Here is a 115,343-nt window from a genome sequence, read left to right as displayed (position 1 = left end):
TAACCGCTGTCACCGCCAAGAAAGATTTTCTTTGTAGGTGTTTCCAGTACATAGGAAGCCCAAAGGGTATCGTTCTGCTTTACTCTTCTGCCTGAAAAATGTCTTGCTGGAGTAAAGGCTAGTTTGATATTGTTTTTTAATTCAATTTCAGCTCCCCATTCTTCTTCAATAAGTTGAGATTCCGTATATCCCCATCGTTCCAGATGGGCACCTACTCCTAATGGAACAATTGCCATTCCGGTACGATTTTTAATTGATTTAACCGTAGGATAATCCAGATGATCAAAATGATCGTGGGTAATAATAAGATAATCCAGATTCGGAATATCTTCAGGCTTAAAAATATCAGATCCCTTGAAGGCTTTGTTAAAGTATTTAAAAGGCGAACCATATAAACTTAATACAGGATCTATCAAAAATGAAACGCCGTCTGTTTGCAGATAATAAGAAGAATGCCCCAACCAGATGAAAATATCTGTATTCTTATCCAGAGTTTTCAAATTCGTATGAATGGAAGGAATTTCCTTTAAAGGCTTCAGCAAAGGATGTTTTTTTCCAAAAAGGAAATCATAGGTTACCTGGGGCATTTTATAACCTTCAGCAAGGGATGGTGTATGGCTGATATTCTGAAATTGTTTGTTTCGGTATAGCTTTGACTGTTTCATACGAGCCAAGCGTTTTCCTTTTGGTACCGCACCAAATGCAGGTCCGTTTATTACAATAAAATAAACTACCACCAGTACAACCACAACCGTAATAATCCAATACATCATTTGTAAAAAATAAACCTCAAAGGTATCAACTTTTGTTCTTACATGAAAATAAGATGCGTTTGAGTGTGTTTTTTTAACTAAATTTATCATGTATTTCAAAAAAATTATCATTAATTTAAGTGATCATTAATTTTAAACTTTCTATTTTAGCGGCTTAAAAAACTCAAAGATCTATTGAAAAATTACTCGGTAATATTTATTCTGGCCATGCTTTCCTCATGTGCGTCTATTAAAAAGCACAACGAACAGCGGGCTGCATGTATCCCTCCGGAGCAGCTTAAGGAAGATGTAGATTTTGCTTACTCAAAGCTCCAGCAGATGCACCCACAACTGTATTGGTATATTCCCAAGCAGGAATTAGATCTTAAGTTTGACAGTCTTAAGCAGACCCTTAATGAACCGCTTACTCCGCTTCAGTTTTATTTTAAACTTCAACCTGTCATTGCAGGCGTGCGTGAAGGCCATCTTTCATTAAGAATCCCGAGAAAAAAATTCACCAAAAGAGAAATCAAAAAGCTGGACCAAAAAAAAGGATTGTTCAGCAGATTTGAGTATTACATTTCCGGAGATCAGATGTATATTACAGAAAACAGAGATTCTATTGAAAATATTCATCCGGGAACGGAAGTTCTGTCTATCAATAATATCCCGGTTTCAGACTATATCAAAAAATACAGAAGTCTCATCAGCAGTGATGGGTACAATACTACTTTTCAACCTTATTTTTTAAAAGATCTGTTTTTCAATTATTATACTGCAGAAAACGGACTGGCAGACAGAGCCATCATCGAAACGCTTTATAAAGGTGAAAAAAAGACTTACACCTTAACCCGGGAATCAAAGTTAGACACCGATATTGAAAAGGATGAGCAAATGAGTAAGCGTACTCCGGAAAAAAAGCTTAATGATTATGTTGCTGCCAGTAACTCTTATAACCGAAGTTTTAAATTCCTGGATAAGGACAGCTCCATCGCTTATATAAAAGTGAAAAGTTTTTCCCGAGAATATTCTGATGAGTTTTATAAGAAGACCTTCTCAAAGATTAAGAATGCAAAATCAGAGTATCTCATCATAGACGTCCGTAACAATTATGGAGGTTCTCTTTATGAGATCAATAATCTGTATTCCTATCTTACCGATAAACCTTTTACGTTGATAAAACCTTCTCAGGTAACTGCAAGAGATATACCTTTGAGAACTAATTATTTCAGAAAAAGTTCTCCATTAGACTATGCCATTAAAAGCATCTCTTATCCGAGTTACTTTTTTGCCCAGGCTTTCAGTACTTATAAAAAAGATGGAAAAATTTTCTATAAAATGAAAGCCGACAAACCTACAAAACCTAATAAGGAAGCCTTCCATGGTAAAGTTTTTGTTTTGATTAATGGTGGAAGTTTTTCTGCCTCTTCTATTATTACCGCAAAGCTTAAGAATGATAAAAGAGCCACTCTTGTAGGGGAAGAAACCGGAGGCGCCAATGACGGAACGGTGGCTGGGTTCTATTCTTACCAGAAACTCCCTAATTCTGAAATTAGATTTCCAATCGGTCTGCTTTTTGTGCAGCCGAATATTGATTTTTCAGATACTAAGAAAGGAGTTATTCCAGATATAGAGATCAAAGAAAATATGCAGGATATTATTGATAAAAAAGATCCACAGCTGGATTGGATAAGGAGTGAAATCGAAAAAGAAAAGGGGGATAAAAATTAATTGGAAAGGAGGCTGAAAGTAGGAAGATATTGAAGAGGGAAGATCCAATATTTATTTTGCAATAAGATATTAAAAAGATTCCGGCGGGCTTTCAGCCCGCCGGAATCTTTTATTTTTTGAGCTCATTCAAAAGAGATTCTATATGATCGATATATCTTCCATAATAACGATGGAAAAAGAATTTACCGCTGACAAATAATAAAAACAAACCTCCAATGACGCTTCCGATCAGAATGAGTGCGATCTTCATCTCGCTTAAAGGTTGCGGCCAAGGTATAAATTCCAGTACAATCAGAATTTCACATACTATAAACGGTGCGAAACTGATATAATAGGATAAATAATATTGTTTATTCAGATTCAGCTGAGTTACGAGATCTTTCAGGGATTCGCTGGTCTTCAGTTCTGTATTGCTGATATCATTATACAGTTTAAAAAATTTACTGTAAAAGAAAACGGTCACAAGAAGCATTGAAGCAACCAAAACCGTAATATACAATTGAAGTTTAAAAGGTTGACAGAAGGAACAAACCATAAATGCAAAAATAAAAATTGCGATCACCCACCAAAATTCCATACGCATATTTTTGCGCACTTTTTCAAGGGGAAGATTTATTTTATTTCTTTGGTCTATGCTGATTTCAGGAGTTTCATCTGTAATATCTTCATTCCAGGTATTTTTCAATTCATCTATATTCATCGGATTACTGATTTAATGTTGGTTAGTATTATGTTGGTTTAAGATATCTTTCAATTTATTTTTGGCCCGGTTCATTTTCACTCTCACATTTCCTTCGGAGATTCCCATCTGCTCGGCAATCTGTTTTCCTGAAAAATCTTCCAGGTAATAGAAAATAAAAGCTTTGTCGATGGGATTAAGCAAATGAATGGCTTTATACATTTCCGCCATCCGCTCTTCTTTACCATCATCATATTCTTCTTGAATAATGGCCCGGTTAGAGAAATCTTCATTGCCGATAAAGCTTCTTCTTTTCTGGTTTTTAAGGAAAATAATTGCTGTATTTAAAGCAATCCTGTACAACCAGGTTGAAAATTCGCTTTCTCCCCTGAAGTTGGTATAAGCCTTCCATAGCTGAAAGGTAATTTCCTGAAAAAGATCATCACGATCGTCTTTTTCAGACATATACATTTTAGAAATCTTAAAAATGATTCCCTTATGCTTTTCAATCTTATGGATAAACTGTTGCTCTAGTGAGGTCATAGCTTGTTACTCTATAGAGTTAGTTTTGATTAAAAAAAATGTTACAGAAATAATTGAAAAAAATCCGGCAGAACGACAATGCCAGATCTCTTCCCGTGTTCTAAATTAAAAAATCCTTAAAAAACAAGAAGTTTATTAAGGATTTTATTTGATATTCAATACCGCTTGGGGTTAGTGCTAAAAAATATAATCAGTACTTAAAAAATTGGAATCATGCTCTCTTACAATGGTATTCAGTAATTCTTTATTGGAATCTGTAAGTTTCGCTGCTACCAGAGATCGGATTGAGAATGAGCGCAGGGCATCAAAAACAGAAAGCGTACCTTCTGCACTATCCTTTCTTCCGGTAAATGGAAATACATCCGGACCACGCTGTGCCTGGCAGTTAATATTGACACGGCTTACCAGATTTACAAACGGGTCAATCAGTTTCGCAACTTCCTGTGGATCTTCACTGAAAATACTTACCTGCATTCCATGAGAAGCGTTTACCTGATAATCGATTGGTTCTTCAATATCTTCAAATGGAACTACAGGAATTACCGGACCGAACTGTTCTTCATGATACAGTTTCATATCATTGTTTACAGGATAAACAACTGCCGGAAACACAAAGGATTCTTCTGTATAGCCACCGTCTTTATTTAAAACATCAGCTCCTTTCTGTAGGGCATCTTCAATACATTCTTTCAGATAAGGTGGTTTATTCACTTCCGGAAGCGGAGTTACTTTTACATCTTTTTCCCATGGCAGACCAGCTTTCAGAGCGGAAACTGCTTCACTTAGCTTTGTGGTAAATTCTGCAGCAACTTCTTTCTGTACAAAAATCAGTTTTAAAGCTGTACAACGCTGCCCGTTGAACGAAAGTGCTCCCAGGATACACTCACTTACCGCTACATCAAGATTGGCATTTTTGGTAACAATAGCAGCATTTTTAGCATCTAAACTTAAAATAGCTCTTAAACGATTCACCTTCGGATGCAGTTTCTTCAATCCATTAGCCACTTTACTGGAACCAATAAAGGCCAGAACATTTACTTTACCACTTTCCATGATTGGAGTAATAATTTCAGAACCTTTTCCATACAAAGTATTCACTGTCCCTTTCGGAAAAGCTTCTTTAAAAGCATTTAATAAGGGATAATGAGCTAATACACCATGTTTAGGCAATTTAAATAAAATCGTATTTCCCATAATCAATGCCGGAATCAATGTGGTAAAAATCTCGTTCAAAGGATAGTTGAATGGCCCCATACTTAAAACTACACCCAGCGGCGCTCTTCTGATCTGTGCGATGGTTCCTTCCGCCTCCTGAAAACGGGAAGATGCTCTGTCCAGATCTTTTAAGGCGTCTATAGTTTGGTTGATATAATCTACGGTACGGTCAAACTCTTTGGTAGAATCCGCCAGCGTTTTTCCGATTTCCCACATCAGCAGTTTGATAATCAGATCCCGCTGCTGGATCATCAAATAAACAAATTTCTGCATACATTTGATTCTTCCCTCTACAGACATTGTCGGCCATTCTCCAAGACCATTATCATAAGCTTTTACGCAAGCTTCAAGCACTTCCATGGCCTCGTTCGGGCCGATACTAGGAATGCTTCCAAGGAGTTTTCTCTCTAATCCGTTTTCTGTAGGGATACAGACTGGCGAATAAATGTTCTGCGTTTCTCCTTTCCATTCTACAAGTTCACCATTCAGAAGATATACTTTCTGATGGATTTCGGGTACCTTATATTCTTCGGGAATTTCGTTTTCAGTTTTAAAAATATTTTGAAATGATGCATTGTTTGCTGAGCTCATATTTTTTAGTATTTAATAATTTGAATCTGAATTTTGTAGAATAAAGGTAGATGTAAAAATTGATTTTAAGAATAAAGGTTCAATAGATTCGCTCTATTTAAGAGCTATTTGAATGAAAATTAACTCAGCCAACTGAAAAAAACAATATTTTTGTTAAAAAATAAATTTTCAATGTTTTCAAAAATAGTTTTCAGTACTTTATTTCTTTTCTCAGCACTTAGTTTCGCTCAAAAATCTAAAGCGATCAATACAGTGATGCTAAGAGGAACACCTGTACGTACTTATTCAAAATTACCGGAGGTCAACAAACCGGCTCCAAAATTCACTCTTACGGATGTGAACATGAATGATCAAAGTTTAGATGCTTACAAAGGGAGATATGTCATCCTGAATATCTTTCCTAGTGTAGATACGGGAGTTTGCTCAGCATCTGTTCATCATTTCAATGAAGAGGCAGGAAATCTTCCTAATACGGTAGTACTTTGTATTTCCAAAGACTTACCTTTTGCTCAAAAAAGATTTTGCGGGGCCGAAGGGATCAACAATGTGGTAATGCTTTCTGATTTCCGTTCTGATTTTGGATGGAATTATGGAGTAGAAATGATAGAATCTTCTATGAAAGGACTTCTCAGCAGAGCTGTTGTGGTGATTGATCCTTCGGGAAATATTATTTATGAAGAGCAGGTACCGGATATTTCTCAGGAACCTAATTATGAAGCGGCTATTGCGGCTGTGAAAAACTAATTTTTACTTTAGAATATTAAAAAATCTCCGGCGATCAAAGATCGCCGGAGATTTTTATTTTTATTATCTGATTTTCTTTTTCTTCTTCGTAGTAACCACAATGGCACCGTTTCTAGCTTCTTTACCATACTTTGCTACAGCTTCTTGCGCAGAAAAACTATTGATTGTCTCAATAATTTCAGTATTTATCACACGTAGCTCTTCTATAGAAATCTTTTTACCATCCAGTAAAACCAGCGGTCTGTTTTCCGGGGTTAAAACGGGAGCTCCAATTCTTATAGATGGGTTTCTATTGAAAGAATCAGTAGATATGACACTCATCTTAACTCCTGGCACATTCTCTGAAGTCTTCATTTTTCCAATTTTTGTTTCCTGTGCATTCACAGGAGTTGTAAAACTGCCAAATGCTAACAGCCCCAACGCCAGCTTACTCGCTAATGAAAAATTCAGGTTTATTCCTAATTGATCTTCCCGGAATCTTCCACAAATGTCTTTATTGAATTCTAAAGTATTAATCAATTCTTCATCTGAAAAAGCAGTAAAATCGTGAACTGTTTTAGAGCAAACGGAGCAAAACTTTCCTTTTTCATCAGTTCTCATGCTGTTCCAGTTTTCATGACATGGTTTAGGGATGGTGATTTTCATAGTAATCTTTTACCTATAAAGACGATCTTGGGATGGGAAAGGTTGGAAAACGCTAAGGCGCAATTGATATTAAAATCATAATGCTTTAAGGCGCAATGATTTTATCTGCGATAAAATTGAAATTACACCCTGTTTTATTTCCACAAATTCTCTGCAAAGGAGAACTAACATTTCATTATGGTAAACCATAATTATTCATGGTAATAGTTTCTTACATTTGAAATATTATAATTGACTTAAACCATGCAGAGAACAGCATTATTAATAATCTTAGTCTCTTTTTCATTAACAAATTGCAGAAAATCCAATGTAGATGTCAATGAAAATTTAGATTCCTTAAATCAATACCTAAATAATAATGATGAAATAGACTCATTAAAAATGCATGGGTTTGATGGCTCTGATTTAGAAACCAAAACTTATGATGTAAAAGGAAAAAATATTTTTCTTAGAGATGGGCCTGGAAATAATTATAAAAAGCTGGTGAACCAAAAAGCAACTGATGCTATTGGAGAGACTCAATATATGCAGATTGATCATACCTGTACCATTTCTATTGAAGAAGAAAGAAATAATTGGGCTAAAGTAAGAGTCGTTGAACCTTCTTATTTATCAACAACACATTATGGATGGATTCCATTAAAAAATATTATAAAAGATAATATACAAACCTCTAATATAAATTTATCATCCATGAAATATGAAATCATTTCCACAACTGAAAATAATATAAGTAAAAATTACAATATCTACCTTAACATAGATAATTTATCAAAAGACGAAATCTCAAACTTTATTAAACATTTTAGACAAGAAAACTGTTCAGATTGTACAGTAAGTATTTTTGACTCAAAATCAATCGAAGATCTAATAGATATATACCCCCTGAGTAAGACTGAATATCTAAAATTTGCAGATCATCTTGTTGCCACGTCTACATTTGATGCTCCAAAATCAATCAACTTTTACCCTCTTCAAGACATACAGTATAAAGAATATGGCGGAAAAAACTTTAAAGAGCAAAAGATGAAATAAAAACCTATCATAAATTCCACCAAACTAATGCTCCAAAAATAAATTACTATACCAATACTCTATATGTATTTTGGAATCAAACTATTATTATCCTATTTTTCAGATAAAATTTTAATCTTGAAATATTAGAAATATATGGGATTTGAGTACAAATTAAAAACAAAGCTTACAGACCAACAAACTGCTGAAATAGAGGATTTGTTGGAAAACTCTGCTCTTTTTGAGAAAAAATATGAATATACCCATCAGCTGTTCTGGGATTTCAGGCATGCAGAAAACACGGGGAAGCTTCCTAATATGAGTATTATTTTTGAAGAGGATGGTATTTATATTTGTCAGTGGAGTTCATCTTATGTATGGACAGATCTTGATGAGTTGAAAAACTACATCAAGAAAGAACAGATTGCATATGAAATTATTGACTATCAGGATTAAAAATACTGCAATATAAAAAGAGGCTGTCTCAAAAGTCAAATAATTTGGCTTTTGTTATTCTGACGAAGGAAGAACCTCTCTGATAACCAGACATATAAAATTCTTCACTACATTTCATTCAGAATGACACCTTTGAGACAACTTCTTCTATTTTTTTAAACAATATCATTAGCATCTTTCACCAGATGAAAATATCGTGGATCGGGATATTGAAATTCATAATTCAACTCTGAAATTAATTTTGAAGGTGATATTGTTCTGCCTCGGGTGGTACGTTCACCTGAATATTGCAGATCTTTCTGTGCATTGATGATCTCTTCTTTATTCGGATGCACAGACGCCACCACGTTATAAACTTTGGATTGAGAGTTATTCTTTAGCATTTTTTCAACAACTGAACAAATGTCAGCATAATGAATATGATTAACCAACAGATCCAGATTGGATATATTATAATTCTTTAAAAGCCTCTGATCCCCCATTAATCCTGCCAACCTCAAAATATTGACTTCAGGAAATCTGTTTTTTATAATGCTCTCACTTGGAACATCATCTGCAAGACGATCATCTTCTGTAAACTCTTTTTCAAGATCAGGATATACTCCTGTAGAGCTCATCAGATAAAGTTGGCCTTTATAATCTCCAAGAAATGCGAGTAAATTCTTAGCTCTCTCATGCAAAGGGATTTCAGCGCCTCTTACTCCTGAAAACGGAACCGTGATAATCACAGCATCCAACTGTGGGGCTATTTCCCATTCCTGCTTTGTTCCAGATATATCGTCATCCGGAAAGCTGATCTGAGTGATCTGGTATCCTTTAGCGGATAGATCTTTTATTTTAGACTCTGAAGTGGTGGTTGCAAAAATCTCATATTGATCCGATAACTTCTCTGCTATATGAGTGCCTAACCAGCCACAACCTATAATTCCAATTTTTTTCATTTTTTAATTTATGAATCTATTTGTTAAAAAACAAATCTTTGTCTACGAATCCATCAACACTTCTCCATCTTTCAGAATAAGATAGTCCTGTCCTATCTCCCTGGAAGTTTTTTGCAGATCATTCTGATCAAATAATTGAGGAATATAAAATTTTTCATGGGTAAATAATCCATAATGTATAGGAACCAGCGTTTTAGCATGTAAAAGATGAGCCGCAGCAAAAGCTTCCTTCAAATTAAGAGAAGCCGGAACCGGGCTGTATTCCAATCCAATAATTTCAAAGTTAACGACTACTCCATTTACAGGTAAAAAGGCATAATCTATATCCTTATTTTCTTTTCCAAGCTTCCAGAACTGGTTATGCCAGATGGTATCTCCACCATGAAAGATTTTAATTGTTTCATCCTCCACAATCCAGGAAGACTGAATTTCCCCTACTCCATCCATTGCAAATACTGGTTTAAAGGTTATTCCATTTTCAGTGAAGGTTTCATCCAGATTCAGAACTATTATTTCAACATTTTCCATATACTTTCTTACCAATGGTTCCAGTTCCGAATAAACAATCAGCTTTCCATCCTTTTTCAGACATTTTTCCACAACACTTTTATCAAAATGATCCAGATGCATATGGGTAAATAAGATATAATCTGCCTTTACCTTATCTGTAAACTTAATCACTTCATCTACTGCTTCCCCTAAAACAGGTTTGTAATAAGAAAAATCTTCTGCTGCATCTATTAAAATCGTTTTACCATTAGAAATGAGCTTTATTCCTGCCCAGTTTAATTTTTGTATTTCCATAATTTCTTTTTTCACAAAGGAAGAGACTTACGGAGGGCGAGTCAATAAACAAAAGTTAATTAATTAGGCTCGAAGATGGAAGAGTGAAGCTGGAAGTTCATTATCATCCTGTAATTTCTGATAGTTTTTTTGAATCGAGGATAGCGTATATCTCTGTTTTTAATTCATTAAAAGACAAAATTAAAGGAAGTAAAGATGCCAGCCAAGCCAGTGCTGAAATTGATGGTTGAGGCACACTTCATCAAATCGATTAAAAATCGATGAGCTCTCTGCTCACTTAAAATAATGTGTATTTAAAATTGAAACTTTGCGTTTATAAAAAATAGGATAATAGCTCTTATTAAAAGTATGAGATCATTTATTATTACCTTGATAACTTCCAGCTCCCATCTTCAAGCTTCCAACATTTAACTAATCCTCTTTCTAATCCGGCTCAGAGAAATCGGAGTAATCCCGATATAGGAAGCCAGATATTTTAAAGGAATATTCTGAATATAATGGGGTTTATTTTCCAGCAGGTATTCATAAAGATCCTGTGGGGTATTTTTAAGCAGAAGCATTTCACGTTTCATAGCAGCATTCAGTTTCCTGCTTAGGTAATAGTTCTGTACAAAACGGCATTCAGGACTTACAGCGAACATTTCCTTGACTTCATCTAAAGTAATTTCCCAGGCAAGACCGCTGCTTAGGGATTCATAAATACCTTCAGAGCCTTTATTCCCTACTGTAAAAATATCACCGGGAAAGTAAAATTCTGCACAGACTTCAGTATCAATATCCGAGGTGCTGTTGATATAATATTTACGGACAAGCCCATCTTCTACAAGATAGGCTTTATGGTCCGAAAATATATTTTTCTTTGAAAATGCAACCTCAGCAAATTTTTCCCAAACAGGATCCCCATCCTCTACATTGAGGTGTGAAAAAAGTTTTTTGTTGATACTTGCCAATGTTGAATGTTTTACAATTTATAGTAAGTTTTCATCTACAAGATTCGGAAGGGTTACCTTTAAATTAGGCTCAGCTTCCATCGCTCTTTTAATAGCAAAAATAGCACCCTCATTTCTTGCCCAGCTTCTTCTAGAAATTCCGTTGTTCACGTCCCAGAAAAGCATAGACTTTAATCTTCTGTCAGCATCGTCGCTACCATCCAGAAGCATTCCGAAACCTCCGTTGATAACTTCTCCCCAGCCTACTCCGCCACCATTGTGAATGGAAACCCAGGTTGCCCCACGGAAGCTATCACCAATGACATTATGAATCGCCATATCTGCCGTAAATCTTGATCCATCATAAATATTGGAGGTCTCTCGGTAAGGAGAATCTGTTCCAGAAACATCATGATGGTCTCTTCCCAATACTACAGGTCCTATCTCACCATTTTTAATTGCTTTATTGAATGCTTCAGCAATCTTCATTCTCCCTTCAGCATCTGCATACAGAATTCTTGCTTGTGAGCCTACCACCAGTTTATTTTCCTGAGCTCCTTTAATCCACTGGATATTATCCTTCATCTGCTGCTGGATTTCTTCAGGAGAATTTTTAATCATTTCTTCCAATACAGCACATGCAATTTCGTCGGTTTTCTGTAAATCTTCCGGTTTTCCACTTGCGCATACCCAACGGAATGGTCCAAAACCATAATCAAAACACATTGGCCCCATAATATCCTGAACATAACTTGGATATTTGAATTCTCTGCCTAATGTTGGATGATCTGCCATTACATCAGCTCCGGCTCTGGATGCCTCCAATAAGAAAGCATTTCCATAATCAAAGAAATAAGTTCCTTTTTCCGTATGTTTATTGATGGCAGCAGCGTGTCTTCTTAATGTTTCCTGAACTTTTTCTTTGAATAGTTCCGGATCTTCTGCCATCATTATATTGGATTCTTCAAAGCTTTGTCCTACCGGATAATATCCACCAGCCCAAGGGTTATGAAGGGATGTTTGATCTGAACCGATATCAATTCTTAAATCTTCCTGGTCAAATTTTTCCCAAACATCCACAATATTTCCAAGGTAAGCTAAAGAAATTGTTTCTTTATTTTGCTGTGCTTCTCTTACTCTTTTTACCAATGCATCAAGATCTTCATGAATTTCGTTCACCCATTTCTGATCGTGGCGGATTTTAGTGATCTTTGGATTTACTTCTGCACATACGGTAACACAGCCCGCAATATTTCCTGCTTTTGGCTGAGCTCCACTCATTCCTCCTAATCCGGAAGTTACGAACAGACCTCCTTTCGGATCTTTATTGATTTTTCTGAAAGCATTTAAAGCAGTAATCGTTGTTCCGTGAACAATCCCCTGAGGACCGATGTACATATAACTGCCTGCAGTCATTTGTCCATACTGTGTTACCCCAAGAGCATTGAATTTCTCCCAATCATCCGGTTTAGAATAGTTTGGAATCATCATCCCGTTGGTTACCACCACTCTCGGTGCATCTTTATGAGAAGGGAATAATCCCATTGGGTGTCCTGAGTACATCACCAAAGTCTGCTCATTGGTCATTTCAGACAGATATTTCATGGTCAACAGATACTGCGCCCAGTTAGAAAACACGGCTCCGTTTCCACCATAAGTAATCAATTCATGAGGGTGCTGGGCCACTGCATAATCCAAATTGTTCTGGATCATCAGCATAATTGCTTTCGCCTGCTCAGATTTCCCCGGATAGTCTTCAATAGATCTCGCTTTCATCTCATAATCCGGACGGAAACGGTACATATAAATTCTTCCGTAATCCTCCAGTTCCTGCTTAAATTCAGGAATCAATTCAGCATGGAATTTAGGATCGAAATAACGTAAAGCATTCTTTAATGCCAGTTTTTTCTCTTCTTCACCTAAAATTTCTTTACGCTTTGGAGCATGGTTGATATTGGTCTCGTATGGTTTTGGTTGTGGCAGCTGATTAGGAATCCCCTGCTGTATCTGTTCTTGGAATGTCATATTGCTATTTAAAGGTCTATGTTTAAACAATGTTTGAAGTTTTAAAGATATTCAAATTATGAAATATAGGCAACAAAAGAGGGGAAAAGGAAAGCCTAAAACAATGATTAGGCAAAAAAGCTGATTATCAATCCTGTGAAAATATATTCAACAGTATATTTTAAATACTATATTTGAAAAGAAACACTCACATTCCCCTCCGCTGGAGGGTGGCTTTCAAAATTCAAAAATTTTGAAAGACGGGGTGGTGAAAAACACACAAATGACAGAAATACTAACCTCAATCAATGGAATTCCCACTCGAAAGAACTTTGTACAAAACCTACCCTACAACCCTTATTTAAAAGGATTATTAAAAGAAAAACGTAAAGCCAGAATACTGGGTGAAGTAATCTTCTGGAAAAAAGCCGGGCAAAAAAATTTCATAAAATTGATTTTGATAGACAAAGAATTATTGGGAATTATATTGTTGATTTTTATGTGAAAACGTTAGGGTTAATTATAGAAATCGACGGTTCAAGTCATGATGGGAAAGAAATCTATGATAGTATTAGACAAGAATAGTTGGAATCTTTAGGCTTGCTGGTTTTCAGAATTAGCGATTTTGATGTTAGAAATAATTTAACCTTGGTAATGAAAGAGTTAGAATGTTTTATTATTGCGTATTATGGAACCATCCCGTCTTTCAAAAATTTAATAATTTTTGAATCCATCCCTCCGGTGGAGAGGAATTTCTTCTTACGGGATAAGGTTATCATCCGAAAATAAAAAACCTCACTGAAATTCAGCAAGGCAAATATTTTACAAGGGGTAAACTCTACGTTAAAACATCATCATTTTCTTCTTCATGATCGTCCTCATTATCACTGAGGCTCCAATAATTGTTTTCTTCATCTTCTTCTCCTATTTCTTCCATTCTATCATCATCTTCTGCGCCGGGAATATCAAGCCCTTTATCAATTTTGTCGTCATCTATATCTTCATCCAATATAGGGTTACCGTCTCCATCAAGCGAAATATGCTTTTCTCTTTTAAATATATCTTCGTTGGGATCATAATCCATACGTTCCAATCTTCTATTCTGCTCATTAATATTGTTTTCTGGTGCCATAATGTTTAGGTTTTAAGGGTTAATATATTCAGAACAAAAATAATTCCAAGTTATGATGAATGATGAGAATACACTTCAGGATTAGCACAATACGGTATTTTTTCACCTTTTGAAAAAGCTATAATATTCTCAGCCGCCAGTCTGGCCATTCCGTTCCTGGCTTCAATGGTAGCAGATCCTATATGAGGTAATACACAAACACTTGACAAATTAAGAATAGGATTCTCGGCAGACATAGGTTCCGGATTGGTTACATCAAGCCCAGCTCCCCATATTTTTCCTTCAGCTAGGGCATTGTATAAATCCTTTTCCTGATGAAAGCCGCCTCTTGCCGTATTGATAAAAATAGCATTGGGATTCATCTTATCAAAAACAGATTGATTGAAAAGGCCTCTATGTTCAGGAGTATAATTGGCATGAACACTCAACACATCAGAATTTCTTATCAATTCATCAAAAGAAACATAGACTGCGCCCAACTTTCTTTCAGCATCTTCATTTCGATGGCGGTTATGATAAATAATCTCCATATCAAAAGCTTTTTTACACTTCTCAGCCATTTGAAAGCCAATTCTTCCCAATCCAAAAATTCCCAGCGTTTTACCATACAGTTCTTGTCCCAAAGCATATAAAGGGTCAAAACTTCCCCAGTTCGCGTCTTTTACTTTCTGAAAATTATAGCTCGCCCGTCTTGCGACTGACTGCATCAGTAAAAAAGCCACATCTGAAGTAGCTCTGCTCAATACATCAGGTGTGTTTCCAATCGGGATATTCCTTTGATTAGCTTCTTTGATATCCACATGGTCAAAGCCTACAGAATACAAGGCAATAGCTTTGATATTAGGGCAAGCATCGAAAAATGCTTTATCATATTTAAAATCACCGCCAATATTTAAAATGACATCAGTATTTTGACAATAATTCAGCCATTCTTCACGGGTCAGGTTTTCATTTTCAGGCCATACAATCTGTAATCCTTCTTCCTGCAGCATATTGATTCCAATTTCAGGAATTCTTTTATTGATAAAGACTTTCATTATTATTTTATTTTGATTTAAATAAAAAACCTCACTTGTAAAAAGTAAGGTTATTCAACTTTAATATTAAAAATTATTTTTTTTTTTATCGCGTGGTCCTTATTCTTTTCCCAAGCCTCAGAAGCCATTTCCTGCATTTCTTCCCAAACTTCTTTTGCCGGCTTTTGCGCGTGGGCCATAAATCCTTGTTTTGTTGCCTCCTGATTTTTGCTTTTCATATCCTGAATGTATTCTTTCGCCTGTTGAGAATAGCTTTCGACACCATACCCGGGATTGTTGTGCAGGTTCTTCTGAAGATTACTAAAATCATGCGATGCTTTGAATCTGTTTGTATCCATAACCATAAGATTTTAAGTGGGTTTGTTTTAAAAAGAGTCCAAATTCCATTCCGAACTGAACTAAAATTTTATTAAAAAAACACAAAAAAAATTAAATTATTATCCACAACAATGTTTTATTTTCAAAACAATGTCTTTCAGATATGCTGCTTCAAAGCGTACATTCTTCTGGCTACAAATGCACGAATTTTCATATGTATTAGTAGCCAAAATAAAGAACTGGTGTTTGAGACCAGTGCGTCTACCAGTTCCGTGACAGAACAATTATTTTAAATTCAGAATTTAATCTTAATTCTTTATTGATTTGTATTTCCCAACATCGGAACAAACTTATAGGCTCCAAATTCTTCTTTTTCAAACTCTGTTGGTCCTACTTTTGTGAATCTGTACAACACCTGTTCATCCGTTGGGCCTAACGGAATAACCATTATCCCCCCTATTTTTAACTGTTTTAGTAATTCTGTAGGTAAAGTTCCTGCCCCGCAGGTTACAATAATCTTATCGAAAGGAGCAAAAGTGGGCAGCCCGGCAAAACCATCCCCAAAACTTTGAAATTTAGGGTATAAATGAAGCTCCCTCAACTTATTTTTTGAAAAATCGAACAGATCTTTTTGCCTTTCCACAGTATATACATGAGCTTTCATCGCTATTAAAACGGCAGTCTGATATCCACACCCGGTTCCTATTTCCAGTACTTTTTCACCCGCTTTCACCTGCAGCAGTTCAGACTGTTCTGCTACGGTTGAGGGATGGGAAATAGTTTGATGCGCCAAGATGGGAAATGCCCGGTCTTCATAGGCAAAGTCTTCAAAAATACTTTCAATGAAAAGGTGTCTCGGAATTTCATTCATTGCCGAAAGTACATTTTCATCCGAAATCCCGATTCTGTATCTGAGATATTCTACTAAATTCTTTCTTTTTCCTTTATGTACAAACGAATCCTGCATGTGACAAAAGTAAGAAATTAGATTTTAGATTTCAGAAATCGGGTAAAAGAATTATCCACAAAAAAAGCTGTCTAAAATCTGACAGCTTCTGCTTTATCTATTAATTCCATTTTACAACCTGTGAAGTAACATCAGTATAGGTATTATCTGCACATCTTTTTCTTACATAGAACATATAAGAAATTGTCTTATTTAAGTTAACAAACGCGGCGTTTTTTCCAGGAAGAACCGGATCTCCATTTCCTGGAGCCGGAGGTGTGCCACTCGTCCCTAAATATACTTCATATACAGAAAGCCCATCACTTTCCCAGGAAACAGTAGCTGAAAAAGTAGGATCATAAACGGAGGAAGTAGATGTTGTATAATTAACATAGCCTGGTTTTACACAAGCTGTAGTATTTTCAGAAAGAATAGTGATTGGCCCTGCCCAATTACTTTTGCCATCAGTCGTTCCACAGTTTTTTCTTACATACAAATCATATTTTTTGCCTTTAAACAATGGAAGACTATAAGAAGTATTGTTCACTTCTGCTACAGTACCAGCTCCTAAAGAAAAGCCTTGTTCACCATACTGTACTTCAAAAAAACCTGTTCCCTGGGTACTATTACTGCTCCAGGAAAAAATATTGTACAGTGGCTTAAAACTTAAACTTGTTGGAGTTTCACACTTAGGTTGTGGAGGTTGGCTATTGTGTACTTCAGTGGCAATATTATCTCCAGAACCTGAGCACCCTGTAGCCAATAGTCCTGCTACAGATAAGATAAAATATATTTTTTTCATAGTTAATGATTTTTATAGAGCGCGAATTTAGTATAATTCTTTTAAATGATAATATTTGTACTTATTTCCATTTAATTAGGGGAATATCTAAGTGAAAAGTCATGTATTTTTATAATGAACATTCACTATCTTTACAGAAATTTAATACAGCTATGTTAAAAGCAGGTTTGGTAGGAGCCGGACACTTGGGAAAGATCCATTTAAAACTTCTCAATCAATCAGATCGATACGAGTTTGTTGGGTTCCACGATAAAGATGTTGAAAACGGAAAAAAATTAGAAGCCGAATTCGGATATAAATATTTTGAAAATTTTGAAGAACTGCTTGAGCAGATCGATATGCTGGACATTGTTACTCCGACAGTCTATCATTATGATTATGCATTAAAGGCTATAGAAAAAGGGCTTCATTTCTTTATTGAAAAACCCGTTACCCAAACGCTGGAACAGGCAGAAGAAATTCTTCGTTTATGCCAGGAAAAAGGAATCAAAGCGCAGGTAGGACATGTTGAGAGATATAATCCTGCTTTTATTGCCACCAAGGAATACATCAGCAACCCGATGTTTATCGAGATTCATCGATTAGCTGAGTTCAATCCGCGTGGTACAGATGTTTCCGTGGTCCTTGACCTTATGATTCATGATCTTGACATCTTGCTAAGTATTGCCAAATCTAAGGTGAAAAACATCCATGCAAGCGGGGTTTGCGTAGTAAGCAAAACACCGGATATTGCCAATGCCAGAATAGAATTTGAAAACGGATGTGTTGCCAACCTTACCACTTCCAGAATTTCTATGAAAGCTATGAGAAAGAGCAGATTCTTCCAGAAAGACGCCTATATTTCAGTTGATTTCCTTGAGAAAAAAAGCGGAAGTTATCAGAATGAAAGATGCTCCTGAAAACCCTACTCCATTTGATATGATTATTGAAAATGCTGAAGGAGAAAAAAATCAGATCTTGTTCGAATATCCAAATATTCAGGCTAACAATGCCATTCTTGATGAATTAAATTCATTTGCGGATGCTATTACTGGTGATAAAAATGTAGAAGTTTCTCTTGAAGACGGAACTGAAGCATTAAAAGTTGCTTTAGAAATTATGAAGCTTATCAGTTCAAAATAAAAATACGCTGCTTTCATTAGCAGTACTACTTACAATGCTATCTTACTGATCATCAGAAATGGTTATGAGATAGCATTTTTTATTTGTATGTATAAGAAACATTCATCATTAAATAAAATCTTTTCGTTAAAAAATTACAGATTTATCAATAAAAAAAACCTTTTAAAAACAAAAAAGCAATATATTTGAACAACAATTCAATAAACAATTGAAAAATTCTGTTTTACATATACAATGGATTTCTGACAATACATATGGTCTCAATATAGATTCTATGATGGTATCACGATTCATTATGATTAAACTCTAGACTCTCCTATTATTTAAAATCAAAACAACTATGAAAAGAGCTATCCTATTATCCGCTTTATTATTGTCTCAATTTGGGACATCACAATTATTAAAAACCTCCGGGCAAAACATCGTGAATAACAAAGGTGAAAATATTCAATTGAGAGGTCTGGGCTTAGGAGGCTGGATGCTGCAGGAAGGGTATATGTTAAAAACAGCTGATTTCGCAGGTCCACAATATAAAATTAAAGAAAAAATAGCGGAACTGATTGGCCAGGATGGAATGCAGGAGTTTTATAAAGCATATGTAAAGAATGGCATCACCAAACAGGATATTGATTTTCTGGCAAAAGCAGGGTTCAATTCTATCAGGCTTCCGATGCACTATAATCTCTATACACTTCCCATAGAAAAAGAAGCGGTAAAAGGTAAGGATACGTGGCTGGAAGAAGGATTTACAATGACTGATGATTTGCTTCAATGGTGCAAAGACAATAAAATGTATCTGATTCTTGATCTTCATGCCGCTCCGGGCGGGCAAGGAAATGATGCCAACATTTCAGATAATGACAAGTCTAAACCGTCACTTTGGGAGAGTGAGGAAAATCAAAGAAAAACGATTGCCCTTTGGAAAAAGTTAGCAGAACGGTACAAGAATGAGCCTTGGATCGGCGGTTATGATATTATCAATGAGCCTAACATTAATTTCACCGGTAAAAATCCAAATGGTACAGACGAAATGTCTAATGCCCCTCTTTGGAAGTTACAAAAAGACATCACTGATGCTATCAGAGAGGTAGATCAAAAGCATATTATTTTTATTGAAGGAAATGGCTGGGGAAATAACTATAATGGTTTAATACCGATTTGGGACAAAAATATGGCTTTCAGCTTTCACAAATACTGGAACTATAATGATGATAAAACCATACAATTTGCTCTCGATCTAAGGGAAAGGCACAATATGCCGATCTGGCTCGGAGAAACTGGTGAGAACTCTAATGTGTGGTTTACGGAGCTGATTCAGCTATTGGACAAACATAATATAGGATATGCGTTCTGGCCTATGAAAAAGATTGATAATATTGCAGGAATTACCAATGTAAAAACCACTCCGGAATATGAAAAGCTTTTGAACTATTGGAAAAACGGAGGTGAAAAACCTTCCAAAGAATATGCAAAGAAAGCTTTGATGCACATTGCAGACAACTACAAATTCAACAATGTAGAAGTAAAAAATGACGTTATTGATGCTATGTTCAGACAAGTTTCAGAGGCATCTACAAAACCATTTAAACATCATCAGGCTCCCGGAAAAGTATTTGCTTCAGAATATGATTTGGGGAGAATGGGTTCTGCTTACCTGGATAAAGATTTCATCAACCTTTGGGTAAGCGATCCGGCTAAAAGATCAGAATGGAATTCCGGCCAGCAGATGAGAAATGATGGTGTAGACATCTATCTGTGCCATGATAAAATAACCAATCAGTACTATGTAGGAAAAACAGAGACCGGAGAATGGCTGCAATATACAGTCAATTCCAAGGCAAATAAGAATTATACCTTCGAAATTAGATATTCAAGTATTCATTCATCAAAAATAAGATTGGAAGATGCTTCTGGAAAAGTATTAGCAAGTATCGCACTTCCGTCTACAGGCAAAGATGAAAACTGGACCACTGTTTCTACGAAAAACATTCCGCTTCAGAAAGGAGAAAATAAACTCAGAGTATTCTTTGAAAATGATGGAACCAACCTGAATTATTTTGAAATGAAATAAAGTGAGGGCCAGGAGGATGGAAGATGGAAACTGGTAGTTAATTATCTCACCAATAACTCTCAGATGTCCGTTTAAAAACACTCTTTTCTTTTGAATCCACATAACAATCATAATAATTATCTTAAATTGCAGATCCCTTTTAGTCCTTAAAAGGGATTTCTTTTAATCCTTAATCACTATGAAAAAAATAACGCTTTTTCTCCTTTTAACTTCTGCATTTGTTTCTGCACAAAAATCTACATTAGAACAAAAAATAAACACTATTATAAAAGGGAAACAAGCTACAGTAGGAGTATCTGTTCTTGGATTTGAGGATCCTATCAGATACAGCCAAAACGGGAATAAAAAACTGGCTATGATGAGTGTTTTCAAATTTCACGTTGCCTGTGCTGCGCTCGACCTTGTAGATAAAGGTAAACTGTCTTTAGATCAAAAGATTTTCATTAAAAAATCAGATCTTTATGAAAATACCTGGTCACCTTACCGGGTAAAGTATCCTGAAGGAAACAGAGAGGCTACTGTAAGTGAAATTATAGATTACACGGTAGCATTAAGTGATAATAATCTTTGTGATATCCTGATAGAACTTGTAGGCGGCACTCAGGCAGTACAGAAATTTATGGACTTTAAAGGCGTAAAAGACTTCCAGATTAAGTATAGTGAACATGGAATGGCTCTTAATGGCTGGGATTCTTTGTATAAAAATTATACGACCACCAACTCTACGGTAGATCTTTTGAAAAAGTTCTATGAAGGGAAGCTGCTTTCAAAAGGCTCTACTGATTATTTAATGCAGATCATGCTGGACACGAAAACAGGAGCCAACAAAATTGTTGAACAACTGCCTAAAGGAACACCAGCGGCCCATAAAACGGATTCCTCCGGCAGAAAAGATAACAGTCTTACCATTGCAGAAAATGATATGGGAATCATCACACTTCCCAACGGAAAACATTACGCAATCGCCATATATGTAAGCAATTCCAAAGAATCAGAGGCAGAAAACTGCAAAATAATCTCTAACATTTCAAAAGCAGTCTGGGATAATTTTAATAAATAAAATATTAAGCTTAATTTTAGCGCAGAGAATCGGATTGATTCTCGGATTGCATCATTATGAAAAAAGGATTATTAGCAGCAGCTTTATTTTGCACCACATTCTTCTTCGCACAGAAGAATCAAAACTATTTAAAGATCGGCTATACAAGTATATGCTGCGGCCCAGCTTCTGAAAAGCCGGTCATCAGCTACCTGAAAGAATTTAAAAGGAAAAACCAGATCAGAAACCTGGAAATCCTTATACAAAAGGGCTTAGGAAGAGAAGGTGAATTTGAATTATATGTGGGGACTGATTTTCTTACTAATAATCAGAGAAGCCGTCTTGTAAGAGGTCTCACAGCTGCTGTTTCTAATCAGAACAACAACAGACAACAGCAGAACATCGGAACTGTAAATTTTGACTCCACAGATATTGCTCACCAGCAAGATCTTATCAATGCTAAAAATTTAACTATCTATAAAAAAATAAAGGAAAATGATCAAAAACATTGTAGTTATCGGAGCAGGAACCATGGGAAATGGTATTGCACATACTTTCGCACAAAGCGGTTTTAAAGTAAATCTTGTGGATGTTTCTCAGGAAGCATTAGACAGAGGATTGAAAACCATTACTACGAACCTTGACAGAATCATTGCAAAGGGAAACCTTTCAGAAGAGCAAAAAGCGGAAACGTTAGGAAACATTACGACTTTCACAGCGCTTAATGACGCAGTGGGATCAGCTGACCTTATTGTAGAAGCGGCTACTGAAAATCTTGATCTTAAATTAAAGATCTTTGGTCAGATGGATGAATTAGCTCCTGCAAATTGTGTTCTTGCCACCAATACTTCTTCTATCTCTATCACGAAAATTGCTGCTGCTACCAAAAGAGCAGATAAAGTAATCGGAATGCACTTTATGAACCCGGTTCCTATCATGAAACTGGTTGAAATTATCAAGGGGTACTCTACTTCTAAAGAAACTTTCGATGCTGTTTATGAAATGAGTAAGACACTAGGAAAAGTTCCTGTAGAGGTGAATGACTATCCTGGTTTCGTAGCGAATAGAATTTTAATGCCTATGATTAATGAATCTATCGAAACTCTTTATAATGGGGTTGCAGGTGTAGAGGAAATTGATACCGTGATGAAATTAGGTATGGCTCATCCAATGGGACCACTTCAACTGGCTGACTTCATTGGTCTTGATGTATGTCTAGCGATCCTGAATGTAATGTATGACGGATTTAAGAATCCGAAATACGCTCCGAATCCGTTGCTTGTAAACATGGTAACAGCAGGAAAATTAGGAGTAAAGTCTGGAGAAGGGTTCTATGACTACTCTGAAAGCAAAAAAGCTGAAAAAGTTTCAAAAATGTTTTTAAAATAATCTTCAAATGATGAGTTGTGCGTTATAAGTTATAAATTTGGGCTTTCAACCTTTACTTAAACTCAATAACGACAGCTTTGATGAAAATTAAAGAAAAATACATTCAAATATTATTGGTCATCATTACTATAGTGATGACCATTTTTCGTTTTCTGCTCAATGAAAAAGGAAGAGTAAATCCGGATTCTATCCGCTATATGAGATTTGCCCACGGACTTCCTGTCATTGATAATACTACCACTCCTTTGGGCTATCCTGCAGCCATCAAATTCTTTACTTACTTCGGGTTTGATGAATTCTGGAGCAGTAAAGTCGTAGGTATTCTCGGCTGTTTATTTATTATTTTATTGGCCTGGAAAAAAAGATTCTATTTCAGGGAGTCTATTCTTGTGTGCAGCTTATTCAGCATCATTTCAATTTTTGCCTTCACCATGAGTGAGGCATTGATTTTACCTTTTGTGTTTCTCTTTCTGTACATCGCAGCCCTTATTGTCGACCGAAAACTAGAAGGCTGGAAAGCTGTCTTTTACCTTTCTTTATCTTTGATTATACTCTATAATATTAGATACAGCGCTCTTTTTATCATTGGAGGGACTGGTTTGTACGGACTTATTTTCTGGAAAAGAAAATATGGTAGGACATTCATCCTTTCAGCAGCTATAGGAATGATTTTCATAGTTTTATATAAGTTTTTATTCATTGATTATTTTAATAAGGATTATGTACAGGATTTTTTAGAAATGGGACTTCACACAACTCCTGAATTACTAGTAGAATTATTCCAGGGGCTGAGCACTTCTTTTAACCCGTTTATTCACATGGCTAATCCGGCAGGAGGTATTATCAATTATGGAATTTACGGAATCGGGGGTTTGAATATCCTTTTCATGATTTTTCTTTTTGTTAGGCAAAAGCTTTCAGATTCTGAGTTTTTTTGTGTTTTCATAGGTGTTTTTGGGATTGTATGTTCTTATTTTATCCAGTATTTTTATTCTATAACTCCTATTGATTATAGATTAATTGCTCCGTTTAGCTTTCCGCTTTGGCTGGTTTATTTTAAAAAACTGTTTGAGATATTCAATACCAAAGTTTATATTATTGGTATTTTAAGCCTGATGTCCGGAATGCTATTTACATGGCTTTCAAAAGGGAACTATCTTGAAAACAGAAAAACAATTACAGAATTTTTAAAGTCAGAAAACTTAGATAAGGTACCGTTGAAGTTTTTTATTATTGAGGAAAAAGACCTGGAGAAAGTACAATTAGCTGAAATTATCAGCACTGTAAACCCTCAGGTAAGCATTACACTCAAGCCTCAGGACACCCTAAAAAAAACAACATTAACGCGTTATAAAGTTTTACAAAAAGTTAAGATCGACAAGAATAAATATCAATAATTTTATTATCTTTGAGAAAGTTAAAACATTAAAAAAATGAAATTACCAAAGTTTTTATTAGCAGATAATTCGGAATTTCCAGAAGATTTATTCGTAGTCCACACAGAATATCCAAGATTTATCCTAAACGTTGAGGAAGAGGAAGTTGAGTGGTTAGACGATCTTGAAGGAGACGACGAAGAGACTATGGCAGACGAAGCTACGAAAGTGGTAGAAGCAGCATTCAAATGGTGCGATGAAGAGTTGGCTAAGTACGACGAAGAAGAGGAAGATTAATAACATCTAAATCATAAAAAAGGAACTCAAATTGAGTTCCTTTTCTTTTTTATTCTGATTTATTGAATTTCAATAATAAAAGATTGTCTTTATAAAGCTCCAATGTATTTCCGGAAATCACATATTTATTAGCTTTTCCCATCATATCCATAAAATTCTGCTCTACTCCGATATTGTTACACATCATTTTTGTAGAACCCATTTGCCCAGCAGAAAAACCTCCTGAAGAAGGATCTATAGTAGCCGTTCCGAAGTAGTTGTTGCACCCTGCATTTCCATTAATTTTTTCTCCTTCGATATTCAATGTTGGAATTTTACCTTTTACATTATCAGCCAAAGTCCATTTTGTATTGGCAAGAGCCGGCTGAGCTTTTCCTACTTTAGAAGCAGATGGGCTTGTCATAGTTCCACATGATGCCAATACTGCTGCTGTACATATACTTAAAAAAAGATTTTTCATTTTTTACTTTTTGAATTAACCCAAATTTACGGATTTTATATTATTTAAACGGGCTGCGGTCAATTTTATTATTCTTTAACAGTTGATATTTTGGCTTATTTCAAACACAAGAACTACAAATAATTTCACAGGTACCACAACTGCCATTGCGAGCGAAGCGACGCAATCTCACCTTTGAAATTCAACCTGATAGATTAGAAAGTTGGAAATCGCAAAGGCGCAAGGCAATCTATAATTCTGCTGCTTTTAAGGCGCAAAGATTTTATCTCCGAAAAAATTGTATACTGCTAAAATATACTTTTATAATTGCCACAAATGCACAAATAATATATTAATGTGGAAGATCTATGTATCTATATGGTTAAATAAAAAGATTAATTTTATCACATAGTACATAGAATATTGTAACAGAGATATCATTTGAAAGCATATTCCTTGCTGAGAATCTTTGATTCTCTTGCGCCTTAAAAGCAGCATATTATTTAATCTCTTTGCGTCTTTGCGTTGTACCAACCTAAAAAAGCTCCCGCAGATTTTGCTGATAACGCAGATTTCAATTATATTTATAAAGGATGTTGAGACTCCTACAGACAAACTAGTGGTCATCTTTATTCTTCATCTCAATCATTGAAAACCCCTTTTAAAAAACAAAAAACGGGCTTTAAAAAGCCCGTTTCTGTATATTTCTGTAATCTTTTAAATTAAGATCTTAATTCTGCGTTGAATTCTTTCTGGAAAGATTTGATTAAAGAATCCATTACTTCTGTAATTTCTTTTTCTTCCAGTGTTTTCTCTTCATTTAACAACTCAAAGCTCATGGCATAAGACTTTTTCCCTTCAGGAAGATTTTTCCCTTCATATACGTCGAATAAGTTGATACTCTTAATGAATGGAGATTTATTTTTCTTCGCTGTCTGATATAACTCCTGATAATTTACATTTTTATCAATCAGTAAAGCCAAATCTCTTCTGATTTTGTTGAATTTAGGAATATCTTTAAACTTCAATTCGTTTTTAGAACGTAATTCCTGAGCCAGCTCAATTTCAATTTCAGCATAGAAACAGTCCTGATCAATATCAAAATCCTTTAATAATACCGGAGCTACTTTCCCGATTCTTACCAATACCTTACCATCTGCCTCATAAGCTAATGCATCGGAGAATCTTTCGTCAGATAAAGCTACTTCTTTATAGTTTATCCCTAATCTTTCTAATAAAACTTTTACATAAGCCTTAAGGTTGTAGAAGCTTACTGCGGATTTAGGCTGAAGCCAGTTTTCTGCTACATCTCTTCCGGAAACAATAATGGCTAACTGCTTTCTTTCTTCGTATTTATCTTTTTTATGATAGATCTTTCCTAATTCAAAGAACTTGATATCCTGTTGTTTTCTGTTGATATTATAAACCGTATTCTGAAGTAATCCTTCTAATAGAGATTTTCTCATGAATGCGAGATCACCACTTAAGGGATTCAACAGTTTTACAGCATCCGTTTCATCTTTTACTGAAGTTAATGAGTTGTTCATTACTTCATTGAAACCAAGGCTTTGTAAAGTTCTTGCCCAGTTGTTCTCCAATTCATCCTGATCGTTTGCACTCAGTTTAACTGGTGTAAATGAAATCTTTTGGGGAGCATCGATTTTATTGTATCCGTAGATTCTTAAAATCTCTTCAATAACGTCGATTTCTCTTGTTACGTCTGCTCTGTATGCAGGAACAGAGATTTCAAAACCGTTAGGAATTTCATTTAAAACCTGAATTTCCAATGCCTTCAGGATCTCTTTTACTTTTTCTCTGTGAATTTTTGTTCCTAAAATTTGTTCAATTTTAGAGAATCTTAAGATCACATAGTTATCTTCAATTTTCTTCGGATATTCTTCTAAAAGCTCCCCTATCAATTTTCCTCCAGCAATTTCCTGGATCATTTTAATAGCGTGAGTAATAGCCGTTCTTGTAAGATTCGGGTCTACTCCTCTTTCAAACCTGAAAGAAGCGTCTGTATTCAAACTGTGGAGTTTAGCTCCTTTTCTTACAGCAATTGGATTAAAGTAAGCACTTTCAAGGAATACCGTTTTGGTAGTTCCAGATACTCCTGAATTTTCACCACCAAATACTCCGGCAATACACATGGGTGCATCCTTGCCATCTTTTATCATGATTTCAGTACCATTCAGCGTTCTCTCTACTCCATCCAGGGTAGTAAATTTTGTTCCTGGTTTTACCACTCCTACTTTCACTTTTTGTCTGCAATTTTATCTGCATCAAATGCGTGAAGCGGCTGTCCATACCCATGAAGAATATAGTTGGTAATATCTACCACATTGTTAATCGGGCTTAATCCAATAGCTTTTAATCTGTCTTTTAACCAGCTTGGAGATTCTGCAACTTTTACGTCTTCAATCACCGCTCCAATATATCTTGGACAAAGTTCTGCGTCTTCAATTTCAAGCTTGAAATCATGAGACCCTTCATTATTTAAAGCTTCAGAAGCAACTTTGTTAAATTGTGACTTCTGCTGATTCGTAGAAAGAAATGCATGAAGATCTCTCGCTACTCCATAGTGCGACATTGCATCCGTTCTATTTGGGGTTAAACCAATTTCAAGAACCTCATCGTTGGTCAATTCAAAATAGTCTGCAAAATTCTTCCCTACTTCATATTTAGTTTCATCTAAAACCATGATTCCTCCGTGATCTTCGCTAAGGCCAAGCTCATCTTCTGCACAGATCATTCCTTGAGAAACCTCTCCTCTGATTTTTGATTCTTTAATTTCAAAAAAGTTTCCGGTCTTATCATAGATTTTTGTTCCAACAACGGCTACAGGAACTGTTTGTCCTGCTTCTACATTGGGAGCACCACAAACGATATTCAATACCTTCCCGTTTCCAACGTCTACTGTTGTCTTCTTCAGTTTATCAGCATTCGGATGCTTTTCGCAGGTTAACACTTTACCTACAACAATTCCTTCCAGACTGCCTTTTACACTTTCGAATTTATCTATCCCTTCAACCTCTAGACCTATGTCTGTAAGGAATTCACCGATTCTTTCAGTTTTCAATTCCGTTTTTACAAAGTCTTTCAGCCAGTTGTTTGATATTTTCATTTGCTTATTCTATCTACTTGTTTAATTCGTCAAACGAAACGCGGGGTTTCATCTGTCCTATTTTTGAAACTTATATTTGAAATTCCGTTCAGTTATCGAGTCGGTTTTTCGCGGTACAAATGTCGTGTTTTTTTGAGAAATACAGAAATTTCAGAGCGATTTTAAGACAAATAATTTTAATAGATTCTTCGCATAAAGGATCGATGAATCATTATAATGCTTCCTTTTGTCCAAAACTTCAACACTAGTTCTAAGATGACTTTATGATTCTCTTTAGACTATCGGAACATAAAACCAATCCTCCAGCCATCATAATGATATCTTTCAAGACAAGACGGCCAGCTCCTGAAAGATAGGGAAATCCGTATTGAGGTGTTGGATCGTCACCGCCAAGATTAGGAACATATACTTCAGGAGTGGTCACCAGAAAAGATAAAGTAACCAAAGACATTAAAAACGTCAAAGCGCCTCCTACTGTTCCGATTTTAGGAAACCAAATTCCCAGCAACACCATTATTCCTATAATGACAATCATTATTCCCAATCCGTAAGCAAAGGTATAAGTACCGTTGTGGGTATGCCAATCAATATTTTTCTTTACCACCTTTCCTTCAGGGTTTTTGTACAATGTATATTCTGAAACAAGCTTTTGATCTTCATTAAATACTTTATTTCCTGCATCTTTGTAAAAAAAGCTCATAAAAGGGCTATTCGCCACAAAAGGAACTATTCCGTCAGCCTCATATTGAAAGGCTTTAAGCCCGCCAATCCAAGCCATAACTACAAATATTGATATTCTCAGAAAATTGAAGAAATAAGCATCTAGCTTTAATAAACGATTGTATAAACTACTGTTTTGCATGTGATTCACTTTTTTCAACAAAGGTATTCACATGCATAACGCTTTAACATAGATATTTCGGGACATTACATGGACATTTTTGCCACCACTGAAATTCCTACTTTATCCCGGTATTGTTTAGGAGAGCAGCCAACAGATTTTTTGAAGTACCTGCTGAAGTAGAATTCATCATCAAAGCCCAGTTCTGAAGCAATTTCTTTTATGGATCGATACGTTAAATGAAGCAGTTTTTTAGACTCCAGAATGATTCTCTCATTAATAAGCTGGGTAGGTGTTTTTGCAAACTCTTTTTTGATAAGCTTACTTAAAGTATTGTTGGTAATATTGAGTTTATCACTGTAAAATGAAAGCTCTTTTTCCTTTTTAAAGTTACCTTCCAATAATTTTTGAAATTCCACAGCGTTCCTGTTGGGTAATTTTTCGTTGAGTGCCGGGTTATTTTCAATACCACTTTTCTGTTTACTGCAAATAGCAAGAATCAGCTGAATGTATGTTTTAATGATAGATTGTGAAAACTGGTGATTCTCGGTTTCTTCTTTTTTGATATGATTAAAAAGTTCAAGAATATATTCATAGTTCTCTTCTGAAAGTTCTATTCCAGGATTTAGATAGATATTATTGAAAAGAAGTCCGTTACAGGCTACTTCATCCTTATGATATTCAATACAGTAATAGTCACCATGAAAAAGAAGGACATTAACAGGTTCTTCTGAATCGGAGGATACTTTCAGTTTCTGATATGGTGAGAGAAACAGAATATTATAGCCACTATAAGAATAATTGATTCCATCCACGGAAAATACTCCTACCCCCTTCCATATCATCACAATATAGTTTTCAGTAGTAAATTCTGAAAGAAAATCTGATGACTGATAAGATTGTATTTTCACTTCCATAATGAGAGTTGTAGAATCATACAAAGAACGTTATTATTTTTCTGAAAACTTTTCCTCTATGTTTAATACTCTTTTGAATATGTCTTTTTCTCTGCTAGATATTCGGTTTTAGATCCATTTCCCGTTTTGAAAAGAGTTCTTACAGTCTCTCTGTACTTATCCTTTTCTACTCTGGGAAGATAACATACAAAATGTAAATGTGGGCCTTTGCTCCACCCTGTATTTCCGCTAAGTCCAATAACATCTCCTTTTCTTACCTGATCTCCAATATTCACTTTAACTCCATTTTGCTTTAAATGATAATATTGAGCAAATGTTCCATCCGGATGCAAAATAGTGATATAATTTGCTTGATCTATACAATTTCTGATTGCACACCCTTTACTATTTGTATTGATAAAATCTGTTACAATTCCTTCTCTTGCGGCAACTACCTCAGTTCCTTCCGGCATGGTAAAATCCAAAGAATTTTCATTTTGATGTGAAAAATTGCCATTGTACCCCTGATAGATACTAAAAGATTTCCCTTTTTTAAAAGGCAGATCATACTTATATTCTTTATCATAATTTTTTAGGGTAACATCTCCAATGTACATCATATAGTCAGGTACCTTTTTGACACGCCATCCTTTTGTTCTATCATCAATAACGAAATAGGTAATTTTATTCTTTGATGATTGGGCAGGTATTACCTGTGTCACTTTAAAGATTTCTGGAGTTCTCATATTTTCGACCTCAGGAAATCCTGAAAACACTAAAGACATGGGATAAACTTCCTTATTATCGATATAAAGGCTTAACGTATCTCCTTTTTTTTCATGATATACTTTGATGTTTTTTTGGGAAAATAAAATAGCAGATTGCAATACTACTGCCAGTAGAAGCATTTTTTTCACGGTTCGTTTTATGATATAAAAAAGAGGTTTTGAAAGACAAAACCTCTTATATTTCATGTAAATATTTTTATTTTAATATTACAATCCGATTACCGGCATTGATAACATTAAGATATTTTCGTTTTCTTCAAGGCCATCAAGCGGTTCAATAATTCCCGGTCTGTTTGGCTGAGACATTTTCATTGTGATATCATCAGAACCTAAGATCGTTAACATCTCAGTTAAGAATTTAGAGCTGAATCCGATATTGATATCTTCTCCGTTGTAGTCACAAGGAATCTGCATATCTGCTTTGTTTGCATATTCTGTATCTTCTGCATGAAGGTGAAGAATATTTCCTGAAAGCTTAAATCTTACCTGGTTGGTAGATTTGTTAGACATAATAGAGGCTCTCTTGATGGCTCCCAATAAAAGGTTTCTGTTAATCGTCAATACATTCGGATTCTCTTTAGGGATTACCGCTGTATAGTTTGGATATTTACCGTCAATCAGTCTACAGATCCATATATGCTTACCAAAAGTAAATTTAGCCATGTTCTCATTGAAGTCGATTTTAACGTCATCATTGGAACTTGCCAGAATATTTTTGAAGATATTCAAAGGTTTTTTAGGCATGATAAACTCCATTGGCTCAGCATTCATCAGGTCTGCTCTTTTGTAAACAACAAGCCTGTGAGAATCTGTAGAAACGAAATTGGTTTCGTTTTCTCCAAACTGGAATAATACTCCTGTCATTACCGGACGAAGTGAATCGTTACTGGTGGCAAATAATGTATTGGTTAAAGCTTCAGACAAAACTCCTGCCGGCATAACCACGCTTTGAGAAGCGTCGAATTCTGGCAATTCAGGATAGTCATCAGCGTTATCTAATGCTACTGCGAAATTATCTTTTTCATCTAAAATCTCAAGCTGGCTTCCAGTTCCTTCCGCATTGTCCTTTACAACAAATGTTAAAGGTTGTTCTCCGTATGTCTTGATAAAATCCTGAAAAATTTTAGCAGGAACAGCAAATTTACCTGAGTCATCAGACTTTACTTCCAGAGAAGTTACAAGAGTTGTCTCGCCGTCAGATGCTGTAATGGTAACATTATTTCCGTCTAATTCAAAAAGATAGTTTTCTAAAATCGGTCTCGATTGAGAGCTTGATATTACGCCACTTACAGTTTGCAACGCCTTCTGCAGTTCACCACTTGAAATAATAAATTTCATAGATTTATAAAATAAGTTTCTACAAATATAATAAATACATACAACAAAGAAAAGAATAATCCTGACGAGTTTTTAACAAAGATCGTCAATGGGGTTTCAGACCCGATATTACGTTCTGGTTTCCATAGCGGTATATTTTTGTATCAAAATATTGACTGCTGAATATATTGTAATCTTAGTTTTCCAAATATAACAGATTACCGGCAACAATCAAAATACAAAAGCTATCTTTGTTGAAAAAAGTAAGGGAACATGCAAAAACCTCCTCTCCATAAAAGTTTTCTGAATGCTTTCCGGGGTGTTTTTATGATGATTAAAACGGAAAGGAATTTTCAGATCGAGCTTCTGGCCTTTTTTATTAATCTGGTCCTAATTTTTTATTTAAAACTTACGTCTACCGATGCTGCCATTATACTGATCATTTCTACAGCCGTTTTGAGTGCTGAAATTTTCAATACAGCCATCGAAAAGATATGTGATATCATTCAACCTGATTTTGACAAAAGAATCGGCTTTATTAAGGATATTGCGGCCGGAGCGGTTGTATTAATAGCTGTTGTTTCTGTGATTATCGGGATTCTTATTTATTGGAAGTATATTTTTTAAAAAATCAAAGAAAAGCTGAAATTATTCTAGATTCTTTTAAGTATTTTCATTAAGTTCGCCAAAAATTCATTTATGAAAAAGATAGTCGCTGGGATCTTAATATCTGGAAGTTTTATATCATGTACCTTAGGTGATGATACTCCAAAGGGATCTATTCCTGATCCTGTTTATGATACCAATATTGTAGGAATCTGGAAGATCCAGATCCAATACATCATTTCCGGGGATAATAAAGAGACTATTCTTAAAGAAACTCCTCCCGATGATTGTAAGAAAAAAAGTACTTATGAGTTCAGAAACAACGGTAAGTATTATATGGCTGATTATAACAGCATAAGTTCTGAATGTGTAATGAAGGAGGCCACATTGCCTTATCTCTACAATCCTGCTCACATGAAGCTTACGATTAATAATAATGAATCAGAAGTCCTGGAAATCACTGCCAATAAACTCACCATTCTTGCAGCAGACAACTCTGATTATAATGGAGATGGCACTAAAGATTATATAAAGACTATTTTCTATAAATAAAAAAAAGCCTGTTCTCATCATGATGAACAGGCTTTTTTATAGGGAAATGAATATAAGTTTTACTTGCTATTTTGTTTATTGTACAGCAATCAAAATATCAACCTCTGCATCGGAAGGATTCTGTGCTTTTTCTCCATACATTTCAAAGTCAGCCGTAAAGGTTCTTCCCAGCTCCATGTTCCAGATTTTAAACCATTCATTGATCACTAAGCCGTCCGCCAAATTTCCTTTTGCTGTAAACTTTATATAATTTCCACCCTCAAAAGATTTCCCAATCATTCCTTCCGGAACATGATCAAGATTTTCTACTTTACATCCTAACAGTGTAGTATAAGGTTTCGTATGGTCTTTTTCATAATCTGTATAGATTGAATAAACGGTATTGTCTATTTTATTAGGGATATTCTCCAATACATTTTCTTTCATCAGCTTTTCCCATAACACTGGGATATCCTTCGCTGCCTGCTCATTCTCATTGGTTGTCCTTACTGCGATTCCTATCACCATAAAAGGTTCTACTTTTACGTTATTCATTTTTTTGATTTTTTATTGTAGGCCAAAGATAGAAAGGAGTTGTGACAACTGTTTGTCAGGAGAGAATTTCGAATGAATGATAATTAATAAATAATCCCACGATATCTAAGGCGAAAAATATCATTAATGACTTGTTTTTATGTTTTGGCTAAAGCCAATGGATTTGTTTTTAAATACAAAACGGGCTAAAGCCCTTTCTATTGATGGTGATATTGTTTTTAAAGCAAAAACGTTTCTGAAAAATACTTAATTTTCAGAAACGTTCTGTTTACTAAATTATTTTTATCTTACAAAGGACAATAGGCATCCCAAGCTTCCCCACTCATACATCCATCATATTTTGGGCAATAATAGTAATAGGGAAATGTACTGCAGTTTCCATTTTCATCTTTGGGATAAATAATCCTAGGTGGGTTTACTCCTCCTCCTTTTACAGTTTTTAACTCTTGTCTTTTAATTTTCTTTAAATTTTTCATAGTAGTTTTTTTTACTACTTAAAACTACTAAATAAAATTCACTCATCGAAAATAAATGCAAAAAAGTTTATTTCCCCACGTAAATAAATCCTTTATTTCCGGATTTAAAAACGGTTTCAATTCTTTTATAATCATCTACTTCATATTCGTCTGCCTGAAGAATTTCGGCTTCTGTCACTTCAAACAGCATTCCTTCTATTTCATCATCAGCGCTTCCTGAAAAATCCAGAACCGGATGATATTTCTGGCCGCTCTTTCTTAAAACTTCCGGGTCTGTAATTTCAAGCATATTCAGTTTATATCCTAATAAGAAGTCTTTCTCACCTTGTAAAATTCGTCCGAATGTTTCGAGTTGAACCTTTTCATTTTGTAAGGTTCCGTAAGAAAATAAATAAGGCATTATAAATATTTTTCAATGATTGGAATTGCAATTTCGGCCATGATTCCATAACCTTTTTCATTAGGGTGAACTCCATCTGCTGAGAGAAGAACTTCTTTATCATCTAATATTGCATTATAAAAATCGATATATCTCAAAGAATAATCGGCCGTAATTTCTTTAAGAATTTGATTGTAAGCCACAACTTCTTCGTTGGATCTTAGCTTTCCTGAGCTTACCACTACTCCATCTATATTTTGAGAGATAGGAAGAATACTTACCAAATAAATGTCTTTAGAGAACTTTTGAGCATGCTGAACAGCTGCGATAATATTATTTTTAAATTTTTCGCGCTCTACGACCTGTTCTCCTTCTTTTATAGCGAGATCATTCGCACCGTAGCTTAAGAAAACCAAGTTTCCATCGGCAGAATTTCTGGCTTCCAATTCTACAGGCATCCGTTTCAACAACCCTTCTGTGGTTTCGCCACCGATTCCCAAATTGAATAAAATCAGTTCATCACCATTTCCTTCATGATACTTTTGCAAAGCATATCTCTTCAGAATATCCACCCAGCCTCCAAAAAATACCATCATATTCTCCATAAGTTATGCTATCCCCAAAGAACAGCCCATATACTATTTTCTTCATTCAATAAATTCTTTTGTTTTCTGATCTCAATCTATCGCAGATGCCACGATTAAGGTATTCAAAATATTTTTCAAGGTAAGACAAAATCTGCGAAATCTGTATAATCTGCGAGAATTTTTAATATGAAATTATATAGAATGAATTTTAAACCATTAAGGTTCTTCAAGCAGTGAAGAATTGTTAAGAAAACAACTGAAGCTATATTATATAAGTTACTCTCTAAATTCATCTTTGATGATGACTTAGCTTATCTTAAAGTCTTCATTTTTATTAATGGTTGAAATATATTTCTTTGACGCAAAGTTCTTATTATGATTCTGTTGATTTTAGGGAGCAAAGAGCGACTCAACAAGTTGATTTTGATGAAGCTTAATGATAGGTTTGAAAACAGTGAGTGATTCATATTTTAAAATTTCCACTCATTACTCATTACTCATTACTCATTACTCATCAATCAAGCGTCAGAGTAATATTTGTATGTGATTTGATAATTTCTACCAGGATCTCAAACAGTGTCTGCCCTTTTCCTGCATTCAGATCATCTAATTTTTGCTGAATCAGTTCTATGTTGAAAGGTTTTCCTTGTTTGATTTTATTTTCGTAGAATTCCTGGGTTGCTTTAAGTCCTAACTCGTCTTTTGATTTTTGTGATTCTTTCCAAATAATTTCAATTTTATCCTTGTTTTCAAAGGCTCCGAAACCACCGTACAGAATATCATCAAAACCATCTAATGTTCCTACTTTCCAATCTGTATCTTTCATTAAAACTTTAGAAACTTCTTCGTAGAAACCGTCTAAAGACGAAAAATGACCGCCATGGATGACGATCATTTTTCTTGTATTGTTATTTGAAGTATTCAACACCGTTTTTGAATATATTGTGATAATTCGCGGTTGGAATATTTCTCATGAGACCATCCGTAAATCTTTCCGGGTGTCCCATTCTTCCGTAGATCTTTCCACATGGGCTGGTCACTCCTTCAATTCCGAATAATGAATTGTTCGGGTTGAACGGCATTCCGTGGGCAATGTTTCCATCGAAGTCGATGTACTGTGTTGCAATCTGCCCGTTTTCATATAACTTCTTGATTTCTTCTTCTGAAGCCATGAAACGTCCTTCTCCGTGAGAGATCGGAATGGTGTAAGTCTGACCTTTCATTCCTTTTAACCATGGACTTTCATCGTTCACTACCTTTACAGTAACCATCTGAGAAATGTGTCTTCTGATCGCATTGTGAGCTAATGTTGGAGAGTTTTCATCCAAATCCTTGATTCTTCCGTAAGGTAATAATCCAGATTTAACCAAAGCCTGGAATCCGTTACAGATCCCAATGATCATTCCATCTCTGTCTAATAATTCGTGAACTGCATTTCTCATTTTCTCGTTCTTTAAAACGTTAACAATGAATTTTGCAGAACCATCCGGCTCATCACCTGCTGAGAAACCTCCTGAGAAAGCAAGGATTTGAGACGTTTTGATTTCCTCTACCCATGCATCAATACTTTCATCCAATAATTGGTGGCTGATATTGATTAAAGGCAGGCTGCTTACTACAGCACCTTCTTTCTGGAATGCATTTAAAGTATCATACTCACAGTTGGTTCCTGGGAATACCGGAGCAAATACTTTAGGCTGTGCAATTCCGTGTTTTTTGATAATGATATTTCTTGGGTGGATTGAGTTTGATTTTTCATCAATTTCAACCGTAATCTTTTCTTTTTCTGTTGTTGGGAAAAGGTTTTCGAATGTCCCAGTGTAAGCCGCTTCGAGATCCGTGATGCGGGTTTCGAGATTGTTAACCTTTAAAATTCCTGAGTCTTTTACTTCTCCGATTAATTGAAGAGATGCATTGCTTAATTCTTCTTTAGCTTCGATAATTAAGCTACCGATATTTTTAGCTAATAACGTATTTTCATCAGCGTTGATTTCAGCACCTAATCTGTTTCCGAAACTCATTTTTGCCAATGCTACAGCTACTCCACCGTCTTTTACTGTTTTTATAGAAACAATTTTTCCTGTTTTGATGTTTTCAAAGATGAATTCGTAAACGTCTTTTAAAGCATCATAGTTTGGAAGACCATTTTCCTGAGCAATGTGGTTGAAGAAATATACTTTGTTTCCAGCCGTCTTAAATTCCGGAGAAATGATATTTTGTTTTTCTCCGTTTGCACATGCAAAGGAAATCAATGTTGGCGGCACATTCAGATCCTGGTATGTTCCACTCATGGAATCTTTACCACCGATAGCAGCTAATCCAAGGTTGATCTGTGCATCATAAGCTCCTAAAAGTGAAGCTAAAGGTTTACCCCATTTTTCAGGTGCCTGACCAAGCTTTTCAAAATATTCCTGGAAGCTTAATCTTATATTTTTATAATCACCACCCATGGCAACAATCTTCGCTATACTTTCTACAACAGCGTAAGATGCTCCCAATAATGAGTTTTGTTTTGAGATTTCAGCATCGAATCCCCAGCTTGCTAAGGAAACTGTTTTGATATCTTTTGCTCCTAAGATTGGCAGTGTCTGCACACTTCCTTCCATTAGGGTTTGCTGGTATTTCCCACCTAAAGGCATCGCAACGGTTGTTCCTCCTACTGAAGAGTCGAACATTTCCAATAATCCTTTTTGGGAAGCTACGTTTTTATCTTTTAAAGTATTCAGGAAGTTTTCTTCGTTGAATGCTTTAGTTTCTGTTCTTACTTCTTCAAGGTGATTGATTTTTACCTCCTGAGATTTTGAACATCCGTTGGTATCAAGGAATGCTCTTGAAAGGTCTACAATTTTATCTCCTTTCCAGAACATCTGCATTCTTCCTGAATCTGTTACTTTTGCCACTTCTACAGCAACAATGTTTTCAGCTTCACAGAATTTGATGAACTTTTCTTTGTCTTTCGGATCAACTACAACCGCCATTCTTTCCTGAGATTCAGAAATAGCCAGTTCTGTTCCGTTTAGTCCTTCGTATTTTAATGGTAATACATCAAGATTTACTTCTAAAGAGTCTGCAATTTCACCAATCGCAACGGAAACTCCTCCTGCACCAAAGTCATTAGATTTCTTGATTAATCTTGTTAGCTCAGGGTTTCTGAATAGTCTTTGGATCTTACGTTCTTCTACAGCATTTCCTTTCTGAACTTCAGAACTCATGGTGTGGATAGAAGTTTCGTCCTGTTCTTTTGAACTTCCGCTTGCTCCTCCTACTCCATCACGACCTGTTGCTCCTCCTAAAATAATGATAGAATCTCCGTTAGCAGGCTTTTCACGTCTTACCCAATCTACAGGAACGGCTCCGGTAACGAAACCGACTTCCATTCTTTTTGCTTTGTACCCTTCATCATAGATTTCAGAAACCATTGTGGTTGCAAGACCAATCTGGTTCCCATAAGATGAATATCCGTTTGCAGCCTGTTTAGTGATTGTTTTTTGAGGTAATTTCCCTGGTAATGTTTTGTCTACTGATTCTAAAACGTCTGCAGCACCAGTTAATCTCATCGCTTGAAACACAAACGATCTTCCGGATAAAGGATCTCTGATAGCTCCACCTAAACAAGTAGAAGCACCTCCGAAAGGTTCAATTTCCGTTGGGTGATTGTGTGTTTCGTTCTTGAATAACAAATACCAAGGTTCTTTTTTACCATCATATTCGGCTTCGATCTGGATGGTACAAGCATTGATCTCATCTGAGATAACAAGGTTGTCAAGATTCCCTGTTTTATGGAAATATTTACCACAAACTGTTGCCAGATCCATTAAGGAAATAGGTTTCAGCTCACGGCCTAAGAATTTTCTTTTTTCGATATAATCATTGAAAATAGTATCCAATGTCTGTTTGAATTTTCCTTCAAACTGAATGTCTGACAATTCTGTCTCGAAAGTCGTGTGACGACAGTGATCGCTCCAATAAGTGTCTAATACTTTCAGTTCTGTTTCTGTAGGATTTCTTTCTTCAGTTTTGAAGTACTCCTGAATAAACTTCAGGTCATCTAATCCTAGCGCAAAACCATGATTATTGTAGAAATTTTCAAGCTCAGCATCATTGAAATTGATGAAATTTTCGTGAATCAACACTTTTGATGGTGTTTCATCAGCAGGAATATCCAATACAGACAGGTCTTTTTCCTGAGATTCTACTTTATTGATCAGAAGATCTTTGATTTTCTCCAGATCGGCTTCTGAAACTCCTACAAATTCGATCAGTTTTCCACTTCTTACTTTTGATTTTTCATTCTCTGTCAATAAAGCGATACACTGTTGCGCAGAATCTGCTCTCTGATCATACTGACCAGGCAGGAACTCCATTCCGAAGTGGATGCTTTTTGCAGGGTTTTCTGTATGTAAAATATCAGTAACAGGATCTACGAAAGTATTGTTTACTACTTTCTCGAATTCCCCGTCATTCAAGTTAAAAATATCGTACACATTGTAGACTTTTACACTTTGAATTGCCGGAACAACTGCTTTTACTTCATCAAAAATTTTTGGACTTTCAACATCGAAAATTCCTCTTTTTTCTACGAAAATTCTTTTGTTATTAGACATTAGATGTCAGATTTTAATATTAGATTTATTTTTTCTTTTACTTTTTCTGAGTTTCAGAGTACCCATTCTCCTATTTCATCCACATTGACTGGTCTTTTAGAACCATCATCCATTCCTAGATTATGGAGTACAAATTTACTCTTTTTACTTTCTTTTTCCTCAATCTTTTTCTTATAATACCAATGCCAGATTATTATCTTTGGTTCCATCATTATTGGATGCGTTCTTAGGAGCATCCATCCACCCTTCTTTATTCAGTACAAATTTAAAAGTGTAGGTTTTTCCTTTTTCAAATTTTGATACCGGAATCTCTAATTCATAATGGCCTTTATCTTTTTTAATCATCTGATATTCTTTGTTTTCGGAATTCCAGTCATTGAAACTTCCAGCTAATGCTACGGTATGAAGGAGATTAGCATCCAGATTCAAAGGATGTCTATAAGTGAAAACAACTTTATTATCTTTTACCGCATAGCCATATACCTGCTTTTTATCTGAAATTGTGGTAAGATCCCCTACCAGACTTGAGGTACCATTATACAGTGCGGTAAATGTTTCAGGACCATTGATATTTACAATGATACACACTCCAATGTTTTGCTCTGGAAATATAGTAAACAAGGTATTTATTCCATAAGATCCTCCATGTTTAAATCCTCTTTTCCCGTATTCTGTAACCATTTGTCTATCCCAGAAATACCCAAACCAGCCTTCTTTACTGTTGTCAATATTCCTTTGAGACTCCTGTACTATTTTATTTTTGGAATCCAGCTCTTCTTTTAAAAACTGCATCATATCTCCCAAGGTAGATTCAGTTTTTGAACCTCCGGATCCCCACAGAAGACTTGTTGAAACGGGCATCAGTCTATAATTTTCGTGATATCCATTGGCTTGAACTTCACCTTTTCCAAGTCCCAGTTTGGTATGATTCATCCCGTTTTTTGAAAAGATATTTTCTTTCAAAAGGGCTTCATAACTTTTTCCATATATATTTTCCAACATAAGACCTGCCATTTCAAGACTTAAATTACTGTATTTATATTCTGTTCCCGGTTTCATTCCTAATTTGACACCTGCCAGATCTTTTTAAAGTCTTCTTTTGTATATCCTTCATTGAGCTTCTCGTAAAGAAAAGGGGTTTCATCCGTCATGTTTTTTCTCAGCTCATCATCAGTAGGAAGATTTCTAGGCAAGGCTGTTTCATAAGAAATTAAGTCGCGAACTTTTATAGGAACTCCATTATATTCTAAGTTAGGGTAAGATCCTTTGAGGTATTTACGTACATCATCATCAAGGCTTATTTTCCCTTCCAGAACTGCCTGAGCCAATAATTGTCCTGTAAAAAGCTTTGTAACAGAAGCTATGGCGAAATACGTTGTATTGTCAGCTTTATTTCCTTTTCCTTTGTCTATTTCACCAAAGTGCTTGGTGTAGACTTTTCCGTCTTTAATAATTCCAACGGAAACGGAATATGCTTTGGATTCTTTTGCTACTTTCTCAGCCGCTGCATCAATGATAGAGTAAACTGTTTTATCGTTTTGTGCATGGTTCTTTGCAAATGCCAAAGCAAAAATAAGTATGAATATATTTTTTCTCATTAAGTTTAATTCTGGTTATTTTTGAATTTATTCGGGTTATTAGAATGTTTTTTTTGGTACTCTTCGGCCTGTTTGATTTCCTTTTTCAGCCATTTTTCGAAAGGAATCATTTTATCTTCATAATTGGTAGTAAAAACGCTTTTCCCGTCTTTTGTCACAAAAAATTTCAGATCATCAAATGCTGCTAAGTTTGTTTTTTCATTATCATAAGTATTGATCTGATAATATGGAAAGTTTTCCTGTGGTCTTTCTACTATTTCAAAAAGCAGTTTTTTTTCATCCTCGGACATTTCATTATAGACATTCACATAATGAACTGCTGAGATTATTTTATTGTATTTTTCAAAGAATTGAAGAATACTCTTTTCTTTTTCACTGTATTGAAATGGATATGGATAGTATTTTCCTTCAAGATCAAGATCTTTGTCGGAATATTTTGTAAGGGGCTGAACAGTTTCTCCTTTGCTATTCATCACTCCCCAGGTTCCGCCTACGATACTTTTATGCTCATCTTCTGTTTTTTCCCAGTCACATCCGTCACAAAAGGATGCATAGCCATAATTGAAAGAGGAAACAAAATCATGTTTGGGTTGAATAACTATTGTTCCGTTCCTATCTGCAAAGCCTACTTTTCCATTTCTCACCAGTCTTCTCACTCCTTCTGAAAAGTAATCTGCTCCATTATCGAATAAATAAGGTTTATACAAAAATTCGCCTTTTCTGTCATAAACATATCCAAAGGCATTTTTTTCATATTTGTCATTTCTTTTCACACCAGCAAAGAGAATGGTTTCATTCCCCATTCCTTCTTTTACCCGTTCTCCATCTTTAATTCCGGTATAATCTCTAAACTCTGCCGGTATGATAATCTTCCCAGCTTGGTTTTTCACACCAACTAAAGAATCTTTAGATATAAAATACCTCAATACTTCTTTCTTCTGAGAGAAAGCCAGTACAGGAATCATGGTAATCAATAAAAGGATTTTGTTCATGGTTGGATGTAAAATAAAAAATGCAGCCCAAAAGGCTGCATATTGTTTTATACTTTAAGATCAGCTTCTAATCCTATCAAGTCTTTATTCTGGTCTATAATCGGCTGCACTTCGTTCTTGACAAATTCTTCTGTCTGAATTGGTGCGAACCCGATAAAGTTCTTCGGATCTAAAACTTCTTTTAATTTTGATTTATCTAATTTTAAAGAGTCATCGTTTAAGATTCTTTCGATTAGGTCGTTTTCTTTTCCTTCTTCCTTCACTTTCTTGGAGGCTTCCATAGAGTGAACTCTGATTACTTCGTGAATTTCCTGACGGTCACCTCCAGCTTTCACTTCTTCCATGATGATATATTCTGTAGCCATGAAAGGAAGTTCTTCTTCAATATGTTTGTTGATTCTGTTCGGATATACTACGATTCCGTTCATGATGTTGTTCCAGATCAATAGGATGGCATCAACAGCCAGGAATGCCTGGGGAATTGTTAATCTCTTGTTCGCAGAGTCATCCAATGTTCTTTCAAACCATTGTGTAGAAGCTACCATTGCAGAACTCGTCGTTAAAGACATTACATATTTTGCCAATGCTCCGATTCTTTCACTTCTCATTGGATTACGCTTGTAGGCCATTGCGGATGAACCGATCTGGTTTTTCTCGAATGGTTCTTCAATTTCCTTAAGGTTTTGAAGTAAACGTAAATCGTTGGTGAATTTATGTGCAGATTGAGCAATATTCCCTAGTAAAGCAACTACTTTAGCATCAATCTTTCTGTCGTAAGTCTGACCTGAAACTCCAAAAACTTTTTCGAATCCGAATCTTTTTGAAAGTTCTTTATCTAAATGTTTTACTTTTGAATAATCTCCATTGAACAGTTCAAGGAAACTTGCAGCCGTTCCTGTAGTTCCTTTTACTCCTCTGAAACGCAGTGTTTCAAGGAAGAAATCTAATTCTTCGATGTCAAGAACCAAACTCTGTAACCAAAGGGTAGCTCTTTTTCCTACGGTTGTTAACTGAGCTGGTTGGAAGTGGGTAAATCCTAATGTTGGAAGGTCTTTGTACTGAATCGCAAAATCTGAAAGATTTTTCATTACGTTCACCAACTTTTTCTTCAGGATTAAAAGTCCATCACGGATCTGAATTAAGTCTGTATTGTCTCCTACAAAAGCTGAAGTAGCTCCCAAGTGAATAATTCCTTTTGCTGAAGGCGCCACATCTCCATAGGTGTGAACGTGAGCCATTACATCATGACGGAATTTCTTTTCATATTCTGCTGCTTTATCGAAATCGATATTTTCAGCATTCGCTTTTAATTCAGCAATCTGTTCGTCTGTAATTTCAAGGCCTAAGTCTTTTTCGATCTCTGCTAAAGCGATCCAAAGCTTTCTCCAGGTACGGAATTTGTTATTGTGTGAGAAATTAAACAACATTTCTTCACTGGAATAGCGCTCTTCCAATGGATTTTTGTAGGAATTCATTCGTTCTTTTACTTTTTAGATGCACAAAAATACGATTTTTCAGTGAGAGATGAAAATGTTGGTTTTATGATTTTTGTGGTGGCTGAATGAAAGGTTGAGGAGTTTTTATTGTCTTATTATCGATTTCTTTATATTGGTAAATAGAGCTAATTGTTAATAAAAACTGCCACACGAAAAGGATTCGTGCGGCAGCTTGTGAAACCACTTCAAGATATAAACTATTGATTTAACACAATTATATTACTTCTCAAGTTTCCCGTAAAAAATTCATATTTTTTTAATTCTTGCTTTTGTTTTTCCGTAAGATAGTTGTAAGTATCTGAATCAATACAAGTAGAAAGCATTACTTCAATCTTCTTACCCCAATCTATTGGATAATAATAATAAATATATTTTTGATTTGTTATGTTATCAAAGTTAACAGCAATTTGAAATTTAATTTTTTGCTTAGATTTAATAAATACTAGATTATTATATAAATAATAATTTTTTTTGCAAAATCTAAATCTGAAATTTTATTACTTTCATCCCATTTTTTAATAAAATCTAAATATTCATTATTAATTTCTTGTCTTTCTAGTACAATTCTATTAAAATTATTATTTTCTGACACTTCAATGTTATGAATACTGCCAAACATGTTTTCATGTTCATTTTCTACTAATAGAGTTAACCCAAAAGAAGGATATGGAAATTCATAATCAACCATAGAACATTCATTCTCAAAATGAGGCTTTAAAGATTTTAAATCTAGAGGCAAGAGAATATCTTTCGCACCCTCATTATAAATGATTACATCAGCTTTTTTAAGATTTTTAGAGTATTCCCAAGTTATTTTAACTTGAGAATTACAAATATTATGTAATAAAAGGAACATGATTATTAAATTTTTCATATTATTTCAGTTTCGAGTTATATATAAAATTCCAAGCCGATTTTAATTCATATAGATATTTATTTACCATATCAATACTTTTTTGACTATACCCTAAGCCATTTGGCCCATAGTAAAACTGAGCTGCTTCAAAACCTGAACGTTTCCCATATCTATCAGAGCCCAACTGTATTTCCCACGATAAAGCCATCACTTCTTGGAAAAAATTAAAGGAACTTGTAGTAGTTTTTGAGCCTTTAGATTGATGGGTAATTTCATTAAATTTATCACTAAAAAATAAATCTGCAAATGAATGATTCATTTCATGTCCTAAAGTAAAAGCTAGTTTTAAAATATTCTGAGCATTATTCATATTAATCCATACTCTTTGGTATTCAGCCTTATTTGCACAATTTCCACCTGTATTATCAATAAATTCTACTTTTGTTATTGCAAAAAAATCAGTTAAAGCAGGAACTTTTTTTACCAAAGTATCGATATCATTAAATTTTGCCTGAGTATTAGCAGGATCATCCCATCCAGCTTTTTTCAACTGTTCTACCATAGAAAACAAATTCCCTACACTTCCGCCACCTCCAAAATAACTGAAAGCAAATCTAATTCCTTCAGGAGTATTGAAAGATAATGCCCCTCCTGTACCATCTCCTTTTTGCTCCGATCCAAAACCACCTCCATCATTATTCGCAAAATACATCCCATGAGCTCCCCCCATTCCATTATAGCCGGATAAAGATGTATTAGGATCGTAATTTCCATTAAAAGCTGAGTGTTCTCCATACGTTTTCCTTGGAGAGTTTCCATCAGGATCTATAAAATTAACAGGATTGTTAAATGCATAATTATAAGGAGAATATCTTCTCATTGCCTCTGCAAGTGGATCCACAACACCCCATCTTCCCAGATCAGGCATGTACATTCTTGCACCATAATCATACATCTCCGTTTCCTGTACCTCTTTGCCATTGTATTTGTAGGCATTATAGCTTCCTAAACTGGATAGGAAAGAGTTCCCGATATGGTTTAGCCCAAAAGGATAATAGTTGTTGGTATCGGTAACTTCAAGAACGCCTGCGCTGTTTTTGGTAAAGCATACCCTCGTGTTTCCAAGGAGGCCTTTGTACTGGTAAATATAGATAATTGTTAATAAAAATGCCACACGAAAAGATTCGTGCGGTAGCTTGGGAAGTTTTCTGTTACAAGGATGTGAAGACTACGGTAGCCTTCCCAATTTCTGGAGTATATGGGTAGCCTTCTCTAAAAAAAGTAAGTCTTCATTTGTACTGGTAAATATATATAGCTGTTAATAAAAATTGCCACACGAAAAGGATTCGTACGGCAGCTTGGTAAGTTTTATTTTTCTTTTTAAATAAATTATATTCTCTAAAAAAAATATCAATAGAGTTTAAATTTTCCCTTTTGCTTATTATATCTATAAAATCAGCCCAAGTTGTATTGTTTTCAAGACTAAATTTATTCTGTAACCATATGTAAAAATTCGATCTAAAATCATCTTTAAAACTCTTGTCTTTAGCATATTCACTCACAAAAAAACCTCCTAAAAAAGTTTCTAAAAAAATACATCTTTTTCACGAAAGTAGATTTGAGGTCTTCTCTCAATATATTGTAATAATTCTTCTATATCCATAATAAACTAATTAAAAAGATTTTATAATTGGTGGACGCATTCCTGGAAACACTACTCCTAAATCACTGATCCATTGACTATAGGACAGACCTTTAGGGAACATATTATCATACACCATATTTCCCACTTTTACTCCAACATGGTCTCCATTTGTAGAAATAGTTTTACATAATCTTTCTGACTAAATAAATCCAGTATCTGATTTTAAAACAACCATTTCTCCTTTGATTCCTTGCGCAGTCATTCTTTCTACTAAATCTGAAGCAAAATCTTTACACATATTTAGTTGTTTTAGAGAAGAAGGCATTGCATCAATGATTGTATTAATACTACCACCCTTAATTTTTGCCATTGCTGCTTTTGAGAGAGCTTTTCGTTCTAACCCTTCAGCAGCTACCTCAGGATTAATAAAGATCATAGCAGCCATGCCAATATTTTCTCTTTCTTCAGCATAGGGTCCGACCCCCATATTTCCAATTGCTGAATAGGGATCAGCATTTCCAAATAAAACAGCATTAATAATAAGCCAAGTTGCGTCAGTTTTTTGTGAAAAATCAGATTCTGAAATTTCCTCAGCAGCACCAATATCTAAGCGTCCTTTTTTCTTTACTCCGAATATTCTATCAAAAAAACTACCAACTTTACTCCAGAAACTTGGTCCGGTATTCTCTTTTTATGATTTTCTCCTTCTCCTTTTGTATGAACTCCCCAGACATAGCCAGCACCAGCATCATTCGCAAAATACATCCTCAGAGAACCTGACATTCCATTATAACCGGATAAAGAACTATTAGGATCAAAATCTCCATTAAATGCTGAATGATCTCCGTGAATATCTCTTGGATTGTATGGAGCATTCCCATCAGGATATATATAGTTGACAGGATTATTAAATGAATAGTTATAAGGCGAATGTCTCCTCATTGCCTCCGCATAAGCATCTACAACTCCCCATCTTCCCAGATCAGGCATATACATTCTTGCTCCATAATCATACATCCCCGGTTCCTGCACCTCTTTGCCATTATACTTATAAGCATTATAGCTACCTAAACTAGATAGGAAAGAGTTCCCGATATGGTTTAATCCAAAAGGATAATAATTGTTGGTATCGGTAACTTCAAGAACGCCTGCGTTGTTTTTGGTAAAGCTTACCCTGCTATTTCAAGGTGGTCTTTGTACTCGTAAATATAGATAGTTGTTAATAAAAACTGCCACACGAAAAGGATTCGTGCGGCAGCTTGGGATAGTCTATTATGAGCTAGAATTTCGCGCCAGCAAGGAAACTATCATTTCTTAAAAATCTTATAAATTATGGGGCTTAGTCCTGCTGAAACCATTAAAAACAATCCTAAATTTGATATATTCAATTTATTTGGATACATTATCATTAACATTAGCCATGTTAGCATTATTCCAATCATTGTATAACCATAAATCTTAGATAATGTAGTATTGTACCAATTGTATTCAACAATCAAATCATTACTTCTTTTTTCATTCTGCAAAGTAATAATTTCAATTAATTCATTTTTAAAATCTAAGTAATTTCCACTATCTTTTTTAGGAACGTTTAAAAAAATTTTATAGGACTTAAAAACTAATCTACATCCGTAAAATTTTTCTGTTTCGCTAAAATTATAATTAGAAATATCTATGAGATCAATTTTTTTATTGTTAAAAGAAATGTAATTATTGTCTAAGATAATATTATATGTAATCGTACAATTATTCTTAATTAATAAAAAGCTAAAAGCCGTCAATACAAAAAGTACAATCGCAGGAAAAACCTTTGGATTATAATAAAGAGAAGTTAACACGGTTAATGATATTACTAAAACAAAAGCTAGAGCCATGTACAATACTAACCTCTTCATTGAAAAATTTTTAAATTTATATTTTTTCATTTAACTTATTTATGGATACCAAATTGTAGATTTTCTACCTATACTCTTATCTAACTGATCACTTACTCCAAACATATAATCTGCTACTCCATAAATTGCAATCCCTGCAAGGATGGCTGGAGCTACTGCAACTATAGCAGGAGCTGTAGCAAATGTAGCAATAGCTGTAACACCTAATAAACCAAGATTTACAATTGAATGAGCATCCCAAGTATCAGTTCCAAATTCATATAAAGTTACCCCAGCAGTTAAAGCTGTACCAACATAACCTAATCTTTTAGAAATTTTACCTACAGATTTCATAAATCCTTCGGTTGATCTTAAAATTTTTCCTGCTCTAATACCGCTAACTGCTGAAAGAAACGTTGAAGCGTTTATTTTGTTTAAATTGGATAATTTATTATACTCATCTATTATCATATTAGCATTTCCTAATTGTCCATTTAAATGTTTTTCTGTGTCTTTGAAAAAGTCTTCTGTTTGATATTTCATTAATTTTTTACTCATTCCTTCCACATTGTTAAACATTCCTATAAAACTATTATTTAATTTTTTTAGTATATTTAACTGGCCCACACCCTTAACTCCAGTATTAGGATCTGTATAATCTGTCCACCATTTCCAGGTCCCATTATTATTCACAAATTCTGCTGTACCACCATTGTAATACGCTGTCATGATATCTCTATATACCTGCGTTTCACCAAAAGTGGCATAACCAGCGCCAGGATCACTCGCAAAATACATCCCATGAGAATCACCCATTCCATTATAGCTGGATAATGAGGTGTTAGGATTATAATCCATTCAAAGGAACGAGCAAGACGCTCGCACCGGCTGGAGGATTCCAAAAATAGAGCATTGTAAGAACAATGCTCTATTTGTCATCAATATAGAGAATTATCTCTATCTTTTATCCTCACCATATATTTTTTTAAGGTTTCTATTTGTTTCGCTTTTTGTAAAGAATTTTCTCTTCCCTATTTTGCTATAATTATTGGAGCATAGGGGTCGACCTGATATCTTACTCTTTATAATCTACAGAAACTTCTTTATTAAAGAACCCAAAATAAATAATACAATTCCTGTTATACAAATTAATCTGAACAATCCTAAAATAAGATTAGTAACCTCGCTTTTATTTGAACTTTTATCATTTTTAACTGTAATTTTCTCAAAAAATAAAAGCTTAAAATACTGTGAAACATTAGGAGAAAAGTTGATCTTTTTCAGATGTATAGCATTATCTATCTCTTCAAAATTTTTATAATGAAGTCCCATAAGTTTAAAAGATGTTTTATTTTGCTTATCAACCAAATAAACTACCTTATAGCTTCCAGCACTTCCAGACTCTGTAAGAATAATTTTCCCTATATAGTTTGTAATATTCAAAGTTTTACCAAAAGGTTGTAAAATCGAATAATATATCAACTTATCCTCTTTGATTTTTATCCATTTTATATGCTTAAGATAATTAATAGAAAAAATGAACAATCCAACAAAAAACAATAATATTAATACATATTTAATTTGGAACGAAAAATTTTTCAATATTTTAAATATAAAAATCAATCCAAAAATTGTCCAAACAAACATAAATATCCCCCAGAAAGTGGACATCCCTGAAAATTTACTTTTAATATAATCCATCATACATTTCAAAACTTATACTTTGTCCAACACTGCTTTCATCTATCACATCTGAAAGAGTTTTAAACCCATTACCATTTAAATAATTAACTGCACCTGTTCCCATATCTGCTACAAACCATACCCCGGCAACAATAGAACCAACCCCTGTGGTAGAAGCCCCAAGCATAATTCCATTAATATAATGAGATGCTTTAACCTCACCAGACATCGCAATATCCGCAGCTAACAATACACCTCCGGCAACCGTCAATTTTGTCCCCAAATTCCTTGCTCCTTGAAAGCCCTTTACTTGCTGCCCTCTCCAATACTTAGCACCTGGGTTTTTCCATTTGTTTTGCCATGCAAAAGAAGTTCCTCTTGTTTTAGTCTGATGCCATAATTCATTATACTTAAAGAATCCACTCCTTGGTATATTTGCAGTAGCTCCTGCTCCTATTAAGGTGTTCCCCCACCATGATGTGCTAGATAAGGTCTTAGCAAAATCAATCTTATTATCACTATTTAATCCACTGGTACGTTTCAACATATTTAATGTTCCAACTCCTGTAACTCCAGAATCAGGATCTGTATAATCTGTCCACCATTTCCAGGTCCCATTATTATTCACAAATTCTGCTGTTCCACCATTGTAATACGCTGTCATGATATCTCTATATGCCTGCGTTTCATCAAAAGTTTTACGTTCCCACCCAAAACTACCTCCGCCATCATTCGCAAAATACATCCCAAGTGAATTTCCCATTCCGTTATAGCCAGATAGAGAAGAATTTGGATCGTAATCTCCATTAAAAGCAGAGTGTTCTCCATATGTTTTCCTTGGAGAGTTTCCATCCGGATCTATGAAATTAATCGGGTTATTAAATGCATAGTTATAAGGAGAATGCCTTCTCATAATTTCTGCATAAGCATCTACTACACCCCATCTTCCCAGATCAGGCATATACATTCTTGCACCATAATCATACATCCCCGTTTCCTGAAGTTCTTTACCATTGTATTTGTAGGAATAAAAACTTCCAGAATTTGAGGTTCCAAAATCATTGTTTCTGATATGGTTTAACCCGAAAGGATAATAGTTATTGGTATCAGCAACTTCAAGAACGCCTACGCTGTTTTTAATCTAACTTATTATTCATTATCGTGTTTAATATAAATACTTAATTTTCCATCATTAAGATTTGACTCCTTAAGTAATTTAAGGACATTAAATATTAAAAATATTAACCGTCCGATTTCTGAGCTTCTGTAATCAATTTTATAAACCTTTGTATTTAATTTTATTTTTTCATAACGTGATGAATATTTTTGAAGTTCTTTTTCAGTAGGTTCTTTATACCATTTATTTAATATTTTAATTAAATAAGCTTCTAAAAGATTGTATAAATTATTTATTTCATCATTTGATATAATTAACATCTTCCTTTCTTGAGTTTTATCTAAAAATTCAAGAAAAAAGAATGAAAATAAATAATAGGTCAGATTAGAGTCTATTTTTACTTCTGAATTATCATTTTTTAAAATTATTTCTTTCATTTAGGTAAAATATGTTTAATTACTTGGCCTTGTGAGTTATATATCTTTAAATGTGCTTTTGAGACATTTATATTTACAGCTTTAAAAATATCTAAATAAGTATTAGCAATATCATAGCCTGGCACATAATGACCTGATAAATTATTTATATTAACGATATTACCACCTCTTATTTTTATTTCTCCTGCTGCAAAAACATCGGCACCTTTTGATAAAAAAGTGTGTTTTCTTCCAAGTAAAGTTTCTCCTGATTGAGTTACTACAAAATCAAATGTCCCAGAGGCTTTTGTTCCACCATTCATTATAACTTTACCATTTACTATCGATCCTAATAACTTTCCTTCTGTACTTATAGGCAAGGTATTTTTCAATAACGTTCTTTCTATTCCTTCAGCAGCAGCCTCTGGATTAACAAAAAGCATGGCAGCCATACCCAAATTTTCTCGCTCTTGGGCGTAAGGACCTACACCTGCATTTCCAATTGCTGAATAGGGATCAGCATTTCCAAATAAAATAGCATTAATAATAAGCCAAGTTACGTCAGTTTTTTGCGAAAAATCAGATTCTGAAATTTCCTCAGCAGATCCAACATCTAAGCGTCCTTTTTCTTTCCTCCGAATATTCTATCAAAAAAACTACCAACTTTACTCCAGAAACTTGGTCCGGTATTCTCTTTTTTAGGATCTTCTCCATCTCCTTTTGTATGAACTCCCCAAACATAGCCAGCACCAGCATCATTCGCAAAATACATCCCCAGAGAACCTGACATTCCATTATAACTGGATAAAGAACTATTAGGATCAAAATCGTCATTAAAAGCTGAATGTTCTCCATAAACATCCCTTGGATTGTAAGGTGCATTTCCATCCGGGTCTATAAAATTAACAGGATTATTAAAAGCATAATTATAAGGAGAATATCTTCTCATTGCCTCTGCATAAGCATCTACAACACCCCATCTTCCCAGATCAGGCATATACATCCTTGCTCCATAATCATACATCCCGGTTTCCTGTACCTCTTTGCCATTATATTTATAAGCATTATAGCTTCCTAAACTAGATAGAAAAGAGTTCCCAATATGATTTAACCCAAAAGGATAATAGTTGTTGGTATCTGTAACTTCAAGAACGCCTGCGCTGTTTTTGGTAAAGCTTACCCTGGTATTTCCAAGATGGTCTTTGTATTGGTAAATATAGCGGTTTTCAGCGAAACTGTAGAACCCTTCTGCTGTAACCACAAAATCAAGTTTCCATTCAGGAGTTGTCACAATAGGACCATTAATTCCCTTATAAGCCTGTGCTTCATAGGCTACTCCCAGCCTGCAGGTGATACAGCTTCCCCCTTCCTGGTACTGGTATTGAAAACCATCCAGATAATCCGTTATACTGGTAATATCTAATCCCCCTTTTCCTTCCCGTTTAGAATGCTTTGTTTTTCTCAGTTTGGTTCCATCGGCACGATACAAGGTATTGATATTGGCATTAGCCATTACCCCAAGAGAATTTTCCGTTACAGAAAACTGATTAGGCAGATCCAGGAAGTTATACCCAATAGATTGTATTCCTTTATCCAGCATATCTTTCATATTCCCGTTCTGATCGTAAGTGACAAGGTTGTTGCCGCCTTCATATCCGGTTTCATTCAGTGCATTTTCTATTACTCTGTTTAAACGATTTCCGGAATATTCGTATACAAGGTCATCTACCTGAGTGGCTGTATTTCCTGTTGCCGGAAAAGCGTTTCGCTTTAATGTGGCAATATTTCCGTTCAGGTCATAGGTCAGGTGTTCATTGTAATAGTTGTTAAACGGAGCGGTAGCATTAGGCTCTGTATAAACAGCATCTTTCAAACGACTAAGACCATCGTAGGAATAAGTATATCTTTTCAGTACATTTTCAGAAGCATTTTTCCAGTCTACTTCTGTAATGGTTCCATTATATTTTCCGCCTGCAATATTGGAGTATACCGGATTGTTGTATCTGATCTCATACCCGAACAATTTCCCGTTAAGGTTAGCAGGATCATTGATCTTAGTAAGCCAGCCTCTGATATTATAAGTGTAATCCATCACCTGAAGCGGCTGAGCGATATCTGTCCCCCCTACTTTCTTGGTTTTTACCTGCGAGAGCTCGTTATATTCATTCTGAGCCAGGATCTCCTCAGGGTTGTTATCTATTTTATGCTTATGTACCAGCAGCCTATACTGATTATCGTAGGTAAAGGTCTGGGTAATTACTTTTTCAGTATCGGTAGTCAGCCTTTTATGATACACTTTGGTCTGTTTGGCAGTTCCTGCAAAATCCAATTCGGTTTCAGTACGGGTATAACCGCCCAAATGATTGATGGATTGTGAGCCGATAAGTCTTCCATTGGTATCATACCAGGTATAGCTTTTTGTCCAGTTATCATCTTCTATATTTTTAACAAAGGAAGCTACCGGAAGGCTTTGGGTGGTTCTCAGACTGCTTCCCTGGCCAGGCTGGTTCAACACCTTCTGATTGATGATCTGTGAAGGTACTGCTGGAGATCCTGCTGGATAGGTGTCATAATAATTGACACTTAGCACCTTAAAGTTAGCAGTAGGGTAGGCGCTGTTGTTGGTGTAAAAAACATCTATTCCTGAATTATTCCAACTTGAAGTACTTCTTATTTCATAATTTGTTCCATGTGCCTCTATTACCGCTGCTTGCTGAATCCTTCCAGGTGGGCTATTCAGAATTCCAGTGTAAATAGGTCTTGAAAACTGATCGTACTTTGTAAACAGCCATTTATCCTGCGACCTTAAATTGGCATCCTGGGTCAGAATCACCCTGCCTGACTTATCATACACCATATATTCCCAACCTTTTCCGGGAACTTTTTTCTCTACCAGCCTGTTCCAGCCATCATAATGGTACTGATAGCAAAGTTCATCCTGTTTGATGGTATTGGTGGTAATATCTCCCCTGATACTGGCCAATGGAGGTAACACAAATGCCAACTGGCCATATTCATTATACACATAATAAGTATCTGCATTTTCTGAAGCATTGACCTTTCTGACCAGAATAAGCTGCCCTTTATTATTTTTAAACTGAATGGTTGTATTGCCATCTTCATCGGTTACGGAACTCTTATGCAGCTTCGCATCGGCATATACTCCATCTACTCCCAAAACAGCTTCTCCAGCGCCCTCTTTCCAGGTGCTTATGGTAAATTTCTTCACGCCATCTGCGGTGGTATTGGCATCATAGCCTAAATTGACGGGCTTACTGCTCCAGTCATTTCCTATCTGGATCTGCTGTAACACTTTGTTAATCGGTGAGTTTTCCAGGATACTTTCCGAATAGATTTTCTCTGCACCATATACGGCAGAGGCATTGGAAAGTGGTGAGGTATAGATCGCTCCTTCCTGGGTGCCCTGTTGGGGAATAGGAAGGTAGTTTTTCACCTGTCTTCCAAAATTATCATATTCTATATGAGAGACAATGTCTTTGCCGGAGGGTGAGCCTTTGATGGCAATGCCCTGCACCACTTTTCCCCAGCTGTCAAAATACTGGATGCTTTCTGATTTTTTGGTACAGTCGTCATTCAGACAGGTGCTGTTATAAATATAGTTTTCGGTATTGGTAAGCCCTGTCTGTGCGGAAAACAGTGATACAAACAATACTCCGAATGTGTTGAGAATCTTTTTCATGGTTGTGTTTATTGTTTATAGTTATACTGATATTCACTTACTTTTTTAGGTACTTCGACTCCACCTGCATCCAGATCTATCCTTTTGGTCGTTTTAAGTCTTCCGGCGTTGTCGTACTCATATACTTCTTTCATTCCTGATGGAGAAGTCATACTGGTAAGACCGATAGGCGGATCATAGGTATAGGTCGTAACAGGATATTTGGCTACAGTAGGATTTTTCCTGAAAGCTTCCAATGCCTGAACCAGGAGAGGTTCTGAATTAGTAGTAGCATGGTCTGCATTGGAAGTCCTAATGATATCAGCAGTGTATGGAGATACTTCTTCCAGGGTAGCGCCTTCTATTTTGGCAATAACCAGGGATTTGTTGTACCCATAGATCAAGGTAACAGGAAGCCCCGTGATTCCTCTGTATTGCACAAGGTTACCCAGGTTGTTGTAAATTTCCATTTTCATATCTTCCCGGCTCTCCCCCAAACTATTAACAGAAACCACTGAGGTAGGCAGTAAAGAGGGCGCTGCAAATTTTGTAATGGCTTTGGCAACAGGTTTTCCATTCTTCTTTTCTTCTACTATAACCGGACTGTCTACCATATAGGCAGCTTCCAGGTGGCTGTATTCCGGAAGATTTACAGGATAAGTCATGAATTTTTCCATCACATCACCATCTGCTTCCGATTTGGAATACACCGGCTTGAAACTGATTCCTTCAAATTGGGTTTCGGAAGAGGTTTCCATCTTTTTACCACCAGGATAATAAACAGTACTCTTATTCGTTGTTTTTTTAACATAAGCCGGTTTAGAAAATATTTTTCCACTCCCTGCATTTAACGGATATTCATCGGTTGAATAATAATCCAGATCATAAGTGGTTTCTTCAGAGGCTAAAAGGGTATTCTGCTCATTATAGATCTCCTTTTTAAAAGGCAGTCCTTGTTTGGTGATCCTGTAATAAGGCCAGAAATAAATAGGATAAAGCTGATCCCCCCCCACTTTGATATTTAGGAAAATCATTCGCTGTTAAAAACCTGTTTTTAACATACCCTTTTCCTGTTTCAAATACTTTTACATTGTTGTAGATGATATAAGATGAGCTGGCATTAGACTTATCTCCTTCACTATAGAACTCATAACCGCTGGTACTGTTGGGAAGGTCAAAGGATTCATACTCATAGTTAATAGTACGCTCAGGACTAGTATCAGTATTGTTTTTATAAAATTTAATATTTTTTATTCTCCTTCCAGTAGCTGGAGCCGCATTTCTATAAGGTCCAGGCTTAAAGGCTCTGTCTATTATACCAAAATTTCCCGATCCCTTTGTTCCTATCACCGGAATAATTTCCAGTGTATAATTTCCGGGATAATTGGTAAATTCATACTGTTTCCCAACGAACTCTTTAGTAGATACTTTTATTGATCTTATTTCTACATTATCACGTTTTAATTTAAAGGTAAGGCCATGCTCAACTGGTGTTGGAATAGAAGGAAAATTAGGATCGCCAGGAATGCCTGGTCCTTCTTCACGTGGAGGACGAGTATATTTGGAAACATGCAGAAAAAGCTTATACTTCCTTTCTTTTGCAGCATCTCCCGGAATAGTAAAATTATAGACCAAATTCTGCTCAGAATCTAAAGGAGTAGTAAATCTTGAATATTCATATTGAAAATCTGGATTATAATCATATCGATCCAAATAGTCAAGATAAGCTGGGGCATTAAAATCAAAAAACTTTTCATTATTTTCATAGACATATTCTGTAGTCCCCCCCCGTAGGAGAAATCATTTTACTTAAATTCCCTCCAGCGTTATAAACAAAAGCGGTCTGTTCAATTTTCTTTCCGTTTTTATCATTTTTCCTTACATAATTCAGCATTCTCTTTCTGTCAGCCACTTTATCAGGCTGATTAGCAATGCTGTAATTGAATTCATAAGAATAAACGGTTTCACCAGCAAGATTTTTCACCGTTATCCCCTGTAAGCTATAAGGATCATTAACCGTTGTCTTTAGGGCTTCATCATATGCATAATTTAGTTCAACAACTCCATTAAGAGTAGAGATTGTTTTTAGCTTGCTAGATTTAATGTTGTTAAATTCATCATACTTGCTATCGTATGTCATAGAAGCTACTTCTCTACCCAAAGGACTCATAATCCTGGTCAGAAAATAGGCAGGCTTATAGGAAAACGGCAAATCACCCGCATAACTTCTGCATTTATAGTATCCTTTATCAAATTCATTAAAGAAATACTTGTAGCCATTGTCTGCAGTAATGGTAAAACCATCTGCTTTAAAGGTAGAAAGATTGGTATTATCCCTCGTATATTCTATTTTTAAATGGTCCGGAGTAAGATTAATGAGGGAAAAGGTATTGTTAGCTACATCCCTTTTTATTCTGAATTTCCCGGAACCTCCCGGAAAGTTGTAATAATAGAGGTCATCAAACTCATTATTAACATGACCTTCCAAATCAGGTCTGTCAAAACATTCATCCAGCTTATCAATAATTTTTTTATAAATCACTCCGGTTCCGAAAAAAGACCATCCTGCCGCAACATCACTTACTGTTTGGTTTTCCGGGTGATAACCTAAACTTAATGGATATTGAATTCCTTTATCCACCAAAGGGACATTCAAAAGGGGAAGACCAATTTCCGGAAGGCCACTGGCTAACGAAACCGGCATATCTGAATATTTGGCCATAGATGCCATCGCCGGAGAGGCAATAGGCCTGTTTCCAACATCATTTCCTATTCCGATTTGTGAGTAATGCATACTGGCAGCTAGTAATGCCAGTGTTACCATATACTTTTTCATGATTAATGTTTTTTTACTTTTTAATCAGCTTTGCATTCGCTGTTTTATTATTATCAGTTTTTATCGTCACTAAATAAGCACCCTGCACCAAAGCCTGAGTATCAATCTTAGTCACCCTGTTCTTGGTTTTTAAGCTCTGAAGTTGTCTTCCGCTCATATCATACAGCATAATATCAGCTTCTTTAAAATCAAAGCCGATTTCTACATAGGCATAGTCTGATACCGGATTCGGGTAGATCTTGATATCATATTTAGCAATCAGATCACTCACCTGCTTGTCACCCAGCTTTACAATCTTCCAGTTTTCTTTGCCTAATTCTTTGGCACTGGTTCCGGCTAATACAATGGAACCGTCTCTGTTTAATTTCAGGTCTGAAAGCCGCTCTTCTTTCTGTCTGGATTCTCCTGCGACGTGTTTTCTCCACTGCTCATTGCCATTTGCGTCCAGATATAGCATCCAGAAGGTCTCATCATCTTTTTCTAATCTTCCTTCAGCTTGGGTGTAGCCCCCTAATAAAATTCCTTTTGAAGACTTGTCATCTGAAGAATGAATCACACTCATTCCCATGAGGATATCACGGTTTTTGAAGTTGTAGGATTTCTGCCACTGCTCATCACCTCTTTCATTCAGTGAAATCAGCCATAGGTCTGTGCCTTCTTCAATGCCGACGGTTTTGTTTCCGGATCTTTCGGATCTCGATTCACCGCCAATGATATAGCCGTTTGAAGTTAAAGCCAGGGTTCTGATATGATCGTCTCCTTTCCCTCCAAAGTTCTTTTCCCATTCTACTTTTCCGTTTTTGTCCAGTTTGACAATCCAGTAGTCGCCTTCACCGAAGTTGTAGCTTTGTTTTGAGGCAGCAGATATCAGGTTTTGGGTTGCAGGATTTCCAGTCGAAGATTTACTTTCAGGATTTCTAACCCCAGAATCCTTAACCTCGGAACTCCTGGAATATATTCCCAATAAGGCTCCGCCATCTCTTGTTGGAATCATTTTTTCTACTTCATCCAACCCTTTTCCACCTATGATCAATTGAGAGAGTTCTTTTCCGTCTTTGTCGAGTCTTGTGATCCAGACATCTTTGGAACCATAGCCTTTGGAGGAGTTTTGAACATTTCCGGCAATAAAGAAGCCTAGATCTGTAGTTTGGATCACTGCTTTGGCTTCTTCATCTGAAGCGGTTCCCAGAGTTTTCTGCCATAATTCATCCCCGAATTCATTGATTCGGATCAGCCACATATCAGATCCGCCTTTGGAATCCTCTTTCTTATCCAGGCCTTTTCCTGAATATGAAGTTCCGGCTACAAGAAATCCGCCATCCTGGGTAGATACCGTGGCAGAGAGATAATCATGATTATTTCCTGAGAAATACTTTTCCCAGGCCTGTTCTCCCTGTTGGTTAAGTTTCACCAAATGGAAATCATAACCGTTGTTCTGCTTACTTCCAGCCTCCAGCTTCCCACTTCCTGACTGTATAGAACTTCCTGTGATAAGGTATTGCTGATCGATTGTTGTGGTCACCTGACTTAGAAAATCCTGGGTAGAGGATTGGATATCTTTTTGCCAGAGAACTTCCTGGGCAGACAGTCCCAGAATGGTGCATAGCGTACATGCACTAAAATAAAGTTTTTTCATTCCCGTGTTGTTTTGAGTTGAGTATTAGTCTTTTCAAATTTTTGCAAATTTAAAATTTTTTACATTACACAAGTCATATTTATGTGATTTAACATGAAATATTTCCATGAATAAAGACCCTTCATTGCATTTGCATCATCCTTCATTGATCATACAAATCTACTACGGCATAGCGACAGAACCTGACGTATTTTAACAACCCAATCAAAAATTCTTGAAAAAAGTAAATTAATCTCTGACTTAATTTTTGAGATGGCTTTTTCATTTTAGGTTTTAACTAAAGTGATATACATTTAAGACATCTTCGATCAATTAAGATAAGAATGATAGTTACTATTGATGTTAAAATAAAAATAAGCCATAGATACTTAACAACAATATCATTTATTACTCATTACTTATTACTCATAAAATAGCCCCGATAGAAACGGTTACCCCGCAGCATGGAGTTGGCCCTTTGGCTACGCTCAGGGCAAGGGAGATGGCGTGAGGAGTATGAGTGGATAGCGGGATCAGGCTCCTGAAAATATTTTAAGATCTGAGATCTCAATTCATAAAAAAACCACCCTATTCGAGTGGTTTAATTTTCTTAGAAAATATCATTTTATTGATAGATTACTACATCATCTTTTTTAATCTGGTAGCCTGTTTTTTTGTAAGGTGTTAATACATAGGTCTCTTTAATATAGCTTCCACTTTTCCAGATTTTACTTTTTCCTTCTCTATCAAGGAGAATGCTTTTTGCGTTTCCCTCCGGAATAAAAACTTCTGCCTGCTTCATATCTTTACTAAAAATAACAGCCGTCATAGTAGTATAGCTTTTATCTGAGCCAACTTCTTTTAATTTAATTTTCTGTGCGAAAACCTTTATACAATTATTTCTGAGTTGTGAATACGTATACCCCGCAGAGCCTATACAACCATGAACATCCCTATCACCTCCCAAAACAGGGGCTTTTTGTTGGGCTAAAGCTAAAGATCCCAGGAACATCATGCTCAATAAAATTGGTTTTTTCATATTTAAATTATTAATGTTTTCAGTTTGGTAAAAGTATTTTGGAAATAAAGATACTAATTCATTCTTAGTTACGAAAAATATTCTCGTTCTAAGTAGTCTATGAATTCTATTTTATGTGAATTAATTTTACAAAAAAAGCCACTCCTTCGAGTGACTTGATTTTCTTTGAGAATCTGATTTTATTGATAGATCACTACATTGTCCTTTTTAAGCTGATAACCGCTTTTTTTGTAAGGAGTCAGTACATACCCATCTTTTTTCCAAGCTTTTGCTTTTCCTGCTCTGGTAAGAATAATACTTCCTCCTTCAGCATCTTTAACAAAAACTTCAGCTTTCTTCATGTCTTTACTGAAAATAACCGCTGCGATATAATCTCCTTTTGTAGCAACCTCTTTTAATTTGATTTTTTCTTCAAAAGTTCTTACACAGTTTTTCTTGATCTGTGAATACGTATATCCTGCTGAACCGATACATCCGTGAGCATCTTTATCGCCACCTAATACCGGTGTTTGTTGTGCGAATGCTAAGGTACCAAGGAACATTGCGCTCAATACAATTGTTTTTTTCATGTTGTTTGTATTTATGATAACTGAGCAGGATATTAATAAAAATCATGCCAAAAAAATCATAAAACACATTACTGTGAAAAAAAATCTCTTCTTTTACTTTGTCCAATTGATCTTTGAATGCTTCACCTCATCGGAACTAGTTCCAATCATAATATCGAAATCTCCTGATTCCCAGTCATATTTTAAATCTCCATTGTAGAACTTCAGATTTTCAGGAGTGATGGTAAAGGTTACTTTTTTCGATTCTCCTTTTTTCAAAAATATTTTCTGGAAACCTTTGAGTTCTTTTACAGGTCTTGTAATACTTCCCACCATGTCTCTGATGTACAGCTGAACAACCTCAGCACCATCATAGTTTCCGGAATTGGTTACTGTAACGGACGCTTGAATTTCCTGGTTACCCTTTGGATTGGTATTGGAAATACTGATGTCAGAGTAATTGAATTTTGTATAGCTCAATCCGTATCCGAATGCATACAAAGGTGTATTACACTCATCCATATAATTGGAACGAAATCTTTGGTATTCACATTTATCCGTCAATTTCTGATCTAGCGGACGGCCTGTATTTTTAGCATTATAATAAATAGGAATCTGCCCTAAACTTCTTGGGAACGTCATTGGTAATTTTCCTGACGGGTTTACTTTTCCCAAAAGGACATCAGCCATAGCATTTCCAGCTTCTGAACCTGGGAACCACGCGTTAAGGATGGCATCAGGAGTGTCTTTCACGTTTGTTAATGCTAATGGTCTGCCAGTGAAAAGAATCATTGCAATTGGTTTTCCGGTCTTTTTCAACTCGTTTAACAGGTCAACTTGTGACTGAGGAATAGTGATTTCTGATCTTGATGAAGATTCTCCACTCATCTCTGCTGATTCTCCGATCGCCAGAACAATAACATCTGCTTTATTGGCAACGTCTACCGCTTCTTTTAACAATTCTTCTTTGGAACGGTTATCTCTGTCGGTTTTCTTTCCGTGAGCTGCATAGATTTCTTCCAGCTTTGCATCGTAATCGATGTTGGCTCCTTTAGCAGAAAGGAATTTTACTTCTTTACCATAGTTGGCCTGAAGTCCCTGCATTAAGTTAACTGAAACACTGTGTTTTGTAGCAACGCTCCAGGTTCCGGCCATGTTCATAGAGTTATTCACCAAGGGTCCGATTACCGCAACCGTTCCTGATTTTTTTAAAGGTAATACCTGATTTTCATTTTTCAATAAAACCATTGACTGGGCCGCAACGTTTCTTGCAACATTACGATTTTCCATATTGTACACTTCTTTGGAAGCAAGTTTTGCATCCCCATGCTTGTATGGATTATCGAAAAGACCTAAGTCATATTTTGCTTCAAGAATTCGTCTCGCAGCCATATCAATTTCTGCCTGGGTAACTTTTCCTTCGGATAGAGATTTTTTAAAGTGGTTAAAAAGCCCTCTCCTACCATATCCATATCAACCCCTGCCTTTAGGGCCAGCGCTGAAACCTGCTGTAGATCTCCCATTCCATGATCAACCATTTCATTGATTCCGGTATAGTCAGTTACTACGAAGCCTTTGAATTTCCATTGATTTCTCAGCACCTCAGTCTGAAGCCATCTGCTTCCTGTAGCCGGAACTCCGTCTACTTCATTAAAAGAAGCCATTACGGAAGCTACTCCAGCATCTACAGCAGCTTTGTAAGGTGGAAAATATTCGTTGAACATTCTTACATGGCTCATATCAACAGTATTGTAATCTCTTCCGGATTCTCCAGCTCCATACAATGCAAAGTGTTTTACACACGCTAATATATTTGTACCATTAGCAAGGTCTTTCCCCTGATAACCATATACCATGTTTTTTGAGATCTCACTTCCTAAATACGGATCTTCACCGGAACCTTCAGACACTCTTCCCCATCTTGGTTCACGGGAAATATCTACCATTGGCGAAAATGTCCAGTTAATCCCATCAGAAGCTGCTTCTCTAGCGGCAATTTTTGCAGACTGCTGTACCAGATTCATATCCCATGATGCGGCTAATCCTAACGGAATGGGAAATGTTGTTTCATATCCATGGATCACATCCATTCCGAAGATCATAGGAATTTTCAGTCGGCTTTTTTCAACAGCCACTTTCTGAACTGCTTTAATTTTATCTGCTCCTTTTATATTGAATAATCCTCCTACTAATCCCTGCTCTACTTTTTTTCCGATATCTGAACTCTGAGCCATCCCGGTAGTAAAATCACCAGAGGTTGGAAGGTTCAGCTGTCCGATTTTTTCATCTAATGTCATTTTAGATAAAAGATTATCTACAAAGGCTTTTTTCTTGGCCTGGTATTGAGCAGTCTGGTAAGACTGTACTGGTTTATCCACCATTTCCTGAGCAGAAAATACCGGCGAAAGGGCCAGGGTTGCAAGTACAATTAACTTTTTCATAAATCTATCTTCTTATTATTATTGTTTTGATTTTTATGGAGTCTTCTTTCGTTGTACGAAACTCATATTCCTATTATTTTTCTTTCTTTTTAGACAGCATCCATTCATACAACTGCGGATTTGAATATGTAGAATCCCAAGAGTTATGATTATCATTCGGGAAGATCACCAATTCTGCTGTTGGATTTACAGGATGAAGTTTCTGATAAAATTTGAAAGCATTTTCCGGCAATACAATATCATCCATTCCACCATGGAATATTTTCATATTCAAATCTTTAAACTGTTGAATATTGGCCGTCATCACCTGATCGGTAGGGGCACAAACTGAAGCTACTGCCGCAAACATTTCAGGATGTTCCATGGCCAGCTTTAATGTTCCCCAACCTCCCATAGAAAGTCCTGTAAGGTAAATTCTGGAGGCATCAATTTTATATTTTTTCTGGATTTCCTTGATCAGATTATATACTGTAACGGTGTCCCACCAGCTATCTGCCGGACACTGTGGAGCCAAAATAGCAACAGGTTCTTTGATCAGATTTTTATAAGTGAAAGGGCTGTGGGCCTTTACCAGCTCCAGATTATTTCCTCTTTCTCCTGAACCGTGAAGAAAAACGATTAATGGTACATTTCCTTTTGTATTCTTAGGATAATCCAATATATAGGACATTTTTTCCTGCCGTTTAAACTCTTTGTTCAGTTCTGCTTTTATTTCCTGGGCATTAAGCTGTAAGGAAAACGGCAGCAATAAAAGGGGAATGTGTTTTAAATTCATAGTGATATTAGGTTTTGGTTAAAGCCTTTGGATTTGATTTTGTTTCTCTCGCTGATTATGCAGATTATTGTGTTTGAGTCCTATTCAAAATCTGTGGTAACAGCCAAATCTGCGAGCTTATTTTTTATCATTGATTGAAGTTGTCTTTACGAACCTCTTCTAATCAATTATTTTATTCCATACTTAGTAGATTGAAAGCTCAGTTTTTTTAATCCTTGTTGAATTTCGGGAGCATTCATAAACAACTTCCATAAGAAGCCTGTTCTGTAGTTTTCTATCATAGGAGCTATTGTTCCCTGATCGATAGCCAGGTATCTTGGGGTAAACCAATTGTTATAATTGATGGATGTTGCATCGTAAGGGCCGGCAGATCCAATGAATTCGGGTTTTTGGGTATAGATGAACCTTAAAAAATTCATGGATTCTTTTGGTGTGTATGGGAAACTGCTCAAAGCGGCAGTTGGTGTTATTACTCCATTGTCATTTCCTGGCATGTGAGCGGTATAGCCGGTACTTCCATCCTTATTTCTTGTATATCCGGCTGTTAATCCCCAATAATTAGGTCCATACCCTTTCCATTGTTTTGGATTTTCAACACAGTATTTATAATCGATAAGAGTTTGATTCTTATTAATATCAAAGTAGTTTTTCACCAGTTTATCAGATAACCCTGTCGGGTCAAGCCCAACGTATGAATATTGAGCCCAGAAAAGCGGCCCGCCATATTCTTCGGCATAGTTGTGTTTTACATACAGAGGTAATCCATATTTTGTTTTGTCGGTAAGGTAAGTTCCATTTCGGGTCCAGCCTTTATAATATGTTTCAGCATCTATGGAATAGGTAGGTGAAGATGCGGCAAGGATATAGGTAATTAAACATTCATTGTAACCTTCCAGTGGAAAGTTCATTTCCCATTGGTATTCCGGAGACCAGTGCCAGTACAATACTTTTTCTCCACCTTTGGTGTACCAGTTCCATTGAATTCCTTTCCAAAGTTCATCACATTTTGCTGCTAAGGCTTTTTCTTCAGCATTTCCATTTTTAAAGTATTCACGAACCATTAATATTCCTGAGGTAAGAAAAGCGGTTTCTACAAGATCTCCGCCATTATCTTTTTCCCAAAAGGAACTGTTTTTCCCGTTTCCCCATTAATCCAATGTGACCATGCGCCTTTATGACGGTCTGCTTTTGCCAGAAAATCCATGATATGAGTCAATCTTTTCACCGCTTCTTTTCTTGAAACGAATCCTCTCTCTACTCCTACCAATAAAGTTGCCAATCCAAATCCTGAACCTCCGGTTGTGATGACATGTTTATCATTATCCGGGTAGATATTATCTTCATGATAACGTTCTCTTCCTAGCAGAGAATTAGGTTCTGCATAATCCCAGAAATACTTTAGGGCATCTTTCTGTACTTGATCCATCAACTGTTCATCTGTGATGGTACTTTTCACACTATTATTTTTTACAATTTCCGGTTGGGAAACCTGAGCATTTTTACAAGAATAAGTAAAGAATAAAGAAGTTACGGCAATTGATAATAAGGTCCTTTTCATTGGTATCGGGTTATGGGTTATAAAATTAGAGGAGAATTTTCACTCTCCTCTAGTTTATGGTTATATGTTAGTATCCTGGGTTTTGCTGAGACAGCCCTCCTGCTTCCAGGATAAATTCATAAGGAAGTGGGAATAGTTCATGTTTTCCAACGATGAATTTTTTACCGCCATCTGCAGCCATTGCCGCTTGTGCCTGACCAGTTCTTACTAAGTCAAACCATCTATCATGCTCAAAAGCTAATTCCAGTCTTCTTTCTTTCCAGATTGCTGTTCTTACATCTGCCTGAGAAGTAGCTGCAGTTGGAGTAATTTTGGCTCTTTCTCTTACCTGATTTAGTAAAGGAATAGCAACACCAGTCTGACCTAATTCATTAAGAGCTTCCGCTTTGATTAACAAAACTTCTGCATATCTAAGGTAACGGATATTGGTATCAGTCGCATCTTTATCATAAAATGCTGAAGAATAAGCCTTATAATTATAGAATTTGTTCTCTACTGTATTAGGAATATATCTTCCGTCATACAATGTCATATCTCTATGAATAATCGTAGCGTCTCTTCTCTCTGTGTCTCCTTCTGCTGTATAAGCATCATATAATCCTTGAGTAGGCGTAGCAAATCCCCAGCCCCAGCCTCCGGTACCACGAACTCCCTGAACTTTACTGTACTGCTGGATAGCTCTTCCTGCATCAGCACCTGAACCCTGAATTTCAAAAATTGATTCAGCATTATTCTCTCCAGAAACTTTATAAATATCAATAAAGTTAGGAGTTAAAGAGTATCCTGTCACTAAATCACATTGTTCGGCGGCTAGTTGCCATTTTTTCTGATAAAGATAAACTTTAGCCAAAAGAGCATGCGCTGCTCCTACCGATGCTCTTCCTACCTCTGTTGGTCCATATGTTCCTTTCCCTGGCAATGATTCAATAGCTTCTTTCAGGTCTTTTTCAATGAATGCATATATTTCTTCTTTAGAAACTCTTGTTAGCTGCATTTTTTTATCCTCAGCATTTCCTAAAATAGGAACACGATCTACCAAAGGCACCCCTCCGAAAGATTTCACAAGGGTGAAATACATAAATGCTCTAAGGAATTTTGCCTCCCCCATTAGTCTTTTACGCAATTCAGGGTTTGCTTTATCTAATTGCGGGATATATTTCAAAGCCTCATTACATCTATTAATTCCCTGATAGTTAGAAGCAAAAAGTTCTTTAAATGATGGTGTTGTAGCAGTAATATTCAATGCATCCAAAAGGTTTTTATCAGATCCGGTATCTCCATCAGTAGATCCTTTATCAGCATCATCAGAAATAATCGAAGTAACCCCTATCCAGGCAAATGTGCTCATATTCCAGTCTAAAAACTTAGCATAGATAGAATTCACAAAGTAAGTGGCTCCATTATCATTATTAAATTTTTCAAGGTCATCAATTGTCATTGACTCCGAGGGTTTCACATCAATAAATTCATCACTACAACTTTGTACAGCAGCTACTGAACCTAATAACATTAAAGAGACTAATAATATCTTATTTCTTTTCATTTTTTCTAAAAGTTTACGTTTACACCAAATACAAAAGATTTTAACGTAGGGTAAGCATTTAATTCTACCCCTGCCATTTTGTAAGGATCCCCTTCTGTTTTCGCATCTGCCGGATTATAACCTGATAACTCTGAGGAATATCCTGAATATTTTTGCCATACAAAAGGATTGATCGCGCTTACATAAAACTTCACTGATTTTACATAATCTACTACATTCCTCACAGTATATCCGATTGAGATATTATTAATTCTAAAGTAATCCCCATCTTCTAAGAAATAAGTGGAGGCAATAGGATTATCTGTATAAGGCTTTGGATGATATGAATTCTGATTGGATGGAGACCAATAATCCTGAGCTACTGAAGATTCAATATTTACACTGTTACTTCTCTGCGCTTTTTTACCATTATAAACGCTAAACCCAAAGGCTCCATATCCATTTGCAGCAAAATCCCAGTTCTTATAACTTAAAGAAACATTAATCCCTAAAGTAGATTTAGGAATATAAGAATTAAAATATTTTCTGTCTCCTGCATCAGCAGATCCTGTAATACCGTTCCCGTTAAGGTCCTTATATTTCATATTACCATTGGCATCTACCCCATCATATTCCCATAAATAGAAGCTTCCCAAAGCTTGTCCGACTGTGGAACTGTTAAATAGTTTCACCCATTGTCCATTGCCCAGATCTCCACCACTCAACTGTGCAATATTTTTGCTTGTATCTACTTTGGTCAATGTATTTTGATTGTAAGAATAATTGGCTCCTAAAGAGTAAGTCCAGTTTTCACCTACTTTATCAGCCCAGTTCAATGAAAATTCCGCTCCTCTATTTCTTACTGCCCCTACGTGAGAATAATACGTTTCAGACTGTCCTGAAGTAATATAATTGGTAATTCCTAAAATAAGATTATTGGTTTCTCTGTTATAAACATCAATACCTCCGGTTAATCTCTTATTAAACAATCCAAAGTCCAATCCTAAAGATGATTCTTCAGTAACTTCCCATCCTAATACGGGATCATACCCTTTGTTGACGGTAATACCATTACTCACTGGATTAGCGTTTCCAAAACCATAGTTGTAATCTTTACCTGAATTCAAAGGCAGGTAATTCAAAGGAACTCTTTGATTTCCTAATTTACCCCAACCTCCTCTTAATTTTAACAGATCAAAGAATCCGTCTTTCATGAACTCTTCTTCAGAAATAATCCATCCTGCTCCGAATGATGGGAAAGTTCCCCATTTTTGACCTGCTGCAAACTGTGAAGATCCATCACGTCTTATCGTTGCACTTAGCAAATAACGGTTCATTAATTTATACTGTGCTCTGGCAAAATAAGAGACAGTAGTATTCCTGTCATATTTCACAGATTTCAAACTTTGAACATTATTTACATAATCGGTTCCATTAAGGTTCCAATAATTAGAATCATTCAACAACAAATTTTTTCTTTTTAAAATAAGCTGGTCAATACCATTTCTTACTGTAGTTTCAGTACCTATTGTTGCTTCAATATCATGAACTCCGAATTTTTTATTATATGTTAAATAATTGGTTAATGACCAGTTATAATAATCTTCTCGTGTGTTTTCTAAAGTATTAACAGGGTTAGTATTTGAGAAGCCTCCAGGAACCCTTGTAGGTTCTTCTGCAAGCCATATATCAACCTCATTTCTAAAATTATAAGATTTATAGTTGGAGTACTCTCCATTAAACTGAGAAGTAAATTTTAATCCTTTAATGATATCTATATCTAACTTCAACCCTCCTTGCAGCAAAGTATTTTTGTTTTGCTCATTATTAAGCAATAACTGACTTACCGGATTGGTAACATCATTAAATTTTTTCCCTGAATAATCTACAAGTCCTGTCGTTTCATTTACAAATGGCATCCCAAATTGTCCTGAAGGATAATAAACAGGAACCATAGGAGATTGCTTATAAGCAGTTGTAAATGCATTAAAAGGTTTTGGAGTCGTTTTTGTAAATGCTACACTGAAATTTTGAGAAAGGGTAATTCCTTTAGTAATCTTGAACTCATTATTAGATCTGATGGTAGCACGATTATAATCTGTGCCTCTTAAAATAGACTGTTCGTCGTAATTACTTAAACTGAAAAAATATTTCACAGCCTCAGAAGATCCGGATACTGAGAGGTTATGCTGATTGTAAATCCCTGTTCTTGTAATTTCTTTAAACCAATCTGTATTCACTGGTTGATTGGTAGAAAATCTATTCAAATTAAGAGCAGCATTATTATAGGTTGCAAACTCTGACGCATTTGCCATTTTCACAGTCTTCAAAGGACTTCTTACGCCTACTAAGCCATCATAAGAAACACTTAGTTTCCCTTTTCCTGACTTCGTTGTAATAATAATTACTCCGTTTGCAGCCCTGTTACCATAAATAGCCAACGCAGCTGCATCTTTCAAAATATCATAAGTAAGAATATCATTAGAGTTGATATTGTTGATATTTTCAAGGAACATTCCATCTACAACATATAAAGGAGATCTTCCTCCAGTTACCGTCCCAAGCCCTCTGATCATTACCATAGGCGTAGATCCCGGCATATCAGATGCTACAATCTGTACCCCTGCAGCTTTACCCTGAATAGCCTGTGAAGCGTTCAGGACTTTGGTTTTGGTTACTTCTTCTGCACTGATGGAGCTGATGGATGTTGTATTATCCACTTTTTTACGGCTACCATATCCAATCATGACTACTTCGTCAATCTTCTGAACTTTGGCAGAGTCTTTTGTAACCTGTGCATTCACGTTCATCCCGAAGTATAAAACTGCGATGAGGCATGGATACTTTAAATTACTTTGTTTCATATAGTTTCAATTTTATTCGTACAATCAGATTTTCAACATTGTCTCATTTAGAAGCATTCAATTTCTCAAATGAAGACATTAGCCAAAAATAGAAAAAAAACCGAAACATGTTAAGATATCTTAAAAATTCAAAAACAATTACATTTTAAAACACAAAAACATTAATTAAATCATATTTTATTAATTTAAAACCAATATAACCATCAAATTAATATCATATCATCAATAACAAAATCATGTTTTTCACAAAAAAAATCACCAAATAATTCACTAATCATTAATATTTTGTTAAATAGATAATAGTATTTACCTTTGGTGCAGTTTTTGAAAAAAGCAATAAAAAAGATCAATGAAAAAATATATCATTGCAGCGGCTCTTATAATGGGGACCGGTGCTGTTATTACCACTACCGTACAATCCTGTACAACACTTGCCACAAGTGATATGGGACTTTCCATTATTAAAAGAATGCTACTCAATGGTATTGATAAAGGAATGGGAATTTATACCAATAAAGAAGCCTTCTTGCAAAACAATATGGTCGACAAGGCTCTTCCGAAAGAGCTGAGAGAAATTAACTCCATGCTGGAAAAGATTGCTCCGTCATTAGTGGCTAAGGAAAGAGATTATATCGCACAGGCAGCAGCTTACACGGTAAACACATCAAGACCTATTCTGCAAGGTGCTGTAAACAGCCTAAATGCACAGGATGTAACAAGAATTATTGAAGGAACTACCGCCACACAAATTCTGAAGGAAAAAACATCACAGCAGCTTATTGCGGCCATCGCTCCAAAGGTAGATGAGAAGCTTAATGAATATGGGATTGTAAAAACCATCAACACAGCTTTATCCGGAAGTAATTTCTTAGGAAATCTTTTAGGAGGAAATAAAAATACTGTAAATTCAGGCGGATTGAGCCAGCTTGCTTCTGAACAGCTGGTTGCCGGACTCTTCAATATCATTGAAGATTATGAACATCAGAACTCCAAATCTCTCTTAGGACCATTTGGAAAATAGAAAAAATTTCGCTATATTTATATATTATATTAGAACTGCAGATGGATATATTACAAGGAAATCAACACGCAAATCCTGAAGAATTTTATAAATCTCTAAAGGATAAACTGGAGGGTCATCATGATTTTCCGGAAGATTATTTATTTAAATTTATCATTCCTACAGACCAATCAAAACTCACTGAAATATACAAAGTTTTTGATGGGATTAAATTTACACTGGGAAACCGCGAAAGCAAAAATGGAAAATACACAGCCTGCAACATCAATGCATTTGTTTTAGATGCCGATCAGGTAGTTAGAATTTATAAAGAAGTAGCGAAAATAGAAGGCGTTATTCTATTGTAAACTAAAAAAGGCTGTCAGATGACAGCCTTTTTTAGTTTAATAATGATTCTATTCTAGATCATATAATTTCTTAAAAAAACAAATCTGCGGCTGTTTCTTCGAAACAGCCGCAGATTTTATCTATTTTTATTATTTTTCAATAAAGAACTTTACATTTTCAATAGGTCTTCCCAGCATAGCTACTGAACCTTTGACTAAAATTGGTCTTTGAATCAATGAAGGGTTCTCAGACAAGATCTTGATCCATTCTTCCTCCGAATAATTTTTATCTGCATAATTTTCAATATACAGCTTATCTGTTTTTCGGATGATATGAAAAACACTCTGATTAAGCTTTTTCAATACCGTTCTGATCTCCAAAATACTTAGTGGATCTTCAATGATATTGATGATCTCAAAAGGTACTCCATTTTCATCAAGATACTCCAGCACCGCATTTGATTTTGAACAGCTTCCGTTATGTAAAACTTTCACTAACATTTCCAATTATTTTAAAAAATTAACCTTGCTTATCACAAATTTAGCAAGAATTCAATGGACCTTATCTTAATGTTCTGATAAATGTTTGTTAAAACAATCCGTGTAATTCAGTTTCAATTTTTTCCAGAATTAATCCGAAGTCTTCAGGTTTTTCAACGAAATCAAGATCATCCACTTCAATAATCAGCAGTTTTCCTTCCGTATAGTTGGAAATCCATTTTTCGTATTTCTGATTTAATTTTGACAAATATTCGATGCTGATAGAGGCTTCATACTCGCGTCCTCTTTTGTAGATTTTCTTTACCAGATTCGGAACATCTGACTTAAGATAAATTAAAAGATCCGGTGCTGAAACGAAAGATTTCATCAGATCAAAAACAGATGAGTAATTGTTGAAATCTCTATCAGAAAGGAGATTCATATCGTTCAGGTTCTCCGCGAAGATGTGGGCATCTTCATAGATCGTACGATCCTGAATAATGTTTTTACCACTTTCTCTGATCTCTTTTACCTGACGGAATCTGCTTCCCAGAAAATACACCTGCAGGGCAAAGCTCCACTTGCTCATATCTGAATAAAAATCCTCCAGATAAGGATTGTGATCTACGTCTTCAAACTGTGCGTCCCATCCGTAATGCTTAGAAAGCATCGTAGTTAAAGTTGTTTTTCCTGCTCCAATGTTTCCTGTAACTGCAATATGCATAATTCTTTTTCCTTGTATTTACTGATTAATTGATAAGCTTTTCTACGCCTGCTGCCTGAACCTCGGAAGTTTCTTCAATCAACTGTTCCAATATATTGTCAGAGTTTTTCTTTTCTGCTCCTCCATTAGATTTTTCTTCAGCATTTTCTACGGGTTTTCCTGTAGATTGCTCTATGATCTGAAGCTGAGTTTCCTGTTGTTTTTGCTGTCTGGCTTTCTTTACTTTTTCAAGGCTGTAAAGATAGAGTTTGTTCCCCTTGATTTCAAAATAAGAAAGGATGTTTTTATCCACAATTTGTGCATCAGGGTCATCAAAAATAACACTCATATCTTTCTCGGGAACATATTTTAAAATTGAATTATTGGTGACCACCAAAATATTGTCGTTCTCTCTTCTGAAACGTTTCCCGTTATCTACAGGAGCCTCAAACAGTTTTTCGAATTTCAGATTATACACTCTGATATGCTTTTTGGTGAGAACATATACTTTGGTTTCATACACCAGAAGATCCATCAGATCCTCGAAACTAATATCAAAAGGAAATGAGTTGATGGTGGTATCATTTCTGAAATTATATTGAATTAACCTCTTTGTACTATCATCCAGCAGCCACAATTGCTGTAAATCTTCAGCATAGGCCATTCTTATAAACCCAAATTTCTGTTTGAAATCAATACGTTGGATTTCATTCATATTCTGGTCTACAAATTTCATTTCCTGAGCATTTTCCGAAAATAAAGGTACATTTAATGGATTTTGTACCGTCTGCACTTTGTAGGGAACAGTAAGCATCATTTTCCCGATCTGCTTCCCTAAAGAATCATATTTGGTAAAACTAAAGTCTTTATTTTTATAGATGTACAGGCTCCCATAGTCATCAGCCAGCATATCTTTAGCTTCCTTCAGTTTCAAGGTATCCAAAGGAATAACGCTCTGTGCGGCTGACGAACAGAAGACGAAAATGCATATCAGATAGATTAATCTCAATGTTTTATATAAAAATATTTTTTTTAAATATAATTTCAGCAATTTACACTTTTAATTATTGAATGGCAACCTCATAAATCTTTGTCCAATTTTTCCCCGTCACCAACATATTATCACCTTTAAAAGCGATACCGTTCAGAACATGCTCACTATCACCTTGATTATTTTCATCTGTCAACTTTGTGAAATCGTATTTCTCTACTACTTCTCCAGTCATAGGATGAATTTTTACAATGATAGGTTTATGCCAAATGTTTGCATAAATAAAACCTTTGTGATATTCAAGTTCATTAAGGTGTTCATATATTTCTGTATTCCCAGCCACGCCTACTGTTTTTACAACTTTAGAAGGCTCATTTACATCAAGGAAGTAAAGATATTTTGAACCATCTGTAGCCACAAGATTTTTTCCGTCATAAGTTAATCCCCAACCCTCACCAATTACATTAGGTAAGGGAAATTCTGAAAGCTTTTCTAACGTATTCTTATTGTAGATAAAACCAATTTTATTACGATAAGTAAGTTGATACACCTTATCTCCAACTATTGTACAGCCTTCTGAAAAGACATCTGCAGGTTGTTTTCTTACCATAGTGGGAACTGTTGAACCTAAAGTATATTTTATCAGTTGAGATTCTTTCTCTAACCCATCACTTTCATACACTGTATTTCCCTCCAGCAGAAAGCCTTCTATAAAGTGATCAGGATTATGAGGATAGTCTGCTACAATCTGATAGACCCCATTTTTCTCTTTGCTTTTTGTAAACACATTGATTGTTGCATCCTGACTAAAAACTTCTCCATTCTTGGCTTTAATTACAAACACAACTTTATTATCTCCCAAACTAAAAAATTTAGGGTCTATTGTTAAACTTGAACTTTCTCCCTGCATAAAACTAATGGTAATACTTTGTGCATTTTCAGTAACTTCTTTTGGAAGTTGGAGTTTATCCCCAAAATGATATCCTGTGGTCTCCATTGCATTATTATAATCTGCGAGAGAATCCATCATTTTTTTATTTTTATTACAGGATGTCAACAAAAGTATTATAGAAAGACAAGCTATAAGGTTTAATTTAATGGAGTTTGGCATTGTTTTAAATATCTATATTATAATTCCTAATAATGAAAATAGCGCTACCTAAGGAACGCTATTTTTATAAAATGGACTATTGTGAATAGTTATTTCAATTGAATTTCATAAATCTTCGGCCAATTCTTTCCGGTCACCAACATATTTTCTCCTTTGAAAGCAATTCCGTTCAGAACATCATCTGATCCTTTTGTATTTTGTTTTGCAATTTCCGTGAAATCAAATGTACCTACTACTTCTCCGGTTGCAGGATTGATTTTCAGGATAATTGGTTTTTGCCATACATTTGCATAAAGAAATCCGTTATGATATTCAAGCTCGTTTAATTGATCATATGCCTGCGAACTTCCTGCTACTGCAATATATTTGATCAATTTTGAAGGATCATTCGGATCAAGGAAGTATAAAAGCTTGCTTCCATCTGATGCAATCAGGCTTTTCCCGTCATAGGTCAATCCCCAACCTTCTCCCAGTACGTTTGGATAAGCAAATTCTGATAATAATTTCAGTGAGCTTTTATCATAGATATATCCTTTCTTACTCTGCCATGTCAATTGATATACTTTATCTCCTACAATCGTGCTACCCTCTGAAAAATCTTCAGGAGCCTGTTTCGTAGAAGCAAGTGGCGTAGTGGTTCCCAATGTATATTTTAAGATCTGTGAAGATCCGTTTTGTCCATCACTTTCATAGATTGTATTTCCTTCAGCCTGGAACCCCTGTACAAAGTTTTTAGGATCGTGAGGATATTCTGCTACAATCTGGTAAGCAATATTTTTTTCAGGATTTTTTGCAAATACATTAATGGTTGCATCCTGATTTAAGGTTTCCCCACCTTTAGTTTTGATATTAAAAGTAACAGCATTGTCTCCTAAAGTAAAAAACTTCGGGTCAATCGTTAAATCTGTTGTTTCTTTATCTCCAAAACTGATGGTTACACTTTCCGCATTTTCCGTTACTTCTTTTGGAAGTTGAAGTTTATCACCGAAATGATATCCTTTTGCTTCCATTGAATTATTATAATTGTTTAGTGTATTAAGAATTTCTTTATCCTTGTTACAAGATGCCAGTAATAAAATTGCTGCGAAACCCGCTATTATATTTTTTTTCATTGACTTTCTAAATATTTCCCCAAAAATAGCAAATTTTATTCCGTATTGCCAATATTATCCACAGGTTCACCAAATTGTAGGATATATCCATTGTTATCATATACTGCAAATTCTCTCATTCCCCATTCAAAAGTTTCAATCTCATAACAAATTTTGGTCTTTGTTTTAAGATTTTCCCATAATTCATCCACTTTATCTACATTAAAATAAAATGACCCTGTAAAGCCAATGGCTGCAGATTCTTCATGTTGATTAGGCAAAGCAAGCATGATATAGACGTCATCTTTTCGAAGAGATGCCCAATGCCAGTCATCATTTCTGGCAAGAAGTTCAAAACCGAGAATATGAATATAAAACCCTATAGTTTCATCCAAATTTTCAGTCCAAAGCATAGGACGAAGTCCGGTAAATCTATTCATGATTTCTATCGTTCAAAAGTTTCTTTGTGAATTTTCATATTGATTGAAACCCATGTTTCATCATCAACTTTCACTTCATTCTTTATATCCGGATCAACCGTAAAACCTACTTTTTTGTAACATTCTACCGCTCCGGTATTCCAGTCATATACATTGAGTTCGGCCAGTTCTCTGTTGAAGTTTTCAAATCCATATTTCAGAAGTTCCTGCATTACTTTTTTCCCGTACCCTTTTCCCCTATTGTTCTCGTCCCAGATTAAGATTCTTCCCAGCAGGAAAGTTTTCTCTTTTAAAAATATCTGTGCGTGACCGATTGTATTCTGATTCTCTACATCCACTATTTTGAACAGGGTTCTGTTTTCGTCAGACAAGTCACCTTCAAGCTGATCTTCAGTCAATGGAAAATGATACATTGGTCCTGCAAACTGCAGAAGTGATCTTTTATCTTTAATGTTTGAGATCAATGCTGAAGCATCATCAATATTGAACGGCTGTAATTCTATCATGCTCTTTTTTCTAAATATTCTTTTAAACTTTGGCCTAAAATCGAGTTCCATCCGCCGGTAAAATTCTCTCTTGAAAAACCTTCTCCGAGGTCTTCAAAATTTTCAATTCCGTCATGAGTTAGCTTTACTAAAGTTCCGTCCTCTTCAGACGCCAATTCCCAAGTTACAATCGTTTTCAGATCTGAAAAATCAGGATAAGACCAGCTATGCTTTACTTTTTGGTTGGGGATAATTTCCAAAATTTCTCCTTGATGATGGTATTTGTTCTCACCTCCGGGTTCATAGAAATTAAAAACCTTTCCTACTTCCGGTTCAAAATCCTGAATATTAAAATACCAGGACTTCATTTCGTTTTTATCTGTCAAAGCTTTCCAAACCTTATCGATGGGAGCATTTATTTTGTATTGGACGGTGATTGGTGTGCTCATATTACTAAAATTTAACTCAATTATTTTAACTACAAAAGTCACAAAAGAATCCTAACACTGAAGTTATTGTAAGATTAAATTCATACTGCTAAGAAGTACACTTAAGTTTTTAAAATCTATAGATTTTAAATTGGTGAACTTTATGCAAGTTAGTATTAATCTTAACCTCAGCCTAAATTCTTTTGTGACTTTTGGGGTTTAATCTTTACTTTATTGCAAAATCAGGTATTATCAGTGAGAAAAACCGGTAATCTTTGCTTCATCAAAATCCAGCTGCATTTCAATGGTTCTCATTACATGATCGTCAAATATTTTCTCTTTTTTCATCCTATGCAATTCGTTTCTCTGAGCCTGAATGACCTGACGAAGAACATCTTTATTCTCATTAATGGCGGTCACATAATCTCCGGTAGAAGCCATACACTGGGCTTTATCGGCCATCAGCATCATTTCGTTTTCCAATTTATGTTTTTGATGACGAACAAGACTGTTTGATACTGCCAATTCAGAAAAATCATTTTCCAGTTTATGTAGAGCTGTTTCTTTAAGCTTACGCATCAAGATAACTTCCTGCTTTTCTTCCGGCAATTCACTTCCTGCATCCTGGATATTCAATAATTTCAGGATTGGAGAAAGCAACAATCCTTGTCCTACCAGGGTAATTAATATAATAACAAAAGTGACGAATAAAATGATATTTCGGTGTGGAAATGCATCGCCATTAGGTAAAAATGCAGGAATAGATAATGCTGCAGCTAATGAAACCACCCCTCTCATTGCTGCAAAACTGATGATAAAAGGTTCACGCCAATCGGGTTTCGGGACTTTTAACCTTAATTCTTTAGAGCAAAGTCTTGGAAAATACATCAATGCATAGCTATAGACGATCCTTGTTCCGATAATCGCTCCACCAATTACTACGCTATAGAAAATTCCTTCGGAAATGGTGTAATCCGTCAATCCTTCTACAACAATTGGCAGTTCAAGGCCAATAAGAATAAAAATGATGGTATTCATCAGAAATATTAAAACACTCCAGACATTTCCGGATTGGATTCTCGAGGTATGACTCAGGTAACAATGAGAATTGTAAGACATCAGCAGTCCCCCGGCAACTACAGCCAAAACGCCTGAAAAATGAAAATGTTCTGCTCCAACATACATGATGTAAGGAACGATCAGTGTGATAACAGTATCTATATTTGAATTGGTAGGGATAATCCTCAATAAAGCTCCAAATAAGAACCCTACGGCTACTCCTACTGCAATTCCACCAATGGCCATCGTAAAGAAATCCTGCACCGCTTCCCGCCAGATAAACTGCCCTGAAATGACTGCTGCAAGGGCAAATTTAAATACAATTAAACTGGACGCATCATTAATTAAACTTTCTCCTTCCAGGATATTGGTAATTTTTTTTGGAATTTTCATATGCTTCAACACTGAAGTTGCGGCTACGGCATCCGGCGGAGAATTTACCCCACCCAATAAGAATCCCATCGCCACAGTAAGTCCTGGAATAATAGAAGACGAAAGATAAGCGACTACTATTGATGTCAAAAATACCAGTCCAAAGGCCATGGAAAAGATCTGTTTTCTCCATTTGTGGAAGTCCTGCCATGAAGTAAACCATGCGGCTTCAAATAAAATAGGCGGAAGAAAAATAAGAAAAACCAGATCAGGCTCTATTTCTACACGAGGCATTCCCGGCACGAAGCTTATCAATAATCCTGCAATGACAAGAAAAATAGGATAAGCAACCTTCAGTTTTTGCCCAATCATTACTAATATCATTACAGACAGTAAGACTACAATGGATATTATAACATAGCTGTGAATCATTTTGAGTTAGTTTTTTTAAGTACTATTTTTTATCAAATTAAATCAGAAAAAGTCTTTATAATAAATGGTTATAATCTACACCCAAGCAGATTTTGCAGATAACACAGATTTATTTAGAACAGATGATCAATTCTTGCTCTTTAATTTAAAGAACAATATTATTTTTTGGAGTAATTGCCGGTGGAAGATCGGTTTCATCCAGCATATCCCTCATATCAATTTCTATAGTGCGGCTAATCTGAGTGATAGGAACATCATTGGCGCTTCCTTCAAATGGATTTACAGATGCCTCTCCTACACTATCCAGGGTATGAAAGCACCATGTCACCAATAATGAAAAAGGAATATTGAACCAAATGGTCCATCCTTCCACCATAGACCCTTCGCCCAGTTTATCAAATTCTTTTAATAATCCAAAAGGAACAAATACAATGAATAGCAACAAAAGATAAGTTGTAATGGAAGAAAAGTTCCTTGGATAAGGAAAATTCTTAATTCTTTCTGCTTTTCCCTGGCTGTCAGTAAACTTTACAAGCTGCTGATTGATCTGCGTCCATTGAAAATCATTAATTTCTCCTTTTTCATAGGCTTCAGCCAATTCTTTACTCTGGCCGGCCATCAGTTGTGTTGCCCTGTTTTTCTTAGTCAGAATATACTGAAGCTCTGCTTCTGAAAGGTACTTCTTCAGTTCGTCGTCCAACTTAGAAAGCCGCTCCGGAATATCATACTTTTTAGCATATTCATCAAACTGTGCAGATCCTGTATTTTCCCAAATTCTAGGTTCTCTAAGCTGAAATCGTAATGCCGTAAGCCATGCATAATGACGAAGAAACATTTCTTTTACTTTGCCTGAGTCTTTTGTGATAAGAGCATCTCTCAGTATATATCCAAAACTACGGCTGTCATTGATGATAGCCCCATAGATCTGTCTTGCTTCCCAAAGTCTGCTGTAACTGGCATTGTTTTTAAAGCCTACAATAAAAGCAACTGCTGTTCCCATGATCGCAATGGGCTGCCAGGGCACGGAAAGAAATTTCCAACCTAGAAAGTAAAGAATCGTAGGAATGGCTGCCAATACGATTAAAGCATAAATACTGCGGCGTGTCCAATTGATGAATTCACGCGCTCCAAATCTTTTTCCTGAATGCATATGTGTTGTTTTTTTGTGTTAATTTTAATCAATATCTCAAATGAGAGTTTCATCAGTGCATTCAGCAAAAAACAGGTACAATCAGTTTTTGGTAAATGGTATATTATTATAAAAACCAATCTGAATTTGTCCTCTGTTTCTGTTTTCCTGAATCTGATTCATATATCCGGCTTCAATTCTCATGTTTTTGTTAATTACATAGCCTAACGCTCCATAGACTCTGTTTCTATCAAAAGTAGGGCTATTGAAATGCAGGAAAATTTCATTATACACTGATGCATACAGTGTTTTCGGTAACATTTCCTTTTGAGTGATCGGAATATTGAACCCTAACATATAACGGAATCTCATTCTAAAATCGTCTTCCAGAAAACGTTCCTCTAAACGATAACGATGCTGAAGGTGAAAACGTCCGAACTTCTGCTTGGTAATATACTGCTGGAAGATCCTGTGTTCTATATTTTCTTTTTTATCCCCGTTTACATAAGGCTGGCTTAGAATAAAACCATACCCCAACAATACATTATTATTGTTTTCGGTAAGGTCATATCCAATCCCGGTACGGATCAGAAGCTGTTCCAAATCTCCAATCGCATCAAAATTTCTGTACTGAACTTCATTGTGCCAGTTCAGCTTTTTACTGATCTTATTATTTCCAAAATACATATACCAGGCTCCCAAATCATTTTTTGTGCCCATGTAAGAACCGAACCTAAGCTTAATACTGTAAATGCCAACTTCGTTAAAACCTTTCTCATGTTTATCAATTATTATTATCTATCGTTTTTAACAAAATTAATACTTTAAATCAATAATAACAAACAGTATTTTATGAGTGGCTTAATCAAGCTTATAGATTAACAACTTTAAATCTGTGTTTTGCCCGAATTCCAACTATTTTAACTCGGAATCTGCTCTACTAAAATTTCTCTTCGTTCTTTATCAAAGTAAGTACAGGTCATTGCATTCAGATTTATTTCCCAACCTTCAATTCCATTTTCTGCACAATCTTTACAGAATGTCATATAATCTGTACCTCCTTGCTGATGAAGTTTTAATCTTGCTTTAAAATGGTCAAAATTCACCTTTTCAGCAATAGTAAGCTTATCATATTTACTTCCTGTCTGGGCAGATTCATTGTTATCATCAAAATATTCTGTATTTCCTTCTGCAACGTAAGCCGTATAATGAGAAACGCCAAGGCTTTTTATGGCTTTTATATATCGCGGGAAATCTGCTCCGCTTTTTACTTTTTGATGTTCGGTTTTAATATCTTCAATGGTAAATTTCATCCTATTATTTTTAATTAATTATTGTTGTTCTTGTTCAAATTTAGAAATTTTCGGGATGCAAATATAATATCAAATAAAAAACCGGCAGTATGACTGCCGGTAGCTTATAACTATATTTCATATACGAAATAGTAATCTTAAGGATGCTGCTGCATTTTGGCAGGATCATCATAATTAACCATCCAGTTGATCCCGAATTTATCGGTAAACATCCCAAAATAAGCCCCCCAGAATGTATCGGCTAATGGCATTGTTACCTTCCCGCCTGCAGAAAGACCGTCAAATAATTTATTGGCTTCTTCCTTAGATTCTGCATTGATGGAAATTGAAAAATTGTTTCCTTCTTTAAAATCAGAAGCCCATTCTCCGCCTGTATCACTTCCCATTAATACAGTTTCTTTAGAAATAGGAAGGGTTACGTGCATAATTTTGTCCTTATCTTCTTCCGGAAGTTCTTTTCCTTCCATTGGAGGCATTTCTCCAAAGGTTCCGATATAAGGATATTCGCCTCCGAAAACCGACTTATAGAAATCGAATGCTTCTCTGCAATTTCCATTGAATGTTAAATAAACGTTTACTGATGCCATGATTGTTTTTTTAGTTAAGTTTTAATTTGTTTTGAATTCTGTTATCTATGCTGATCGATCAGGATCATATTTCCATCCGGATCTTTAAGGTACATATGTTCAGGACCTGAAGTGGTTTCATCCGCTTCTTTATCAATTTCCACTCCCCCTTCTTTTAAACGCTTCTGAATTTCACGCACATCATCAAACACCTCAAGGTTCTGTGCATTTTCATCCCAACCAGGATTAAAAGTCAGCATATTTCCATCAAACATTGCCTGAAACAGTCCGATCAGAGTAGATCCATTTTTCATGATCAGATAATTTTGCTCCGCAGCTCCTGCCATAGTTGTAAACCCTAATTTTTCATAGAAATCTTTGGACTTCTGAAGGTCTTTTACACTTAAGCTGATTGAAAATGCTCCCAGTTTCATATTTTTAAGATTAATTATGGACTAAGCCTTTTAGAAATTATTATTGATTATTAAAGACAAATTTGCTTTTACTGATTTTTCAAGCGGGTTTTAAACTCCAGACTTCCGTCATAGCTTTTCCAGTCACCGATCAGTTCAATATATTGTCCTTCTACTTTTTCAGTTTTTCTATTCCATTTAAAATTATAAACGAATCGTCCTTTAAAAACTCCCGAATGTTTTCCTTTATTCTCTTCTGCCAGTTCATATTCTCCAAATACAGTTCCCTGTTTTTTAGAGTCTTTATATTTTAAAATAGTGATTGTTCCTTCCCATTTGGTATAATTGGTATCTACGAGGGAATATCCTGAAACAAAATACTGCTGGTCATTTTTCTTATTTTGTTCAGAAATATTAATTTTAAGCTTCAGTTCCTGTCCTTTATTTCCAATGGTTCCGATATAGGGTTTACTGTTGTTCAGCCATGTATTTGAAATATCCGGCATTTGTGCCCACACAAAATTGCCAGCCAGTATAAAGAGTAATAAAAGTTTTTTCATATCGTGATTTTTAAACTCCGAATTGAGCCAAGTGATGGTTCAGATGTTTTGCAAACATATTGTTCCATTCCTGAGCTTTTAATTTTCCGAAAGAAAAAGATTCTTTACCATCAAAAGCATCTGCTCCCAATTGCTGAGTTTTTTGGATAAAACCAATCAATCTTCTCTTTTCTTCTTCAAAGTTTTTTCTTCCGGATATCAGGAATTGGGGTGCTGTAGGAGAATCTCTTGGATAAGCTTTTTCACCTACTACTTTAGATTTTACAAATGTTTTCAGAATAAACTTTGCAATAGATCCCGGTTTTTTATGTTTTTCCGGTTCATATACCATTTCATAAGTAATACAACAGTGTGCCAGCATCTGATCTACTGTCATTTTCCCCCATAATCCATGTGTATCTTCTACCAGCCTGTTTATCCTATCAATATAGTTTTGAGCGTCTTTTGCGTCAAATACATTTTCCATATACGATCTGTTTTTACTATAGACAAATATATCAGTTTTTTTGTTTGATTTTTAGGGTGGGAGAATTTTTTGTTGCAATGTTTGGGGTGTGAGTTTTTAGAGTTCGAGGGTTTGAGAGTTTGAGAGTATTAGTGTCAGTTTTATCTTTTCGCAACTATTCTATCTCAACTACCACTTGATGTCTGATAATTCCCCTCCACCGGAGGGGTGGCAAAAATTCAAAGAATTTTTGACGGGGTGGTGAATATAAATACAAATCCCGAATGAAAACCATGGTCGTCATTCGGGATTTACCTATTTCAAACTGATATCATTTATTTAGTCTCCTCTTCAGAAGCTCCTTCCAAAGCAATTTCTTGCGGAACTGCTTTCTTAAAGATAAACCAAAGCTTGACCTTCAAAGCAATCCATCCTATAATGGCATAAACTACTAAAAGAATGCTTAAATGTTTCAAATAGGGGAAAGTAAGCTCTACAGATCCTTTCTGAATCAACAGAATTTTAAACGCCTGTAAGAACGGAGTCAAAGGAATGATATTTGCAATAAATTGTACAAATGCCGGCATGGCGCTTAATGGCCAAGTAAATCCACTAATGATAAAGGCAGGAGAAGCAATGACCATAAGGATTTGGGTGGCCTTCAAAGCATCCGGAATTAATATACTGATGAATACCCCAAGAAATGATACAGAACCAACAAAAACGGCTGTCAGAAGAATGAAATTAAGTATTCCTTCCGGCATCGGAACCCTGAAGATCATGTGCATGAAGTAATAAATACCTACAATAAGAATAGAAGATATCCAAATAGGAATTACTTTAATCAGCATCGTTGGAAATGCCCACTTCTTCATTTTTACATACTCTTCTACAAAAGATCCTCTTTGGAATTCTGCTGCAAAGCTTACCGCCATTGCCAGCAAAATAACCTGTTGTAATACTACCGCCAACATTGCCGGCCACATAAAGATCAGATAATTTCCGGTAGTGTTAAAAAGAGTAATATAATTGGCTTTGAAAGGTTCATATTGGGTTGCAGCTTTGGCTGCTGGCATTCCTGCTTTCTGCAGTGCTTTAATGGATGCTCCTGCTGAAAATGTCCCTATTGTAAGCTGAAGCGCTTTGGAAGCAAAATTGGCTGTTAAAACGTTTCCTGTATTGATATAAACATTCAATTCAGGATATTTTTTCTGGAGCATATCTCCCTCAAACCGGGACGGGATAATGACCACTGCTGCTGCTTCATGCCGTATTACTTCATCCTTTATGCTCAGCGGTTCCTGAATATATTTGATGATCTTAATACTCTTATTATCATCCAGCATTTCTGTTAATTGGTTTGATAACGGAGTATTATCTCTATCAATAACTAATACAGGTGTATTTTCAACTTTTCCGCTTTGGTAAACAAACCCCAGCAAAGTGGCATAAAAGATCGGTGCCACGAAGAACACTGTTCTTAATGTTGAATTGCTGAAAAAAGCTTGAACTCTCGTTTTAAAAGACGGAAAAATTCTTTCATCTCTATATTTTAATATTTTAAATAACCAGACGGAAGCCCTATTTATAGAAGCAAACCGCCCTATTTCTTTTCATAATTATTTCAGGATCACATTGGCATTTACCAAAAGGCTTTTGGCCTTATTCATGTCTGTTGGTTTTACTTTAATCTCGTAAATAGCATCCTGCAACTGATAGTCTGGGTATGCTGTAGTGATATCGGCATATCTTGTAAGCTGTTTGATATATACAACAGTTCCCTGAAGGTTTTCTTTATTGTAAACAATCTGCATATTCACATTCTGCCCTTTTTTGTATTTTGAAATAGCACTTTCAGGAACGGTGAATCTAAAATAAGTACTTTCAGGAATATATCCATTGAACAAAGCAAACCCTGCGGTTGCCAATTCACCTGTATTCAAGCTGATGGTTTCAATTTCCATATCATTGGTAGCAATGATATATCTTTCCGAGTAGGCTACGTTGGCTTCCTGTAGTGCTCCTTTTGCCTGGGAAGCCTGTCCCGCTGCCATTTCCACTTTTTCAAAACGGGTTCCTCTGTTCACATCATCCAACTCTGCTACTACAGCATCATATTGTGCTTTTGCTCCTTGCAGCTTTGCATATACTTCATCATGTGCCTGTGGAGACATTAAACTATCGCGGAACATATTATTAGCTCTTCTGTAGGACTTTTGAGCAAAATCATATTGTTCTTTCAATCCTTTGTATTTTGCCTGAAGCTGTCTTAGCTGATCAGGTGTAGCTCCATTTTTAGCCATCTGTTCCTGAGCTGTAGCAGCACTCACAGCACCTTGTGCCTGAGCTATTTTTGCAGATACTTCCGGAACATCAAGCTGAGCCAGAGTATCTCCTTTTTTTACCGTCTGTCCTTCGGCAACATATATTTTTAAAATCCTTCCGGTTACTTTTGGAGCAAATGAGATGACATCCTTTTTAGTTTTTCCTTCCGGTTCTTTAATTTTTTCGTTTTTCTTATCACAACTTCCCAGTAAAAACAGAGAAGCAAAGACTATAGCTATATTTTTATGCATCATTTTAATTTTTATGGGATTAAATAAAATTTGGTAATATCCAGCTCCTGAGTTGCTCTCATCAGTTCTATTCCTGCTCTTCTCTGGTTAAAAATGGCATTCTGATATTCCAGTTCTGAAGCTTCAAGATCATTTTCGGCATCAATCAGCTGGGATGATTTGCTCATTCCGTATCTGAATTCTTTTTCAGCCTGTATCAATGCATTTTTAGCCAGCTCTTTTTCTTTAGCTTTTAAAGTAATTTGTGCAGTAGCAATGTCATAGTTGGTCTGGTTATTTGCCAGATTTAATGATAATTTTTTCAATGCATCTTCTTTCTGGTTCTGCAGCACTTCTTTACCTACTTTAGCCGTTTCTTCAGCGTGTTTTCCTTCTTTCCCGTCAAAAATCTCCCATTTAAATCCAACTCCGGCGGTGATTAAAGGGAAGATGTTCACATTATTGGGACTCCAGTCTAATTTTTTGCCTTCATATCCCAGAATCGGAACAGCCGGAACTATATTTTCAGAGCTTTTGATATGGTTTCCGTACAATCCGATATAGTAAGCGGAAGCCATCAGCTGAACTTTTGGAATCATCCAGGTCCTTTCTGCTTTTATTTTATAGTCTGCAGCAGCAATCCCATGCTCAAGGGCACGAACTTCAGCTCTTTGCTCTATTCCTTTTTCTGCCGCTAAGAGCTCTACAGGAGACAATACCGGATCGATCATTCTCAGACGTTCTTTAGTAATTCCCGTTAAAATATAAAGCTGGGTAAGAAGCAGTTCTTTTTTCCCTTCATATTCTACTACCTTTGCATTTAAAGTAGCCTGAGCCAGTTCAATTTTTTTGTGATCGTAAGGCGTAATCAAACCGTAGCCTAATGCTTTATCAGCTGTTTTTTTGTTGATGTCCAGTCTTTTTTTACTTTCATCCAATACCTTTTTAGACTGATGGATCAGTGCCAATTGGTCATAGGCTCTGGAAATACTGGCAACAACCTCATCTCTGGATTTTTCTAACAGAACATCTTCAGATTTTTTCTTTTCTTCAACAGCCTTTTTCAGATACTTGACCTTTCCACCGGAATACACAAGCATCTTAGCTTCTGCTTTGGCAACTCCTGAAAATCCGGATACATTGAAGTTATTGTTGAAAGCACCCTCAGCAATATTGATAAAAGGGGCCAGATTAATTTCCGGTGACGTAAGTCTTGCTGTTCCGTTAAGGTACCCCGCTTTACCGCTTAATTCCAAAGTAGGAAGAAAGATATCTTTTAACTTGTGCTCGTCAAGATCGGTAAGTTTGTTTTGGGTCATCTGCATCTTCAGGTTCGAGTCCCGAACCATTGCACTATCCAGAAGTTCTTTAAAATCCGGCGCAGACTGTGCCCAGCCCAAAGCAGGAAAAGCAAAAAAACTAAACGTAAAAATCAATAAATTGTTTTTCATGGTTTATGTTTATAACAAATATAATGCAAAAAATGTTAAAATACTCAAAGATAATTTAACAAAACCATGAATTTAAAATAAGTTTAAAATCTGTTTAAGTATAAAAGTCTTTGAAATAAAGTCTTATCAAAACCGTTTAAAAGTTAATTAAAAACTAAAAAAACCGAAAAAAATATTTAATTCACTTTTTACCTTTTATTTTCACCCCCTTTCTCACTGTCAATAAAGGATTGTACTTACATCTTATTAAAAAACAGTTATTATTTCTGATTCTCCTCACTAACTTACAGACCTTTAAAAGGAACAAAAAAGGAGATTGACTGTAAGGTCAATCCCCTTCGTGTACAACGATGGTCTGTACATACAAAAGTTATTATACAGGATATTGTCTTCTATCTTGAAAGTATAATTTTTTGTGAAAAGGTTTCTCCATTTCTGGTCTGTACATTCACTATATAGACACCTCCCGGCAATGATGACGGTAACTCAAAAGTTTCAGACCTGAATTTTGACCGATACACTTCTTTTCCGGCTGCAGTAAGAACAGAAATATCAGAACCTACCAAAAGGATGTTTCCTCCAAGCGTAATCTTACCCTGGCTCGGATTAGGAGATACAATGAGTGTTTCTTTCTTTGCCGGAGCAACTTTTGAGGATGTAGTACTTCCTGAGGTACACCCCGGAAGTATTCCATAAGAACATGCGAGGGATTTTACCTCAGTGGCAGTTAATGCCCGGTCATATATGATAAGATCGTCTATTCTTACATTGTTAAGCCCAATATAAGTACTTGTAGTTCCTGGTTGCGTATAGGTTTGAATACACTTCGGGTTTCTTCCATTCTTGTAAAGACAGAGACTTTTTGTCTCATTGTTCCAAACCGTGGTAAAATGAAGCCATGTATTTTTTTCAATAGGTTGATCGGCAAACTCATTATGAAAATCATCCTTATCAACCAATGCAGCTAGTCCGCCCTCGAAGTATTCATATTCATTTGAAATTGTAGCACCAGAAATTGTCTTTATTGTGAGTTTTCCTAAGCTACCGAAAGCAAGTGCATCTGCTTTCATCCAAAATGCATAAGTCTCTGAACCTGCCTGTCTGGAGGAACCTACCTGATTAATTAAATATGCATTATTCGTTACGGTAGGACCGTAGGCAGCCTGTCCACATATCATATCGTTCGTCTGGAAGTCTACCACGTTAGTGGTTAGGTTATACCCCGACATCAGTTCTTCGCCATTTCCATCAAACGGATAATAATATAAAGGATCAAGAGGAGGATTACCACACTTGGCAAATTTTCCCGGAGTGTGGTAAGCATAAAACACCTGTAATCCATTATTCAGGCCGAGAAGGCCTCCATTTAAAGTTATCCTGATCTTATCAAAGTATTTAGTAGGGGTAAACTCAATGATTCCTTGCTTGGGATCCTGCCCGACCTTCAACATCGTATTATCTACAACCTTTGAATCATTATTGGATATAGTTCCCATAAAGGATTCCACTGTAACTCCCCCAAAAGACCTACAGAAAGCGCAGCACTAGGCCTGCCTATACCTATTACTACCTTTCTAAAGTGCTTAGTGGTAGCAGCGGGAAAAGATAAATTCAGCTCTCCCCTTCCTGCAACACCGATAGGAATGTTTAACAATGCAAAATCACTTTCATTATTCCCCACGGCTTTTTCTGGTGAACTTATACTACAAAACAGACACACTCCTGTAATACTATGGGTTTCACTGGTTGCATAAATTTTTTCCTGTGCGTAGAAAAATGATTGGCTGATAAGCAAAAATGCCATGATGCTAACTCCCCGCATCAGACTCCTGTGTAAAAATGAATTTTTCATAAATTTATTGTTTTAGATGATTTGGTTGTAATAATTGTAATAAATAGAATAATAAATAAGGCAGATACCGTTTGACATCATATCTTCTATGAAGCTCTCCTAATAGCTCATGAGATAAAGGTCATTTTGTCTTTATCTATTTTTGTATGATATAATAAAATTACTATCCGCTCTTCCCGCAGTGACAATACGTTTATAAAAAAGAAATACTCTTTTTTACTATTTCAAAATATTGCAGAGCAGGTATAATACGTCCAACCTTATTCCGAAGAATCAAGATTTGGGGTTCCGATAAAAAAGTATTTGTTTGGGAACGTAAATAGATTTCCTGTCACCCCCTCTATGCAAGGGTTTGGTAATAAATTAATTTTCATGTGTTGTTTAAGTTTTATGTTCATATAAATTTATAAATAAAACAAATATGTTGATATATTATTTTTCATAAATTAAAAATATTAAACTTTTATTAAAATTAAAGATAACTATCATTCACATACCTAACCCCAATCTATTGTTACATGTGAAACGATTATGATTCTGAAAAACTGCTAAAAAAACAATCATTATCTCCTATTGAGGGGTATGTAAAGCAAAAAACTCCCCACATCACTGTGAGGAGTTTTCTGTTTATAATAAGCTTGCAAATTTTACTTTTGAACTGCTTTTTTCATTGTGTTATCTGGTCTTAATACTCTGTAACGAACTTCAATATCTTTTGGTACATAGGAATACCAATGGCAGTTTACTATTGTATCTTACGATTTCCGGCTTAAGGGTGACAAACTTTTTAGTCAGTTTTTTATCCAGACAAGCCATTAATGTTCCTGCCGTTTCTCCTTTGGATTCTACTTCATAATAGTTGTATCCCCATCCCTGAAGATCCTGACTTTTCATTTCTCCCATTAAAGAGTAATTGTTGCAGTCTAACATTTTTTCCGCTCCTACAAAAACTTCTACTTTTAAATCGTTTTCATTTTTTGCAACAGGAAGCTGGATATATACTTGTTTGTATCCTTCTTTAGCTTTTGGGAACATTTCAATTTGTAGTTTTTCAAACTTTTCAGCTTTCTTTTGAGCGAAAGCACTTACTCCAGCCATCAATACCAATCCAGTAATTAAAGTTTTTGAAAATTTCATTTTATTTGGTTTTAAATTTTACGTATTTCCTAATAGCCAAAAATCATTCCAAAATCTGAATACCGGTTCCTTTTGTGTGTGCATTCATCTGAGGAGCATAGTAGTTCTGCATTGTAGTAATGCCGTTTGAGAACTTTCCAGATGCATTAGCAACTACATCATATTCAAACACATATTTACCTTTTGGCATATATTGAATATAGAAATTTGTGGACGCATCTTTAGTAGATTGATAATATCCTAAATTATTTTTCCACTGGTATCCTGATAAGGCATCAAGAGGTTCAAATCCTGCAGCTCTCATATCTTTAATATGAATGAACTCCATCGCTCTGTCTGTATTCAGAATCATTCTTACGGTTACTTTGTCTCCTACTTTTAATGGAGTTTCCGTTGAAATTTTCTGAAGCTCTTCACCATTTACCGTTTTCACTTTTTTATACAGTTCTTTGGTTACTGAAATATAATTTTCAGATGACTTGATTTTATCCAGATCTTCATAATATTGCCAGAATAAACCTCCCTGAACAATTCCTGGACCAGGTTTGGTTACCGTAACGGTTCCCAGGTTTTTATCTATTGCATCTGTTTTCACTGTTGATTTCACATATCCTGTTGCCTGAGTTTGAGGAACAATCTCTTTTCCGCCCCAGACAATGGTTGCTTTATCACTTTCAGCACCCGTCCATGATTTCCCTGAGTTTAAGATGGTAAAGATCACTTCAGCAGTTCCTCTTGAGCTTCCCCAAGAGTTTACTTCTTTCTGAGTGACCAGCCATATCTTCATTTCTTCTATAAAGTTGGTGTCGTTTGCTTTTAAAGTATTGAACGCTTCCAATGCTCCTGCATGGTTTACTACTTTTGAACTGAACCAGCCCCAATCGTTAAGATTCTGCTTCCAGTATACTCCTTGTGTTTTGGTATCTGTAGAAGTTTCTTTAAGGTAATTCATCAGTTTATCAGAGACATCTTTCACTCCATAATCACTCATCAATAAAGCAGCACGGTGAAGTCCGAAGAATGTAAAATCGGTAATTTTTGCCGTTTTTGCTTTTTGTTTAACCAACGTTTTCAGGGCGGCTCCTTTTCCTTTTAAAGGATATTGTTTTTCCCAGTAATTTCTGGTATCCAGATAATCAAGAACCCAGTTACTCCAGACATTTTCTTTCTTAGTATCGGCATATTTGCTGATCTCGTTATCTACATACTGGATCAGTTTTGATACTAAAGCATTTTGTCCTGAGCTTTGATACTCTTTTGCATTATCTTTTAACCATAGATTAAGTTTTCCTAAGTTCTTAAGAATATATAATGACGTACTATAAGAACTTGGATATCCGGCATACCAAGAGAATCCACCATCAGGATTTTGCAGCTTACTGAAATCATCCCAATTCTGATTGATTGAATTTCTCATCGTGTTGACATCAAACAGAAGTGCAAGTTTTTGCATCTGTTCAGCTTCATTTTTACTTTCCAGTACCCATGGAGTTTCATCCAATAACAATTGTTTTAATTCCTGATTCTTTTCAAGATTTGAATTCAATAATCCTTTGCCCTGATACTCATCAAATACGGTCTTCATTTTAGGATTAGCTTTGAATATCTCAGAAGCCAATACATCTGCAAACCACTTATTGAAAACTACATCCGCAGAACTGTTCTGATCGTTTTTCAGACTAGGAAGCGCAAACATAATCTCCCAGATTGGATTGGTAGTTAATTCCAATGTATTAGAAACATTTGATGCTGTTGTAGAAGTGTTATTTTTAAGGTTATCTAATACAAAAGTCTTTGTTTCTCCTTCTTTTACAAAAACAGGTACAGCATCAGTAACCAGCATTCTGTTGGGTAATACAGCCACTGCCTGTTGTTCTCCGTCAGAATAAGCGCCAGCTTTTGCTACCACTTTTAAAATGATAGAAGACACATTGTTTGGAACCTTTAATTTCCATGTTAATGCTCCGTTTCCGTTTTCATTTAAATCAAAATTCTGTGTTCCTGAAGTGATTCCGAATTTTGAAGAAATGTTTTCATTGGTGAAGGCATCTAAAATTTGCAATTCGGCAGAACCATTCATTTTTTTATTGGTAAGATTGGATAGTTTTGACTGTAAATTCAGCTCATCGCCTTCTCTTAAGAATCTCGGATAGTTTGGAGTCACTGAGAATTCTTTCTGCGTTACCACCTCTTTCTCCAATGTAGCAGCTCTTGCATCTTTTGTATGAGCAAGGAACATTAATTTCCACTTTGTTAAAGCCTCCGGAGAAGTGAATTCAAAGTTTACGTTTCCTTCTGCATCGGTTTTCAGATCCGGATAGAAGAATGCTGTTTCGTTTAAATTCTGACGTACAGGAACTTTTTCCAGTGATTCTTTGGATTCAGACTGCTCTGCTACTGCTGCATCAGCAACCTGAATTCCTGCCACTCTGCCCATAACCATTTCTTCAATAGCAACTTCTTTATTACTAGCAATTGGTGCTGCTGTAGGAGCAGGTTGAACACTTTTATATCTTCTTGTACTAGATATTTTTCCTCCATTTCCTCCCAGACTATAAAACAAGCTACCATCAAACCAGTTAAATTCAGGAACCGTCACATAATTTCCATTGAAATATTTCAATCGTTTCTGATAGCTTTTCTGCAACAGATATTCTCTGACATCATAAGAACTAATAATATTGAATGGTGTATACAGTTTATCCCAGCCATAGGTATTCACAGCAAACTGGTCTAAGGACATATCGTACATATTGGCCAACACTTCTGCATTCACCTTTTCTTTATCGTTTCCGGTAACTTTTACCGTCCATTTTTCTTTTGAATTCGGTTCTAGTTTATCTCTGAAAGTATCCGTCTCAATTTTTAAAGGTTTTTCTGTATCCTTAATCTTCAAAACAGCTGTTTCTGTCTGTACATCGTTATAAGCAACCAACTGGAACTGAAGGTTAAGTTCTGAAACACTTTTCTCTTTTGGAATATCTGCCGTGTATTCCAAAATTCCTTTTTAAATTGATGGGTTTCTGTGATCGTTTTCCCAGATCCATTCTGAATAAATACATTCACTAGGGCATCAGGAATGGCAGAATACACATATATTTTCGCTTTTTCGCCTCTTGAAACTTCATCTTTAGGAGTAATAACCGTTAAGAATGTTTTCTGAGCCGGTTTCAAAGCACCTTTATCCCAAACACTGAAATATTGAGAAGCTTTAATCGTATCTCTTCCTTCAATATTGAACAATTCCAACTGATAATCTCCTGCTTCAAGTTTTCCAAGATCTAAATCGGAAACCTGGCTATCAGAAGCTGGTTGCTGCTGTTTTTCAATAACTACTTTTTCTGTTTTCCAGTTTTTGATATCATCATTTTTATCAAACAAATCGTGTGGAAACTTGCTGATAAATTCTGTTTTTGAATATTGAGGCAGATTCTGAACTTCAGTTTTGAAATTATCTCTGAAAATCCGATCCGGAGCAGCCAGTTTTGACAGCTTAACCTGATAGGCTTTTTTTAAGAGCCTGTTCGTTATAATTTTTAGTTTCAACTTTTAGTTTTGCATTCTCATCACTGAATATATTTTTGATTTCATCAGCTTTGATATAGTGAGAAACGGATGCAACTTTCAGATCTGTATTTGCCGTTTGAGTTTCTCCATTAATATCCGTAACAGAAGCATTGATCTGATAGTTATCAATCTGAATTCCTTCTAACTTTTCATCTTTCTTAAGGTCTAAACGGATCACAAACTCTCCTTTTTCATTGGTTTTGGCTTCTCCTAAAATTGAGTTTTCATTGTCATTTCCTCTTGGGTACCACCAGAAATATCTCCAACGGATATTTTGTTTTTTGATCTCGTAATTTACGGTTGTGTTGCTCAAAGCTACCCCGGAAAACATCATCGCTTTACCTTTTAATTCTATGGTCTGACCGTATTTGTATTCATCTTTTACGGGCTCGAAGGACACTTCAAACTTTGGTCTTTTGTACTCTTCTACCCTGATATCTTTATACCCCTGACTGTCTCCATCTGTATTCAGGAAAAACGTACCGTTCAGTTTCCCTTTTGGCAGCATAAAGCTACCGTGATAGGAACCAAATTCATTCGTGGTAAAACTTTGAGACGAGACTTCCTGATTGTTAGCATCCATCAAAGTAATCTTTTGCTTCACTCCTGAAAGTACAGATTCTGTTTCATTATTTAATCTGGTATTCACTACTTTGAAATAAACCATCTGCCCAGGTCTGTAGATTGCTCTGTCTGTAAAGATCTGTGCTTTGGAACGGGCTTGTTTGTTCGGATTATATTCTTCAAGTCCATTATTTCCATATATCTGCATGATCTGGAAATCATTGGTTTTAGGCTGCTGAATCAGATAGGTCCTGTAATATTCTTTATTGGCTGTAGCAGGAAATTTAAAGACTCCTTTTTCATTGGTTTTTCCTTCAATTTTATTGATTGAATTGCTATTGGTAAATTCATAAAAACTCAGGTTTTCATTCGTTACCGGTTTTCCATTTTCACTGTTTACTAATTTCAATTCGTCTGCAAGTGAATTCCTTGAGGATCTGGACTGGTAAATAATCTTGTTTCCCGAAACCAGAAAATAGAAGTTCTTTTCAGGATCATTATCTTTTGTATCCGTTCCTGCTGCAAATGCTGCAACATACACTCCGGAAGGAAGAGGTTTTATCTCCAATGAGGTTTTATGAAGCTGATAATCTTTCGGATCTGTAAGCTGATACGTTTCCTTTCTTACCAGATTCTTTTTTACTTTACTGAAATAATTATTGGCATAAGAATTCTGTACATACTGCATCAGAGATGTAAAATCTTCTTTTACCTCATAAATGTTGATGGAAAACTCTGACACATTCTTAGACTCCGCAATAAAATGAATCGGTAGATTATTTTGAGTCTGTTTTTCATATTTGATGCTCAATACCGGATTAGTGATTTGGGCCTCTTTGCTTTTGATATTTTCAAGGAAAGGAGATTTTGGGTACTCGCTTTTAGCCTGAGCCGCCACTGCAATTGCCTCTTTTGCTTTATTTTTCATCATCAGCTCATTCATGATATCTTCCATGATGACTACTTTATAATCCCCTTGGGCATCAGACTTCAATAGCTTCTGAAGCTGTTCCAATTTATCTTTACATTGATTGAAATCACAGTTATTCACCAATTTATCTTTCATAAAATACAGCTTGGCATTCCCATTATTCTGTGCAATCAATTCATCAAAAATCACATTAATTGAAGTTCTGTTCTCTGTAAGTTCATTTTTTGTAAAAATATTATTTTCAGATAAAAAGGCAATTTTTTTGAGAGCATACCAATCATATAAACTCGGAAAATAAGCGATATCTTTTGTTTCCGAAAACAATACCTTATATTTTTCCAAAGAAGCTTTCTTCATGTCCTGTTTCTGCTGATCCAGCTCCTGACAGCTTTTGGTTAAATAATTTTTAAAATCAAGTTTAGTCCAGGTCTCAATCTGTGCAACATCCTGCGTATTGATATTGGTTCGTCCGTTGATCTTCCAATAATTCTGATTGTAATAATCAAGAAAAAAACCATTGAGAAGGACTTTGTATACCAGTTTCTCTTCTCCTTTCAGCTTTCCTTCTGCCTCCTGAAGTTTTTTAAAGAATTTTGAAGCAGCATCATTCTGATTGTCATCTACAGTTTGGTTTACAATACTGAACTCTGCTTTCAGGGAACGGATCAACTGAATAGTATTATTTTCTTTCATAGCTTGGTTTTCTAGGTCTAAAATAATGGGTAGATTAGATTTATAAGCACCTTTCTGACTGTTTTCAGCTATTTTTTTCCACTGGTCATCATAATATTTCTGTGCGAAAACCGGTGAAAAGCCCAATGATAGCAATGAAAGCATAAATATCTTGGAAAATCTTTTCATATATATTAATTTTGATAAATGAACATTATAAAAATACTGAAAAAAACCGTCATAGACAGCCAAATTTATGTCTCCTTAATGGGAACTTTTTTTGCAGTATTTTTCATGAAAGAGCAAAACACATTCCGTTTTCCCACTATTCTTCTGATTTTCATCACGTATTTCAGTGGATATATTTACACTAAGTATCAATACACTAAATATTTTTTCAGAATATTATTTCTGAATGCTCTTGCCGGCATTGCCTGTGCATTTTTAATTATTCACAATCATAATGAAGTAAGATTACTGAAGTGGTTTATCATTGTTGTTCTGGGATTATTGTATAACAGTTTTTTCCTGGATGTTTATATCCGGAAGATTCCTTTACTAAAAGTATTTTATGTAGGATTGGTCTGGGCATTGGTCAATTGCTGGCTGACGCTTCCTGAGTTCAGTCTGCCCATTTTCCTGATCAGTTTCTTTTATATTACGGCATTAGTGCTTCCGTTTGACATCCGGGATATGAATAGTGATACCGTAAAAACTTTCCCCACGCTGATTGGTGTTCAAAATACAAAGTATATTGCATACGGAATGGTTTTCATCAGCTGCATTATTGGAGTTTTTTATCTAAAACCAATATATGCCACGGCATTTTTTCTGTCGAGTATTGTCACTTATATTTTCATTTATTTCTCTGAAAATAAAAGAGATGACACTTATTTTTCATTCGGAGTAGAAACATGTTCTGCACTTCCTTTTTTATTTTTACTAATAATGGAGTATTTTTGACAAATGATTATCAAGAAGATTTCCCTATATAATTTCAAAAACCATTCTGAGAAAAAGTTTGAATTTTCCCCACAGATCAATTGTTTTGTGGGCAATAATGGGGTGGGTAAAACCAATATCCTGGATGCTCTTCATTATTTATCAGTAGGTAAAAGTTTTTTGGGGAATACGGATCTCAACAACATCAAAAAAGAGGAAGATTTTTTCACGATTGATGCAGAGATCCAGAATGAAGACGGTGAAGATAATATCAGAATCACTCAACCGAAAGAAGCCAAAAAAATCATAAAAAGAATGATAAAAGCTATGACAGGCTTGCCGATCATATTGGTTATCTTCCTAGTGTTATGATCTCACCTTACGATTCCAACCTTATTTCCGATTCCGGGGAAAGCAGAAGAAAGTTTCTGGATGCCATGATTTCTCAAACAGATTCTGAGTATCTTTTGATCTGATCCAGTATCAAAAAACAATTCAGCAGAGAAATGCTTTATTGAAATATTTTGCCAAAAACAGAACCTGGGATAAGGAATCGCTGGAAATTTATGATGATCCAATTACCCGATTTGGAACCAAAATTTTTAATAAAAGAAAGGTATTTGTAGAACAATTAAATCCTATTGTTCAGAACTTTTATCAGATTATTTCAGGTGGAAAAGAAACAGTATCTGTGATCTATGAATCTCACTTGCTAGAAAATACTTTTGAAGAACTTTTAAAAGAAAGCCTTGAAAAAGACCGAATGCTCACTTATACATCCAAAGGAATTCATAAAGATGATCTTCTTTTTGAAATGGATCATGTTCTCATTAAAAAAATAGGATCTCAGGGACAGCAGAAGTCTTTCCTGATTTCTTTAAAGCTTGCTCAGATGAGTTTAGTAAAGGAACTGACCAAAAAGACCCCTATCCTTTTGCTGGATGATATATTTGATAAGCTTGATGATACAAGGGTTTCTCAATTGATCGAATTAGTAAATAAAGAAAACTTCGGACAAATCTTTATTACAGATACCCATAGAGAAAGAACGGAAAGTGTGGTAAAGAAAATCAATGAAGAAAGTATAATCTTTGAGGTATGATTAAAAGATATTTACTTTTGGTATTGGTTTTTATTTTTTTTATTTCATTTGGTCAGAAAAAATATTCTATATCTGAAATATTAAATACTTTCCCCTTAAGTAAAGCTACCAAAGTAAAAATTATTTCCTACAATACAGATTTTCTAGGTGAGTTTGCCCTTCTGCCGCCACCACCCAATAAAAAGTTAGATTCTATTCAGCTTAAAGAATATTATGATCATTTAAAAAAGCCTATTAAACTTGCAGAAAATATTTCAAAAGAAAATTTTAATGAGATTAAAGAGTCAAAAACATTAAATTTAACTGAAACCCTAGAATTATCGAAGCTGCTTTTTAATACTTGTGGGAAATTCCCAAATGATAGACGTGAATTAAGTATGTGTTTTTTTCCTAGAAATGCCATTCTTTTTTACGACGAAAGTGATAAGGTTTTTGATTTTCTGGAAATTTGTTTTGAGTGTCGCAGAATGCGACCTTTATCTGAAAAAGCAACAGAAATAAATGGCATGTGTAACAAATTTTACCCAAAACTGGAGAAATATTTTCAAAACAAAGGATTAAAAACACAGTTCAATCCAAGATAATTTGATCCACTGTCAATTTACAATATTTCATCTTTAATTATTTTTTTTGTTTAATTTAATTTCCCAAAATATTTCTACCTTGTAGTATACTTTTTTACAATTATTATGATGGAAACATTACACACAGTTACTACTCAATATGGAGATGTTAGTGGTATCAAAACCGAGAAAGGCATCCTGACATTCAAAGGCATTCCGTATGCAACCCCGCCAATTGGTACAAACCGTTTTCAACCTCCAAAACCTCCCACGCCTTGGACTGGCATAAAAAAGGCTACAGAATATGGACCTACTCCACCTCAGTTAACGCCTAAAGAAGGACCATTTGCTGGATTATTACCCAATGTTGTAATTCCGGGAGACGATTATTTGAACCTTAATATCTGGACTTTAGATACCGTTGAAAAAAAACCGGTTATGGTTTTTATTTATGGAGGAGCTTTTACTCTTGGATCAGGAGCTGTACCAGGTTACGATGGCAGTAATTTTGCACGCGATGGTGTTGTTTTAGTTACCTTCAACTATAGAATAGGCATTGAAGGATTTTTATGGTTTGGCGATGGGGTACCTAATCTTGGTATACTGGACCAGATTGCTGCTCTAAAGTGGGTTCGGGACAATATTGCCAACTTTGGCGGTGATCCTGATAATGTTACTATTTTTGGTGAATCTGCTGGTGGAATGAGCGTTTGTACATTACTTGCTATAAAGGAAGCGCAAGGTTTATTTCGAAGAGCGATTGCCGAATCAGGAGCAGGACATTCGGTAATTAGCCCGTCATCTGCAAAGCTTATTGGTACAAGACTTGCAGAAATACTTGGCGTTGCCCCAACACGAGAAGCCATTGGAGAAGTAAGTCTTGAAAAAGTTTTTGCTGCACAGGGGCAACTGGGGTCTGAAATTCTTGCAAAGCCTTTAGTGGAGCTATGGGGTGAAGCTGCCTTCAACTTAATGCCTTTTGAACCGATAATTGATGGTCATTTACTTACCGCTTCACCAATAGATTGCATCGCCAATGGAGCCAGTAAAGAAATAGATATCCTTATTGGTACCAATAGCCAGGAATTTAGATTATTTCTTGTCCCTGATGGGATTCTATCAAAAATTACAGATTCCGCTTTGAATATTTCCGCTTCGGCTTATGGATTATCCGCAGAAGCGATCCAGATCTATCGGACAAATCGTTCAGATAGTTCTTCTGGTGATGTGCTAAGCGCTATTATTACAGATTGGTTTTACCGTATCCCAGCGTTGCGGATTGCGGAAAAACATGGCAATACGCATGTGTACGAATTTTCATGGGGCTCTCCTGCATGTGACCATTTACTTGGTGCCTGTCATGGTATCGAACTTGCTTTTGTATTTGACAATCTTACCGAGCCAGGTTTTTCCAATATGCTAGGTAATCATCCTCCACAACAATTAGCTGACACAGTTCATAAAGCATGGGTGGATTTTGCGGCAAGCGGCAATCCCGGTTGGGATGTTTATAATACTAATAACCGTGTATCGATGCGTTTTGATGTTGTGTCACAAACTACTGTTGATGACAGAGCTGATGAGCGTTCTACATGGGATGGAATCAGGTAATATATTGACATTAAGATTAATTATGCTGTTTTTTTTTAAAAAACCCATTTATAAAGATTGATAAGCTGCTTTTATTTATATGAAAGAAACTGGCAGCAGAAAACCTACTCTATGAAGAAGAATAAAAAACGTGAATTTCAATCCTCAGAACTTGTAAAGTCATTTGCAAGAATCTATGGCTTTGAAGATAAACTTGTAGCTTTTGACATTAAGGATTTTCTAGAAGAGTATCTTGATCAAAGCCTGTTCACTGAGATCAAAAGTGTGAACATTGAAAGTAAGTGTATTATTATTAAAATAGATTCACCTTTGTTAAAGAATGATTTCAAAATGCGAAAAAGTTTTTATCTGAAGAAGTTTCAGGATAAATTTGGCGAGGATAAGTTTGATGACTTACAAATATTATAAAAATAGTTAAAATACTTCACGGATAATTGATATATTTAGAGTCTATAAATAAATTCAAATTACCATGAAAAAAGTACTTACACAAAAGAAAGTATCAAGAGAAAATTTAAAAAAATTCAAGGGGCGGGACGAATGGTTTGCTGTGCTTTATCCTGTGCAGATCTTACAACATGCGCTTTTTGGGAACAGTTACCAGCAGAGTGCCCGGATTTACCTTACTGTATATAATTCACGTTATTACATCGTATAGAAAATGCTACCGTTTTGGCAGCATTTTTATTTTTATTAATATTCTTCCGATTTATTAGAAACTTCTAAAAAATAGAATTGGCTAACCATAGAGTTTCGATCACATTTTTATTGCAGATACTCATAGTGAAAGATAAGTTTAATAATCTTCAGGTATTTTGTAAGGTAACATTCTATCAAAATGTCTAATTCTTATATGTTCCTGAAGCAAAACCCCAATAATCTTTTTCATCAATCCCAGTTTCTGGATCAATTGGGCTATAATTTTTTAAAACTCCTGCTAGTTTTATACTGTCATTTTTAAATAAAAGTCCTTGAATCTCAGTTCCAGTAATTTTACCCAGATTATCTTTTTTAGTTTCTCCTAATATGATGATTGCTTTTTGAACATTGAACTGTGGATATGCATACGAAGTTACTCTCCCATTGTACCTTAAAAAATAACAAGGAGGTTTGACTTCCAAACCTTCTGAGAACTTATATGTATCTGAAGTAATTTTTATTTTGCCCACTCCATTATCATCTATTAATTCGAGTAACATCCCATTAATTTTTGCCGTATCTGAGACTACTATTTTGTGATTATCCTTCAATATATCTTTCTTATCCCGACAAGCCTGCAAACATACAATCATAATAATATAAATTATTGTTCTCATATCAAAAGAATTTAAATTAATGGCCAGAACCATATTTCAACACCCAAAGATAAATAATTAACAGATCCAGCTCTCAAAGAAATTCCATCCCATAAATCGATGTGATCTGTTGCTCCCAATCATCTTTGATGAAAATTAAACCTTTATGTTTAAAACTTTTACTATTCATTTTAGGATATTTTTTTCTTGAAAGTTTTAAGGTATTACCAAATATCTCAGGGTGTTTATCCACCTAATTAGCCAATTCCTGAGCTCTTAAAATATGTCTAAATTTATCATCATGTTTTTCCCAGCATCTTGCTCCTGAAAAAGAACTTAAATCTACTCCTGATTTACTAAATGCTTCACTCATCCGTATTGCACATTGATTGGGAAATTCTACAACATTACAGGGTTTAAAAGTCCCAGGATGATTTTTTCCATAAAATATCAAATCTTACCATATCGAAATAATTATGCCATCCAAATTAATAAATTATATTTAAATCACATAGTAGAGAGATTAAATTCAAAAAAAACCCAGAATAATTTCTAGGATTTTTATATCTAATTATAGTATTCTAATGATCCTGCTCTTCAGATTTATTAGAAATCGTACTGCTCATCAGATCATCAGCTTTTTTATCTAGCCCTGAACGCAGTGGCAGGAAGAATTTTAACGGATGTTTTATGAAATATTTAAAAATCTCCTTATAGATCTCACTTACCTGTCCGAAGTTCATCTTTCTTGATCTGAAGGCCAGAAACATAGATAAACTGAAACTTACCAGAAAGTTGAAGAAACCAATTAAGAAAACCGTTATAAAGGAAATCCAAAATGTATAGGAATCTACAGAGAAATCTTTTCCATACAATCCTAATGCAAAATTCCCGGCAGCAAAAGTAATGTGTCTGATATCTAGATCAAGCCCGAAGAATAATCCTACAGGTGCCGTAGCACCAAGGAAAACCCCGAACCAGAAATTAGAAACAATTCCCGGCCAGTTTTTAGCATAATATTTTGATAATCCTTTTGCGAATTTCTTCCCGAAAAAGCTTCTGATAGAAAGATTTTTGGCTATTCTCTCCGGAATCTGGTAGAATACTGAGTTGTTCCCAATATTTCCTGAAATAATCCCTGAAATAAAAAGGTAAAATCCTGCAATACTTGCGTGAAGAATGGCTTTGGATTTAAATGGATCAAGATCTTTTAATAGCTTATCTGATCTGTCAATAGCAAGGTTTTGAGAGAAGAATACGTCCAGCCCATAAATAATAGCAAGCGCTACCGGAAATGCCAATAAGACGTTTCCTACGAAAGCAATAAACTGACTTCGGAATAGTTTAGATACAAGGTGGGCAAATTCAGTATTATTTCTTTGGCTGTTTCCTTCTTCAGATAATACTTTGGTCATGGTTGCGGCGGTCATTGCCGGCTGTTTTGTAGCTAGTGTGAAGCCCATCAGATAAATCATGACAAATCCCATCGCATAGTTCATGGAATATAGAAACGCGTGTGAAAAATCACTCCCTGGAATATATCCGTACAGCATTTTCAATACGCAGAGTGCTCCTACGATAATCCCACCACCACTCGCTTTATAGAACATAGTCATATATTCTTTCCTGGTGGAAGTAATATAATGAGTCCCTGTTTCTGCCGTGTGATTCGTGATAAGGTGAGAAATCAGTCTCGTACTGTCGTTGATTAGGTCCGCAATATTATTCTTGTGAGATTTGTAATTCAAAATATTGAATATCAACTGTTTAGATCTCACTAAAACATCTTCTTCATTGTCAATAATCAACAGTTGTACAATCTCATAAATTCTTTTCGTCTGCTGACGGATTTTCAGCAATGATTGATTAATCTTTCCTGAAATTCCATATTTTGCTGAATTTTTGAAGGCTATGTTCACAAATTCCAGACATTGCTCCGAATAAATCTTAATCTGCTTATAGCGGCTGTCTTTGGAATGAAGCTGTAAGTCAGGATCTTTAACCAAATCATCAGCTAAGGCTTCCAATTCGTTCTGAAGAGCCAAAAACGGATTGGAAAGATTCCTGTACTGAGGAGCCATTCTTACCACTTCCACTTCCATCGCCATTCCCGTCACCCTCCATGAAAGGATGTTCATTGAGAAGATCAGTTCTTTTTTTACATTAGGTTTAATGATAAAGTCTGAAGCTCCGATGAGTATCAGAAATTCATTCACTTCATTTTCCGGAAGGTTGTGAAGGTATTTTAAGTCCGATTTAGGTCTTAAACTTACATTATCAATCATATACCACACTGTTTTCTCATTTTCTACAGGTGGCAGAACTTTATTCAGAATTCTTTTTTAAGTTCCGGGAAGAAGGCATTTTCAGAAAGAATATTGGCTTCTGTTAGTGACAGATTGAATGGTCTTCCTTTAAAAATATTATGAATGTAATATTTGAAGTTTTCCGCAAAATTCGGATTGCTTTTAAGAAAATTAAGCACATCTGTAAAGTCTGCTCTTTTCACACTCTCCAGTAGCTCTGCAAAAGGTTCCAAAGAAAGGGTTTCGTTCTTAAAAGAAAAGTATTTTTTAAGAACTGACTCAAAATTTGTGCTGGAATTAAAGAATTTCATTAGTACAAAGATACTATTTCAAACTCACATTCCTCATCTGTCTCATGATCCAATTGTGTTTCTTTCTTAAATAAGGGGATGGATTCTTTGGATCATATTTCTTTGGATTCGGCAGTACAGCAGCAATCCAGGCTGCATCTGAGGTACTTAGATCCTTAGATGATTTACCGAAATAATATTGTGCTGCTGCTTCTACACCGAATACTCCCTGACCCATTTCAATGGAATTCAGGTATCTTTCAAGGATAATATCTTTGCTCCATACTTTTCAATAATGAAGGTATAGACTGCTTCAAGGCCTTTTCTTACCCAGCTTCTGCCCTGCCAAAGGAAGACATTTTTTGCCGTCTGCTGGGAGATCGTACTTCCACCTCTTATTTTTTTCCCTTTTTCGTTATACTTCATTGCTTTTTCAATGGCGGTATAATCGAACCCGTCATGATCAAAGAACTTTTGGTCTTCTGAAGCAATCACTGCTTTTTTTACATTACTTCCCATTTTATCATAGGAAATATAGTCTCTGTGTAATTTTCCGTACTCAAAAAGACCTCCTATCTGCGTAAGGGTAATGGGTGGATTGAAAAATCTTCCCCAAATGATAAAAACCACGTTCAGCACAAGAACGATGAAAATAAATTGTTTAATTCTTTTCCACATAACTTTATAAAAAGGAAAGGCAAAAATAAGCAAATAGTCCGATTTACTGCAATTCTTTCATATAAGTAAGCTGGTAATCCGGTAAAAGTTCAGGATGAAAGATTTTAATATAGTCTTTAAGGATCAAATCTGCTCTTACCACCCCACTTTCAAAGAAGTCGTTAGCTTTATCTCTCTCTTTTCCGGCCATTGTATACAGTTTACCGTTATTGAATACAGTCAGCTTTCCGTAGAAAGGATTCATCTTCAGCATTTCTTTTTTTGAAGTGTGATTTCCTGCATTTACCCAGTACTGAACGCCACCAGTCTTAGCAAAAACCTCTTCAAAGCTCATGGTTAAGGCTTTTTCATCCTTATTATCTTTCATAATATAAGCAGCATTAGCATCAGCAATATAGTGAGCTACGGAAGTATTTCCACCAGGAAGATACCAAACATCACCATACATTTCATTCGCCAGTACAACTGGTTTTTCTTTTGCCGTTAAGGCCAATTTCTTCAGATCATTATAATTTTTCTCTACTTCCTGATATTTAGCTTCGGCTTCTTTTTCTTTTCCGAAAAGCTCTCCGAACAGTTTTACATAAGCTGTTTTCTGCAATGGCTGCTGCTCCATATACTCATCCAGAAATATCACCTGAATACCATTGTTCTTCAGTAGCTGATAAGCATTATCGAAACTTGCAATATAATTGGTGAAAATCGCATCCGGCTTCATGGAAATAATTTTCTCCACATCATACTTCTGATCACTTCCTACATTCTGAATTTTTCCTTCTTTAATCAGATTCTGGATTTTTTCTGAATAAATATACTCGGGACTTGACACTCCAATGATTAAATTTTCAGCTCCAAGCTCTGAAATATACCCTGCCATACTTGCATTAAGCAGGATGATTTTCTTGAAAGGTGTTTGATTTTGCTTGAAATTATAGGTGAAATTTCCCGATTTCAGCTCCAACCTTCCATCTTGCTCTTTGTATTGGGTGCGATTTGAGATATTTGTCCAATCTGAGGACGAAATTTTTGATTCTCTTTTACAGGCAATTAGCGAAAATACCGTAAATAAAAGTAAAATTTTCTTTTTCATGTTTCAAAGAACGGAAAAAAGTGGTATATTTGCAACCGTTAAACAACAACATAACAAACGGCCTCGTGGCGCAACTGAATAGCGCATCTGATTACGGCTCAGAAGGTTACAGGTTTGAATCCTGTCGAGGTCACAAAAACCAAATAGCGTCAACTAGAAACAGTTGACGCTATTTTTTTATAATCTTTTTTTGAGATTATTTAAATCACAAAAATCAATATGAATTCATAAAAATATCTTTTTCCATTTTCCAATCGTATTACGGCTCATATTGAATTTTAATGCTAATTGTTTATTATTCAATTTATTTATTTTTTGGTAGTCAAGAATTTCTAAGATAGCTTTTTTATCATAAGACCGATGTTTCTGATTCAAAATAAAATATTCATTTCCCCTGAATATTCTTTGATTTAATTTAATAACATCCAGAGTTGATAGTGTTTTTTTATCTAATATAGATTTAAATTCCATTTTTCTCTCCGGATACCTTCTCTCAATCAAATCATTATAGATTCGACTGTAATCAGGTTTCAATATTTTTTTTGTATTTGTCTATCCATTTATGTAAAGTAGTTTTTGGAATTCTATAATCTTCTATTACCTGTTTTATAGTTTTATCTCCAGACTCTACAAGTTCTACGAGAAAATCTATAACCTCTTTTGTATAAATATTTTTCTTGAATACAGGTAAGGAATGCTTTTTACCGGATATCTCAGTTTGTTTAAGTGAAGCCGGCGGGGAATATAATATAAGATGCTGAGAATATAATCTGAAAAAATCGTACTCAAGAAGCTTAGACCATCTAAGAAGAGTTTCCGAATCTAAAGACGGTTGATTGTACATATTTTCAATTTCCTCAGTATTGATACTGAAAAAATTACAAATTCTTAAGATATCTATATTCGTTTCATTGACCCTTAATTTAATCAGGTTTCCTATATGTATGTCTTTATATAAGCCCATTGTTCTTATTTATAATTTTTGTTAATTCACTTTCTAAACATAACCGCTGAGCATTATTTAATCTATAAAACTTGAATGATTGGCTATGGAAATTAGACTTGTATACTTCTCCTCTTTTAAAGGATATCTTAAGATTTGTTTTAAATAAGGTCCTTTTCATTTTGTATTTAACAAGCCTTTGCTTTGGAAATTCCGTAAGCATCTTTGAATTATGGATGTGCTTTTTCATGAAAGGATGAGAAATAGCAATACTCAGAACTTCGCTTGTGCTGTCAATTTCAATTTTATTAGTAAAAATCAAATTATTAATTAACCAGATTATGATCAATGTAAACGAAATGATCATTAATAGTATTTCTGAAATATTATAAAAAACAATTGAAAAAAACAGATATAGAAAAGTAACAATGAGTAGAAAACAATTTATTATTAAAAATGCTCGTGCATGGCTATAGTTATTAAATTTCATGAAAATTCTATAAGGTTTTTGAGAGGATATTAAAAATGTTGCCTTCTTTATTTACTATATATATTGAAGTTGTGTTTTTTTTATTTTGAGGAAAATAAGAAGGCAATTAATTTTTATTTATCACTGTTGCTATTAAACAACAGTGATATTAATTGAATAATAGCTTAATTTGATGCCCAGAAAGACCAAACAGATCCATTAAAAAAAGCTAATCTTTTAGCACCAATTTTATTAATATACACCATCATGCCAGGTGAGGGACTGGGGATATTATTAACGTCGCTTACAATAGGTATAATCATCGCTTTTGTTACAGACTCCAATACTAATACCCCATCTGCAGAACTGGTATTAGATCCAATAATAACTTTTGCATTAGTATTTTCGATATCATTTGTTTGTTGAGTAAGAACCGTTCCCATGTTACCGTCTTTCCCACTTAGATCCTGCCAAGCCCCATTATAATATTTAATTCTTGCTTTTGAAGAGTTGGAAGCATCCAGCAGGAGTGTTCCAGGAGTAGCTGCACTAGGCAGACTTTTTACATAAGGCAGGATAATACCTTTATTATTTGTGTTTGCAAATTCTAGCAAAACGGAAGTTTTATTAGCTGCCGTTCCTATTGCATCACCAAAAATTACTTGAGCAAAAAATATTTTATATAGAAATATTGCACTTAGCATTATAATTTTTTTCATGTCTAATGGTTTAAATTTAAAAGAGGAATAATAATTACGGACAGGAAGGCGTAGAAAAACATTTCCAGGTTCCATCGCTATATATTTTCAAGCATTTTGCTGTAGTATCATATACCATCATTCCTTCTTGTGGGGATGTGATTGCAGATAACCCAGTGGTTGGAATCCTCGTAATCACAAAACCTTTGGTATTGGATTCTAAAACAGCATGTGCTGATTTTCGGACCATTGGCCAATTTCCATTATCGGCGCCAGCCCTTTGTTGTAGGGTTATACCAAATTTTGTATCTATACCCGCATTTGTATTTGTAACCGGATTATAGCAGGAGCAATTCCCTACATTTACTACTAATTTTGATTCGCTGACACAGCCACTTACATTAGTATGATTATAAATAATTTCCGCAGTTCCAGAGGCCCCATAAACGGCTGAAGCAAGTCCTGTATTAGGGTTAATTGTAATTAAGCCGGGATTATCTGAGCCCCAAACTCCTCCTGCCAGAGAATTTGTAAACTGGTATTGTGTAGGGTTATTACTCATATTGCTGCATATAGTTGTTAACCCGCCTGTCATTTCAACATTGGGTATCTCCGGAGGAGCCGGTGCAAAGGTGATATCATCAATGGCAATATCATTCCCATCACCTCCAACTGAGTTATTCTTTAAAAATATCTCTCCGGTTGTAGAAGTTGCAGTAAATGTAAAGCTATACCTCTTCCAGATAGTAGATGAAATATCTCCTGTATTAATAGAAGCCAATAAAGTTCCATTATTAGGATCTACTATTCCCATTGTAACATTTGGACGTATGGAGAATGACGGACCTAGATCTGCAACCCAAAAGGCAAATTCATACTTTGTACCTACAGATAAACCTGTAACTGTTTGCCTAAAGAAGTCATCTGTTGCATATGAAGCATTGAAAAGCGCAAAATAGCCATTAGGATCATTAGGAGTATGATTTAATAAAGGTGGCACCGGTCCACCAGCAAACCATCCGGCACTTGTTTTAGCTAAGGTATAATAGCCATCAGCCACTTGTCCGTTAGCAAAATAATGATATGAAGTAAATCCCTGTGCTGCATTTCCATAGGTAGAAGCACCTTGCCCAAAAGTTAAGATATAGTTGGTAGCACAAACAGCAGGTGTTACTATGGGATTTTCTAAAACATTACTATAAACTATATTAACCACTTCATTAGCAGAAACATTTATTGTAGAGGTGGAACTCGCCAAATTTGCAGAACTGTTATTAGTAGGATCATATAATTTGATATCACTATTATTCCATCCCGACGAAACTATCTCAGAAAGGCTGTAAACTCCTGCCGGAACCGGAATCATGATAGAATTACCATTTGTACTGGTTCTTACTCTTTCATCATCTAGCCAATCACCTGTTGATGTTCTAGTATAAATAGTATGCTGAATAAGGTTGGAATTATTTTTATTAATAGACCAAACCTGATCACTAACCCCTGCCGTAAGACCATATAGATTTCTTGACTTTGGGTTTGTAGTCCATGAACCATTGGCATACCGAGAGATAGTTGCACCATAATTTGCATATACATTATCATTATTACTAACGGCAACATCACGTGCGGTGTCTGGAGCATTACCTGAAGGTGCATTGGTAACGAGAACGGGCACTGCTGAAGAGGGATCCGAAGAAGATATTCTGTAAATATTCCCATCACCTTTGCTTTTTATAAAAACAACATCTCCTGTACCTGGATGTACATCTAATCGAAAAGGAAGACTAGTGCCATTATTCGTTACTTTAGAAAATACAATCCATGAGTCATTAGTTCCATCTCCTGTGTATTTGTAGATCATTCCATTATCACCCACCACGGCTATAATTCCTGTAGGCCCACCAGAGGCAACATCTACAATTCCTACATTAGAATGGGAAGCGGGTGACCAAATAACAATAGAATTTCCATTATTGTACAATCCCACATTACCAGATGCATCGGAATATACAGCAGTATTCTGCCCTATTCCATCTACAGATTTTGCATTAATAATTGAGGTTCCAAGCCAATTAGAGCTGCCCACTGGCCTTGTATAAATTGTTCCGGCAACAGTATGTACTTCTTGTGCATTACTACTATTATTGACTACACTCCATAATTGCCCTTCTCCAGCATCATGACTATTTCCTATATCAAATGAATTAAATCCCTCTGGTTTATCATTAAGGGTAAAATTGGCAACAGAATTGCCTCCGGAATCTGTTAAATTAAAATTAAAATTGAGCGAGGCTACTTCACTTATAGCCTTTTTGTGAACATAAATATATCCGTTTTGGGCCTTTATGTTTTTACCCAAAAGACAGAAAATAATTAGTCCGTAAATGTGTTTTTTCATTCCCTAGAGTTGTATTTTTTTGGTTTCTATATATATTAATTAGTGTTTTTAAAATGGTATTACTAAGACATGCGAAAGATATGTTTAATCCTTTTTCTCATTGGAACGTCCTTGTTTTTCGAGTAGATATTCGATCCTATTCCTAATTGGGATATAGAGATGTTATACAATACAAAATGTTCGTTTCTTCTAAAATTTTACGAGGCAAAACTAGTATTGATATTAGAGAATGAAAACAAAAACACTATAAAACAGCAGGAATCAAGATAGCTCAACCCAATATTAAAACATTGATAATCAATATATCTTAATTGTATAATAGCTTTTTTAAAGTATCATTAAAAATTTAGAATTTTGGAACAACTAGAATCATGAGTATGCTCATAATTCAGCATCAATTTAAAATTTGTAATTAAAAAGAGATAAAAAAATAACATGACAAAAACATCACTTAATCAGCAAAACTGAAAATGATGGTATAGATATTTTGATTAGAAAAGATTTTCTACTGAACTTAAGATTTATTTTTCTGTTCTTCAGTTAAAAAACTAATATACTGGCTGGGAGAAATATTCTTAATTGATTTAAAAATACTCCCAAATTGGCTATGAGAATTGTAGCCACACATATCAGCTAATACAGAAATCTTATATTGTAGTAAATGAGGATTATCGTGAAGTTCTTTCACAATATAATTGATCCGTTGAGTATTGATGTAGTTGTAAAAATCCGAATTCCTATATTTTTTTATAATGTAATTAAGATATTTCGTATTTGTTTTGAGCATTACAGACATTTGTGCAGCAGAAATTCCTTTAGTTGTATAAAGTCTTTTCTTTTCAAAAGCGTCCAGTTTTTTTAGAATTTCTCTTTCTGTCTCCTCGCTTATTAAGATTTTTTCCTTTGAGGGATCACTTTCAGTTGCTTGGGATTCTGAAAAAATAGTAGGCTCTGAAAGCGGATTTTCAAGCTCCTTAATGATTTTTTGATATCTTAATTTTATTTTTTATTCCTTGCTCTAAAAATAAAAATAGCACAAATGATCAATACGATGATAATAAAAATAAAAATGATAAGATTTAGCTTAATGTCTTCTTTCTTTTCTTTTATACTGTTTTTATCTTTAGTGGTTTCTTTTATTGTTAAATTTTTTGTAACTGTAATTTGAGAATTGGTAATATCAGAAATGATTTTCGAAAATTTTAATTGCTCTGTGGGTGTATCTATATTAGCTTGCAATCTATTCACTAGAATTTCTTTGATAACAATTCTATCTAAATTTGGCTGAGAATAAGCCAAGTCGAAGTTTTTTCTCGCCTCGGACAAATTATTATCTTTGACATTAATAAGTGCTTTATCCAATAAATAAAACTCATATAAGTTTATAGGAGATTTATCTTTAATTCTTTTGAGAGCAATTTCAGTTTTTTTCTAAAGTTTCTTTAGCTTCATCAATTCTACCACATCTAATTTGTTCATAACACAATTGCACCAGCATTCCAAAATCAAAAATATTCTTATACTCTGTGTTTGGTATTTTTCTGATATGCTGAATGTATTTTTTTCTGCTATCTGCTGCTTTACAAAAATTGTTATCAATATCAAAAATTTTTGCCTGAACATATAATAAATTTGCAGTCTTAATAAATGGGCTTGATTCCTTATCAAGCTCTTTTACCAATTCCCACGTTTCCTCTGATTCTACTATTAGTCCTGCTCTTCGGTATGAATTTATAAGTGAATATAATATCGTTATTCGATTTTGGGTAGAGTCGGTTTTCTTTATAAGAGAATCTGCTTTTTGCAAAATTTTTACAGATTCCAAATAATTTCCTTGTCCATACAAGCAATCACCCAAATTAGAGTAAGCAAGAGCCTTTTCATAGTCATTCTGTGCGTATTTAAGCATATTTTTTGCTCTTGCCAACAGCTTATCCGGACTATATGATTTATCATAGTATTGTTGATAGAATAATTTTCTCTTATTTACATTAATTTTAGTTTGAGAAGAGACTTGTATAAAAAGGAAAAGAGTACCCAAAATTAATAAAACCCTTATCATTTTATATTTAACCTTATATGTTATTTGCATACTCCACATAAATTATAGAAAATAGTTTTATTACCATTATCTTCTTATTGTTTAAGCTATGTTTTTTTTAAATATTAGCTGACCAAAACTAATATTTAAAAACCAGATTTCAAAGTATAAAGGATGATATAATAGGGTAAACTTCCCTGTTTTTCAGACGAATTAAAATTATTAAATTTAGTTTGTTAAACCTTATGAAAAAGAGCAAGTTTTCAGAACATCAGATTATCAATATTCTCAAAGAATATGAATCTGGAAAATCAACAAAAGAAATTTTGTGATAGAAATGGTGTTTGTAATTCTTGTTTAATTTTGCTCAACCGAACCCAATCATCTATAAAAGTGTTTGAAGATACGCTCGTCATGGTCACAAACAGCCCAATGGCGCCAACCAGAAACAGTTGGCGCCTTTTATTTTACTTACTTCCGCACCTCTTCATAATACGAATTCTAATAAACCAAACACATAAAGAAACTATTACTATCGAAAAAACATTAATTTCCAAATCACTTTTCGATAGCTTACAAATATTTAAAGGATTAATCCATTTTTTTAATTCTTATCATAGTAGCTGTCATTTTCGAAATTAATTTCATTTCACTGCTGTCATATACATATCCTTCACATACGGTTAAGGTTTTTCCATGTTGCAGAACCTTTCCAATAGCAACAAGTTTATCCGTATTGGCAGGTTTCATGAAATTAACTTTGAACTCAACCGTTAAAACTTCTGAATTATCTTCCATCATAGTTAATGCAGCGTAACCGCAAGCGCTATCTACAATGCTTGTAGCTACTCCCGCATGAAAAAAACCATGTTGCTGTGTCAGCCCCTCAAAAAAATGACAGCTTATTTTAACAGCACCCTTTTCAACTGAAATCAATTGTGCATTAAAAGTTTTCATTAAGCCCTGCTTATCAAAGCTTTCTTTAATTCTATTATACATTTGGTATGGTATTTAGGTTAAGTTCCATCTGAATATTACAACGTTCATATGGTGTAGACTTCCCTGTGATTTTCTCAAACCCCATCTTATAATAAAGATTTATTGCTGGCTTTAAAACAGTATTGCTCTCAAGGTAAATTCTTTTTGCACCAAGTTCCTTTGCAGCTGTGATCACTTTTTGACCCAAAAGCCAACCAATACTTTTCCCCTGAGCTTTTGGAGAAACAGCCATTTTAGCCATTTCAAAATCATATACTCCGTCGTCCATTTTAATAAGCGCGCATACTCCTAACGGTTCATCATGATACAATGCTACAAAAATTCGTCCCCCTTTATCAATAATATATTCTTTCGGATTATCCAAAGCTTTGTAATCCGCTTCTTCCATTTTAAAATATGAAGAAATCCACTCTTCATTTAGTGCCTTAAACACTGAATGATATTTAGGTAAATATTCAACAATTTTAACCTCCAAACTCTCTCTCATTTTTTTTTGTTCCTGCACTCTTTTGAAAAGTGATTTTTGTTCCAGTAAGAATTCCCATTCAGCAATCGCTTCCCACAAATTGTGATTGGCCTCGGAAATAATTCCGTCAATTGCTTTTTCAATATCATTACATTGAATAGTAACCATCGTCTCAGCAACTTTTTTACCTTTGGCCGTAAGATTTATTATATTTCTACGTTTATCAGATGATTTTAAATTACTATCTATCAACCCATTAGAACACATCTCTTTTACAATCTTTGTAACAGAAGGTTGTGAGTGCCCTATTTTTTCAGCTATTTCCGTTATCGTTTTTTCACCTTCATCAAATAAAATGAAAAGTACCGGAAACCATTTTGGAAAAAAATCAACATTGTACAACTCATAAATTTTGGAAGCATCGTCGGTAACTTGAGAAGTAAGTAATCTTAATCTACTTCCCAATGCCATTTTTCCCGTTCTATTAAAATAATCCATATGTTCTTCGTTTTTTAGTAAGATTCCTGTTCATTGGGAAAATTTTTGTTTTTAACATCATTAATAAAGTTTTTTGTCGCTTCCGTCATTACACTATGTAAATCTGCATAACGACGTAAAAACTTCGGAGAGAAATCTTTATTCATTCCCATTACATCCTGTATAACCAATACTTGTCCGTCAGTTCCTGAACCAGCCCCTATTCCAATTGTTGGAATTGAAACTTTATTTGATATTTCTTCGCCTAATGTCGCCGGAATTTTTTCAAGTAGTAAGCCGAAAGCTCCTAGTTGCTCCATTAGAAGACAATCTTCAAGAAGTTTATCCGCTTCTTCTTTATCTTTTCCTCGTACTCCGTAAGTTCCATATTTATTGATAGATTGAGGCATCAACCCTAGATGAACCATTACCGGAATTCCTGCATCAATAATTTTCTTAATGTCCTCTTTAATTTCAGAACCGCCTTCAATTTTAATAGCATCTGCTCCACTCTCTCTCATCATTCGAATTGCAGCTTGTAAGGATTTTAGAGGATCTCCTGATACTGTTCCAAATGGCATATCTACGATGATTAATGCCCTTTTTG

Annotated in this window: 105 protein-coding genes, 1 tRNA gene and 8 pseudogenes (2 of these 114 cut by a window edge); 23 read left to right on the top strand and 91 right to left on the bottom strand. The window is 35.3% G+C overall.

Features of this window, described 5'->3' with window-relative positions:
- A protein-coding gene (locus H5J24_RS07255; protein ID WP_228407647.1) for an MBL fold metallo-hydrolase crosses the window boundary here: on the bottom strand, positions 1-863 show its 5' portion. It extends 325 nt beyond the left edge of the window; 863 of the gene's 1,188 nt are visible here — the first part of the coding sequence; its start codon is at positions 861-863; its stop codon lies off the left edge, out of view.
- Between the two features lie 84 nt (positions 864-947).
- Between H5J24_RS07255 and H5J24_RS07250 the strand changes: the two genes are divergently transcribed.
- Positions 948-2,483, top strand: coding sequence for a S41 family peptidase (locus H5J24_RS07250; protein ID WP_082811232.1), 1,536 nt, complete (start codon positions 948-950; stop codon positions 2,481-2,483).
- Positions 2,484-2,592: 109 nt separating this feature from the next.
- Here H5J24_RS07250 and H5J24_RS07245 read toward each other — a convergent pair whose 3' ends face one another.
- From H5J24_RS07245 to H5J24_RS07235, 3 genes are all read right to left on the bottom strand, one after another.
- On the bottom strand, positions 2,593-3,183 hold the full coding sequence (locus H5J24_RS07245) for a hypothetical protein (protein ID WP_068943754.1): 591 nt from the start codon (positions 3,181-3,183) through the stop codon (positions 2,593-2,595).
- A 12-nt stretch (positions 3,184-3,195) separates the two neighbouring features.
- Positions 3,196-3,705, bottom strand: coding sequence for an RNA polymerase sigma factor (locus tag H5J24_RS07240; protein ID WP_068943755.1), 510 nt, complete (start codon positions 3,703-3,705; stop codon positions 3,196-3,198).
- Positions 3,706-3,882: 177 nt separating this feature from the next.
- Positions 3,883-5,511 carry an NADP-dependent glyceraldehyde-3-phosphate dehydrogenase gene (locus H5J24_RS07235; protein WP_068943756.1) on the bottom strand — a complete coding sequence of 543 codons (1,629 nt, stop codon included), beginning with the start codon at positions 5,509-5,511 and terminating at the stop codon, positions 3,883-3,885.
- A gap of 243 nt (positions 5,512-5,754) precedes the next feature.
- Between H5J24_RS07235 and tpx the strand changes: the two genes are divergently transcribed.
- Positions 5,755-6,255, top strand: coding sequence for a thiol peroxidase (gene tpx, locus H5J24_RS07230; protein ID WP_390881169.1), 501 nt, complete (start codon positions 5,755-5,757; stop codon positions 6,253-6,255).
- 63 nt (positions 6,256-6,318) lie between these two features.
- Here the strand turns inward: tpx and H5J24_RS07225 are convergent, their stop codons facing one another.
- Positions 6,319-6,900, bottom strand: a complete 582-nt coding sequence (locus H5J24_RS07225) for a TonB-dependent receptor plug domain-containing protein (RefSeq protein WP_068943757.1) — start codon at positions 6,898-6,900, stop codon at positions 6,319-6,321.
- A 243-nt stretch (positions 6,901-7,143) separates the two neighbouring features.
- Here H5J24_RS07225 and H5J24_RS07220 point away from each other — a divergent pair, with 243 nt between their 5' ends.
- Both H5J24_RS07220 and H5J24_RS07215 read left to right on the top strand, forming a co-directional pair.
- The gene (locus H5J24_RS07220; protein ID WP_068943758.1) at positions 7,144-7,935 is read left to right on the top strand and encodes an SH3 domain-containing protein; all 792 of its coding nucleotides are present in this window, start codon (positions 7,144-7,146) and stop codon (positions 7,933-7,935) included.
- Between the two features lie 135 nt (positions 7,936-8,070).
- Positions 8,071-8,370: a hypothetical protein gene (locus H5J24_RS07215; protein ID WP_068943759.1), complete on the top strand. Its 300-nt coding sequence runs from the start codon at positions 8,071-8,073 to the stop codon at positions 8,368-8,370.
- A gap of 155 nt (positions 8,371-8,525) precedes the next feature.
- Here H5J24_RS07215 and H5J24_RS07210 read toward each other — a convergent pair whose 3' ends face one another.
- The 4 genes from H5J24_RS07210 to hutU form a co-directional block, all read right to left on the bottom strand.
- A complete protein-coding gene (locus tag H5J24_RS07210) occupies positions 8,526-9,311 on the bottom strand; it encodes a Rossmann-fold NAD(P)-binding domain-containing protein (RefSeq protein WP_068943760.1) in 786 nt (261 codons plus the stop codon).
- A gap of 42 nt (positions 9,312-9,353) precedes the next feature.
- Positions 9,354-10,115: an MBL fold metallo-hydrolase gene (locus tag H5J24_RS07205; protein WP_096788307.1), complete on the bottom strand. Its 762-nt coding sequence runs from the start codon at positions 10,113-10,115 to the stop codon at positions 9,354-9,356.
- Between the two features lie 407 nt (positions 10,116-10,522).
- Positions 10,523-11,065: a Crp/Fnr family transcriptional regulator gene (locus H5J24_RS07200; RefSeq protein WP_068943762.1), complete on the bottom strand. Its 543-nt coding sequence runs from the start codon at positions 11,063-11,065 to the stop codon at positions 10,523-10,525.
- Positions 11,066-11,083: 18 nt separating this feature from the next.
- Positions 11,084-13,069 carry a urocanate hydratase gene (gene hutU, locus H5J24_RS07195; protein WP_068943763.1) on the bottom strand — a complete coding sequence of 662 codons (1,986 nt, stop codon included), beginning with the start codon at positions 13,067-13,069 and terminating at the stop codon, positions 11,084-11,086.
- A gap of 262 nt (positions 13,070-13,331) precedes the next feature.
- Between hutU and H5J24_RS07190 the strand changes: the two genes are divergently transcribed.
- Positions 13,332-13,553, top strand: a complete 222-nt coding sequence (locus H5J24_RS07190; RefSeq protein WP_068943764.1) for a hypothetical protein — start codon at positions 13,332-13,334, stop codon at positions 13,551-13,553.
- On the top strand, positions 13,499-13,633 hold the full coding sequence (locus H5J24_RS07185) for a DUF559 domain-containing protein (RefSeq protein ID WP_317228619.1): 135 nt from the start codon (positions 13,499-13,501) through the stop codon (positions 13,631-13,633). The genes H5J24_RS07190 and H5J24_RS07185 overlap by 55 nt, the downstream gene beginning before the upstream one ends.
- 253 nt (positions 13,634-13,886) lie before the next feature.
- On the opposite strand, the gene H5J24_RS07180 is transcribed toward H5J24_RS07185, so the two are convergent.
- The 5 genes from H5J24_RS07180 to H5J24_RS07160 all read right to left on the bottom strand — a co-directional run bounded on the left by H5J24_RS07180 (position 13,887) and on the right by H5J24_RS07160 (position 17,283).
- Complete coding sequence (locus tag H5J24_RS07180) at positions 13,887-14,180, bottom strand: hypothetical protein (RefSeq protein WP_068943765.1); 294 nt, start codon at positions 14,178-14,180, stop codon at positions 13,887-13,889.
- Positions 14,181-14,230: 50 nt separating this feature from the next.
- A complete protein-coding gene (locus tag H5J24_RS07175) occupies positions 14,231-15,217 on the bottom strand; it encodes a 2-hydroxyacid dehydrogenase (protein ID WP_068943766.1) in 987 nt (328 codons plus the stop codon).
- A gap of 50 nt (positions 15,218-15,267) precedes the next feature.
- Complete coding sequence (locus H5J24_RS07170; protein ID WP_232816171.1) at positions 15,268-15,555, bottom strand: prevent-host-death protein; 288 nt, start codon at positions 15,553-15,555, stop codon at positions 15,268-15,270.
- A 296-nt stretch (positions 15,556-15,851) separates the two neighbouring features.
- Positions 15,852-16,502 (bottom strand): protein-L-isoaspartate(D-aspartate) O-methyltransferase, encoded by a 651-nt coding sequence (locus H5J24_RS07165; protein WP_068943767.1) that lies wholly within the window; start codon positions 16,500-16,502, stop codon positions 15,852-15,854.
- A gap of 100 nt (positions 16,503-16,602) precedes the next feature.
- Positions 16,603-17,283, bottom strand: a complete 681-nt coding sequence (locus H5J24_RS07160; RefSeq protein WP_232816170.1) for a hypothetical protein — start codon at positions 17,281-17,283, stop codon at positions 16,603-16,605.
- Between the two features lie 152 nt (positions 17,284-17,435).
- Here H5J24_RS07160 and H5J24_RS07155 point away from each other — a divergent pair.
- The 7 genes and pseudogenes from H5J24_RS07155 (at position 17,436) to H5J24_RS07125 (ending at position 24,577) form a co-directional block, all read left to right on the top strand.
- Positions 17,436-18,405 (top strand): annotated as a pseudogene (locus H5J24_RS07155) (Gfo/Idh/MocA family protein).
- A gap of 340 nt (positions 18,406-18,745) precedes the next feature.
- A complete protein-coding gene (locus H5J24_RS07150; protein WP_232816169.1) occupies positions 18,746-20,476 on the top strand; it encodes a cellulase family glycosylhydrolase in 1,731 nt (576 codons plus the stop codon).
- Between the two features lie 178 nt (positions 20,477-20,654).
- Positions 20,655-21,536, top strand: coding sequence for a CGA/CIA family class A beta-lactamase (gene bla-A, locus H5J24_RS07145; RefSeq protein ID WP_068943770.1), 882 nt, complete (start codon positions 20,655-20,657; stop codon positions 21,534-21,536).
- A gap of 56 nt (positions 21,537-21,592) precedes the next feature.
- Positions 21,593-22,090 (top strand): hypothetical protein, encoded by a 498-nt coding sequence (locus H5J24_RS07140; RefSeq protein WP_232816168.1) that lies wholly within the window; start codon positions 21,593-21,595, stop codon positions 22,088-22,090.
- Positions 22,014-22,904: a 3-hydroxybutyryl-CoA dehydrogenase gene (locus tag H5J24_RS07135; protein WP_185124674.1), complete on the top strand. Its 891-nt coding sequence runs from the start codon at positions 22,014-22,016 to the stop codon at positions 22,902-22,904. The genes H5J24_RS07140 and H5J24_RS07135 overlap by 77 nt, the downstream gene beginning before the upstream one ends.
- 80 nt (positions 22,905-22,984) lie before the next feature.
- Positions 22,985-24,301: a hypothetical protein gene (locus H5J24_RS07130; RefSeq protein ID WP_068943773.1), complete on the top strand. Its 1,317-nt coding sequence runs from the start codon at positions 22,985-22,987 to the stop codon at positions 24,299-24,301.
- A 36-nt stretch (positions 24,302-24,337) separates the two neighbouring features.
- Positions 24,338-24,577, top strand: coding sequence for a hypothetical protein (locus H5J24_RS07125; protein WP_002977986.1), 240 nt, complete (start codon positions 24,338-24,340; stop codon positions 24,575-24,577).
- Positions 24,578-24,626: 49 nt separating this feature from the next.
- On the opposite strand, the gene H5J24_RS07120 is transcribed toward H5J24_RS07125, so the two are convergent.
- The 6 genes and pseudogenes from H5J24_RS07120 to dnaN form a co-directional block, all read right to left on the bottom strand.
- The gene (locus tag H5J24_RS07120; RefSeq protein WP_068943774.1) at positions 24,627-25,037 is read right to left on the bottom strand and encodes an META domain-containing protein; all 411 of its coding nucleotides are present in this window, start codon (positions 25,035-25,037) and stop codon (positions 24,627-24,629) included.
- 701 nt (positions 25,038-25,738) lie between these two features.
- Positions 25,739-28,140, bottom strand: a pseudogene (gene pheT, locus H5J24_RS07115) (phenylalanine--tRNA ligase subunit beta).
- Between the two features lie 250 nt (positions 28,141-28,390).
- On the bottom strand, positions 28,391-29,002 hold the full coding sequence (locus H5J24_RS07110) for a DUF417 family protein (protein ID WP_068943776.1): 612 nt from the start codon (positions 29,000-29,002) through the stop codon (positions 28,391-28,393).
- A 65-nt stretch (positions 29,003-29,067) separates the two neighbouring features.
- Positions 29,068-29,898 carry an AraC family transcriptional regulator gene (locus H5J24_RS07105; RefSeq protein WP_068943777.1) on the bottom strand — a complete coding sequence of 277 codons (831 nt, stop codon included), beginning with the start codon at positions 29,896-29,898 and terminating at the stop codon, positions 29,068-29,070.
- A gap of 62 nt (positions 29,899-29,960) precedes the next feature.
- Positions 29,961-30,785, bottom strand: a complete 825-nt coding sequence (locus tag H5J24_RS07100) for a M23 family metallopeptidase (protein ID WP_228407648.1) — start codon at positions 30,783-30,785, stop codon at positions 29,961-29,963.
- Between the two features lie 87 nt (positions 30,786-30,872).
- Positions 30,873-32,003: a DNA polymerase III subunit beta gene (gene dnaN / locus H5J24_RS07095; protein WP_066692427.1), complete on the bottom strand. Its 1,131-nt coding sequence runs from the start codon at positions 32,001-32,003 to the stop codon at positions 30,873-30,875.
- Between the two features lie 252 nt (positions 32,004-32,255).
- Between dnaN and H5J24_RS07090 the strand changes: the two genes are divergently transcribed.
- On the top strand, positions 32,256-32,609 hold the full coding sequence (locus H5J24_RS07090) for a diacylglycerol kinase family protein (RefSeq protein WP_068943778.1): 354 nt from the start codon (positions 32,256-32,258) through the stop codon (positions 32,607-32,609).
- Positions 32,610-32,681: 72 nt separating this feature from the next.
- Positions 32,682-33,140, top strand: a complete 459-nt coding sequence (locus H5J24_RS07085; RefSeq protein WP_068943779.1) for a lipocalin family protein — start codon at positions 32,682-32,684, stop codon at positions 33,138-33,140.
- Between the two features lie 75 nt (positions 33,141-33,215).
- Here H5J24_RS07085 and H5J24_RS07080 read toward each other — a convergent pair whose 3' ends face one another.
- The 33 genes and pseudogenes from H5J24_RS07080 to H5J24_RS06930 all read right to left on the bottom strand — a co-directional run bounded on the left by H5J24_RS07080 (position 33,216) and on the right by H5J24_RS06930 (position 70,274).
- On the bottom strand, positions 33,216-33,674 hold the full coding sequence (locus H5J24_RS07080) for a GyrI-like domain-containing protein (RefSeq protein ID WP_068943780.1): 459 nt from the start codon (positions 33,672-33,674) through the stop codon (positions 33,216-33,218).
- A gap of 287 nt (positions 33,675-33,961) precedes the next feature.
- Positions 33,962-34,150, bottom strand: a complete 189-nt coding sequence (locus H5J24_RS07075; protein ID WP_068943781.1) for a bacteriocin-like protein — start codon at positions 34,148-34,150, stop codon at positions 33,962-33,964.
- Between the two features lie 67 nt (positions 34,151-34,217).
- Positions 34,218-34,550, bottom strand: coding sequence for a gamma-glutamylcyclotransferase family protein (locus tag H5J24_RS07070; protein WP_068943782.1), 333 nt, complete (start codon positions 34,548-34,550; stop codon positions 34,218-34,220).
- Complete coding sequence (locus tag H5J24_RS07065; protein WP_232816167.1) at positions 34,550-35,125, bottom strand: SGNH/GDSL hydrolase family protein; 576 nt, start codon at positions 35,123-35,125, stop codon at positions 34,550-34,552. The genes H5J24_RS07070 and H5J24_RS07065 overlap by 1 nt, the downstream gene beginning before the upstream one ends.
- Positions 35,126-35,630: 505 nt before the next feature.
- Positions 35,631-36,044 (bottom strand): barstar family protein, encoded by a 414-nt coding sequence (locus H5J24_RS07060; protein ID WP_082811235.1) that lies wholly within the window; start codon positions 36,042-36,044, stop codon positions 35,631-35,633.
- A complete protein-coding gene (locus H5J24_RS07055; RefSeq protein WP_068943783.1) occupies positions 36,025-39,720 on the bottom strand; it encodes a phosphoribosylformylglycinamidine synthase in 3,696 nt (1,231 codons plus the stop codon). The genes H5J24_RS07060 and H5J24_RS07055 overlap by 20 nt, the downstream gene beginning before the upstream one ends.
- A gap of 171 nt (positions 39,721-39,891) precedes the next feature.
- Entirely contained in the window at positions 39,892-40,779 is an 888-nt protein-coding gene (locus tag H5J24_RS25515) for a serine hydrolase (RefSeq protein ID WP_283250764.1), read from the bottom strand.
- A gap of 2 nt (positions 40,780-40,781) precedes the next feature.
- On the bottom strand, positions 40,782-41,318 hold the full coding sequence (locus tag H5J24_RS25510; protein ID WP_283250763.1) for a serine hydrolase domain-containing protein: 537 nt from the start codon (positions 41,316-41,318) through the stop codon (positions 40,782-40,784).
- Positions 41,319-41,323: 5 nt separating this feature from the next.
- The gene (locus H5J24_RS07045; RefSeq protein ID WP_068943785.1) at positions 41,324-42,310 is read right to left on the bottom strand and encodes a WG repeat-containing protein; all 987 of its coding nucleotides are present in this window, start codon (positions 42,308-42,310) and stop codon (positions 41,324-41,326) included.
- Between the two features lie 47 nt (positions 42,311-42,357).
- A complete protein-coding gene (gene purB / locus H5J24_RS07040; protein ID WP_068943786.1) occupies positions 42,358-43,785 on the bottom strand; it encodes an adenylosuccinate lyase in 1,428 nt (475 codons plus the stop codon).
- 463 nt (positions 43,786-44,248) lie between these two features.
- Positions 44,249-44,680: a hypothetical protein gene (locus H5J24_RS07035; protein WP_232816166.1), complete on the bottom strand. Its 432-nt coding sequence runs from the start codon at positions 44,678-44,680 to the stop codon at positions 44,249-44,251.
- A gap of 1 nt (position 44,681) precedes the next feature.
- Complete coding sequence (locus H5J24_RS07030) at positions 44,682-45,836, bottom strand: RHS repeat domain-containing protein (RefSeq protein ID WP_068943788.1); 1,155 nt, start codon at positions 45,834-45,836, stop codon at positions 44,682-44,684.
- A 499-nt stretch (positions 45,837-46,335) separates the two neighbouring features.
- Complete coding sequence (locus tag H5J24_RS26165; protein ID WP_141395744.1) at positions 46,336-46,485, bottom strand: papain fold toxin domain-containing protein; 150 nt, start codon at positions 46,483-46,485, stop codon at positions 46,336-46,338.
- A 21-nt stretch (positions 46,486-46,506) separates the two neighbouring features.
- Positions 46,507-46,752, bottom strand: a complete 246-nt coding sequence (locus H5J24_RS07025) for a hypothetical protein (protein WP_232816165.1) — start codon at positions 46,750-46,752, stop codon at positions 46,507-46,509.
- 179 nt (positions 46,753-46,931) lie between these two features.
- Positions 46,932-47,402 carry an RHS repeat-associated core domain-containing protein gene (locus H5J24_RS07020; RefSeq protein ID WP_232816365.1) on the bottom strand — a complete coding sequence of 157 codons (471 nt, stop codon included), beginning with the start codon at positions 47,400-47,402 and terminating at the stop codon, positions 46,932-46,934.
- A gap of 212 nt (positions 47,403-47,614) precedes the next feature.
- Entirely contained in the window at positions 47,615-48,232 is a 618-nt protein-coding gene (locus H5J24_RS07015; protein ID WP_068943791.1) for a hypothetical protein, read from the bottom strand.
- Positions 48,233-48,241: 9 nt separating this feature from the next.
- Entirely contained in the window at positions 48,242-49,039 is a 798-nt protein-coding gene (locus H5J24_RS07010) for a hypothetical protein (protein WP_068943792.1), read from the bottom strand.
- Positions 49,040-49,270: 231 nt separating this feature from the next.
- Positions 49,271-49,885, bottom strand: coding sequence for a hypothetical protein (locus H5J24_RS07005; RefSeq protein WP_068943793.1), 615 nt, complete (start codon positions 49,883-49,885; stop codon positions 49,271-49,273).
- Positions 49,869-51,005: an RHS repeat-associated core domain-containing protein gene (locus H5J24_RS25900; protein ID WP_346729989.1), complete on the bottom strand. Its 1,137-nt coding sequence runs from the start codon at positions 51,003-51,005 to the stop codon at positions 49,869-49,871. The genes H5J24_RS07005 and H5J24_RS25900 overlap by 17 nt, the downstream gene beginning before the upstream one ends.
- Positions 51,006-51,013: 8 nt before the next feature.
- Positions 51,014-51,418, bottom strand: coding sequence for a hypothetical protein (locus tag H5J24_RS06995; protein ID WP_068943795.1), 405 nt, complete (start codon positions 51,416-51,418; stop codon positions 51,014-51,016).
- On the bottom strand, positions 51,415-51,849 hold the full coding sequence (locus H5J24_RS06990; RefSeq protein WP_232816164.1) for a hypothetical protein: 435 nt from the start codon (positions 51,847-51,849) through the stop codon (positions 51,415-51,417). Before H5J24_RS06990 ends, H5J24_RS06995 begins: the two co-directional genes overlap by 4 nt.
- Before the next feature lie 161 nt (positions 51,850-52,010).
- Complete coding sequence (locus H5J24_RS06985; protein ID WP_232816163.1) at positions 52,011-55,097, bottom strand: DUF6443 domain-containing protein; 3,087 nt, start codon at positions 55,095-55,097, stop codon at positions 52,011-52,013.
- A gap of 8 nt (positions 55,098-55,105) precedes the next feature.
- Positions 55,106-56,110, bottom strand: a complete 1,005-nt coding sequence (locus H5J24_RS06980; protein WP_232816162.1) for a hypothetical protein — start codon at positions 56,108-56,110, stop codon at positions 55,106-55,108.
- On the bottom strand, positions 56,016-56,789 hold the full coding sequence (locus H5J24_RS06975) for a hypothetical protein (RefSeq protein ID WP_232816161.1): 774 nt from the start codon (positions 56,787-56,789) through the stop codon (positions 56,016-56,018). The genes H5J24_RS06980 and H5J24_RS06975 overlap by 95 nt, the downstream gene beginning before the upstream one ends.
- 49 nt (positions 56,790-56,838) lie before the next feature.
- A complete protein-coding gene (locus H5J24_RS06970) occupies positions 56,839-57,912 on the bottom strand; it encodes a hypothetical protein (RefSeq protein WP_232816160.1) in 1,074 nt (357 codons plus the stop codon).
- A gap of 13 nt (positions 57,913-57,925) precedes the next feature.
- Positions 57,926-59,548: a T9SS type A sorting domain-containing protein gene (locus H5J24_RS06965; protein ID WP_068943798.1), complete on the bottom strand. Its 1,623-nt coding sequence runs from the start codon at positions 59,546-59,548 to the stop codon at positions 57,926-57,928.
- A 604-nt stretch (positions 59,549-60,152) separates the two neighbouring features.
- Positions 60,153-60,566 carry a hypothetical protein gene (locus H5J24_RS06960; RefSeq protein WP_068943799.1) on the bottom strand — a complete coding sequence of 138 codons (414 nt, stop codon included), beginning with the start codon at positions 60,564-60,566 and terminating at the stop codon, positions 60,153-60,155.
- A gap of 179 nt (positions 60,567-60,745) precedes the next feature.
- Positions 60,746-61,135 (bottom strand): hypothetical protein, encoded by a 390-nt coding sequence (locus H5J24_RS06955; RefSeq protein ID WP_068943800.1) that lies wholly within the window; start codon positions 61,133-61,135, stop codon positions 60,746-60,748.
- Positions 61,136-61,228: 93 nt separating this feature from the next.
- Positions 61,229-63,555 (bottom strand): annotated as a pseudogene (bglX, locus tag H5J24_RS06950) (beta-glucosidase BglX).
- A gap of 73 nt (positions 63,556-63,628) precedes the next feature.
- Positions 63,629-64,330 carry a carboxylesterase family protein gene (locus tag H5J24_RS06945; RefSeq protein ID WP_068943802.1) on the bottom strand — a complete coding sequence of 234 codons (702 nt, stop codon included), beginning with the start codon at positions 64,328-64,330 and terminating at the stop codon, positions 63,629-63,631.
- Positions 64,331-64,497: 167 nt separating this feature from the next.
- Positions 64,498-65,888, bottom strand: a pseudogene (locus tag H5J24_RS06940) (glucoamylase family protein).
- Positions 65,889-65,955: 67 nt separating this feature from the next.
- Positions 65,956-67,431 (bottom strand): RagB/SusD family nutrient uptake outer membrane protein, encoded by a 1,476-nt coding sequence (locus H5J24_RS06935; protein ID WP_068943804.1) that lies wholly within the window; start codon positions 67,429-67,431, stop codon positions 65,956-65,958.
- A gap of 5 nt (positions 67,432-67,436) precedes the next feature.
- On the bottom strand, positions 67,437-70,274 hold the full coding sequence (locus H5J24_RS06930) for a SusC/RagA family TonB-linked outer membrane protein (protein ID WP_068943805.1): 2,838 nt from the start codon (positions 70,272-70,274) through the stop codon (positions 67,437-67,439).
- Positions 70,275-70,623: 349 nt separating this feature from the next.
- Here H5J24_RS06930 and H5J24_RS06925 point away from each other — a divergent pair, with 349 nt between their 5' ends.
- Entirely contained in the window at positions 70,624-71,295 is a 672-nt protein-coding gene (locus H5J24_RS06925; protein ID WP_068943806.1) for a DUF4197 family protein, read from the top strand.
- Between the two features lie 41 nt (positions 71,296-71,336).
- Positions 71,337-71,642, top strand: a complete 306-nt coding sequence (locus tag H5J24_RS06920; protein WP_068943807.1) for a DUF493 family protein — start codon at positions 71,337-71,339, stop codon at positions 71,640-71,642.
- A 129-nt stretch (positions 71,643-71,771) separates the two neighbouring features.
- On the opposite strand, the gene H5J24_RS06915 is transcribed toward H5J24_RS06920, so the two are convergent.
- The 23 genes and pseudogenes from H5J24_RS06915 to H5J24_RS26355 form a co-directional block, all read right to left on the bottom strand.
- On the bottom strand, positions 71,772-72,122 hold the full coding sequence (locus tag H5J24_RS06915) for an ArsC/Spx/MgsR family protein (protein WP_068943808.1): 351 nt from the start codon (positions 72,120-72,122) through the stop codon (positions 71,772-71,774).
- Positions 72,123-72,210: 88 nt separating this feature from the next.
- Positions 72,211-72,825 (bottom strand): deoxynucleoside kinase, encoded by a 615-nt coding sequence (locus H5J24_RS06910; RefSeq protein ID WP_068943809.1) that lies wholly within the window; start codon positions 72,823-72,825, stop codon positions 72,211-72,213.
- Positions 72,826-72,850: 25 nt separating this feature from the next.
- The gene (locus tag H5J24_RS06905) at positions 72,851-73,813 is read right to left on the bottom strand and encodes a hypothetical protein (protein WP_068945141.1); all 963 of its coding nucleotides are present in this window, start codon (positions 73,811-73,813) and stop codon (positions 72,851-72,853) included.
- Between the two features lie 55 nt (positions 73,814-73,868).
- Positions 73,869-74,894, bottom strand: a complete 1,026-nt coding sequence (locus H5J24_RS06900; RefSeq protein ID WP_068945142.1) for a glutaminyl-peptide cyclotransferase — start codon at positions 74,892-74,894, stop codon at positions 73,869-73,871.
- Between the two features lie 101 nt (positions 74,895-74,995).
- Entirely contained in the window at positions 74,996-76,018 is a 1,023-nt protein-coding gene (locus H5J24_RS06895; RefSeq protein WP_068943810.1) for a glutaminyl-peptide cyclotransferase, read from the bottom strand.
- Positions 76,019-76,053: 35 nt separating this feature from the next.
- Positions 76,054-76,437: a VOC family protein gene (locus H5J24_RS06890; protein ID WP_068943811.1), complete on the bottom strand. Its 384-nt coding sequence runs from the start codon at positions 76,435-76,437 to the stop codon at positions 76,054-76,056.
- 5 nt (positions 76,438-76,442) lie between these two features.
- Positions 76,443-76,943 (bottom strand): GNAT family N-acetyltransferase, encoded by a 501-nt coding sequence (locus H5J24_RS06885; protein WP_068943812.1) that lies wholly within the window; start codon positions 76,941-76,943, stop codon positions 76,443-76,445.
- Positions 76,940-77,371 carry an SRPBCC family protein gene (locus H5J24_RS06880; protein WP_068943813.1) on the bottom strand — a complete coding sequence of 144 codons (432 nt, stop codon included), beginning with the start codon at positions 77,369-77,371 and terminating at the stop codon, positions 76,940-76,942. Before H5J24_RS06880 ends, H5J24_RS06885 begins: the two co-directional genes overlap by 4 nt.
- 231 nt (positions 77,372-77,602) lie before the next feature.
- A complete protein-coding gene (locus H5J24_RS06875; protein ID WP_068943814.1) occupies positions 77,603-79,213 on the bottom strand; it encodes a Na+/H+ antiporter in 1,611 nt (536 codons plus the stop codon).
- Between the two features lie 145 nt (positions 79,214-79,358).
- Complete coding sequence (locus tag H5J24_RS06870; protein ID WP_068943815.1) at positions 79,359-80,363, bottom strand: bestrophin family protein; 1,005 nt, start codon at positions 80,361-80,363, stop codon at positions 79,359-79,361.
- An 81-nt stretch (positions 80,364-80,444) separates the two neighbouring features.
- Positions 80,445-81,062, bottom strand: coding sequence for a DUF2490 domain-containing protein (locus tag H5J24_RS06865; RefSeq protein WP_232816159.1), 618 nt, complete (start codon positions 81,060-81,062; stop codon positions 80,445-80,447).
- A 200-nt stretch (positions 81,063-81,262) separates the two neighbouring features.
- Entirely contained in the window at positions 81,263-81,655 is a 393-nt protein-coding gene (locus H5J24_RS06860) for a DUF1398 domain-containing protein (RefSeq protein ID WP_068943817.1), read from the bottom strand.
- 137 nt (positions 81,656-81,792) lie between these two features.
- Positions 81,793-82,242 carry a VOC family protein gene (locus H5J24_RS06855; protein ID WP_068943818.1) on the bottom strand — a complete coding sequence of 150 codons (450 nt, stop codon included), beginning with the start codon at positions 82,240-82,242 and terminating at the stop codon, positions 81,793-81,795.
- A 41-nt stretch (positions 82,243-82,283) separates the two neighbouring features.
- The gene (locus tag H5J24_RS06850; RefSeq protein WP_068943819.1) at positions 82,284-82,655 is read right to left on the bottom strand and encodes a VOC family protein; all 372 of its coding nucleotides are present in this window, start codon (positions 82,653-82,655) and stop codon (positions 82,284-82,286) included.
- Positions 82,656-82,723: 68 nt separating this feature from the next.
- The gene (locus H5J24_RS06845) at positions 82,724-83,194 is read right to left on the bottom strand and encodes a hypothetical protein (protein ID WP_068943820.1); all 471 of its coding nucleotides are present in this window, start codon (positions 83,192-83,194) and stop codon (positions 82,724-82,726) included.
- A 10-nt stretch (positions 83,195-83,204) separates the two neighbouring features.
- Positions 83,205-83,660, bottom strand: a complete 456-nt coding sequence (locus H5J24_RS06840; protein ID WP_068943821.1) for a DUF1569 domain-containing protein — start codon at positions 83,658-83,660, stop codon at positions 83,205-83,207.
- A gap of 314 nt (positions 83,661-83,974) precedes the next feature.
- Positions 83,975-85,105 carry an ABC transporter permease gene (locus tag H5J24_RS06835; protein ID WP_232816158.1) on the bottom strand — a complete coding sequence of 377 codons (1,131 nt, stop codon included), beginning with the start codon at positions 85,103-85,105 and terminating at the stop codon, positions 83,975-83,977.
- A gap of 153 nt (positions 85,106-85,258) precedes the next feature.
- Complete coding sequence (locus tag H5J24_RS06830) at positions 85,259-86,215, bottom strand: HlyD family secretion protein (RefSeq protein ID WP_068943823.1); 957 nt, start codon at positions 86,213-86,215, stop codon at positions 85,259-85,261.
- Between the two features lie 11 nt (positions 86,216-86,226).
- Entirely contained in the window at positions 86,227-87,645 is a 1,419-nt protein-coding gene (locus H5J24_RS06825) for a TolC family protein (RefSeq protein ID WP_068943824.1), read from the bottom strand.
- Between the two features lie 392 nt (positions 87,646-88,037).
- Positions 88,038-89,141 carry a T9SS type A sorting domain-containing protein gene (locus tag H5J24_RS06820; protein ID WP_232816157.1) on the bottom strand — a complete coding sequence of 368 codons (1,104 nt, stop codon included), beginning with the start codon at positions 89,139-89,141 and terminating at the stop codon, positions 88,038-88,040.
- Positions 89,105-89,497, bottom strand: a complete 393-nt coding sequence (locus H5J24_RS06815) for a hypothetical protein (protein ID WP_232816156.1) — start codon at positions 89,495-89,497, stop codon at positions 89,105-89,107. Before H5J24_RS06815 ends, H5J24_RS06820 begins: the two co-directional genes overlap by 37 nt.
- A 705-nt stretch (positions 89,498-90,202) precedes the next feature.
- A complete protein-coding gene (locus H5J24_RS06810) occupies positions 90,203-90,634 on the bottom strand; it encodes an ecotin family protein (RefSeq protein WP_232816155.1) in 432 nt (143 codons plus the stop codon).
- A 43-nt stretch (positions 90,635-90,677) separates the two neighbouring features.
- Positions 90,678-96,557, bottom strand: a pseudogene (locus H5J24_RS26355) (alpha-2-macroglobulin family protein).
- 18 nt (positions 96,558-96,575) lie between these two features.
- Between H5J24_RS26355 and H5J24_RS06790 the strand changes: the two are divergent.
- The 5 genes and pseudogenes from H5J24_RS06790 to H5J24_RS06770 all read left to right on the top strand — a co-directional run bounded on the left by H5J24_RS06790 (position 96,576) and on the right by H5J24_RS06770 (position 100,994).
- A complete protein-coding gene (locus tag H5J24_RS06790) occupies positions 96,576-97,331 on the top strand; it encodes a UbiA prenyltransferase family protein (RefSeq protein ID WP_068943828.1) in 756 nt (251 codons plus the stop codon).
- A 3-nt stretch (positions 97,332-97,334) separates the two neighbouring features.
- Positions 97,335-98,412, top strand: a pseudogene (gene recF / locus H5J24_RS06785) (DNA replication/repair protein RecF).
- A complete protein-coding gene (locus H5J24_RS06780; protein ID WP_068943830.1) occupies positions 98,409-98,996 on the top strand; it encodes a hypothetical protein in 588 nt (195 codons plus the stop codon). The pseudogene recF and the gene H5J24_RS06780 overlap by 4 nt, the downstream one beginning before the upstream one ends.
- A gap of 105 nt (positions 98,997-99,101) precedes the next feature.
- On the top strand, positions 99,102-100,586 hold the full coding sequence (locus H5J24_RS06775) for a carboxylesterase/lipase family protein (RefSeq protein ID WP_232816151.1): 1,485 nt from the start codon (positions 99,102-99,104) through the stop codon (positions 100,584-100,586).
- Between the two features lie 111 nt (positions 100,587-100,697).
- Positions 100,698-100,994: a hypothetical protein gene (locus H5J24_RS06770; RefSeq protein WP_068943832.1), complete on the top strand. Its 297-nt coding sequence runs from the start codon at positions 100,698-100,700 to the stop codon at positions 100,992-100,994.
- A 434-nt stretch (positions 100,995-101,428) separates the two neighbouring features.
- Here the strand turns inward: H5J24_RS06770 and H5J24_RS06765 are convergent, their stop codons facing one another.
- From H5J24_RS06765 to H5J24_RS06745, 5 genes and pseudogenes are all read right to left on the bottom strand, one after another.
- A complete protein-coding gene (locus H5J24_RS06765) occupies positions 101,429-101,902 on the bottom strand; it encodes a hypothetical protein (RefSeq protein ID WP_141395700.1) in 474 nt (157 codons plus the stop codon).
- Positions 101,903-102,134: 232 nt separating this feature from the next.
- Entirely contained in the window at positions 102,135-102,335 is a 201-nt protein-coding gene (locus tag H5J24_RS25505) for a T6SS effector amidase Tae4 family protein (RefSeq protein ID WP_068943834.1), read from the bottom strand.
- A 127-nt stretch (positions 102,336-102,462) separates the two neighbouring features.
- Positions 102,463-104,498 (bottom strand): annotated as a pseudogene (locus H5J24_RS06755) (recombinase).
- A 13-nt stretch (positions 104,499-104,511) separates the two neighbouring features.
- A pseudogene (mtgA, locus tag H5J24_RS06750) lies at positions 104,512-105,155 on the bottom strand (monofunctional biosynthetic peptidoglycan transglycosylase).
- A gap of 43 nt (positions 105,156-105,198) precedes the next feature.
- Positions 105,199-106,245, bottom strand: a complete 1,047-nt coding sequence (locus H5J24_RS06745; protein ID WP_068943837.1) for an ABC transporter substrate-binding protein — start codon at positions 106,243-106,245, stop codon at positions 105,199-105,201.
- 59 nt (positions 106,246-106,304) lie between these two features.
- Here H5J24_RS06745 and H5J24_RS06740 point away from each other — a divergent pair.
- Positions 106,305-106,378, top strand: a tRNA-Arg gene (locus H5J24_RS06740).
- A 92-nt stretch (positions 106,379-106,470) separates the two neighbouring features.
- Here H5J24_RS06740 and H5J24_RS06735 read toward each other — a convergent pair.
- From H5J24_RS06735 to panB, 10 genes are all read right to left on the bottom strand, one after another.
- Positions 106,471-106,716, bottom strand: a complete 246-nt coding sequence (locus H5J24_RS06735; RefSeq protein ID WP_346729963.1) for a helix-turn-helix domain-containing protein — start codon at positions 106,714-106,716, stop codon at positions 106,471-106,473.
- Positions 106,717-106,768: 52 nt separating this feature from the next.
- A complete protein-coding gene (locus tag H5J24_RS06730) occupies positions 106,769-107,209 on the bottom strand; it encodes a transposase (RefSeq protein WP_232816149.1) in 441 nt (146 codons plus the stop codon).
- A gap of 633 nt (positions 107,210-107,842) precedes the next feature.
- On the bottom strand, positions 107,843-108,376 hold the full coding sequence (locus H5J24_RS06725) for a hypothetical protein (RefSeq protein ID WP_068943841.1): 534 nt from the start codon (positions 108,374-108,376) through the stop codon (positions 107,843-107,845).
- 34 nt (positions 108,377-108,410) lie between these two features.
- On the bottom strand, positions 108,411-110,753 hold the full coding sequence (locus H5J24_RS06720; RefSeq protein ID WP_068943842.1) for a hypothetical protein: 2,343 nt from the start codon (positions 110,751-110,753) through the stop codon (positions 108,411-108,413).
- A gap of 514 nt (positions 110,754-111,267) precedes the next feature.
- Positions 111,268-111,540 (bottom strand): helix-turn-helix domain-containing protein, encoded by a 273-nt coding sequence (locus tag H5J24_RS26160; RefSeq protein WP_429832336.1) that lies wholly within the window; start codon positions 111,538-111,540, stop codon positions 111,268-111,270.
- A gap of 212 nt (positions 111,541-111,752) precedes the next feature.
- Positions 111,753-112,052: a hypothetical protein gene (locus H5J24_RS06715; RefSeq protein WP_232816148.1), complete on the bottom strand. Its 300-nt coding sequence runs from the start codon at positions 112,050-112,052 to the stop codon at positions 111,753-111,755.
- 121 nt (positions 112,053-112,173) lie between these two features.
- Positions 112,174-112,815, bottom strand: a complete 642-nt coding sequence (locus tag H5J24_RS06710) for a tetratricopeptide repeat protein (protein ID WP_232816147.1) — start codon at positions 112,813-112,815, stop codon at positions 112,174-112,176.
- A gap of 570 nt (positions 112,816-113,385) precedes the next feature.
- Complete coding sequence (locus H5J24_RS06705) at positions 113,386-113,793, bottom strand: PaaI family thioesterase (protein WP_068943844.1); 408 nt, start codon at positions 113,791-113,793, stop codon at positions 113,386-113,388.
- A complete protein-coding gene (locus H5J24_RS06700) occupies positions 113,786-114,757 on the bottom strand; it encodes a bifunctional helix-turn-helix transcriptional regulator/GNAT family N-acetyltransferase (RefSeq protein WP_068943845.1) in 972 nt (323 codons plus the stop codon). Before H5J24_RS06700 ends, H5J24_RS06705 begins: the two co-directional genes overlap by 8 nt.
- Before the next feature lie 14 nt (positions 114,758-114,771).
- A protein-coding gene (gene panB / locus H5J24_RS06695; protein WP_232816364.1) for a 3-methyl-2-oxobutanoate hydroxymethyltransferase crosses the window boundary here: on the bottom strand, positions 114,772-115,343 show its 3' portion. Its footprint extends 193 nt past the window's final position; 572 of the gene's 765 nt are visible here — the last part of the coding sequence; its start codon lies off the right edge, out of view; it ends in the stop codon at positions 114,772-114,774.

The organism is Chryseobacterium capnotolerans (assembly GCF_021278965.1).
In the GTDB taxonomy this organism is placed as follows: Bacteria; Bacteroidota; Bacteroidia; order Flavobacteriales; family Weeksellaceae; genus Chryseobacterium; species Chryseobacterium capnotolerans.
This window is presented reverse-complemented; position numbering and strand designations above follow the sequence as displayed.

Bases quoted from the DNA above. Each gene is read 5' to 3' on its own strand.
- H5J24_RS07080 (WP_068943780.1), bottom strand. From the start codon at position 33,674: ATGAATAACGTAAAAGTAGAACCTTTTATGGTGATAGGAATCGCAGTA.
- H5J24_RS06915 (WP_068943808.1), bottom strand. From the start codon at position 72,122: ATGTTAGTGAAAGTTTTACATAACGGAAGCTGTTCAAAATCAAATGCG.
- H5J24_RS06920 (WP_068943807.1), top strand. From the start codon at position 71,337: ATGGATATATTACAAGGAAATCAACACGCAAATCCTGAAGAATTTTAT.
- H5J24_RS07140 (WP_232816168.1), top strand. From the start codon at position 21,593: ATGAAAAAAGGATTATTAGCAGCAGCTTTATTTTGCACCACATTCTTC.
- H5J24_RS07065 (WP_232816167.1), bottom strand. From the start codon at position 35,125: ATGATGGTATTTTTTGGAGGCTGGGTGGATATTCTGAAGAGATATGCT.
- H5J24_RS06990 (WP_232816164.1), bottom strand. From the start codon at position 51,849: ATGGCTGCCATGCTTTTTGTTAATCCAGAGGCTGCTGCTGAAGGAATA.
- H5J24_RS06910 (WP_068943809.1), bottom strand. From the start codon at position 72,825: ATGCATATTGCAGTTACAGGAAACATTGGAGCAGGAAAAACAACTTTA.
- H5J24_RS06765 (WP_141395700.1), bottom strand. From the start codon at position 101,902: ATGAGAACAATAATTTATATTATTATGATTGTATGTTTGCAGGCTTGT.
- H5J24_RS07110 (WP_068943776.1), bottom strand. From the start codon at position 29,002: ATGCAAAACAGTAGTTTATACAATCGTTTATTAAAGCTAGATGCTTAT.
- H5J24_RS06960 (WP_068943799.1), bottom strand. From the start codon at position 60,566: ATGAAAAAACCAATTTTATTGAGCATGATGTTCCTGGGATCTTTAGCT.
- H5J24_RS06770 (WP_068943832.1), top strand. From the start codon at position 100,698: ATGAAGAAGAATAAAAAACGTGAATTTCAATCCTCAGAACTTGTAAAG.
- H5J24_RS06730 (WP_232816149.1), bottom strand. From the start codon at position 107,209: ATGGGCTTATATAAAGACATACATATAGGAAACCTGATTAAATTAAGG.
- H5J24_RS07085 (WP_068943779.1), top strand. From the start codon at position 32,682: ATGAAAAAGATAGTCGCTGGGATCTTAATATCTGGAAGTTTTATATCA.
- hutU (WP_068943763.1), bottom strand. From the start codon at position 13,069: ATGACATTCCAAGAACAGATACAGCAGGGGATTCCTAATCAGCTGCCA.
- H5J24_RS06935 (WP_068943804.1), bottom strand. From the start codon at position 67,431: ATGAAAAGAAATAAGATATTATTAGTCTCTTTAATGTTATTAGGTTCA.
- H5J24_RS06870 (WP_068943815.1), bottom strand. From the start codon at position 80,363: ATGCATTCAGGAAAAAGATTTGGAGCGCGTGAATTCATCAATTGGACA.
- H5J24_RS06840 (WP_068943821.1), bottom strand. From the start codon at position 83,660: ATGGAAAATGTATTTGACGCAAAAGACGCTCAAAACTATATTGATAGG.
- bla-A (WP_068943770.1), top strand. From the start codon at position 20,655: ATGAAAAAAATAACGCTTTTTCTCCTTTTAACTTCTGCATTTGTTTCT.
- H5J24_RS06955 (WP_068943800.1), bottom strand. From the start codon at position 61,135: ATGAAAAAAACAATTGTATTGAGCGCAATGTTCCTTGGTACCTTAGCA.
- dnaN (WP_066692427.1), bottom strand. From the start codon at position 32,003: ATGAAATTTATTATTTCAAGTGGTGAACTGCAGAAGGCGTTGCAAACT.
- H5J24_RS07005 (WP_068943793.1), bottom strand. From the start codon at position 49,885: ATGATGGATTATATTAAAAGTAAATTTTCAGGGATGTCCACTTTCTGG.
- H5J24_RS06965 (WP_068943798.1), bottom strand. From the start codon at position 59,548: ATGAAAAAACTTTATTTTAGTGCATGTACGCTATGCACCATTCTGGGA.
- H5J24_RS06970 (WP_232816160.1), bottom strand. From the start codon at position 57,912: ATGAAAAAGTATATGGTAACACTGGCATTACTAGCTGCCAGTATGCAT.
- H5J24_RS06705 (WP_068943844.1), bottom strand. From the start codon at position 113,793: ATGTATAATAGAATTAAAGAAAGCTTTGATAAGCAGGGCTTAATGAAA.
- H5J24_RS06815 (WP_232816156.1), bottom strand. From the start codon at position 89,497: ATGAAAAATTCATTTTTACACAGGAGTCTGATGCGGGGAGTTAGCATC.
- H5J24_RS07130 (WP_068943773.1), top strand. From the start codon at position 22,985: ATGAAAATTAAAGAAAAATACATTCAAATATTATTGGTCATCATTACT.
- H5J24_RS06930 (WP_068943805.1), bottom strand. From the start codon at position 70,274: ATGAAACAAAGTAATTTAAAGTATCCATGCCTCATCGCAGTTTTATAC.
- H5J24_RS06925 (WP_068943806.1), top strand. From the start codon at position 70,624: ATGAAAAAATATATCATTGCAGCGGCTCTTATAATGGGGACCGGTGCT.
- H5J24_RS07025 (WP_232816165.1), bottom strand. From the start codon at position 46,752: ATGGCTGCTATGATCTTTATTAATCCTGAGGTAGCTGCTGAAGGGTTA.
- H5J24_RS07210 (WP_068943760.1), bottom strand. From the start codon at position 9,311: ATGAAAAAAATTGGAATTATAGGTTGTGGCTGGTTAGGCACTCATATA.
- H5J24_RS07165 (WP_068943767.1), bottom strand. From the start codon at position 16,502: ATGCAGGATTCGTTTGTACATAAAGGAAAAAGAAAGAATTTAGTAGAA.
- H5J24_RS06820 (WP_232816157.1), bottom strand. From the start codon at position 89,141: ATGGGAACTATATCCAATAATGATTCAAAGGTTGTAGATAATACGATG.
- H5J24_RS26160 (WP_429832336.1), bottom strand. From the start codon at position 111,540: ATGCTCAAAACAAATACGAAATATCTTAATTACATTATAAAAAAATAT.
- H5J24_RS06845 (WP_068943820.1), bottom strand. From the start codon at position 83,194: ATGAAAAAACTTTTATTACTCTTTATACTGGCTGGCAATTTTGTGTGG.
- H5J24_RS06855 (WP_068943818.1), bottom strand. From the start codon at position 82,242: ATGGCATCAGTAAACGTTTATTTAACATTCAATGGAAATTGCAGAGAA.
- H5J24_RS07220 (WP_068943758.1), top strand. From the start codon at position 7,144: ATGCAGAGAACAGCATTATTAATAATCTTAGTCTCTTTTTCATTAACA.
- H5J24_RS06745 (WP_068943837.1), bottom strand. From the start codon at position 106,245: ATGAAAAAGAAAATTTTACTTTTATTTACGGTATTTTCGCTAATTGCC.
- H5J24_RS07015 (WP_068943791.1), bottom strand. From the start codon at position 48,232: ATGAAAAAATATAAATTTAAAAATTTTTCAATGAAGAGGTTAGTATTG.
- H5J24_RS25510 (WP_283250763.1), bottom strand. From the start codon at position 41,318: ATGAGAAAAAATATATTCATACTTATTTTTGCTTTGGCATTTGCAAAG.
- H5J24_RS06790 (WP_068943828.1), top strand. From the start codon at position 96,576: ATGAACATTATAAAAATACTGAAAAAAACCGTCATAGACAGCCAAATT.
- H5J24_RS07100 (WP_228407648.1), bottom strand. From the start codon at position 30,785: ATGCTTCTACTGGCAGTAGTATTGCAATCTGCTATTTTATTTTCCCAA.
- H5J24_RS07010 (WP_068943792.1), bottom strand. From the start codon at position 49,039: ATGGATTATAATCCTAACACCTCATTATCCAGCTATAATGGAATGGGT.
- H5J24_RS07190 (WP_068943764.1), top strand. From the start codon at position 13,332: ATGACAGAAATACTAACCTCAATCAATGGAATTCCCACTCGAAAGAAC.
- H5J24_RS07170 (WP_232816171.1), bottom strand. From the start codon at position 15,555: ATGGATACAAACAGATTCAAAGCATCGCATGATTTTAGTAATCTTCAG.
- H5J24_RS07090 (WP_068943778.1), top strand. From the start codon at position 32,256: ATGCAAAAACCTCCTCTCCATAAAAGTTTTCTGAATGCTTTCCGGGGT.
- H5J24_RS07245 (WP_068943754.1), bottom strand. From the start codon at position 3,183: ATGAATATAGATGAATTGAAAAATACCTGGAATGAAGATATTACAGAT.
- H5J24_RS07035 (WP_232816166.1), bottom strand. From the start codon at position 44,680: ATGAAAAATTTAATAATCATGTTCCTTTTATTACATAATATTTGTAAT.
- H5J24_RS06735 (WP_346729963.1), bottom strand. From the start codon at position 106,716: ATGGAATTTAAATCTATATTAGATAAAAAAACACTATCAACTCTGGAT.
- H5J24_RS06860 (WP_068943817.1), bottom strand. From the start codon at position 81,655: ATGAAATTTACCATTGAAGATATTAAAACCGAACATCAAAAAGTAAAA.
- H5J24_RS06980 (WP_232816162.1), bottom strand. From the start codon at position 56,110: ATGATTTTCCTAAATATCAAAGTGGGGGGGGATCAGCTTTATCCTATT.
- H5J24_RS07175 (WP_068943766.1), bottom strand. From the start codon at position 15,217: ATGAAAGTCTTTATCAATAAAAGAATTCCTGAAATTGGAATCAATATG.
- H5J24_RS06895 (WP_068943810.1), bottom strand. From the start codon at position 76,018: ATGAAAAAAAATATAATAGCGGGTTTCGCAGCAATTTTATTACTGGCA.
- H5J24_RS07105 (WP_068943777.1), bottom strand. From the start codon at position 29,898: ATGGAAGTGAAAATACAATCTTATCAGTCATCAGATTTTCTTTCAGAA.
- H5J24_RS06830 (WP_068943823.1), bottom strand. From the start codon at position 86,215: ATGCATAAAAATATAGCTATAGTCTTTGCTTCTCTGTTTTTACTGGGA.
- H5J24_RS06865 (WP_232816159.1), bottom strand. From the start codon at position 81,062: ATGGGCACAAAAAATGATTTGGGAGCCTGGTATATGTATTTTGGAAAT.
- H5J24_RS06775 (WP_232816151.1), top strand. From the start codon at position 99,102: ATGATGGAAACATTACACACAGTTACTACTCAATATGGAGATGTTAGT.
- H5J24_RS06880 (WP_068943813.1), bottom strand. From the start codon at position 77,371: ATGAGCACACCAATCACCGTCCAATACAAAATAAATGCTCCCATCGAT.
- H5J24_RS06825 (WP_068943824.1), bottom strand. From the start codon at position 87,645: ATGAAAAACAATTTATTGATTTTTACGTTTAGTTTTTTTGCTTTTCCT.
- H5J24_RS06890 (WP_068943811.1), bottom strand. From the start codon at position 76,437: ATGAATAGATTTACCGGACTTCGTCCTATGCTTTGGACTGAAAATTTG.
- H5J24_RS07205 (WP_096788307.1), bottom strand. From the start codon at position 10,115: ATGGAAATACAAAAATTAAACTGGGCAGGAATAAAGCTCATTTCTAAT.
- H5J24_RS07180 (WP_068943765.1), bottom strand. From the start codon at position 14,180: ATGGCACCAGAAAACAATATTAATGAGCAGAATAGAAGATTGGAACGT.
- H5J24_RS07045 (WP_068943785.1), bottom strand. From the start codon at position 42,310: ATGAACAAAATCCTTTTATTGATTACCATGATTCCTGTACTGGCTTTC.
- H5J24_RS07120 (WP_068943774.1), bottom strand. From the start codon at position 25,037: ATGAAAAATCTTTTTTTAAGTATATGTACAGCAGCAGTATTGGCATCA.
- H5J24_RS06875 (WP_068943814.1), bottom strand. From the start codon at position 79,213: ATGATTCACAGCTATGTTATAATATCCATTGTAGTCTTACTGTCTGTA.
- H5J24_RS06995 (WP_068943795.1), bottom strand. From the start codon at position 51,418: ATGAAAGAAATAATTTTAAAAAATGATAATTCAGAAGTAAAAATAGAC.
- purB (WP_068943786.1), bottom strand. From the start codon at position 43,785: ATGAATTCCTACAAAAATCCATTGGAAGAGCGCTATTCCAGTGAAGAA.
- H5J24_RS06710 (WP_232816147.1), bottom strand. From the start codon at position 112,815: ATGATAAGGGTTTTATTAATTTTGGGTACTCTTTTCCTTTTTATACAA.
- H5J24_RS07235 (WP_068943756.1), bottom strand. From the start codon at position 5,511: ATGAGCTCAGCAAACAATGCATCATTTCAAAATATTTTTAAAACTGAA.
- H5J24_RS07055 (WP_068943783.1), bottom strand. From the start codon at position 39,720: ATGTCTAATAACAAAAGAATTTTCGTAGAAAAAAGAGGAATTTTCGAT.
- H5J24_RS06700 (WP_068943845.1), bottom strand. From the start codon at position 114,757: ATGGATTATTTTAATAGAACGGGAAAAATGGCATTGGGAAGTAGATTA.
- H5J24_RS07215 (WP_068943759.1), top strand. From the start codon at position 8,071: ATGGGATTTGAGTACAAATTAAAAACAAAGCTTACAGACCAACAAACT.
- H5J24_RS25515 (WP_283250764.1), bottom strand. From the start codon at position 40,779: ATGAAACCGGGAACAGAATATAAATACAGTAATTTAAGTCTTGAAATG.
- H5J24_RS06720 (WP_068943842.1), bottom strand. From the start codon at position 110,753: ATGAAAAAACACATTTACGGACTAATTATTTTCTGTCTTTTGGGTAAA.
- H5J24_RS07240 (WP_068943755.1), bottom strand. From the start codon at position 3,705: ATGACCTCACTAGAGCAACAGTTTATCCATAAGATTGAAAAGCATAAG.
- H5J24_RS06985 (WP_232816163.1), bottom strand. From the start codon at position 55,097: ATGAAAAAGATTCTCAACACATTCGGAGTATTGTTTGTATCACTGTTT.
- H5J24_RS07225 (WP_068943757.1), bottom strand. From the start codon at position 6,900: ATGAAAATCACCATCCCTAAACCATGTCATGAAAACTGGAACAGCATG.
- H5J24_RS07075 (WP_068943781.1), bottom strand. From the start codon at position 34,150: ATGAAAAATTTAAAGAAAATTAAAAGACAAGAGTTAAAAACTGTAAAA.
- H5J24_RS06725 (WP_068943841.1), bottom strand. From the start codon at position 108,376: ATGAAAAAAATTATAATGCTAAGTGCAATATTTCTATATAAAATATTT.
- H5J24_RS06945 (WP_068943802.1), bottom strand. From the start codon at position 64,330: ATGAATTTAAAACACATTCCCCTTTTATTGCTGCCGTTTTCCTTACAG.
- H5J24_RS07070 (WP_068943782.1), bottom strand. From the start codon at position 34,550: ATGCCTTATTTATTTTCTTACGGAACCTTACAAAATGAAAAGGTTCAA.
- H5J24_RS07160 (WP_232816170.1), bottom strand. From the start codon at position 17,283: ATGAAAAAAATATATTTTATCTTATCTGTAGCAGGACTATTGGCTACA.
- H5J24_RS06810 (WP_232816155.1), bottom strand. From the start codon at position 90,634: ATGAAATTTTCAAAAACTTTAATTACTGGATTGGTATTGATGGCTGGA.
- H5J24_RS07150 (WP_232816169.1), top strand. From the start codon at position 18,746: ATGAAAAGAGCTATCCTATTATCCGCTTTATTATTGTCTCAATTTGGG.
- H5J24_RS06780 (WP_068943830.1), top strand. From the start codon at position 98,409: ATGATTAAAAGATATTTACTTTTGGTATTGGTTTTTATTTTTTTTATT.
- H5J24_RS06850 (WP_068943819.1), bottom strand. From the start codon at position 82,655: ATGAAACTGGGAGCATTTTCAATCAGCTTAAGTGTAAAAGACCTTCAG.
- H5J24_RS07125 (WP_002977986.1), top strand. From the start codon at position 24,338: ATGAAATTACCAAAGTTTTTATTAGCAGATAATTCGGAATTTCCAGAA.
- H5J24_RS06885 (WP_068943812.1), bottom strand. From the start codon at position 76,943: ATGATAGAATTACAGCCGTTCAATATTGATGATGCTTCAGCATTGATC.